Here is a 114,480-nt window from a genome sequence, read left to right on the forward strand (position 1 = left end):
GCGCGTTTACGCCAAAACCATCGAGGCCGGCGCGCAGCCGGGCATCGCCTGGAGTCTGTTGATCTGGGCGATCCCCGGCGCCGTGGTGCAGCTGGTCGGCGGCCCTAAACGCCAGCTCGGCGTGCTTCTGGCAACCGGCCTGCTGATCAACAACGCCTTGGCCGGGTGGGCGGTGCTGGTCGGCATCGCGCTGCGCGTGGCGATCCTGCGACGTTGGGGGGATCGTGGCCGCACGCCGATGGAGATTATGGCGGCCGGATTTATCGCCGGCGATGCGCTCTACAACTTCTTCAGCTCGATTTTTTCCAGCAAGGGCAAATAGCTCCTGCCGATGACATTGGTGAGGTAAAACGACCATGAGTTTGCAACAAACGCTGCAGGTTTTTGAATTGATTGATAGCGCATTCGTCAGCGGCCAAGACGTCGTCGACCTGTTTGCGTCTTACCCGGCGATCCGGGCCAGCACCTTGCGCGCCGAGGGGCCGAAGGGCGGCACCGATTTCGTGCGTATCGAGATCCCCGGCAGTGCAGGAAAATTCGGCGGTGGTGCGGCGCCGACGCTGGGCATTATCGGCCGCCTGGGCGGCATTGGCGCGCGGCCGACGCGAATCGGGCTGGTGTCCGACGGCGACGGCGCGATCGCCGCCATTGCCGCCGCGCTGAAGTTGGCGGAGATGCAGCGCAAGGGCGACATGCTGCCGGGCGATGTGATCGTCACCACCCATATTTGCCCGAACGCGCCGACCCGGCCGCACGATCCGGTTGATTTTATGGATTCACCGATCGATGACGTGACGATGAACGATAACGAAGTGGTGCCGGAGGCTGACGCCATCCTGTCGATCGACACCACCAAAGGCAACCGCATCATCAATCATAAAGGCTATGCGCTGTCGCCGACGGTGAAAGAGGGGTACATCCTGCGGGTGGCGGAAGATCTGCTGCGCATCATGGAGATGACCAGCGGCCGGCCGGCGGTGACTTTCCCGATCACCACGCAGGACATCACCCCTTACGGCAACGGTGTACATCACCTCAACAGCATCTTGCAGCCCTCGACCGCTACCGCAGCGCCGGTGGTCGGCGTGGCGATCTGCAGCGAATCAGTGGTGCCGGGCTGCGGTACCGGAGCCAGCCACGAAACGGACATCGCGTTGGCGGTCAAATTCGCGGTGGAAGTCGCCAAAGAATTCGGCCGCGGTACCTGCCGGTTCTATGATGCCGCCGAATACGACCGGCTGCTGGCGCTGTACGGCAGTCTGAGCCACCTGCAAAAAAGGAGATAGACCCATGACGGCTTCATTCGCCACGCTGACCATCGGTCAGGCGCCGCGCAGCGATATCATGCCGCTGCTGTCTGCTTATCTGCCGGCGGAGCGAGTGAGGCACGTCGGTTTGCTGGACGGCCTGGATATCGGGCAGATCGCCGAGCGTTATGCGCCGCAACAGGGCGACAAGCTGCTGGTGTCGCGTCTTTTGGACGGTACGCAGGTGACGCTCGGCGCCGCTCGCGTCGAAAGCGGGTTGCAGGAGAAGATCCGCGAACTGGAAGCGACGGGATGCGAGGTGATTCTGTTGCTATGCACCGGCGAATTCGGTCGATTGCAGGCGGAACGGGTGCTGTTGCTGGAACCGGATCGCATTATCCCGCCGTTGATCTCCGCGATCGTCGGCACACACCGTGTCGGCATCGTGGTGCCGGTGGCTGAACAGGTTGGGGAGCAGGCGCGCAAATGGCGGCAGCTGGCGGCGCCGCCGATCTATGCCGTCGCCAGCCCCTATCTGGCGGATGACGCAGCGCTGGAGCAGGCGGCTTGCACCCTGCTGTGGCAGGGGGCGGAGGTGGTGGTGCTCGATTGTATCGGTTATCACCAGCGTCACCGCGCTTTTCTGCAGGCGCGTCTGTCGGTACCGGTGCTGCTGTCGAACGTACTGGTCGCCAAGCTGGCCGCAGAGTTAATCGACTGATTCAAATAGCCATAAATCTGCGCTCGACGCGACCACGGGCGTTTTGCGCCCGTGAGGCGCCCCGGGCTTCAGCAGCCCTGACTGTCGGCGAGAGGGCCTGTAGCGTTTTACTCTGCGCCGCGATCGCATTTCGCGCGAAAAACCAGTGACAGATCAACCGCAATCCCCCAATATGGATTTTCCATCAAGATGATTACGCGGGTGCCAGTCTATGCTGAAAGTGAATGAGTATTTTGCCGGAAAAGTGAAGTCTATCGGTTTTGACAGTAGCAGCATCGGTCTTACCAGCGTGGGTGTGATGGAAGAGGGCGAATACACCTTCTCCACCGCGCAGCCGGAAGAAATGACGGTGATCACCGGGGCGCTGAAAGTGCTGCTGCCGGGAGCGCCGGACTGGCAAGTGTTTACGCCGGGCGAGAAGTTCTTCGTGCCGGGGCACAGCGAGTTCAACCTGCAGGTGGCCGACGCCACCGCCTATCTGTGCCGCTACCTGAGCAAATAAACGTTGCTCGTTAGGGGAACGCAGGGCTCAGCGAAGGCTGGGCCCTGGTCGTTTCTGCGGCGGGATTAACGCTGGGCTTCGCCGCCGAGCGCTTCGATGGTGTTTTTGATCAACGCCGCCAGCTCGCTGGTCATCAGGATAAAGTCGGCGTCAAAGCGCTGGGCGAAGTCGTCGCGATCGATATCGTCGTTCTGCTCGCGCAGCGTATCGGCGAACTTCAGGCGCTTGAGCGAACCGTCGTCCGACAGCATCAGCTGGATGCGCTCCTGCCAATCCACCGCCAGCTTGGTCACCAGCTTGCCGGCTTCGATGTGCACCGCGATTTCGTCGCTGATCAGATTCTGTTTCTTGCAGCGGATCACGCCGCCTTCTTCCAGAATCGCTTTCAATTCCGCTTCATCCTGAATGGCGAAGCCGGCCGGCATCTCGCCGGAACGCACCCATTCGGTCAGCGTCAGTTCGATCGGGCTTTCCATGGTCAGCGGCACCACCGGCAGCGAGCCGAGGCTTTTACGCAGCAGCGCCAGCGTGTCTTCGGCGCGTTTAGCGCTGGCGGCGTCGACCATGATCAGATCGTTGACGGTGTCTATCCACATGAAGGTCTGGTTGAAGCGGCTGAACGCGCGCGGCAGCAGGCTGTGCAGCACTTCATCCTTCAGCGCGTCTTTCTCGGTTTTCTTCAGTTTGCGGTGTTGCTCCGCCTCCAGGCGCTCAATCTTGGCCTGCAGCTCTTGCTTGATCACCGGCGACGGCAGGATTTTCTCTTCCTTGCGCGCGCAGATGACGATCTGGCCGTTGACCGCGTGCGTCAGCGCATCGCTGTGCGAGCCCATCGGGGAAACCCAGCCGGTCTTCGCCATGTCCTGGCTGCCGCACGGCGTGAAGGCGAACGCGCTGAGTTGTTTTTCCATTTCATCCGCGTTTAACGCCACTTCGCGGCTCAAACGGTAAACCATCAAATTCTTAAACCACAGCATAATGTTATCCCTGGCTGGGCGTGCGTTCGGCACGCTGATTCGTCAAAAGCAGGGCGGCATGATAACGAATTGACGCTGAAAAATCGCCCCATTCTCTCCGAATTGCGTCGCTTTGCGCATCGGGAAAGGACGGGACGGAGAATGGGAAACAGGTGATTCATTCGCGCGCTTACATTAGGCTGTGACAACGCTGCGCGGCATCGAGGAGAAAAAATACGTGCGCATTGGCATCGACTTGGGTGGAACGAAAATTGAAGTGATCGCGTTGGCGAATGACGGGCGGGAGCTGTTTCGCCATCGCATCGCCACGCCGCGCCATGACTACCGGCAAACCCTGGCGGCGATCGCCGGGCTGGTGAAACTGGCGGAGGATCATACCGGCGAACGAGGATCGGTCGGGATCGGCATTCCCGGCACGCTGTCGCCGTTTACCGGGCGAGTAAAGAACGCCAACTCGGTGTGGCTCAACGGCCAGCCTCTGGATAAGGATCTGTCGGCGCTGCTGGCGCGCGAGGTGCGCATCGCCAACGACGCCAACTGCCTGGCGGTGTCGGAAGCCACCGATGGCGCCGGCGCCGGCGCGAAAACCGTGTTTGCGGTCATCATCGGCACCGGCTGCGGCGCCGGCGTGGCGCTGAACGGCCAGGCGCATGCCGGCGGCAACGGCATCGCCGGCGAATGGGGCCACAATCCGCTGCCGTGGCAGGATGACGATGAGCTGCGCTACGCCCGCGACGTGCCGTGCTACTGCGGCAAGCCGGGTTGCATCGAAACCTTTGTTTCCGGCACCGGTTTCGCCACCGACTATGCGCGCCTGAGCGGCAATGCGCTGCAAGGGCATGAGATCATGGCGCTGAGCGAGCGGGGCGAGGCGCTGGCGGCACAAGCGATTGAACGTTACGAAATGCGATTGGCGAAATCGCTGGCGCACGTGATCAACATGCTGGATCCGGACGTGGTAGTGCTCGGCGGCGGCATGAGCAACGTGGATCGTCTGTATCGCACGGTGCCGCAACTGGTGAAAGGCTGGGTGTTCGGCGGCGAGTGTGAAACGCCGATCCGCAAGGCGGTTCACGGCGATTCCAGCGGCGTGCGCGGTGCGGCCTGGCTGTGGCCGCAACAGCAGCGCTAAGCGTTGCAACAAAGCGCGAGGCTGCTCGCGCTTTAAACCCTTCACTGTACAAAAACTGGACGGCGATTTATGCTTTAGCTAACTTAGCTAAGGAGGACGCGTATGCCGATTCAGGCCAATATGCACGAAGCCAAATCCAATCTGAGCCAACTGGCGGACAGAGCCGCGGAGGGAGAAACCGTGATTATTGCAAAAGCAGGGAAGCCGTACGTACAGCTGGTCGCCATCAAGGGGGAAGCGCGCCGCCCTGGCGCCGCCAAGGGCAGGTTCACCGTGCCGGCGGATTTCAACGCCGGGGATGCGGCCATTGCGGCGCTGTTTGAGGGCGATGAATGAAGCGCCTGCTGCTGGATACCCACGCGTTGCTGTGGTGGCTGATCGATGACGCCTGCCTGGGCGCGAACGCCAAAAGGCAGATCGCCGATCCGGGCAATGCGGTGTACGTCAGCGCGGCCAGCATTTGGGAGATCTCGATTAAGCAGGCGCTGGGCAAGCTGGCGCTGCCGGAAGACATCTTTGCGATCATCGAGGCCGAAGATTTTCTGTCGCTGCCGATGGACGCCTTTCATTGCCAACAGGCCGGGCAGCTGCCGCCCCATCATCAGGATCCTTTCGATCGCATGCTGATCGCGCAGGCGCAGGCCGAGGGGCTGACGCTGATTTCCGCCGACGCGGTGTTTCCGCAGTACGGCGTGCGGGTGGCGGACGCCCGCCGTTAAACCGGCTTTTCCTCGCTTTCGCTGCGCACCCGTTCGATATGAATGGTCAGGAACATCATCTCTTCCGTGGTGAGCTGGTGTTGATAGTGCTTTTCGATGTGGCGGTTGATCTTGCCGGCGCAGGCGAATGACTCGCGGTACTTCTCTTTCACCACCTGATACAGCGAGTCGTCGTCGCTGTCGACGTAGTTTTTCCCCAGCAGGCGCTGGGCGAAAAATTTCAAGTGGGTGACGAACCGGTGGTAGCTCAGGGATTCCTCGTTGTAATCAAAGCGGAAATGGTATTTGACCAGGTTGAGGATCTCTTGCATCACGCGGGTAATGTGCAGCGTGTTGTGCATCTCGTCGTTAAGCTGGGCGTTGACCAGGTGCAGGGCAATAAATCCGGCTTCGTCTTCCGGCAGCGCGGTATCCAGCCGCTGGGCGATCAGAGCCAGCGCCTCCAGCCCGACGGCGAATTCGGCCGGGTAGAGTTTTTTAATCTCCCACAGCAGCGCATTTTTGATATCCAGCCCTTGCGCATGGCGCTGCAGGGCGAAGTGGATGTGATCGGTCAGCGTGATGTAGACGATGTTATGCAGCTTGCCCGGCAGGCGTTCGCGGGCGAGAGTAATAATCCTGTCGGCAGTGGTGACGCAGGCCAATGGGATCTCGGCGAGCAGCTCTTTATAGCGCTCGGCGATTTCACCGCCGTTATGGGTGAACACCTTTTCGATCAGGCTTTCGTCCAGCGTATCGCCGGGCTTCTTTTTAAAGCCGATTCCTTTTCCCATCACCACCGTCTCTGCCTGACGGTCGTCCAGCGTAATCACCACATTATTATTGAGTATTTTAGCGATTTTCATGGTTTTTCCCGGTGTTTCAGCATCCTGAAAACGAAAAAACCTGACGCCCGGAAGCGATCCCGGGCGTCAGGTTTTGCCTGTATTTTATCTTTCTGTCCTGCGGCCTGAGCGGCGGAGGGGATACAGTAACAATCCTGTTATGCCTGCATAATAACCCGTGCCCGCCGCAGCTCAACGCTTTTCACCGCGGAGTGCCGCCGCGGTCACACTTCTGCGCCGCGCGCGGCGGGATCATTCCAGCCTGAAGTGCGCCTCCAGCCGGCTGACGCCAAGCCCGTTGACCTTTTTCACCTTGATCTGCACCGGAATGCGTTCTTTCATCGCCTCGACGTGGCTGATCACGCCAATGGTTTTGCCGGAGGCGTTCAGACTGTCCAGCGCGTCCAGCGCGGTATCGAGGGTTTCGGCATCCAGCGTGCCGAAACCTTCGTCGAGGAACAGCGAGTCGATGCTGGTTTTATGGCTGACCAGATCGGACAACGCCAGCGCCAGCGCCAGGCTGACCAGGAAACTCTCGCCGCCGGACAGGGTGCGGGTATCGCGCAGCGCATCCGCCTGCCAGGTGTCCACCACCTGCAGCTCCAGCGCGTCGCTGGTCTTGCGCTGCAGCAGATAGCGCCCGTGCAGCCGGCCGAGCTGAAGGTTGGCCAGATACACCAGATGATCGAGCGTCAGCCCCTGAGCGAAGCGGCGGAACTTGTCGCCTTCTTTTGAGCCGATCAGTTGGTTGAGGTAGCTCCAGTCATCGTAGTCTTGCTGGCTGCGGGCGATCTGCTCGAACAGCGCCTGCTGATTGAGACGGCGTTCGGCGTCGCTTGCCAGCTGGTTGCGCAGTTCGCCCTGGCGCAGCTGCAGCGCCTTCAACTGCTGCGCCAGTTCGGCCAGCGATTGGGTGAGCGCGTCGAGATCCGCGTTGGCTTCATCCAGCCCTTCAGGGCGATTCTGCCGATGCTGCTCCTGCGTTTGCGTCGCCTGTGTCAGCAGGGCGGCGGCCTCCACTTGCCGCTGTTGCAGCTGTTCTTTGCGCTGCTGCAATTCGCGGCGCAGGGCGTCGTCCAGCAGCGCGGCGGCGAAGGCGGTTTCATCGGCGAATTCGCTGTCGGCCAGCGCCTGCTGCCACTGCTGCTGCGCCTGCTGCAGCCGCTCCTGCATCTGGGTGTGTTGTTGTTGCAGCCCGGCCTGCTGGCCGGCCAGGCGCTCGCGCAGTTCCTGCGCCTTTTGCCACTGCTCGGCGGCCTGCAAACTGGCCTGTTCACAGGCGGTTTGTTTGGCGCGCAGCTGTTCGCGCACCTCGGCGACCTGCTGTTCGCCGAACAGCGTCAGCCGCTGCGCGCGTCGTTCGGCAAGGGTCTTCTCGCCTTCTTGCCAGCGTTGTTGCAGCTCTTGCTGCTGTTGCAGGCTGTCGGCGTGGGCTTTCTGCAGCAGCGTAAAGCGTTCTTCGAGCAACGCCAGCTGTTGCTGCGTCTGCTGCTGCTGCGTTTGCAGAGCGATGAGCGCATCCTTCGCCTGCTGTACCGCCTGCGCCGCCTGTTCATGCTGCTGCAGCGCCTGTTGCCCGCGCCGTTCTTCGTCGTCGCAGCCACTCAGCCAGGCGCTGAGTTGCTCGCCATCCGCCAGCGTAAAGTCGAACGCCAGCGGCGCGCTGAGCTGCCGCCACTGCTGCTGTTGGCCGGCCAGCTGTTGTTCATCCTGCGCGATGGTTTGCTGCTGACGCTGCAATTGCTGTTGCAGGTTGTCGTAACGGGCTCGCAGCTCGACGCCTTGTTTTTGCAATGCTTCGGTCTGGACTTTCATTTGCTCCAGACGTTGCGCGGTTTCTGACAGTTTTACCTCTTGGTATTGTTCTACCGCCGGGTGCTCGCATGAGCCACACAGCGGGCAGGGGGCGCCGGGTTGCAAACGGGCGCGCTCGGCCTCCAGACCCACGATCCGTTGTTCCAGCGCATAGGTTTTTTCAACATCGGCCTGGTGGGCTTTCTGCTGCTTAAATCGCTGACGGATGAGTTCTAGCTGTGGTTCCAACTGGGTAAGTTCATGTTGACCGCTGTTTAGCTCTTGCCGCTGTTGTTCCAGCCGTTTAACGATTTGCTGCGATAAAGAAGCGAGAGTAAACAGCTGCTGGCGCGTCGGGCGCAGATCCGCCAGGACGCCCAGGCGCTGGCGCAGCGGGGCCAGCGGCGTTTGCGCCTCCAGCGCCTGCTGCTGTTGCTGTTGAGCGGCCAGCGCTTCACTCAGCGCATTCAACTGCTGCTGAAACTGTGCGGTCTGCGTCGTCAGTTGGCTGCGCTGGACGGTGAGCTGTTCGAGCGCGGTCTGCTGCTGGGCGAACTGCTGCGCGGCGGCATCGCCGGCCTGTCGCCGCTCGGCCTGTGTCGACTGCAGTTGGGCTATTTGATGGTCGAGCGGGGCGACCTGCTCGTCGATCAGTTGTTGCTGTTGCCGCATGTGTTCGGCATGCGCTTGCTGCGCCTGGCGGGTTTTCTCCACCGCCTGCTGCAGCGGGGTCAATTGCGCCGACTGCTGTTCCTGCTGTTGCGTCAGCTGGGCTGCCTGCTGTTGTATCGTCTGCAGCTCGGCGCGGCAGCGATCGCGTTCACCGCGCAGCGGCCGCAATTTCTCGGCCGGCTCGCTGAGCGCCAGCCGCTGCAGCTGCGGGGCGGCCTCCGCCTGCTCGCGCTGGGCGCTGTCCAGCCGCAATTGCCCCTCGCTTTGCTGTTGCCGGAGGCGTTGCCATTGTTGCAGCCAGCTCAGCGCCTGTTGCTGGCGCTGGGTTTGTTCGCCGAGAGCGATTTCCTGCGCGCTCAGCGCCGCCAGCTGTTCGGTCAGAGACTGGCGCTGCTCGTCGTTCAGCAGTTCGATGCCGCTGGCGCGTTGGTGCAACGCATCCAGGTCGGTTTTGGCCTGCTTGTGCGACTCGAACACCTGTTCGGACAACCGCCCGTAGATTTCGGTGCCGGTCAGCTCTTCCAGCAGCTCGGCGCGATCGTTGGCGTCGGCGTTGAGGAAGGCGGCGAACTGCCCCTGAGACAGCATCATCGATTTGGTGAAGCGGCCAAAGTCCAGCCCGGTGATGGCGGCGGTAAGCTCCAGCTTGTCGCGCACCTTGTCCGCCAGGATCTTGCCGTCTTCGCGGCGTGCCAGTTCGACCTTCGGCGCCTGCAGATTGCCGTCCGGCGCGTTTTTGGCGCGGCGCTGGCTCCAGAAGGCGCGATAGCCGATGCCCTTGACCTCGAACTCGACCTCCGCCAGCGATTCGGCGGTGTGGCGGGTCATCAGTTCATTCTGGCTTGGCGTGACGTTGAGACGCGGCGTCTGGTGGTACAGCGCCAGGCAAATGGCGTCCAGCAGGGTGGTTTTGCCCGCGCCGGTCGGGCCGGTAATGGCGAACAGACCGTTGCTGGCGAACGGCTCGGCGGTGAAGTCAATTTTCCATTCGCCCTGCAGCGAGTTGAGGTTTTTTAACCGCAGGCTGAGGATTTTCATGGGTTGCTCTCTTCAGGGTTGTGCTGCACCGCCTCGACCACCTGGCGGAACAGTTGGTGCATCCGCCGTTGGCGCGCTTCGGGCATGTCGGCCTCCTGCGCCAGGCGCCGTTCGAACACCTCGTTGACGCTCAGCTCGTTGAGCGTTTCCTTATCCTGCTGCGCGATCGCCTGGCGGCGCTGCTCTTTACTGCGCCGCAGCAGCACCACTTCCACCGGCAGCGCATCCGCCATCAGCTGGATGCGGCGCTGGATATCGCTGAGGTAGTCCTGCGTCGCCACTTCGATATCCAGCCACACCGGCAGCTCGCCGGCATAATCGGCAAATTGCCGCAGCTGCCGTTCGATCTCGGCCAGATCGCCTTTGATCAGTTGCATGGGCTGAAACTGCGGGATCGTTAACGTTTCTACCCGCTGCAAAGCGCCGTCGGCGAAATCCACCAGGAAGACGCTTTTGGCTTTGCCCAGCTCATCGAAGCTCAGCGGGATCGGCGAGCCGCTATAGCGAATATGCTCCGATTTGGCGACGTTCTGCGCGCGGTGAATGTGGCCCAGCGCGATATAGTCGGCGGGGGGGAAGGCCTGCGCCGGGAAGGCGTCGAGGGTGCCGATATAGATGTCGCGCACCGAGTCGGAGGTGGTAACGCCGACGGTGGTCAGGTGGCCGGTGGCGACGATCGGCAGTGGCAGGCCCAACTGGTCGCGGCGCTCGCAGGCCGCCTGATACAGCGTTTGGTAATGTTCGGCGATGGCTTCCTGCAACGCCTGCTGTTTCTGCGCGCCGGATTCGCCGGCGCGGCTGGTGAGCAGATCGCGTGGCCGCAGGAACGGGATGGCGCACAGCACCGCGCCCGGCTGGCCGTCGCGTTGGTTAAGCACCACGATCTGCTGTTCCGGGGCGCCCTGCGCGCTAGCGATCACCGTGGTGTTCAGGCAGGAAAGCAGTTCACGCGATTCGTTCAGCGTCGCGACCGAATCGTGGTTGCCGCCCAGCACCACCAGCTGGCAGCCGGTGCGCTGCAGTTCCACCACGAAGCGGTTGTACAGCTCGCGGGCATAGCTGGGCGGCGAGCCGGTATCGAACAAATCTCCGGCGACGATCAGCGCATCCACCTGCTGCTGATCTACCTGTTCGATCAGCCAGTTCAGAAAAGCCTGGTGCTCGGCGGCGCGGCTTTTGGTGAAAAAGTACTGGCCAAGGTGCCAGTCAGAGGTGTGGATCAGGCGCATGACACTCCCGGATGTAAAGATAATGGCGATGATTATAAAGGCCGCGGCGGCGGCTGTCCCGGCGCAATGATGATGACAACCGGATGATTTTTCGTTACTGCGGGAAATAATCGCTATGCTTACTGCCTATAACAGCCGGTTTTTTTCATAAAAGTGTCACAAAACTGACGCATAATGGCGCCCGAAAAGTCGCTAACACATTGGCAGGATTGACGATGGCAAGACGCATACTGGTGGTGGAAGACGAAGCGCCGATCCGTGAGATGGTGTGCTTTGTGTTGGAACAGAATGGTTACCAACCGTTGGAAGCCGAAGATTATGACAGCGCCGTGACGCGTCTGTCTGAGCCGTTCCCTGATTTGGTGTTGCTTGACTGGATGTTGCCCGGTGGTTCCGGCATTCAGTTTATCAAACATATGAAGCGCGAAGCGCTGACCCGCGATATCCCGGTGATGATGCTGACCGCGCGCGGCGAAGAAGAAGACCGGGTGCGCGGCCTGGAAGTGGGGGCGGATGATTACATCACCAAGCCGTTCTCGCCCAAGGAGCTGGTGGCGCGCATCAAAGCGGTCATGCGCCGCATTTCGCCGATGGCGGTGGAAGAAGTGATTGAAATGCAAGGGTTGAGCCTGGATCCGTCCTCCCACCGCGTAATGGCGAACGATCAGGCGCTGGATATGGGGCCGACCGAGTTCAAGCTACTGCACTTCTTTATGACCCACCCGGAGCGGGTTTATAGCCGCGAGCAGTTGCTTAATCACGTCTGGGGCACTAACGTTTATGTGGAAGACCGTACCGTTGACGTGCATATCCGTCGGCTCCGCAAGGCGTTAGAAACCAGTGGGCATGATAAAATGGTTCAAACCGTTCGGGGCACCGGCTACCGGTTCTCAACGCGCTACTGATCGCGCCGCGCTGGAGAATATGCCGTGTTAGAACGTCTGTCGTGGAAGAGGCTGGCTTTGGAGCTGGCTCTTTTCTGTCTGCCCGCCTTACTGCTGGGGCTGATTTTCGGTTATCTGCCCTGGTTCCTGCTGGCCTCTGCGCTGGCTGCGCTGGTGTGGAATTTCTACAACCAGCTCAAACTCTCCCATTGGCTGTGGATCGACCGCAGCATGACGCCGCCGCCCGGCCGCTGGAGCTGGGAGCCGCTGTTCTATGGCCTGTATCAGATGCAGCAGCGCAACCGCCGCCGCCGGCGCGAGCTGGCGCTGCTGATCAAGCGCTTTCGCAGCGGGGCCGAATCGCTGCCTGACGCGGTGGTGATGACCACCGTCGAAGGCAATATCTTCTGGTGCAACGGGCTGGCGCAGCATCTGCTCGGCTTTCGCTGGCCGGAAGACAACGGCCAGCACATCCTTAACCTGCTGCGTTATCCGGAATTCAGCCACTATCTGCAACAGCAGGAGTTTTCGCGCCCGCTGACGCTGCAGCTGAACAACGAACACTACGTCGAATTCCGCGTGATGCCGTATTCCGAAGGGCAATTGCTGATGGTGGCGCGCGACGTCACCCAGATGCGTCAGTTGGAGGGCGCGCGGCGCAACTTCTTCGCCAACGTCAGCCATGAGCTGCGTACGCCGCTGACGGTGCTGCAGGGCTATCTGGAGATGATGGGCGACGAAGAGCAGGATGGCTCGCTGCGCAGCAAGGCGCTGAGCACCATGCAAGAGCAGACCCGCCGGATGGACGGGCTGGTCAAGCAGTTGCTGACGCTGTCGCGCATCGAGGCGGCGCCCAATGTCGACATGAACGAGCGGGTGGATATTCCGCTGATGCTGCGGGTGTTGCAGCGTGAGGCGCAATCGCTGAGCGGCGGCAATCACGAGATCACCTTCCGGGTGAACGAACAGCTCAACGTGTTCGGCAATGAAGACCAGTTGCGCAGCGCGGTGTCTAACCTGGTGTACAATGCGGTCAACCACACGCCGAAGGGCACCCATATCGAAGTCAGCTGGCAGCAGACGGCGCATGGCGCGCAGTTCCAGGTCAGCGACAACGGGCCTGGCATCGCCGCCGAGCACCTGCCGCGCCTGACCGAGCGTTTCTACCGCGTCGACAAGGCCCGCTCGCGCCAGACCGGCGGCAGCGGGCTGGGGCTGGCGATCGTCAAGCACGCGCTCAGCCATCACGACGCGCGGCTGGAGATCCTCAGCGAACCGGGGATCGGCACCCGCTTTATCTTTACCTTGCCCAATCGGTTGATTGTTCCCGCCGCTTTATCAGAGAATGCGGTGAAAAATTAACGCGAGACACCGGTATGACCCGAATCACCCGAGGGCTGTTGCTTTGCCTGGCGCTGCTGGCAGGACGCGGCGCGCTGGCGCAGCCTGACGGCATGTTGGCGGGCAACCTGTCCAGCGTCGGCTCCGACACGCTGGCGAATCTGATGGCGCTGTGGGCGCAGGATTTCAGCCAGCATTATCCCAACGTCAACCTGCAGATCCAGGCCGCCGGTTCGTCGACCGCGCCGACCGCGTTGGCGGCGGGCGCCGCGCAGCTGGGCCCGATGAGCCGGCCGATGAAGGCGGCCGAGGTTTCGGCGTTCGAACACCGTTACGGCTATGCGCCGCTGGCGGTGCCGGTAGCGGTGGATGCGCTGGTGGTGTTGGTGCATCAGGACAATCCGCTGCGCGGCCTCAACCTGCAGCAGCTCGACCGCATTTTCTCCGCCACCCGGCGCTGCGGCGAAAGCCAGCCGCTGACGCGCTGGGGCGAGCTGGGGCTGCGCGGCGACTGGGCGACGCGCTCGCTGCAACGCTTCGGCCGCAACTCGGCGTCCGGCACCTACGGCTATTTCAAACTGCGCGCGCTGTGCGGCGGCGATTTCATGCCGCGCGTCAATGAGCTGCCCGGTTCGGCCTCGGTGGTGCAGGCGGTGGCCGGTTCGCTCAACGGCATCGGCTACGCCAGCATTGGCTTTCGCGCCAGCGGCGTGCGGCTGCTGCCGCTGGCGGAGTCGGGAGAAGACTATGTCGCGCCTACCGCCGCCAACGTGCGCAACGATCGCTACCCGCTGTCGCGCTATCTGTATATCTACATCAATAAAGCCCCCCATCAACCGCTGGAGCCGCTGACCGCCGCGTTTCTCGATCGCGTGCTGTCGACACCAGGGCAAAGCCTGGTCAATCACGACGGCTATCTGCCACTGCCGCCGGCCGCGCTGCAGAAGACCCGCCAGGCGCTCGGGTTGCCACCGCTCGCGCCGGCCACGGTGCAATAAGCGACAAAAAGCGGCGTAATTTTCGCCTTTTTTCACGGCGAAACGAAGCTTATACCACGCGAAAATCGGGCATTTATTGGCGTTTTCGCGCGGTAAAGTGATATATGCTTCACGTTTCGTGAATTCATTGTTCAAAAATGATACAAATCATGTAGTGTATATTTATTGATAGCCAATATGATCGACTGGTGGCTAAAGTTTATATGGTCGATAGCTCTGCTTTTCGCCGTGCGTCTTGCCTTGAAGCGCTATAAACGTTTACCTTAGCCTTCGTTGTCGGATTAAACCTCCATTTTTATAACTCCTAAAATTTTGCCCATCTTCATGAGCGGCCACTTTCGAATAGGGACATAAACGCCGGATCGACTGCGTTTAGGGTGCTTATTTGGCGCGGCGACGATCGGGCATGCCGGCAACCGGGTGGGGCGTTTCGCCACCACGCTATCGGACAATTTTTTTCATTTGAACAGGCAACACGACATCGTATGAGTCATCGTTTAACGTCAAAAGATATCCTGGCACTGGGCTTTATGACCTTTGCCTTATTCGTTGGGGCCGGGAACATCATCTTCCCGCCGATGGTCGGCTTGCAGTCCGGTGAACACGTTTGGATCGCTGCGCTGGGCTTCCTGATCACCGCCGTGGGCCTGCCGGTCATCACCGTCATCGCGCTGGCGCGCGTCGGCGGCGGCATCGACGCCCTCAGTTCGCCGATCGGCCGCGGCGCCGGCCTGCTGCTGGCGACCGTCTGCTACCTGGCCGTCGGCCCGCTGTTCGCCACGCCGCGTACCGCCACCGTGTCCTTTGAGGTGGGCATCGCCCCGCTGACCGGCGACGGCGCCATGCCGCTGTTCATCTACAGCCTGGTGTATTTCGCGCTGGTGATCGGCATCTCTCTGTATCCGGGCCGCCTGCTCGATACCGTTGGCCATGTGTTGGCGCCGCTGAAGATCGTCGCGCTGGCCGTACTGGGCATCGCCGCGCTGCTGTGGCCTGCCGGCGCGCCGATTCCGGCGACGACGGCTTATCAGAGCGTGCCTTTCTCCTCCGGCTTCGTTAACGGCTATCTGACCATGGATACGCTGGGCGCGCTGGTGTTCGGCATCGTTATCGTCAACGCGGCGCGCTCGCGCGGCGTGAAAGACGCCGGCCTGTTGACCCGTTACACCATTCTGGCCGGTTTGATCGCCGGCGTGGGCCTGACGCTGGTGTACCTGAGCCTGTTCAAGCTGGGTTCCGGCAGCGGCGCGCTGGTGCCTGACGCCACCAACGGCGCGGTGATCCTACACGCTTACGTTCAGAACACCTTCGGCGGCCTGGGCAGCTTCTTCCTGGCGGCGCTGATCTTCATCGCCTGCATGGTGACCGCGGTAGGCCTGACCTGCGCCTGCGCCGAGTTCTTCGCGCAATACCTGCCGTTCTCTTACAAGACGCTGGTGTTTATCCTGGGACTGTTCTCGATGGTGGTGTCCAACCTCGGCCTGAGCCACCTGATCCAGATCTCCATTCCGGTGCTGACCGCGATTTACCCGCCGTGCATCGTGCTGGTGGTGCTGAGCTTCACCCTGCGTTGGTGGCACAGCGCGCCGCGTATCATCGCGCCGGTGATGCTTGTCAGCCTGTTGTTTGGTATCCTTGACGCGGTGAAAGCGTCCAGTTTCCAGCAGCTGCTGCCGGCCTGGACCACTCATCTGCCGCTGGCGGAGCAGGGGTTGGCATGGTTGCCGCCTTCGCTGCTGATGCTGGCGCTGGTCGCGATTTATGATCGGGTGTGCACGCGTTCCCAAGTGACCGCGCACTGATAATCCCCCGGCTTAATCCAGGGCCACGGACATGTCCGTGGCTTTTTTACGTTTAAAACTATGGGTCATCTTCATGCAACAACAGTCACCCACCACCGCCTCCGACAATAAGCTGAAACGCGGCCTCAGTACGCGCCATATTCGCTTTATGGCGCTGGGATCGGCCATCGGCACCGGGTTGTTCTACGGCTCGGCGGACGCCATCAAAATGGCCGGCCCGAGCGTGCTGCTGGCTTACCTGATCGGCGGCATCGTGGCCTTCATCATCATGCGCGCACTGGGGGAGATGTCGGTCAATAACCCGCAGGCCAGCTCATTTTCCCGCTACGCGCAGGACTACCTCGGCCCGATGGCGGGTTACATCACCGGCTGGACTTACTGCTTTGAAATCCTGATTGTCGCCATCGCCGACGTGACCGCCTTCGGCATCTATATGGGCGTCTGGTTCCCGGAAGTGCCGCATTGGATCTGGGTGCTGAGCGTGGTGCTGATCATCGGCGCCATCAACCTGATGAGCGTCAAGGTGTTCGGCGAGCTGGAGTTCTGGTTCTCGTTCTTCAAGGTCGCCACCATCATCATCATGATCGCGGCCGGCATCGGCATCATCATCTGGGGTATCGGCAACGGCGGGCAACCGACCGGCATTCATAACCTGTGGTCGAACGGCGGCTTCTTCAGCAACGGCGTTATCGGCATGATCCTGTCGCTGCAGCTGGTGATGTTCGCTTACGGCGGCATTGAAATCATCGGCATCACCGCCGGCGAAGCCAAGGATCCGAAAAAATCGATTCCTAAAGCCATCAACTCGGTGCCGTGGCGTATTCTGGTGTTCTACGTCGGTACGCTGTTTGTCATCATGTCGATCTACCCGTGGAACCAGGTGGGCACCAACGGCAGCCCGTTCGTGCTGACCTTCCAGCATATGGGCATCACCGTGGCGGCAGGCATCCTCAACTTCGTGGTGATCACCGCTTCGCTGTCGGCGATCAACAGCGACGTGTTCGGCGTCGGTCGCATGCTGCACGGCATGGCCGAACAGGGGCACGCGCCGAAGATGTTCAGCAAGGTGTCGAAACGCGGCATTCCCTGGGTGACGGTAGTGGTGATGATGCTGGCGCTGTTGCTGGCGGTGTACCTCAACTACATCATGCCAGAGAGCGTGTTCCTGGTGATCGCCTCCCTGGCGACCTTCGCCACCGTGTGGGTGTGGATCATGATCCTGTTCTCCCAAATCGCCTTCCGCCGCAGCCTGAGCAAAGAGCAGGTGAAGCAGCTGGCGTTCCCGCTGCGCGGCGGGGTGTTCACCTCGGTGGTGGCGATCGTGTTCCTGGTATTCATCATCGGCCTGATCGGCTATTTCCCGACCACGCGCGTCTCGCTGTACGCCGGCCTGGTCTGGGTGGTGTTGCTGCTGGCGGGGTACTGGTTCAAGGTCAACCGCCAGAAAAAACGCGCGCTGCTGGCGACGCAGCAAGACTAAATGGAAAAACACCGGCTGAGGCCGGTGTTTTTTTAGGGTTTATCTTCCACTTCCTCATCCCCGGCGGCGCGCGCTTCGATGCGCATACCGCCGTCGTTCAGGCGTTCCTCCTCTTCCTCGCCGGCGCAGCGTGCCAGCACTTCGCGAATGTCCTGCAGATTGCTGCTAAGGGCGCTCAGCGAAGGTTGCAGATTGCGGGGCATGCGGCTTTCATCCAGCGATGCGCTGTGCAGGCAGCCGATAAACAGCAGCGTGGCCATCAGGGTGAACAGCCGATGACGTAACCGTTTCAGCAAGAGCTTTCCCTCTCGGTGGTGAAGGTGATGGCGCATTAACGCCGTTTTCACCGGGGAAAAGAAGGGGATGGAGATATCTGCTGGCAATTGAAAGCGAATAATTACCAGCAGACACAGTTACGTCAGCCGACGTCAGGAAGCGTTCGCGCTTTGTCGCAGCATGCCGCGCAGGTCGTTGCCGGTCGGCGTCTGATGCACGCGCAGGCCGAACTCGTCGATCACCGCCAGGATATGGTCGAAAATATCCGCCTGAATGCTTTCATACTCCGCCCAGACCGTGGTGTTGGTGAAGGCGTAGATTTCCAGCGGCAGGCCCTCCGGCGTCGGCGCCAGCTGGCGCACCATCAGCGTCATGTTCTGGTGAATACGCGGATGAGCGCGCAGGTAGGCTTCCAGATAGGCGCGCAGCGTGCCGAGGTTGGTGAGACGGCGGCCGTTGAGCGGCGAGGCCAGATCGACGGCGATCTCCTGGTTGTGCTGGCTCAGCTCCTGGGTTTTGTTATTCAGATAGCTGTGCAGCAGCGGGTTGCGCTGCAGGCGGCGCTGTTCCTCTTCCGACAGGAAGTGCACGCTGCCGGTGTCGATATTCAGGCTGCGCTTGATGCGGCGCCCGCCGGATTCCGACATCGAACGCCAGTTCTTGAATGAGTCGGAGATCAGCGCGTAGGTGGGGATGGTGGTGACGGTGTTGTCCCAGTTGCGCACTTTGACCGTGGTCAGGCCGATGTCGGTGACCGCGCCGTCGGCGCCGTATTTCGGCATTTCCAGCCAGTCGCCGATCTTGAGCATATCGTTGGCGGAGAGCTGAATGCCGGCCACCAGCCCGAGGATCGGATCCTTGAACACCAACATCAAGACCGCGGTCATGGCGCCCAGGCCGCTGAGCAGCAGCAGCGGCGATTTGCCCATCAGCAATGAGACGATCATGATGCCGATCAGGATCGCCGCCACCAGTTTCAGGCCCTGGAAAATGCCGCGCAGCGGCAGCTGATTGGAAATCGGGCTTTGGCGCAGCAGCGCCAGCAGCGTATCCAGCAGCGAGAACAGCGACAGCAGGGTAAAGGCGAGGATCCATACCTGCGCGGCGGTGACGATCACCGCCTGGGTCTGGCTGCCGCTCTGCAGCCACAGCGTCGCCTGGATGCTGATGATCACCCCTTGCAGCAGCAGCGCCACGCGCTGGAACAGTTTGTATTGGGTGATGGCCTGTTGCCAGACGCGCTGCGACTGCTGGCCACGGCGCTGAAGAGCAGCCAACACCACCCGGTGCAGCACCAGGTGGATCGCTACCGAGATCAGAACAATCAACCCCAATACCATCAACAGCGACATCACTCCGCCGAATTCCAAACCAAACTGTTCCAGCCAGCGCGTTATCTGTTGTTGCATTACCGCTCCTTAAAAAATGCGCAAAAAATATCCTGTAAACTTAAAGCGCGTTAGCCTAAGGGGTAACGTGCAGGATTTGTGCCTGTTTACCTTTTTTTACATCAAGTTAGCGCTATTTTTCGGTCTCCGCCCCCCGGCTCATCCCCGGGTTTTGCGGCCAGAGAGGAGGGGGAGTTGCACTTAACGTGGCATTGTTCGTTTCTTGAAGAACGCCGTCGATTTCGTTTGGTACAGCAGGAGAACAGTATGCTTAACGCCTGGCATCAACCGGTCCCGCCTTTTGTTGTAAAGCAAGGGCAACGTTTGGATATCACGCTGTGGTTACAAGGGGATGAACTGCCTGAACGGGTATTTTTGCGCGCCGAACCGGACAATGAAGAGTGGCTGCTGGTGATGAAAGCGCAGCGCCACGAGGGGATGCGGCGCTACCAGGCCAGCCTGACGCTGAATGAGGGCGAGCCGACGCGGCGATACTGCTTCAAGCTGCTGTGGGCCGATCGCCAACAGTGGTTCGGTCCGCAGGGCTGGTCGTCAACGCCGCCGGGCCAGCTGGCGCAGTTCGCCGTCGACGATCCTGACAATGGCCCCGAGTGGGTGGCGGATCAGCTGTTCTACCAGATTTTCCCCGATCGCTTCGCCAGCAGCGGCGGCGAGCACGGCATCCAGAGCGGCAGCTATCGCCATCATGCGGCCGGCGCCGAGGTAATTCGGCGCGACTGGCAGCACCCGTTGGAGGATCGCCACGCCGCCTCGACCTTTTACGGCGGCGATCTGGACGGCATCAGCGGCAAACTGCCGTACCTGCAGCAGCTGGGCGTGACGGCGTTGTACCTGAACCCGATTTTTACCGCGCCGAGCGTGCATAAGTACGATACCGAGGACTATTACCAGGTCGATCCGCACTTCGGCGGCAACGCGGCGCTGCAGCGTTTGCGAGTAAGCACTCACAATGTGGGCATGAAACTGGTGCTGGACGGGGTATTCAACCACACCGGCGATTCGCACCCGTGGTTTGACCGCCATCGTCAGGGCGAAAACGGCGCCTGTCACCACCCCGATTCGCCGTATCGCGGCTGGTTCAACTTCTACCCGGACGGCCGCGCGCTCGACTGGAAGGGCAACGCCAGCCTGCCGAAGCTCAACTTCGCCGAGCCGCAGGTGGCGGAAGCGATTTATCAGGGCGAAGGCAGCGTGGTGCGTCACTGGCTGCGCCCGCCGTACAGCATCGACGGCTGGCGGCTGGACGTGGTGCATATGCTGGGGGAGAACGGCGGCGCCACCGGCAATCTGCGCCACCTGGCGGGCATCTATCAGGCGGTGAAGCAGGAGAATCCGCAGGCCTATGTCTTGGGCGAGCACTTCGGCGACGCGCGCCGCTGGCTGCACGCCGGCGTGGAGGATGCGGCGATGAACTACATGGGATTCGCGCTGCCGGTGCGGGCGTTTTTAGCGGGGCTGGACGTGGCCTACCACCCGGTGCGGCTGGACGCCGCCGGGTGCGCGCAGTGGATGGACGGTTACCGCGCCGGGCTGCCGCACAGCCGCCAGCTGATCCAGTTCAATCAGCTGGACAGCCACGATACCGCGCGTTTCCTCACGCTGTTGCAGGGGAACGCGGCGCGCATGCAGATGGCGGCGGTGTGGCTGCTGAGCTGGATCGGTGTGCCTTGCCTCTATTATGGCGATGAGATTGGGTTGGACGGCGGCAACGATCCGTTCTGCCGCAAGCCGTTCCCGTGGGACGTCGGCGACTGGGATCGGCCGCTGCTGGCGCTGTTCCAGCGCATGGCGGCGCTGCGTAAACAGAGCCTGGCCTTGCGCCGCGGCGGCTGTCAGGTGCTGTACGCCAGCGGCGAAACGCTGGTGTTCGTGCGTCTGTATCAGCAGGAGCAGGTGCTGGTGGCGCTGCAGCGCGACGGCAGCGGCCAGGCGCAGCTGCCGCATAACCCGCTGTTGGCGCGTGGCCCGTGGCGGCGTGTGGAAGGGCGGGGAGAGTTGAGCGAAACGGCGGGCGGGTTGCGCCTGCAGTTGGCGGAAGAGTCGGCCACCGTATGGCGCTGCGAGGGCTAAAGGGAGTGCGGGGGCAGAAACGCCCCCGCGATTAAGGTGAGTGGGTATTTACATCAGTAACCGACCGCGGAGCCTGCCGGACGGCGCACGTCGTTGGCGCCGTACAGGTAGCCTTCACGCACTTTACCGGAAACTGCCGAATCGTTGCCGGAGTTGGCCGGGCTGACGCCCGCCGCGCCCGGTAAACCGACCAGAATCAGTTCGGCGGCGCCCCACGGCGTTTGCTCGACCATCTTATAACCCATGCCGCTCAGCAGCTTCAGCGTATCGGCGGAAACGCCGCGCTGTTCGTAGTACACCTCATCCGGCAACCATTGGTGATGGATGCGCGGCGCGTCTACCGCTTCCTGCGGCGCCATGCCGTGGTCGATCACGTTCAACGCGGTCTGCAGGGTGATGGTGATAATGCGCGAACCGCCCGGCGAGCCCAGCACCATAAAGATCTTGTTGTCCTTGGTCACCAGTGTCGGGCTCATCGACGATAGTGGGCGCTTACCGGGGGCAATGCTGTTGGCGGTGCCCTGCACCAGCCCGTACAGGTTTTTCTCGCCCACTTTCACCGTAAAGTCGTCCATCTCGTCATTGAGGAAGAAGCCGGTGCCCGGTGCGATGACGACAGCGCCGAAGCGGCCGTTGACGGTATAGGTGGTGGAGACCGCGTTGCCGTCGTGATCGACAATCGAATAGTGGGTGGTTTCCGGCTTCTCATGCGGCTCCATGCCGGGCTGCACGTTTTCCGACGGCGTGGCCTTGTCCGCGACGATTTTCTTGCGGATCTGCTCGGCGTAGCTCTTGCTCACCAGCCGGTCGATCGGGTTCTTGATGAATTCCGGGTCGCCCAGGTAGGTGTTGCGATCCATGTAGGCATGACGCATCGCTTCGGTCATGGTGTGAATGGCCGCCGCCGAGTTGAAGCCCATGCTTTTCAGATCATAGCCTTCCACCACGTTGAGGATTTCGCACAGCGTCACGCCGCCGGAGCTGGGAGGCGGCGCCGACACGAACTTGTAGCCGCGATAGCTGCAGGTGATCGGCGGCGTTTCGGTGACTTTGTAGTTGGCGAAGTCGGCCGCCGTCAAAATGCCGCCGCCCTGTTTGGCTGCCGCCTCCACCGCCTGCGGGATCTTGCCTTTATAGAAGGCGTCGGTTCCGCCTTTGGCGATGGCCTCCAGCGTGTTGGCCAGATCGGTTTGCACCAGTTTATCCCCCGGCTGCAGCGGACTGCCGTCCGGGCGCAGGAAGATTTTGGCCGATTCGGGATCCTGCTTGAAGCGTGCGATGGTGGTGTCGAGGATATCGGTGTCGGCGCGGGTCAGCACAAAACCTTCGCGCGCCAGCTTGATCGCCGGCGCCAGCACCTGTTCGCGGCTCAGCTTGCCGTACTTCTCACGCGCGGTTTCCATCCCCAGCACGGTGCCCGGCACGCCCGCCGCCAGATAGCCGTACAGGCTGGCGTCTTTTTTCACCTTGCCGTCGGCGTCCAGATACATGTTGGCGCTGGCCGCCGCCGGCGCGGTTTCGCGGAAGTTGATGAAGGTATCGGTGCCGTCCGCTAGGTGGACGGTCATAAAGCCGCCGCCGCCGATGTTGCCGCAGCAGGGGTTAACCACCGCCTGCGCATAGCCGACCGCCACGGCGGCGTCGATGGCGTTGCCGCCCATTTTCAGGATATCCACCCCGACCTGCGAGGCCAGATGCTGCGAGGTGACCACCATGCCGTTTTGGGCCTCCACCGCTGGGTTGGATGCCGCGTACAGGCTGCCGCTGACCAGCAGCGCCGCCATGGTCAGGGGTTTGCTCCATTTCTGTAAAAACATAGTTATTCCTACCCTGTCAGTTTTTTATTGTGTTGTGTTTGCTTGCCGTTACTCGCTTGCAAAGCGCGAGCCAGCGTTATTGATAGTAGCCGCAGATGGGCGTACGCGCGGTGAACAGGGTGGGAAATGTGAGCGGAAACAGGGAAATAAAGCACTGAAGGCGGGCGGGCTGCCCCAAAATGGAGCATAAAAAAACCGGCCGCGGGGGCCGGTTGATTCACTATCAGGCTGAAATTACAGCTTGGCAGCGTTTTCAGACAGGTATTTTGCCACGCCGTCTGGGGAAGCGCCCATACCTGCTTTGCCTTTTTCCCACTGAGCCGGGCACACTTCACCGTGCTCTTCGTGGAATTGCAGCGCGTCAACGGTACGGATCATTTCGTCGATGTTACGGCCGATTGGCAGGTCGTTAACCACCTGAGCACGTACGATGCCGTCTTTGTCGATCAGGAAGGAGCCGCGCAGCGCAACGCCGGCTTCCGGGTGTTCGATGCCGTAAGCTTTCTGGATTTCACGCTTAACGTCAGCAACCATTGCGTATTTCACTTCACCGATGCCGCCTTTGTCGACAGGGGTTTTACGCCATGCGTTGTGAACGAATTCTGAGTCGAAGGAAACGCCAACCACTTCAACGCCACGCTTCTGGAACTCTTCATAGCGGTGATCGAAAGCGATCAGCTCGGAAGGGCATACGAAGGTGAAGTCCATTGGCCAGAAGAACAGCACGGCTGGTTTGCCGTTCAGGTGCTTCTTCAGGTTGAAGTTTTCAACGATTTCGCCGCTACCCAGTACGGCAGCTGCAGTGAAGTCAGGGGCTTGACGAGTTACCAGGACCATAATTACTCCTGTAATAGGTGTTAAAGGGTGGATGTAAAAGCAAGGGCCAGTATAGGGGCCGTGACTTGGTGAATAAAGGGTAAAAGACCAATCGATGAGATAGCTTTCACCTATCAAAGTCGTTGATATATTTTATCGAGCTTTAAAAATAACCTTTTCCCACAAAAGGGCAAGCGGCAAAACGTAAATTCTTGCAAGGCGCAGCAATTTCAAACGCTTGGGCTTGACCTCAGAGCGTTTTTTCCTTCGCCTGCCGCATCATTTGCGGATAAAACTGCCAGAATTGTGTTTCAAGCTGATGATAATGTTGTTCGACATCGGCGAACGAGCCGGCCAGCGCTTCGAGGCGCGGGCGGCGGCTGGCCATGCCCTGCAACACTCGGGCGATGAACGGCAATTCGGCGTAGCGTTCCAGCCAGCGCTCCGGCCACAGATAGCCGTTCAGGTTCTGAAAACGCGGCGGCGTGAGCGGCAGGTAAGGTTCGATCTGGCTGCGGGCTTCCTGGGTAAACTGGTGCAGATCGCGCGAGGGCTCCAGCTGCTGCCAGTGGCGCGCCAAAAAATGGTCCCACACCACGTCGAGGGTGATCGGCGCCACGCGGCGGTAGGGGGCGCTGAAATAGTCGCGGCAGGCTTTGACCTGCGGCAGGCTATCGGTCAACACGTCGACGCGGCGGTGCATCATGATGCCGGCCACCACATCGGGCTGGTAGTCGGCGGCGGGGTTGCCGCGCACGAAGTCGGCCAGCAGGTTGCCCAGCAGCGAGCTGTCCGCCAGCATGGCCAGGTGAAGATGAGCGAGAAAATTCATCCCTCAACTATACCTGAAGTCAGGCAAATCCTCCTTATTTCTTGCCGCTGACCGCCCCCGGCTTTAGACTAGGCCGCCTGTTTTTTACCAACCAGCCCTAAATTGAAGAAGTGAATACCCATGCGCGTCGCTGATTTTTCGTTTGAACTTCCCGAATCCCTGATTGCCCATTATCCCCAGGCCGAGCGCAGCGCATGCCGCCTGCTGCAGCTGGACGGGCCGAGCGGGGCGCTGACGCATGGTGTATTCACCGATCTGCTGGACAAGCTGGAGGCCGGCGATCTGCTGGTGTTCAACAATACCCGCGTGATCCCGGCGCGGATGTTCGGCCGCAAGGTCAGCGGCGGCAAGATTGAAGTGCTGGTGGAGCGCGTGCTGGACGACCATCGCGTGCTGGCGCACGTGCGCGCGTCGAAAGCGCCGAAGCCGGGCGCCGAGCTGCTGCTGGGGGATGACGAGAGCATCGCCGCCACCATGGTGGCGCGCCATGAGACGCTGTTCGAGCTGCGTTTCAACGACGAGCGTGACGTATTCACCATTCTCAACGCGGCCGGCCATATGCCGCTGCCGCCGTATATCGCTCGCCCGGATGAAGACGCCGACCGCGAGCTGTATCAGACGGTTTATAGCGAGAAGCCGGGCGCGGTCGCCGCGCCGACCGCCGGCCTGCACTTCGACGAACCGCTGCTGGCGGCGCTGCGCGCCAAGGGCGTGGAAATGGCGTTCGTGACGCTGCACGTCGGTGCCGGCACCTTCCAGCCGGTGCGCGTGGAAACTATCGAAGATCACGTGATGCACGCCGAATACGCCGAAGTGCCGCAGGAGGTCGTGGATGCGGTGCTGGCCTGCAAAGCGCGCGGCAAGCGCGTGGTGGCGGTGGGCACCACCTCGGTGCGTTCGCTGGAAAGCGCCGCGGCGGCCAGCAAAGAGGCGCTGATTGCGCCGTTCTTCGGCGACACCAGCATCTTTATCTATCCGGGCTATCACTACCAGGTGATCGACGCGCTGGTGACCAACTTCCACCTGCCGGAATCTACCCTGATCATGCTGGTGTCGGCCTTCGCCGGCTATAAAAATACCATGAACGCCTATCAGCAGGCGGTAGCCGAGCAGTATCGCTTTTTCAGCTACGGCGATGCGATGTTCATCAGCCGTAATCCGCAGGCGGAAAACGAATCCGTCGGCGGCTAAATTCCCGGGCTGCGCGCACGGCGCGGCCCCGTTTCAACGACATCAGACTGTTTCTCTGATGCTGGAGGCTTTGTGAAGTACGAACTACAAACTACCGATGGCCGCGCTCGCCGCGGCCGCCTGATTTTCGACCGCGGCGTGGTGGAAACCCCGGCCTTTATGCCGGTCGGTACCTACGGTACGGTCAAGGGCATGACGCCGGAAGAAGTGAAAGAGACCGGCGCGCAGATCCTGCTGGGCAACACCTTCCACCTGTGGCTGCGCCCGGGCCAGGAGATCATGAAACTGCACGGCGATCTGCACGACTTCATGCAGTGGCCAGGTCCGATCCTCACCGACTCCGGCGGTTTCCAGGTGTTCAGCCTGGGGGCGATGCGCAAGATCAAAGAGGAAGGCGTGTACTTCCGCAACCCGATCAACGGCGACAAGGTGTTCCTGAGCCCGGAAAAATCGATGGAGATCCAGTATGACCTGGGCTCCGACATCGTGATGATCTTCGACGAATGCACGCCATACCCGGCCGACTGGGACTACGCCAAGCGTTCGATGGAAATGTCGCTGCGCTGGGCGGAGCGCAGCCGCAAGCGTTTCGACGAACTGGAAAATAAAAATGCGCTGTTCGGCATCATTCAGGGCGGCGTTTACGAAGATTTACGTGATGTTTCCGTCAAAGGGCTGGTGGATATCGGCTTTGACGGGTACGCTGTGGGCGGCTTGGCTGTAGGCGAGCCGAAAGAGGATATGCATCGCATTCTTGAACACGTTTGCCCGCAAATTCCGGAAGATAAGCCACGCTATTTGATGGGCGTCGGCAAGCCGGAAGATTTGGTGGAAGGCGTGCGCCGCGGCATCGACATGTTCGATTGCGTCATGCCGACCCGCAACGCCCGCAACGGCCATTTGTTCGTGACTGACGGTGTGGTAAAAATCCGTAATGCCAAGCACAAGGATGATACTTCTCCGCTGGATAAGGACTGTGATTGCTACACTTGTCGCCATTACAGCCGCGCCTACTTGCACCATCTCGACCGTTGCAACGAAATATTGGGTGCTCGACTGAACACGATTCATAACCTGCGTCACTACCAGCGCCTGATGGCGGGTTTACGCCAGGCTATCGAAGAGGGTAAATTAGAGCAGTTTGTTGCGGATTTCTATGGTCGGATCGGCAAGCCGATTCCGCCTTTAAACGCTTGATCTAATAATTGATAACTTAATGAGGGAATTTCAATGAGCTTTTTCATTTCTGACGCCGTCGCATCCGCAGGGGCTCCGGCTCAGGGAAGCCCGTACTCTCTGATCATTATGCTGGTGGTGTTCGGCCTGATCTTCTACTTCATGATCCTGCGCCCACAGCAGAAACGCGCGAAAGATCACAAGAAGCTGATGGACTCCATCGGTAAAGGCGACGAAGTGCTGACCACCGGCGGCCTGATCGGTCGCGTGACCAAAGTGGCCGACACCGGCATCATCGCCATCGCGCTGAACGACACCACGGAAGTGATGATCAAGCGTGACTTCGTGGCGGCCGTTCTGCCGAAAGGTACCATGAAGGCCCTGTAATCTTTTTTCCCGAAGGGAATTGCCGTGCTAAACCGTTATCCTTTGTGGAAGTATCTGATGTTGATCGTCGTGATCCTCGTCGGTCTGCTTTATGCGCTTCCCAACATCTACGGTGAGGATCCGGCCGTACAAATCACTGGCGCGCGCGGCGTCGCCGCCAGTGAAACTACGCTGGACCAGGTCCGTACCGTATTAGAAAAAGACAACATCGCGAGCAAGTCGATTGCGCTGGAAAATGGCGCCATCCTGGCTCGCTTTAAAGATCCTGACGTTCAGCTGCGCGCCCGCGAAGCGCTGGTGACCGAGCTGGGTGACAAATTCGTCGTGGCGCTGAACCTGGCGCCGGCCACGCCGACCTGGCTGGCCATGCTGGGCGCAGAGCCGATGAAACTCGGCCTGGACCTGCGCGGCGGCGTGCACTTCCTGATGGAAGTGGACATGGACACCGCGTTGAGCAAGCTGCAGGAACAGACCATGGATACCCTGCGCAGCGAGTTGCGTGAGAAGGGCATTCCTTACGCGTCTATCCGCAAGCTGGACAACAACGGCGTGGAAGTTCGCTTCCGCGACGATGCGGCCCGTGACCAGGCCATCAGCTACATCGGCCCGCGTCAGCGCGATCTGGTGCTGTCCGCCAACGGCGCCAACACCATGAAAGCCAACCTGACGGACGCCCGTCTGAGCGAAGCGCGCGAATACGCCGTACAGCAGAACATCACTATCCTGCGTAACCGCGTCAACCAGCTCGGCGTCGCCGAACCGCTGGTGCAGCGCCAGGGCGCCGACCGCATCGTGGTTGAGCTGCCGGGCATTCAGGACACCGCGCGCGCCAAAGAAATTCTGGGCGCCACCGCGACCCTGGAGTTCCGTCTGGTGAACACCAATGCGGACGCCACTGCGGCGGCCAACGGCCGCGTGCCGGGCGACTCCGAGGTGAAATACACCCGTGACGGCCAGCCGATCGTGCTGTACAAGCGCGTGATCCTGACCGGTGACCACATCACCGACTCCACCTCGAGCACCGACGAATACAACCAGCCGCAGGTTAACATCTCGCTGGACAGCGCCGGCGGCACGTCGATGTCCAACTTCACCAAGGATAACATCGGCAAGCCGATGGCGACCCTGTTCGTGGAGTATAAGGACAGCGGCAAGAAAGACGCCAACGGCCGTGCGGTGCTGGTGAAACAGGAAGAAGTGATCAACGTGGCGAACATTCAGTCGCGTCTGGGCAACAGCTTCCGCATCACCGGCATCGGCAACCCGAACGAAGCGCGTCAGCTTTCGCTGCTGCTGCGTGCGGGTGCGCTGATCGCGCCGATTCAGATCGTTGAAGAGCGCACCATCGGTCCAACCCTGGGTCAGCAGAACATCACTCAAGGTCTGGAAGCCTGTCTGTGGGGCCTGGTGGCGTCCATCGTCTTCATGGTGGTCTGGTACCGTAAGTTCGGCGTGATCGCCACCACGGCGCTGGTCGCCAACCTGGTGCTGATCGTCGGCGTGATGTCCCTATTACCGGGAGCGACGCTGACCATGCCGGGTATTGCCGGGATCGTGTTGACGCTGGCGGTGGCGGTTGACGCCAACGTACTGATTAACGAACGTATCAAGGAGGAGCTGAAGAACGGCCGGTCCGTTCAGCAGGCGATCCATGAGGGCTATAAAGGCGCGTTCTCCAGTATCGTCGACGCCAACATCACCACCCTGATCACCGCGGTCATCCTGTACGCAGTGGGCACCGGTTCGATCAAAGGCTTTGCGATCACCACCGCTATCGGTGTGGCGACGTCCATGTTCACCGCGATTGTCGGTACCCGTGCCATCGTCAACCTGCTTTACGGCGGCAAACGCATTAACAAGCTGTCTATCTGAGGAGTGCGTTGTGGCACAGGATTATACTGTTGAGCAACTCAACTACGGCCGTAAAGTCTACGACTTTATGCGCTGGGACTATTTGGCCTTCGGCATCTCGTTGCTGCTGTTGGTCGCGTCGATCGTCACCATGTCGGTGCGCGGCTTTAACTGGGGTCTGGATTTCACCGGCGGTACGGTGATTGAAATCAACCTGGAGAAGCCGGCTAACCTCGACCTGATGCGCGATACGCTGGAGAAGGCCGGGTTCCAGGATCCGATTATCCAGAACTTCGGCAGCAGCCGCGACGTGATGGTGCGCATGCCACCGGCGACCGGCACCGCAGGCCAGGAACTGGGCAATAAGGTGATCGGCGTGATCAACGACTCGGTGGATAAAAACGCCACCGTGAAGCGTATCGAGTTCGTCGGCCCGAGCGTGGGCAGCGAACTGGCGCAAACCGGCGGCATGGCGCTGCTGGTGGCGTTGATCTGTATCCTGATCTACGTTGGTTTCCGCTTCGAATGGCGCCTGGCGCTGGGGGCGGTTATCGCGCTGGCGCACGACGTGATCATCACGCTGGGCGTGCTGTCGCTGTTCCACATCGAGATTGACCTGACCATCGTCGCTTCCCTGATGTCGGTTATCGGTTACTCGCTGAACGACAGCATCGTGGTCTCCGACCGTATTCGTGAGAACTTCCGCAAGATCCGCCGCGGCACGCCTTACGAGATCATGAACGTGTCGTTGACCCAGACGCTGAGCCGTACGCTGATGACCTCCGGGACCACCCTGATGGTGGTGCTGATGCTGTACATCTTCGGCGGCGCGATGCTGCAAGGCTTCTCGCTGGCGATGCTGATCGGCGTGTCGATCGGTACCGTCTCCTCCATCTACGTCGCGTCCGCGCTGGCGTTGAAACTGGGGATGAAACGCGAGCACATGCTGCAGCAAAAAGTGGAAAAAGAGGGCGCGGATCAGCCTTCGATTCTGCCTTAACCGCCGCAGTATTCAGCGAAATGAGAAGGAGCGCCGCCGGCGCTCCTTTTTTTTGCCTCGAGTTTTCAGTGTTGCTGCACCACCGCCGGTTGGGCGGTCGAAACCAGACTGTGCAGACGGATATAGCCCAGCTGTTCCGGCGTCAGGCCGCTGAAGCGCAGCTCAAAGTCCTGGCCGGGTTTCGGCAGCAGCGAGTCGGCGCTGGCGATCGGTTGCGACAGCGCCTCGGCGGTCAACGGCCGCCCGGTGGCGTCGTCCAGTTGGCCCCATTCCACCACCGCGTTGAACGGCGGCAGCGTGGCCTGTGAGAGGGTGCGCACATGCAGCTGCGCCTGCGTGCCGTTGGCTTCGCTCTTGATGTGGCTCAGCGAAACGCTCAGCTCGCCGATGCCGCTTTGCAAACGGGCGGCGCTTCGGGCCGCCGGCAGCAGGTAGACGCCGTTGTCGGAGTGCTGATTGAGCATATTCTGCCGCTCCAGCGCGGTGGTTTGATCGGTCAGCACGCTCACTTTCTGGTTCAGCGCGGCGACCTGATGGTGCAGTTGAGGGACGGCGGCGTTGTGCGCACAGCCTGCCAGCAACACGGCGGCGGCGAGCAGGGCGATTTTGGGGTAACAGGTTGTCATGACGGCGATTTCCTATGCTGAATCTCCTGTTATCAGCTTAGTCCGCCCGGAGGGGAAAGTCATATCGGCGCCGCTTCCCGGCTGCGTGTCGCAACAAATGGCCGCCGCCCTTTGTTGTGGCTGCACTTCGGGGTAAACTGCATTTATCTATAAAAACGTTTATCAGGACGTGTTATGCATTGCCCTTTCTGCGCCGCCGTTGATACCAAAGTCATTGATTCCCGCCTGGTGGGGGACGGTTCGCAAGTGCGCCGCCGCCGCCAGTGTCTGGTGTGCAATGAACGCTTCACCACCTTCGAGGTGGCCGAGTTGGTGATGCCGCGAGTGATTAAAAGCGATGAGGTGCGCGAGCCGTTCAACGAAGACAAACTGCGCCGCGGCATGCTGAAAGCGCTGGAAAAGCGCCCGGTAAGCTCGGACGACGTGGAAAACGCCCTTAACCATATCAAATCCCAACTGCGCGCCACCGGCGAACGCGAAGTGCCGACCAAGTTAGTCGGCAATCTGGTGATGGACGCGTTGAAAAAGCTGGATAAGGTGGCCTACATTCGCTTTGCGTCGGTATACCGCAGCTTCGAAGACGTGCGCGAGTTCGGCGAAGAGATCGCCCGCCTGCAAGACTAAAGGATCTTTCATGCATCACGACGAATTTTATATGGCGCGCGCCTTCGAACTGGCGCGCCTGGGGCGTTTCACCACCGCGCCCAATCCGAACGTCGGCTGCGTTATCGTGCGCGACGGCGAAATTGTCGGTGAAGGCTATCACTTGCGCGCCGGCGAGCCGCACGCGGAAGTGCACGCGCTGCGTATGGCGGGCGACAAGGCGCGCGGCGCCACCGCCTATGTCACGCTCGAGCCGTGCAGCCATCACGGCCGCACGCCGCCCTGCGCCGATGCGCTGGTGGCCGCCGGCGTAACGCGAGTGGTCGCGGCGATGCAAGATCCCAATCCGCAGGTGGCGGGGCGCGGGCTGTACAAGCTGCAGCAGGCCGGCGTCGAGGTGCGTCATGGCCTGATGCTGGCCGAAGCCGAAGCGGTCAACCTGGGCTTCCTCAAACGCATGCGCACCGGTTTCCCCTATGTGCAACTGAAGCTGGGCGCGTCGCTGGACGGGCGCACGGCGATGGCCTCCGGCGAGAGCCAGTGGATCACCTCACCCGAAGCGCGTCAGGACGTGCAGCGCCTGCGCGCGCAGAGCGCCGCGATCCTCAGCACCAGCGCCACCGTGCTGGCGGACGATCCGTCGCTGACGGTGCGTTGGGATGAGTTGGATGCCGAGACCCAGCGCCTCTATCCGCGCGAAAATCTGCGTCAGCCGCTGCGCATCCTGCTCGACAGCCAAAACCGCATTACCCCGCAGCACCGCGTGGTGCAGCAGCCGGGCGCCACCTGGCTGGCGCGCCTGCAGGCGGATGAACAGGCCTGGCCGCAAGACGTTGAGCAGTTTATCTGCCCGGCGCACGGCGGCGGCGTCGATCTGGTGGTGATGATGATGCTGTTGGCCAAGCGCCAGGTGAATTCAATCTGGGTGGAGGCGGGCGCATCGCTGGCTGGCGCGCTGCTGCAGGCCGGCCTGGTGGATGAGCTCATTTTGTACATCGCGCCGAAACTGTTGGGCGATAATGGCCGTGGCCTGTGCCACCTGCCGGGCCTGGAGCGGTTGGCCGACGCGCCGGAATTCGTCTTTAGCGACGTGCGCCAGGTCGGCCCCGATCTGCGTTTGTGCCTGCGGGCGAAACACTGAATCTCGCGCCTGCGCGCCGGTTTTACAAAAGCGCCGCGCAGGCGATGAAAGAATATGATAGAATCCGCCCCCCTGCGGGGTATTGAACCCATTTTTAAGGAAAGCCCATGAAAGTTATCGAAGGTGTTGTTGCTACTCCAAATGCCCGTGTGGCGATCGCAATTGCACGTTTTAACAATTTCATCAACGACAGCCTGCTGGAAGGCGCCATCGACGCGCTGAAACGCATTGGTCAGGTTGCTGACGACAACATCACCGTTGTCTGGGTCCCGGGCGCTTACGAGCTGCCGTTGACGGCGAGCGTATTGGCCAAAACCGGCAAATACGACGCGGTTATCGCGCTGGGCACCGTTATCCGTGGGGGCACCGCGCACTTCGAATATGTGGCGGGCGAAGCCAGCTCCGGCATCGGCAACGTTGCGATGAATGCCGAAATCCCGGTTGCCTTTGGCGTGCTGACCACCGAAAGCATCGAACAGGCGATCGAACGCGCCGGCACCAAAGCGGGCAACAAGGGCGCTGAAGCCGCGTTGACCGCACTTGAAATGATTAATGTTATCAAAGCTATTAAAGCCTGAATTTAGTTAAGGGGAATTCCGTGAAACCTGCTGCTCGTCGCCGCGCTCGTGAGTGCGCTGTTCAAGCGCTTTACTCTTGGCAGTTGTCTAAAAACGACCTTGCCGATGTTGAACACCAGTTCCTGACGGAGCAGGATGTCAAAGATGTTGACGTCGCCTATTTTCGCGAGTTGCTGTCCGGCGCGGCAGTGAATGCAGGTATGCTGGACGAACTGATGGCGCCATACCTGTCGCGTCAGCTCGAAGAGCTGGGCCAGGTGGAGCGCGCAGTGCTGCGCGTCGCGCTGTTTGAACTGAAAATGCGCGAGGATGTCCCTTACAAGGTGGCGATCAACGAAGCGATCGAGCTGGCGAAAACCTTCGGCGCGGAAGACAGCCACAAGTTTGTGAACGGGGTGCTGGATAAAGTGGCGCCAACCCTTCGCAAGAAAAAGTAAAACATTAAGGCCGGCATTCCCGGCCTTAATTTCTTCTCGTGGAATATCGATATGGCATGCGGTGAATTTGACCTCATTGCCCGCTATTTTGACCGGTTTAAGCGCGTGCGCCGGGATGTACAGTTGGGCATTGGAGATGACTGCGCACTGCTGGCAGTGCCGGAAAAACAGCTGGTGGCCGTCAGTACCGATACGTTGGTGGCGGGCGTGCACTTCTTACCGGACATCGATCCGGCCGATCTCGGTTATAAAGCGCTGGCGGTCAATCTGAGCGATCTGGCGGCGATGGGCGCCGATCCGGCGTGGCTTTCACTGGCCCTGACCCTGCCGGAGGTGAATGAGCCCTGGCTGAAGGCCTTCAGCGACAGCCTGTTTGATCAGCTCAACTATTACGGCATGCAGCTGATCGGCGGTGATACCACGCGCGGCCCGCTGAGCATGACCTTGACCATTCAGGGGCTGATCCCGGCCGGCCGGGCGTTAACCCGCAGCGGCGCGCGCATCGGCGACTGGATCTACGTGACCGGCACGCTGGGCGACAGCGCCGCCGGTCTGGCGATTCTGCAGGATCGTCTGGCGGTGCCGGAGGCGGCGGCGCGCGATTACCTGATCGCTCGCCATCTGCGCCCGCAGCCGCGGGTGTTGCAGGGGCAGGCGCTGCGCGACCTGGCCAGCTCGGCGATCGACATCTCCGACGGCCTGATCTCCGATCTGAAACACATCCTGAAGGCCAGCGACTGTGGCGCACGCATCGTGCTGGACGAGCTGCCGATGTCGCAGGCGCTGAGCAGCCACGCGGATGCCGAGCAGGCGCTGCGTTGGGCGCTGGCGGGCGGCGAAGATTACGAGCTGTGCTTCACCGTACCGGAGATCAACCGCGGCGCGTTGGAAGTGGCGCTGAGCCACCTCGGCGCCGACTACACCTGCATCGGCCAAATTGGTCCGCTGTCTGAAGGCATCCGCTATTATCGCAACGACGAAGCGGTAGAGCTGGACTGGGCCGGGTTCGATCATTTCAATGCGGAGCCGGGCACTCATGGATGAAGCCAAGCGTCGGCTGCGGATGAGCAATCCGTGGCACCTGCTGGCCACCGGTTTTGGCAGCGGTTTGTCGCCGGTGATGCCGGGCACCATGGGATCGCTGGCGGCGATCCCGTTCTGGCTGCTGCTGATCCAGCTGCCATGGCAGCTCTACTCGCTGGCGGTGATGTTCAGCATCTGTATCGGCGTCTATATTTGCCACCGCACGGCAAAAGACATGAAGGTGCACGATCACGGCAGCATCGTCTGGGATGAGTTCGTCGGCATGTGGATCACGCTGATGGCGCTGCCGGTCAACGACTGGCGCTGGGTCGCCGCCGGTTTCGTCATCTTCCGCATTCTGGATATGTGGAAGCCGTGGCCGATCCGCTGGTTCGACCGCAACGTGCATGGCGGCATGGGCATCATGGTCGACGATATCATCGCCGGCGTGCTGTCCGCCGGTATCATCTACCTGATTGGCCACCACTGGCCGATCGGGCTGTTCTGACAGACGGGCGCGGCGTTTCGCGCCCGCTACTCTTTATTCAAACCCCGTCACCCGATGCGGCACGTAAGCCGTCTCCAGTTCCGCCACCTCTTGCGGCGACAGACTCAAATCGACCGCGGCGATGGCGTCATCCAACTGCTCGCTGCGCGAGGCGCCAACGATCGGTGCGCTGACCGCCGGCTTGTTCAGCAGCCAGGCCAGCGCGATCTGCGCGCGTGAAACGCCGCGTTCTTCGGCGAGGCTGGCGACGCGTTCGGCGATGATGGCGTCGATGCCTTCAGTTTCCTCGTACAGGCTTTTGCCGAACTGGTCGGAGACCAGCCGCGCGGTGGTTTCGCCCCAGGGGCGGGTCAGGCGGCCGCGCGCCAGCGGGCTCCACGGCAGCACGGCGATGCCTTCGGCGGCGCACAGCGGGTGCATCTCGCGCTCTTCTTCGCGCTGGATCAGGTTGTATTGATCCTGCATGCTGACGAAGCGCGTCCAGCCGTGCAGATCGGCGGTGTACAGCGCTTTGGCGAACTGCCAGGCGTACATGGAAGAGGCGCCGATGTAACGCGCCTTACCGGCTTTCACCACCTCGTGCAGTGCCTCCAGCGTCTCTTCCAGCGGCGTTTCGTAATCCCAGCGGTGGATTTGCAGCAAATCGACATAGTCAGTGCCCAGGCGCCGCAGGCTGTCGTCGATGGACTGCATGATCTTGGCGCGCGACAAACCGCGCTCCAGGTTGCTCAGCGGGAAATAGACCTTGGTGGCGACCACCACGTCTTCGCGGCGTGCATAGTCGCGCAGCGCCCGGCCGAGGATCTCCTCGCTGCTGCCGTCGGAATAGCTGTTGGCGGTGTCGAAAAAGTTGATGCCGGCTTCCAGCGCCTGTTTCAGCAGCGGGCGGCTGCTCTCTTCCGGCAGCGTCCAGGCGTGATTGCCGCGGTTCGGTTCGCCGTAGGTCATGCAACCCAGGCAGATGCGTGAGACGTTCAGATCGGTGTTGCCCAGTTTCAGGTACTTCATGTTTGCCTCCCATTCACAGCTCAGACAGTAACTGTAGCGCGGATCCCGGAGGGCGGAAACGAAAACGCCCCCGGGAGCGGAGGCGTTTTTTCAGGCGCGGGCGGCGATTACTGCGCCAGCCAGGTTTCGATTTGGCGCTGAATGCCGGCGGCGTCCAGCCCCAGATCGGCGCGCAGCTCTTCCTGGGTGCCCTGCGAGACGAAGCTGTCCGGCAGGCCGAGGTTCAGCACCGGCACCGGACGGCGTTTGGCCATCAGCAGTTCGTTGACGCCGCTGCCGGCGCCGCCCATGATGGCGTTCTCTTCCAGCGTGACCAGCGTTTCATGGCTGGCGGCCAGTTCGAGCACCAGCTGCTCGTCCAGCGGTTTGACGAAGCGCATGTCGACCAGCGTGGCGTTGAGCGCTTCCGCCGCCGCAGCGGCCTCCGGCAGCAGGGTGCCGAAGTTGAGAATGGCGATCTTCTCCCCCTGGCGACGCACCACGCCTTTGCCGATCGGCAGCAGGCTGAGCGGCTCCAGCGCCGCGCCGGTGCCGGTGCCGCGCGGATAGCGCACGGCGCTCGGGCCGTCGTTGTAGTGATAGCCGGTATACAGCATCTGGCGGCATTCGTTTTCGTCGCTCGGCGTCATGATCACCATGGTCGGGATGCAGCGCATGAACGACAGATCGAACGCCCCCTGGTGGGTCTGGCCGTCGGCGCCGACGATGCCGCCGCGATCGATGGCGAACATCACCGGCAGGTTTTGGATCGCCACGTCATGGATCAACTGATCGTAGGCGCGTTGCAGGAAGGTGGAGTAGATCGCCACCACCGGCTTGTAGCCGCCGATCGCCAGCCCGGCGGCGAAGGTGACCGCGTGCTGCTCGGCGATCGCCACATCGAAATATTGCTGCGGATAGTCGCGCGAGAACTGCACCATGCCGGAGCCTTCGCGCATCGCCGGCGTGATTGCCATCAGCGAGCTGTCTTTGGCGGCGGTTTCACACAGCCAGTCGCCGAAGATTTTCGAATAGGTCGGCAGACCGCCGGCGCTTTTCGGCAGCGTGCCGCTGGCGGGATCGAACTTCGGCACCGCGTGGAAGCTGATCGGATCCTTCTCCGCCGGCGCGTAACCGCGGCCTTTCTTGGTCATGATGTGCAACAGCTGCGGGCCTTTCAGATCGCGCATGTTTTTCAACGTGGCGACCAGGCCCTGTACGTCGTGCCCGTCTACCGGGCCGATGTAGTTGAAGCCCAGCTCTTCGAACAGCGTGCCTGGCACCACCATGCCTTTCAGGTGCTCTTCGGTGCGTTTCACCAGCTCCTTGATCGGCGGCACGCCGGCCAGCACTTTCTTGCCGCCTTCGCGCAGGGTGGAGTAAAGCTTGCCGGACAGCAGCTGCGCCAGATGGTTGTTCAGCGCGCCGACGTTTTCCGAGATCGACATCTCGTTGTCGTTCAGCACCACCAGCATGTCCGGATTGATGTCGCCGGCGTGGTTCATCGCTTCGAACGCCATGCCGGCGGTGATGGCGCCATCGCCGATCACGCACACCGTGCGGCGGCCTTTGCCTTCACGCTCTGCCGCCACCGCCATGCCGAGGCCGGCGCTGATCGAGGTCGACGAATGGCCGACCGACAGCACGTCGTATTCGCTTTCGGCGCGCCACGGGAAGGGGTGCAGGCCGTTCTTTTGCCGGATAGTGGCGATCCGATCGCGGCGGCCGGTCAGAATTTTGTGCGGGTAGGCCTGATGGCCGACGTCCCACACCAGATGATCGAACGGCGTGTTGTAGACGAAATGCAACGCCACCGTCAGTTCGACGGTACCCAGCCCGGAGGCAAAGTGGCCGCTGGAACGACTGACGCTGTTCAGCAGGTATTGCCGCAGCTCATCGCACAGCTTCGGCAAGCTCTCTTTGGGCAGTGAGCGGAGTTCCTCGGGGTTTTCCGCTAGCGCCAGGGTTGGGTATTTGGCTATATCAAGACTCATTCGATACTCATATCAGAGGAGTTAACGTCACACGTTAATTGTCGCGTTCAATAATGAAGCTGGCTAACGCTCGCAATGGCGCTGTGTTATAAGATTGCGCTGCCAAAGTGTCTAATGCAGCTAATGCTTCCTGATAGAGATCCCACGCTTTTGCTTTCGCGCTGTCAAGCCCGAGTAACGCCGGGTAGGTACTCTTTCCGTGTTGTTGGTCCGCGCCCTGGCGCTTGCCGATCTTTTCAGTCTCGCCGACAACGTCCAAAATGTCATCCTGCACCTGGAACGCCAGGCCAACCGCAGCGGCGTAACGATCCAGCTGCGGCAGCGCCGCTCGCCCTGCTTCGCCGGCGCTCAGCGCGCCCAGGCGCACCGCGGCGCGGATCAGCGCGCCGGTTTTGTGGCGGTGGATCTGCTCCAGGGCCTGCAGATCGACGCGCTTGCCTTCGGCTTCCAGATCCAGCGATTGGCCGCCGCACATGCCGGCTACGCCGCTGGCGCTCGCCAGTTCGGAAACCATCGCCAGCCGATCGCGCAGCGCCACGTCGGGCATTTCGGCATCGGCCAGGATCGAAAACGCCAGCGTTTGCAGCGCATCGCCGGCCAGGATCGCGTTGGCTTCGCCGAATTTAATGTGACAGGTCGGCTGGCCACGGCGCAGATCGTCGTCGTCCATCGCCGGCAGATCGTCATGGATCAGCGAGTAGGCGTGGATGCATTCCACCGCCGCCGCCGGCGCGTCCAGGTTGCTCAGCGACACGCCGAACATCTGGCCGGTGGTGTACACCAGGAACGGACGCAGACGCTTGCCGCCCAGCAAGGCGCCGTGACGCATCGCCGCCACCATGTTGCCGTCGTTGAACGGCAGCGGGGCGATGAAGTCCAGCAGCGCGCGATCGGCGCGCTGGCGGAAAATCTGCAGTTGATCGGCAAAAGCGGCCGATGGGGCGATCTCAGACATGTCGGTTACTCGGCATCTGGTGTGAAAGGCGCCAGCGCCGCATCGTCGGCGCTGTCGTTAAGAAGTATCTGCACACGCTGTTCCGCCTGTTGCAGTTTCTGCTGGCCTTGGCGCGCCAGCTGCACGCCGCGTTCGAATTCGTTCAGCGCGTCTTCCAGCGGCAGTTCGCCCGACTCCAGACGCGTCACGATGCTTTCCAGCTCGCCGAGGGCGCTTTCAAAGCTGGCTGTTTGCTCTGTACTGGCTGATTGTGCTGGTTTTTTCGGCATAATTTTCTTTTTACGTCATCATGTGAACCGTGGCGCCAGAGCCTATCCTAGCGGATCTTGATTAGCAAATCATGGCGCTCATGTGTGGTTTTGTGCGCAGAGCACGGCGATATGGTGATATACTCCGCGCCGTAATTCTTATCTGACAACAAAGACCGCCATGAAGTTTATCATTAAATTGTTCCCGGAAATCACCATCAAGAGCCAATCTGTGCGCTTGCGCTTTATCAAGATTCTCTCGACCAATATTCGCAACGTCCTGAAGCAGTATGATGAAACGCTGGCGGTCGTCCGTCACTGGGATCATATCGAAGTTCGCGCCAAAGATGAAAACCAGCGGCCGATCATCGCCGACGCGCTGACGCGCATTCCCGGCATCCACCATATTCTGGAAGTGGAAGATCGCGCTTATACCGATACCCACCACATCTTCGAGCAGACGCTGGAAGCCTACCGCGCCCAGCTGGAAGGCAAAACCTTCTGCGTGCGCGTCAAGCGTCGCGGCAAGCAGGCGTTCAATTCGCAGGACGTGGAGCGTTACGTCGGCGGCGGCCTGAACCAGCATATCGACAGCGCGCGCGTTAACCTGACCCGACCGCAGGTCACGGTAAACCTGGAGATTGAAGACGACAAGCTGATGCTGGTCAAACGCCGTCTCGAAGGCATCGGCGGTTATCCGGTCGGCACTCAGGAAGACGTGATGTCGCTGATTTCCGGCGGTTTCGACTCGGGCGTGTCCAGCTATATGCTGATGCGTCGCGGCTGCCGCGTGCACTTCTGCTTCTTTAACCTGGGCGGCGCCGCGCACGAGATTGGCGTGAAGCAGGTGGCGCACTACCTGTGGAACCGTTTCGCCAGCTCGCACAAGGTGCGCTTCGTCGCCATCGACTTCGAGCCGGTGGTGGGCGAGATCCTGGAGAAGGTCGACGACGGCCAGATGGGCGTGGTGCTCAAGCGCATGATGGTGCGCGCCGCTTCGCAAGTGGCCGAACGCTATGGCGTGCAGGCGCTGGTGACCGGTGAAGCGCTGGGGCAGGTGTCCAGCCAGACGCTGACCAACCTGCGCCTGATCGATAACGCGTCCGACACCCTGATCCTGCGCCCGCTGATTTCGCACGATAAAGAGCACATCATCAAGCTGGCGCGCGAAATCGGCACCGAAGACTTCGCCAAAACCATGCCGGAATACTGCGGCGTGATTTCGAAGAGCCCGACGGTGAAAGCCGTCAAGGCCAAGATCGAAGAGGAAGAGAGCCACTTCGATTTCAGCATTCTCGATCGGGTGGTGAGCGAAGCGAAGAACGTCGATATCCGCTCTATCGCCGAGCAGGCGCAGGAGCAGGTGACCGAAGTGGAAACCGTCGCGGCCTTCGGCGCCGACGAGGTGATCCTGGATATCCGTTCCAACGACGAGCAGGAAGAGAAGCCGCTGCAGCTGGAACAGGTTGAAGTGAAAGCGCTGCCGTTCTACAAGCTGAGCACTCAGTTCGGCGATCTGGATCAGAGCAAAACCTATCTGCTGTACTGCGAGCGCGGCGTAATGAGCCGCCTGCAGGCGCTGTACCTGCTGGAGCAGGGCTTCAGCAACGTGAAGGTTTATCGCCCGTAACGCGGGCAGCGGCGTAAACGAGAGGGGCTGAACCGGTGTTCAGCCCTTTTTTTATCGGCAAGCCGCTCAGTCGCGGAAATCGTACATCCCGGGGATCAGCACCAGCTGCGCGGCGATCTCCGCCGCTTTGGCCTTGCCGAGCAGCAGATCGATCAGCTTCAGCGCGAACTCCATCGCGGTGCCCGGCCCCTGGCTGGTGAGCAGCTTGACGCGTGCGTCGTACACCACACGGCGTTCCATCCATTTATCCGCCGGTATCTGGTCTTTCAGGCCCGGGAAGCCGGTCATGTTGCCGACCGGGAACAGATCGTGGTGCTGCAGCACCAGCGCCGGCGCCGCACAGATGGCGGCGACGATATTCCCCTGCAGGTGCATCTGCCGCACTTTTTCCACCAGCAACGGGCTGTCGCGGAAGCATTCCGCCCCCTTCAGGCCGCCGGGCAGCACGATGGCGTCGAAAGGCTCATCGACGATCGCCACCAGCGGCGCGTCTGCCAGCAGCTTGACGCCGCGCGAACAAACGATAGTCAGCTCGCCGTCACCGGCGACGCTGGCGGTAGTGACTTTAACGCCCGCCCGCACCAGCAGATCGATGGTGGTGACGGCTTCGGTTTCTTCGCTACCAGGTGCCAGGCAAACCAGCGCCGATACGCTCATATTCATTTTCCTTTCGTTTAATCAATTCAAACAGCCGCGCATTCTCCGGCAGCGTGAGGCCGTGACTGCGCGCACGGCGCAGCAGGTAGCCGGTGATGTAGTCGATCTCGGTATGCCGCTGGCTGCGGATATCCTGCAGCATCGACGAAACGTTGTCGGCGGTGCTGTGGATCACGTCCATCACATATTGCATCAGGCCTTCGCAGGAGGTGTGGTAGCCCTCCATCGCCATCACGCTGGCGACTTCACGACACAGCGTTTCGATCTGCTCCGGGTAGCGCTGCAGATCGCCGTTGCGGCAGCCGTACAGCGCCGTCAGCGGGTTGATCACGCAGTTGACCGCCAGCTTGCGCCAGTTGGCCGAGGCGATGTTGTTGTGCCAGGCGACGTCGGGCAGCGCCTGATGCAGCACTTCCGCCAGGTGGCTGAGATGCTGGGCGGCCGGTGAGGTGGGGCCGATGTGGGTGATGCCGGTGGCGACGTGAATAATGGTGCTGCCTTCGTGGCGCGCGGCGTGGGTGGTGGTGCCCTGCAGGATGGGCTGGCCGTTTTGCGGCAGCTCCTCCTGGGTACCCATGCCGTTGTGCAGCAGCAAAATGGCGCACTGAGGGTTCAGCTTCGGCAGCAGCGCACTGACCGCGCTGGAGACCTGCCAGGCTTTCAGCGTCACCAGCAGCAGCTCGCTCTGCGCGAGGTGCTCAGGATCGTTGGTGGGCAAATTGCGATTAAACGAGACGCCTTCCGGCTCGATCACGTTCACGGCGCAAAAAGGCTGCGGCACTCTTAGCCATCCCTGTACATCGTGGCCCTGCTGATACAGCCGGGAGAGCCACAGTTGTCCGAGCGCGCCGCAACCAAGAATGGTTATTTTCATTCAGTCTCCTTGGAAACACGGGAATACCGCTCAATTACCGTGATCTAACTATAGGCTTTATGGCAGCCTGAAGCGCTATCCCTGCGTGCGTTCAGCAGATTTTGTCTGAGGCGGCAAAGCGGTTATCATGCTCGGCATCAAAATCGCCTAAGCTATTAGGCACTCATTCAGGAGGAAGAAGTATGCCATCTTTCGACATCGTTTCCGAAATTGATATGCAGGAAGTGCGTAACGCCGTTGAGAACGCCACCCGCGATCTCGGCACCCGCTGGGATTTTCGCAACGTGCCGGCCAGCTTTGAGCTAAACGAGAAGAATCAAAGCATCAAGGTTGCCACCGAGTCTGATTTCCAGGTGCAGCAGCTGCTCGACATTCTGCGCGAAAAGCTGAGCAAGCGCAGCATCGACGGCGCCGCGCTGGAGATCCCGGAAGAGTTTACCCACAGCGGTAAAACCTACAGCGTGGAAGCCAAGCTGAAGCAGGGGATTGAAACCTCTGTAGCGAAGAAAATCGTCAAGCTGATCAAAGACAGCAAGCTGAAGGTGCAGGCGCAGATCCAGGGCGAAGAAGTGCGGGTGACCGGCAAGTCACGCGACGATTTGCAGAGCGTGATGGCGCTGGTGCGCGGCGGCGATCTGGGGCAGCCGTTCCAGTTCAAGAACTTCCGCGATTAATCTCGACGGGGCCGGCATTGCCGGCCCTGATTCTTTACAGCGAATTGACCAGCGCTTCCAGTTGACCGCGATTGGTCTGCTTGGTATCCACCTTGACGTAGGCGCTGCGCTCCTCCGGCACCACGATCGCCTCGGCCACGCCGGGCTGCGCCTTCAGGCGGCTTTCCAGCGCCGAATCCTTCACCGCCAGTTCAGACAGCGTAATGCGCAGGCTGCTGACATACGGCGGCTCTTTCATGGTGCTGCTGACCAGGAACCAAACGGCGGCCAATACCGCGCCGGCGATAAACACCAGGCCTGCCCCCTGCAAACCGTACAGCCAGCCGCCGAGGCTGCCGCCGATCGCTACGCCGATAAACTGGCTGGTGGAGTAGACCCCCATCGCGGTGCCCTTATAGCCGGCCGGTGATTCTTTGCTGATCAGCGAAGGCAGAATGGCTTCCATCACGTTGAAGGCCATGAAGAACAGCTGCACGCCGGCGATGATGCCCCACAGGTGCGCGCCGGAGAGCCACAGCAGCACTTCGGCGCAAAACAGCACCGCCACGCAGCCCATAAACACCTGCTTCATGCGGCGATATTTTTCGGCATAGATGATGAAAGGCACCACGGCGGCGAACGACACCAGCATGGTCACCAGGTAGACGATCCAGTGTTCGCTGGCCGCCAGCCCGGCTTTCTCCATCGCCAGCGGCAGCGCCACGAAGCTCGACATCAGCAGGATATGCAGACACATGATGCCGAAGTTGAGCTTCAGCAGGCGCGAGTTGCTCAGCACTTTGCGGAAACTGCCGCGCACGATGCTGGACTCGCGGTTCAACAGGTGAGTATCGGCGGAAGGCACCACCGCCAATGTGATGGCGATGCCGGCCAGCGCCAGCACGGCGATCATCCAGAACAGCGCATGCAGGCCGAAGGCGTGGGTAATTATAGGGCCCAGAACCATGGCGATGGCGAAGGTGATGCCGAAGCTGACGCCGATGAACGCCATCGCTTTGGTGCGGTTCTGCTCGCGGGTCAGATCGGAGAGCAGCGCCATTACCGCGGCGGCGATCGCGCCGGAGCCTTGCAACGCGCGGCCGAGGATCACACCCCAGATAGAGTCGGTCGCGGCGGCGATCACGCTGCCGAGGGCAAAGATCAGCAGGCCGCCGACGATCAGCGGCTTACGGCCGATGCGATCGGACACCAGACCGAACGGGATCTGAAACACCGCCTGCGCCAGGCCGTAGATGCCGATGGCGATGCCGATCAGCGCTTCGCTGGCGCCGTTGAGCGCCATGCCGTAGGTGGTCAGCACCGGCAATACCATAAACATGCCGAGCATGCGCAGGGAGAATACGGTGCCCAATCCCCAGGTAGCGCGGCGCTCCTGCGGGGTCATTGAATTATCGTTCACATCAAACCTCGGTAAAAACCATGCCATCAGACGTTGAGACAGCGCCTGATGGCATGATTTCTGTAAAGCTGCGTCATTTTAGTGTGCGGGGCAGGGGGGGTAAATCGAATGTTGTTTAACAGATATTACAGTTTGGCCGCTTTTCGGCGTGACAAATAAAATGGGCCGCAAAAGCGGCCCATTCACAGATGATTTGGCTTACCAAACGTAGGTCACCAGCGCTTCAGGCGCCGCCGTGGCGCTGAAGTCGATCGACATCATCACGCTCAGCGAGGTGATGGCGACGATGGAGAACACGAACAGTTTGCGCGCCCAGACGCTGTCGTTTTCGGTTTTATAACCGCGCAGCGCCATGCCCAGCCACCATACGCTCACCGCCGCAGCGACGATCAGGTATTTGTAGCCGGCGTAGCCCACCAGGGTCAGCATCAGCGTGGCGATCATAAATGCCAGGATGTAGACCGTGATGTGGTTCTTGGCGACGGAAATGCCTTTCACCACCGGCAGCACCGGAATGTTGGCCGCCTGGTAATCTTTAAAGCGGAAGATAGCGATCGCATAAGAATGCGGCATCTGCCACAGGCTAAAGATAGCCAGCAGGATCAACGCGCCGGCGTCGAACTCGTTGGTCACCGCGCAGTAGCCGATAACCGGCGGCGCGGCGCCCGACAAGCTGCCGATCAGCGTGCCGTAGACCGAATGGCGTTTCATGTACAGGCTGTAAACGCCGACATAAACCACGAAGCCCATCACCGCCAGCCACATGGCCAGCGGGTTGGCCGCGATATACAGCAACGCGAAGCCCGCAATACCCAACACGGTCGCATAAACCAGGGTGACACTCGGCGCGATCAGGCCTTTTACCAGCACCCGATTCTTCGTTCTCTCCATTTTCTTGTCGATATCGCGGTCGATGTAGTTGTTAAACACACAGCCCGACGCGACCACCAACGAGACACCCACCAGGGTGGCGAGAAACAGGGGATAGTCGATGCTCCCTTTGGAAGCGAGCAGGAATCCCCCAACGACAGAAATTAAATTGCCGAAAATAATTCCTGGTTTAGTGACTTGCAGGTATTGCTTAATCATCACGTGCAGCTCAGCTCTTAATCGACCATCATATTGATGTTGAGGTTGTACATAATCCAGAGTGAACCTACAACAACGATACCGATGATCATAGCGGTGAACAGCAATGCCACCAGGTTCCAGCGCTCTTCCGATGAGGTGTTCATGTGCAGGAAGTAAACCAGGTGAACAATCACCTGGATAACCGCCATACCGACAACAACCGCCAGGATGGTGGAATGAGAGGCAGTGCCGTTCATTACCATCGCAAATGGAATTACCGTCAGGATGATCGACAGGATAAAGCCGATCAGGTATGACTTCACGCTGCCGTGGCTTGCGCCGCCGTGAGAGGTTTCATGGGATGAATGGCTCATTACATAACCCCCAGCAGGTAGACAACGGTAAATACGCAGATCCAGACCACGTCCAGGAAGTGCCAGAACAGGCTCAGGCACATCAGGCGGGTTTTGTTGGTCGCGGTCAGGCCGAACTTGCTCACCTGAATCATCAGCACGATGATCCAAATCAGGCCGGAAGTCACGTGCAGACCGTGGGTGCCGACCAGCGCGAAGAAGCTGGACAGGAACGCGCTGCGATCCGGCCCGAAGCCTTCGGCGATCAGGTGATGGAATTCATAGATTTCCATCGCCACGAAGCCCAGACCAAACAGGAAGGTCAGGAACAACCAGGTGTTTACACCGCCAACTTTACCCTTGTTCATGGCGATCATCGCCATGCCGTAGGTGATGGAGCTGAACAACAGCAGGAAAGTTTCGACCAGAACAAACTTCAGGTCGAAGATGTCTTTGCCTGAGGGACCGCCAGCGGTCCCGTTCACCAGGACTGCATAAGTCGCGAACAAGCTCGCAAACAAAATACAGTCGCTCATCAGGTAGATCCAGAATCCGAAGACTTTGGTCTCTCCCGCGTCGTGGTGCCCATGCTCTGCATGGGCTGCGTTATGATTGGTCAGAGTTTCAGTTGACATGGTTCACGCCTGCTTTACGGATTTGTTCGTAGTGTTGGTTCTCAATGCGCTCGATTTCATCAACCTGCACATAGTAGTCAACATCGTGATCGAAGCTCTTGCCGATCCAGACAACGATCATACCGATGAAGCCGGCCAGAGCCATCCACCAGATTTCCCAAATCATTGCGAAACCGAATACCAGGCTGAAGAAGGCGATGATAACGCCGGCGCCGGTGTTCTTAGGCATATGAATCGGTTCGTATTTAGCCGGTTTCTTATAGGCTTCACCTTTTTCTTTCATGTCCCAGAATTCGTCACGGTCATGAATCTGCGGCACTACGGCAAAGTTATAGAACGGCGGTGGAGACGAAGTTGACCACTCCAGAGTACGAGCACCCCATGGGTCACCGGTCAGATCGCGGTTCTGTTCGCGGTCACGGATACTGACGAAGATCTGGGTCAGCTGGCACAGGATGCCGCAGGCGATCAGCGCCGCACCGCCGGCTGCAACCAGCAGCAGAGGGTGGAACTCAGGGTTGATGTTCTGGCTGATACGACGGGTCATGCCCATAAAGCCCAATGCGTACAGCGGCATGAAGGCGGTGAAGAAGCCGATGATCCAGAACCAGAACGCGCGGATGCCCCATTTTTCGTTCAGCGTGAAGCCGAAGGATTTCGGGAACCAGTAGGTCAGGCCCGCGAAGCAACCGAACACCACGCCGCCGATGATGACGTTGTGGAAGTGCGCGATCAGGAACAGGCTGTTGTGCAGCACGAAGTTCGCGCCCGGCACCGCCAGCAGAACGCCGGTCATACCACCCACGGAGAAGGTGATGATGAAGCCAACGGTCCACAGCATTGCGGAGTTGAGCTTGATGCGGCCCTGATACATGGTGAACAGCCAGTTGAAGATTTTCACCCCGGTCGGGATGGAAATGATCATGGTGGCGATACCGAAGAAGGCGTTAACGTTCGCGCCGGACCCCATGGTGAAGAAGTGGTGCAGCCAGACGATGAACGACAGAACGGTGATCGCGATGGTTGCCCATACCAGTGAGGTATAGCCGAACAGGCGTTTTCTGGAGAAGGTCGCGGTGACTTCGGAGAACACGCCGAACACCGGCAGAACCAGGATATACACCTCTGGGTGACCCCAGGCCCAAATCAGGTTGATGTACATCATCATGTTGCCGCCCATATCATTGGTGAAGAAATGGGTGCCCAGATAGCGATCCAGGGTCAGCAGCGCGATGGTGACGGTCAGAATTGGGAAAGAAACGATGATCAGGACGTTGGTACACAGCGCCGCCCAGGTGAACACCGGCATCTTCATCATAGGCATGCCAGGGGCACGCATCTTCAGAATGGTGGCGAAGAAGTTCACGCCGGTCAGCAGGGTACCCAGACCGGAAATCTGCAGACTCCAGATCCAGTAATCGACCCCGACGCCAGGACTGTACTCTTTACCCGACAGCGGCGGATACGCCAGCCAACCGGTCTGAGCGAACTCACCGACCCCCAGGGAGATGTTGATCAGCACCACGCCCACCACGAAGAACCAGAAGCTCAGGGAGTTCAGGAACGGGAAGGCGACGTCGCGCGCACCGATTTGCAGCGGCACCACGACGTTCATCAGGCCAACCACGAAAGGCATCGCCATGAAGAAAATCATGATGACGCCGTGCGCGGTGAAGATCTGGTCGTAGTGGTGCGGCGGCAGGAACCCGGCTTCGCCGGCGGACGCCAACGCCTGCTGGCTACGCATCATGATGGCGTCGGCAAAGCCGCGCAGCAGCATGACCATCGCCACGATGATGTACATGATACCAATTTTTTTATGGTCGACCGAAGTCAGCCATTCGCTCCACAGCCACTTCCATTTACCGAAATACGTCAGCAGCGCCAGCACTGCCAGGCCCCCGACAATAATTGCGGCTACGGTGACCATGATGATCGGTTCGTGGTACGGAACCGCATCAAGTGTTAATTTTCCCAACATCAGTTATTCCTCGGCTCCGGCGTGAGCAGCATGTTCACCCATGTCCATACCTTGGCTCATGTCCATGCCTTCGTGCGCGCCAGCGCCCTTGTGCATATCCATGTCGCCCATGAATTTGGCAATTGTTTCTTTGAACAAATTCGGTTTGACAGCGGCAAAGTACTCAACCGGGTTGTTTTCACTCGGCTCTGCCAGTTTGTTAAAGTCGTCGGTGGTGTTCAGGTTTTTAGACGATGCCTTCACCTTGGCCACCCACTGATCGAAGTCGCCTTCGGTCGGGGTAACGATCGCGGTGAATTTCATACCGGAGAAGCCTGCGCCGCTGTAGCTGCTGGAGATGCCTTTGTAGGCACCGGCTTCGTTGCCGATCAGGTGCAGTTTGGTCTGCATGCCGGCCATCGCATAAATCTGTCCACCCAACTGCGGGATAAAGAACGAGTTCATTACCGAGTTAGAGGTGATCTTGAATTCGACTGGAACATCTTTCGGGAAAGCCAGCTCATTAACGGTCGCAATGCCTTGTTCCGGGTAGATGAACAGCCATTTCCAGTCGAGCGACACCACTTCGATCGTCATCGGCTTCTTGTCGGTGACAATCGGCTTGAACGGATCGAGTTCGTGGGTGGTCTTCCAGGTAATGGTGCCAAGGATGGCGATGATAATGATAGGAATGGTCCAGACGACCGCTTCGATCTTGTTGGAGTGGGCCCAGTTCGGACTGTACTTGGCGTCTTTGTTGGAAGCGCGATACTTCCAGGCAAAGGCGAACGCCATGAAGATAACTGGCACCACTACGATCAACATCAATGCGATTGCAGTGATAATCAGTGTCCGTTGCTCAACACCAATTGCTCCTTTGGGATTCATCAAAACCATATCGCAGCCACTGAGCAATACAGTGCCTGCGATTAATGACAGCATCCCAATACTTTTATTGTATTTCTTAAGTCTCATCTAACGACCTCAATAACAAAGGCTCAATTGTCGTTTCATGTGTGCGGGCATTTTACGGGAAGGTTGCAGTACTGTAAACATGCTTAAGGGAGTGTCAGCGGCTTGTTGACACTTTCTGTTAAGGGGGTCACAGATGTAACCCTGCGTGACAATTTACCAATGACAACAACGCGTTGGCACGCTGAATCGTGACGAGCAGCCCGTATGTTAAGGAAAACTAAAGGTATGATGAATTTGGCGAAGAAATGCGCGGCGGGGAAATACGCAGAAAAGGTTTATTTAATGTAAAATAATTGTGTCTTAAAGGTGAATTTAATTTTATTTCCGAGTGCGGCAGTCGGATAAAAAAATAATTTCCGCGCCGATTATCTTTTTTTACCGAAATAAATATATCCCCGGATCGCTTTTTTTTCGGCCGGTGAAATCACCGGCCGGTCAGATTATGCCAAACGGGTGCGGCGCAGGGCGAGGTAATCCAACGTACTGCCCATGGCGACGCCGAGCAGGCTCAACGCGGCGCCGACCTGCAGCAGCCGATCGGCCAACTGCGGGGCCTGAGTCCAATCCAGCGCATTGGTGATAAGCAACAGCAACCACAGGCCCAACAGCGAACAGCCTAGCGTCAGTAAGCGCAGCGCCCAACGGTAAGATTCTGAAAACTCAGTGCGCGGCATAAAATTGCCATGCTGCTGGGTGTGCTCCAGCGTCTGACGACAGATACCGAGCAGCAGCAAGCCGGGCAGGGCAGCGGCGATAGAGAACAGGTAGAACAACGGCCAACCGTGGGCTTCAACGAACCAGCCGGCGATCGGGCCGACATAGACGCGCCCTACGGCGGACAGCGCCGACAGCAGCGCGAACTGGGTGGCGGAGAACGACCGGTTGCACAGCGTCATTAGCAGCGCCACGAAGGCCGCGGTGCCCATGCCGCCACACAGATTTTCGAGGAAGATGGCGCTGCCCATGGTGAGCAGGCTCTTGTCGGTCACCGCCAGGATCCAATACCCGAGATTGGAGACCGCCTGCAGGACGCCGAACAGCATCAGCGCGCGGAACAGGCTGAGACGTTGCATCAGCACGCCGCCGAACAGGGCGCCGACGATGGTCGCGAACAGGCCGAGGGTTTTGTTCACCAGCCCGACTTCACCGGCGTCGAACCCCACGCCGCGGATCAGGAAGGTGGTACTCAGGCTGCCGGCGAAGGCGTCGCCCATTTTGTACATCACGATTAGCAGCAGGATCAGCCAGGCGTTGTTGCGGCCGAAGAAATCGCGCAGCGGCGCGACGACCGCCTGTTCCATGGTGCGCGGCGCCGGGATGCTTTCATCCGGCTCCGGCGCCAACAGCGTGGCGGCCACGCCGATCAGCATCAATCCGGCCATCAGCCAGTAGGTGGCTTGCCAGCCGAAATAGCGATCCGCCAGCCACAGCGCCAGGCCGCCGGAAACCAGCATCGCCAGCCGATAACCCAGCACCGAGATCGCCGCGCCCGTGCCGCGTTCTTCGGCTTTCAGCAGATCGGTTTTATAGGCGTCGAACACGATATCTTGCGAGGCGGAGCAGAACGCCACCAGCACCGCCAACGCCGCCAGCCACCACAGGTGCTGCGCGGGTTGCATAAAGCCCATCGCCACAATCGCCGCCACCAGCAACAGCTGGCTGATCAGCAGCCAACCGCGCCGCCGCCCGAGAAACGGCGGGGTATAGCGGTCCATGAACGGCGACCAGAGGAATTTGAAGACGTAGGCCTGGCCCACCAGCGAGAAGATGCCGATGGTTTTCAGATCGATATTTTCGACGGTCATCCAGGCTTGCAGCGTGCCGGAGGTCAATGCCAGCGGCAGACCCGACGCGAAGCCCAGCAGCAGCAGAATGGCGGAGTTACGCTGGGTGAAGATGTTCAGATAGTGTTTCGACATGAGTTCCCTGTCTGCGCCGCCCGATCCGCCGGGCGGCGCCAGGCGCGCCGATTAGCGCGCGTTTTGCTTGATGAAATCGTTGACGCTGGTGTCCTGAGCCATGTCGGCGATCACGTCGCCCAGCACGGAGTTGACGGCGTCGGTGATCTTCTCGTTGGTCGCCGTGAAGGCGCCCTGCACGTTATAGGTCGAGCGGTAATTCTTCACCTGCTTGTTGCCGTTCTTCGCCTGGGCGATGATCGAAATGTCGGCTTTGGTGGTGATGTTGTAGCGCAGGTTACCTTCGGCGACGTCCGCGTACAGGTTATTGACGACGATTTGCAGCGCCACCGGGCCGTCGGCACCGATCATGTAGCCGCGTGCGCCCATCTGTTTCTCCAGCACTTCCTGCAGCAGGAAACGCAGATCGCGCGATGGCGTTAGCGTGACCAACTGGCCGTCGCGGTTCACCTTGGCCAGCGCCTGGTCGGCGCGCTGATCCGCGCCGTTGATGCTGACAGTGATGCCCTGCAGGGTAGGATCCTGCTGCGGCAGAACGATTTTCGGCGTGACGTTCAGGGTGTTGCTGCTGGTCGCGCAGCCGGCCAGCAGCAGGGCGGCCAGCAAAGGAAGACAAAGTTTCTTTAACATGTTTTCTGTCTCATTCTCGATGGATTTAGTAATAATCAGAGCGGGATAGCCGACAACAAATTGCCGACATCATAGCATCGCCGCCGTGCGGTGGAAGCGCGGAAGGCGCCTGAGTGACAAATTTTTACCTGCCGTTGATAAAAACACGCTTTTTTGGCCCGCTCAATCGGATAATCCCCCAAGCGGCGGGGATGGCGCTCATCATTTGACCGCAGAAAAGAGAAATTTGTCCCGGCGATGGTCTAAACGGGGGAAAACCGGCTAATATTGAACTAGATGGGCACGGTCCTCTGCCGGTGTTGTAAGGAGATCCTATGATTCGCGAGCAAATAGAAGCAAAGTTAAGGGCGGCGTTTGAGCCCGCGTATCTGGAAGTCGTTGATGAAAGCTATCGTCATAACGTTCCGGCGGGTTCAGAAAGCCATTTCAAAGTGGTATTGGTCAGCGATCGCTTCGTCGGCGAACGTTTTTTGACGCGCCACCGCTCCATCTACGGCGTATTGTCGGAGGAGCTGGCGGACGGCGTACATGCGCTGGCGCTGCACACCTATACGCTCAAAGAGTGGGAAGGTCTGCAGGATACCGTGCCGGCCTCGCCGCCGTGCCGCGGCGCCGGCACGCTGGCCTGAGGGGGAAATTTTCAGGTATCAGTGGAACTTTGCCCTTGAATTAGGGTATTACTACTGACGAATTTTGAAACGGCCTGCGGGCCGTTTCTGTTTTTGACGACGACACGGCCGACGCGCAATGTGGCCAACGTTCGGTCTGTTTTGGCGGCCTTTGGGCGATCGAATCGGCAAAAGTGTGAGTTTTAGCGCGCCTGCGCCGCCTAGCTTTCCTCGACTCGCCACGCATGCGCCGCTATAATGTCGCGTCTTATTTTTCCGGAATGGTTTCGGGACGCTTCTGTCATCAGGGAACTCGGTTCTTATCTGTAGCCGTCCTGGTTCTTGGAACGGAGTTGACCGAGCACTGTGATTTTTTTGAGGTAACAAGATGCAAGTTTCAGTAGAAACCACTCAAGGCCTTGGGCGCCGTCTCTCTATTACTGTACCGGCTGATACTATCAAGCAGGCGGTGAAGAAAGAGCTGATCAACGCAGCGAAAAGCGTGCGTATCGACGGCTTCCGCAAAGGCAAAGTGCCGATGAACATCGTGGAACAGCGTTACGGCGCCTCTGTTCGTCAGGACGTGCTGGGCGAAGCGATGCAGCGCAGCTTCGTTGACGCGATCATCAAAGAAAAGATTAATCCGGCCGGCGCACCAAACTACGTGCCGGGCGAGTACAAAGAAGGTGAAGACTTCACTTTCGCCGTTGAATTCGAAGTGTATCCAGAAGTTGAGCTGAAAGGCCTGGAAAACATCGAAGTCGAAAAACCCGTAGTTGAAGTGAACGACGAAGACGTCGACGCGATGCTGGATACCCTGCGCAAGCAGCAGGCCACCTGGAAAGAAACCGATCGCGCGGCGGAAGCTGAAGATCGCGTGACCGTTGACTTCACCGGTTCTATCGACGGTGAAGAGTTCGAAGGCGGCAAAGCGTCCGACTTCGTGCTGGCAATGGGCCAGGGCCGCATGATCCCAGGCTTCGAAGAAGGCCTGGTCGGTCACAAAGCGGGCGAAGAGTTCTCCATCGACGTGAACTTCCCGGAAGACTACCACGCGGAAAACCTGAAGGGCAAAGCGGCCAAATTCGCTATCGTGCTGAAGAAAGTTGAAGAGCGCGAGCTGCCGGAACTGACCGAAGAGTTCATCAAGCGTTTCGGCGTGGCGGACGGTTCCGTTGCCGGCCTGCGCACCGAGGTTCGCAAGAACATGGAGCGCGAGCTGAAAGGCGCCGTGCGTAACCGCATCAAGTCTCAGGCGATCGAAGGCCTGGTGAGCGCGAACGAAATCGACGTGCCTGCTGCCCTGATCGACGGCGAAATCGACGTGCTGCGTCGTCAGGCTGCACAGCGTTTCGGCGGCAACGAGAAGCAAGCGCTGGAACTGCCACGTGAACTGTTCGAAGAGCAAGCGAAACGCCGCGTAGTGGTTGGCCTGCTGCTGGGTGAAGTGATCAGCACCAACGATCTGAAAGCTGACGAAGACCGCGTGAAGACGCTGATCGAAGAAATGGCCTCCGCCTACGAAGATCCGAGCGAAGTCATCGAGTTCTACAGCAAAAACAAAGAGCTGATGAACAACATGCGCAACGTGGCTCTGGAAGAGCAAGCGGTTGAAGCCCTGCTGGCGAAAGCGAAAGTGACTGAAAAAGCCACTACCTTCAGCGAGCTGATGAACCAGACTCAACAGGCGTAATGCCGGCGTGCCGGGCGCGATGAACGGCGCCCCCGGTTTCGCCTGGCGAACCGGCGCACGATGAAAAAGCCCGCAACCTCAGGTTGCGGGCTTTTCTTTTTGCCACGTTGCTGATTAATCTCAGGTTAAGCGGGATAATATGCACTATATTTACCCTGTTGCCTGGGGAACTGGCTGGCATGATAAAGGTCAGAATAACGGCATCGTTTCCGGCGAGCGGAGAAAATCGGCCTCTGGGCTTGAAATCGCGCCGGGCTCCCCCCATCTGTAAAGAATGATTCTGGGGCTGTTTGCCAAAGTGCGCGGGATAAAACAACCGTCGGGTACGTGCGGCGCGGGTCGAATGCTTGAGCATAGTCATCATGGCCGTTCTCAAGTAGAATCGGCGTATTAGGGTGACACCCTGGCCGCCAAGGCAATTTCTATTAGGAGACGGTAATGTCATACAGTGGCGAACGAGATCAATTTGCACCGAACATGGCGCTGGTGCCGATGGTGGTAGAGCAGACTTCACGCGGGGAGCGTTCTTACGACATTTATTCCCGCCTGCTGAAAGAGCGCATCATTTTCCTGACCGGCCAGGTGGAAGATCACATGGCCAACCTGATCGTGGCGCAAATGTTGTTCCTCGAAGCGGAAAGCCCGGAAAAAGACATTTACCTCTACATCAACTCGCCGGGTGGGGTAATTACCGCGGGCATGTCAATTTACGACACCATGAAGTTCATCAAGCCGGACGTCAGCACCATCTGTATGGGCCAGGCGTGCTCGATGGGCTCCTTCCTGCTGACCGCGGGCGCCAAAGGCAAACGTTTCTGCCTGCCGAACTCGCGCGTGATGATTCACCAGCCGCTGGGCGGCTACCAGGGCCAGGCGACGGACATCGAAATCCATGCGCGTGAAATCCTCAAGGTGAAAGCGCGCATGAACGAACTGATGGCCGAGCATACCGGCCAGCCGCTGGAGCAGATCGAGCGCGATACCGAGCGCGATCGCTTTATGACCGCGGACGAAGCCGTGGAATACGGCCTGGTTGACGGCATTCTGACACACCGCAGCTAGAACCACGCGGCGCCGATGGACTATAGTAATCAGAGTGGGCAGGGGCTCGCTCTGTTGTAGCCCCTCGGCGTTCCCGATATGAGTTTGGGCGCACTGCCGCCGTGATTTTCCTGCGGGACAAGACTAAAGAAGAGGTTTGACTGATGACAGATAAGCGCAAAGACGGTTCAGGAAAGCTGCTGTACTGCTCTTTTTGCGGCAAAAGCCAGCATGAAGTGCGTAAGCTGATTGCCGGGCCGTCAGTGTATATCTGCGATGAATGTGTCGATCTGTGTAACGACATTATTCGCGAAGAGATTAAAGAAGTTGCCCCGCATCGTGAGCGCAGTGCGCTGCCGACGCCACACGAAATTCGCCACCACCTGGATGACTACGTCATCGGCCAGGAGCAGGCGAAGAAAGTGCTGGCGGTTGCGGTGTACAACCACTACAAACGCCTGCGCAACGGCGATACCAGCAACGGTATCGAGTTGGGCAAGAGCAACATCTTGCTGATCGGCCCGACCGGCAGCGGCAAGACTCTGCTGGCGGAAACGCTGGCGCGCTTCCTGGACGTGCCGTTCACCATGGCCGACGCCACCACGCTGACCGAAGCCGGTTACGTGGGCGAGGACGTGGAAAATATTATCCAGAAGCTGTTGCAAAAATGTGACTATGACGTGCAGAAAGCGCAGCGCGGCATCGTTTATATCGATGAAATCGATAAGATTTCCCGTAAGTCTGACAACCCGTCGATCACGCGTGACGTCTCGGGTGAAGGCGTGCAGCAGGCGCTGCTGAAGCTGATTGAAGGCACCATCGCCGCGGTTCCACCGCAGGGCGGGCGCAAGCATCCGCAACAGGAATTCCTGCAGGTCGATACTTCCAAGATCCTGTTTATCTGCGGCGGCGCATTTGCCGGCTTGGATAAGGTGATCGGTCAACGCGTCAACACCGGCTCCGGCATCGGCTTCGGCGCGACCGTCAAGGGCGAGTCCGAGAAGGCCACCGAAGGCGAACTGCTGCTGCAGGCCGAACCGGAAGATTTGATCAAGTTTGGTCTGATCCCTGAGTTCATCGGCCGTCTGCCGGTGGTGGCGACCCTGAGCGAGCTGAGCGAGGACGCGCTGATTCAGATCCTGAAAGAGCCGAAGAACGCCCTGACCAAGCAGTATCAGGCGCTGTTCAATCTGGAAGGCGTGGAGCTGGAGTTCCGCGACGAAGCGCTGAACGCCATCGCCAAGAAAGCCATGGCGCGCAAAACCGGCGCCCGCGGCCTGCGTTCCATCGTGGAAGGCGCGCTGCTCGACACCATGTACGATCTGCCGTCGATGGACAGCGTAGACAAAGTGGTGATCGACGAGTCGGTGATCGCCGGCCAATCCAAACCGCTGCTGATTTACGGCAAGCCTGAAGCCCAGGCGTCTGGCGAATAATTAGCCAGTTAAACCAGCGCGTTATCAGCAAAATGGGGGATTTCATCCCCCATTTCTTTTTCCTGCATTCTTGCCGTTGAATGTAAGAGATTCATCCCCATATACTCATTAACCAGATTTTATGAAACGTTAGATGCTTGCGTCTCATGAGATTCCCCCTCAACCTGGCGGAAATTAAACTAAGAGAGAGCTCTATGAACCCTGAGCGTTCCGAACGCATTGAAATCCCCGTTTTGCCATTGCGCGACGTGGTGGTTTATCCGCACATGGTGATCCCGTTATTTGTTGGCCGGGAAAAATCGATTCGGTGCCTCGAAGCCGCAATGGATCACGATAAGAAGATCATGCTGGTGGCACAGAAAGAGGCCTCAACGGATGAACCTGGCATTAACGACTTGTTCTCGGTCGGCACCGTAGCGTCGATCCTGCAGATGCTGAAGCTGCCGGACGGCACGGTAAAAGTGCTGGTCGAGGGGCTGCAGCGCGCACGCATCACTACGCTGTCCGACAGCGGTGAGCATTTCGCCGCGCAGGCGGAATACCTTGAGTCGCCGGCTATCGACGAGCGCGAGCAGGAAGTGCTGGTGCGCACCGCGATCAATCAGTTTGAAGGCTATATCAAACTGAATAAAAAAATCCCGCCGGAGGTGCTGACGTCACTCAACAGCATCGACGACGCCGCGCGCCTGGCGGACACCATCGCCGCCCACATGCCGCTGAAACTCAGCGACAAGCAGTCGGTGCTCGAGATGTCCGACATCACCGAGCGTCTGGAATACCTGATGGCGATGATGGAGTCGGAGATCGACCTGCTGCAGGTTGAGAAACGCATCCGTAACCGCGTCAAGAAGCAGATGGAGAAGAGCCAGCGCGAGTACTATCTGAATGAGCAGATGAAGGCGATTCAGAAAGAACTGGGCGAGATGGACGACGCGCCGGACGAGCACGAAGCGCTGAAGCGCAAGATCGATGCGGCGAAAATGCCGAAAGAGGCGCGCGAAAAAACCGAAGCGGAACTGCAAAAGCTGAAGATGATGTCGCCGATGTCGGCGGAAGCGACCGTGGTGCGCGGCTACATCGACTGGATGCTGCAGGTGCCGTGGAATGCGCGCAGCAAGGTGAAAAAAGACCTGAACAAGGCGCAGGAAGTGCTCGATACCGATCACTACGGCCTGGAGCGCGTGAAAGATCGCATCCTCGAGTACCTCGCGGTACAGAGCCGCGTCAGCAAAATTAAGGGGCCGATCCTGTGTCTGGTGGGGCCGCCGGGCGTGGGTAAAACCTCGCTGGGGCAGTCGATCGCCAAGGCGACCGGTCGCCAGTACGTGCGCATGGCGCTGGGCGGCGTGCGTGACGAAGCGGAAATCCGCGGTCACCGTCGTACCTACATCGGATCGATGCCGGGCAAACTGATCCAGAAGATGGCCAAGGTTGGGGTGAAGAACCCGCTGTTCCTGCTGGATGAGATCGACAAGATGTCTTCCGACATGCGCGGCGATCCGGCCTCCGCTCTGCTGGAGGTGCTGGATCCGGAACAGAACGTGGCGTTCAACGACCACTACCTGGAAGTGGATTACGATCTGTCCGACGTGATGTTTGTCGCCACCTCGAACTCGATGAACATTCCTGCGCCGCTGCTGGATCGTATGGAAGTAATCCGCCTGTCGGGTTATACCGAGGACGAGAAGCTCAACATCGCCAAACAGCACCTGCTGCCGAAGCAGCTCGAGCGCAATGCGCTGAAAAAAGGCGAGTTGACGGTCGACGACAGCGCCATCATCGGCATTATTCGCTTCTATACCCGCGAAGCCGGGGTGCGCAGCCTGGAGCGTGAAATCTCCAAACTGTGCCGTAAAGCGGTGAAAACGCTGCTGATGGACAAGAAGCGCAAGCATATCGAGATCAACGGCGACAACCTGAAGGATTACTTGGGCGTGCAGCGCGTCGATTACGGCCGTGCGGATACCGAAAACCGCGTGGGCGAAGTCACCGGGCTGGCGTGGACGGAAGTGGGCGGCGATTTGCTGACCATCGAAACCGCCTGCGTGCCGGGCAAAGGCAAGCTGACCTACACCGGTTCTCTGGGTGAAGTGATGCAGGAATCGATTCAGGCGGCGCTGACCGTGGTGCGCGCGCGCGCGGAGAAATTGGGCATCAACGCCGATTTCTACGAGAAACGCGACATCCACGTGCACGTGCCGGAAGGGGCGACGCCGAAAGATGGCCCGAGCGCCGGTATCGCGATGTGCACCGCGCTGGTCTCCTGCCTGACCGGCAACCCGGTACGCGCCGATGTGGCGATGACCGGCGAGATCACGCTGCGCGGTCAGGTGTTGCCGATCGGCGGCCTGAAAGAGAAGCTGCTGGCGGCGCATCGCGGCGGCATCAAAACCGTGCTGATCCCTTACGAGAACAAGCGCGATCTGGAAGAGATTCCGGACAATGTTATCGCCGATCTGGAGATTCATCCGGTGCAGCGAATCGATGAAGTTTTGAACATTGCGTTGCAAAACCCGGCCTTCGGCGCACTGCCGGTAGCGGCAAAATAGTGACGAATCGCAAAAACCATTGATAAAACTTATACTGGCAAGCCATTTCGGACTTGCCAGTATTTTTTTGTACCGCTAAGTTAGATCTCTGTCGGCCCGCGTTTTGTCACCCAGTCGGTGGCTTGCCAAGGTTCGATGGGATTGATATAACAGCTGCGCTGTCGCAACCGTAGGGATTTTTCGGTGCGACGATAGAATTCTAGAGGGGATGATAGAGTGAATAAGTCACAACTGATCGACAAGATTGCCGCAGGTGCTGATATTTCCAAAGCGGCAGCGGGACGTGCTTTAGACGCAGTAATCGCTTCCGTTACCGACTCCCTGAAAGCAGGGGATGACGTGGCTCTGGTAGGTTTCGGTTCCTTTACCGTGCGTGAACGTTCGGCCCGTACCGGCCGCAACCCGCAAACCGGTAAAGAGATCAAGATCGCGGCAGCCAAAGTACCTGCCTTCCGTGCAGGGAAAGCGCTGAAAGACGCTGTAAACTGATTTAGCGTCTAACCGTTTAGCGTAACAGGGTTTTGTAATAAACAATCACCTGACGCAGCGGTGCTGGTAAGGTAAGATACAAGGCGCATCGGACTGATGCGCTTTTTTTATTTTTGTCGCAGGGAACGCGCCTGCGCAAGGGTTGTTAATCCACATCACAGCGGAGTGTTGTCACACTATGATGGACAATTTACGCGCGGCTGCCAATCACGTCGTGCTCAAAATCATCCTGGCCCTGATCATCCTGTCATTCGTTCTGACCGGGGTGGGTAACTACCTGATCGGCGGCTCCGGCGATTATGCTGCGAAAGTAAATGGTCAGACGATCGAACGCGCTCAGTTGGAACAGGCTTTCCAAAGTGAGCGCAGCCGCATGCAGCAGCAGCTGGGTGACCAGTTCTCTGCGCTGGCCGGCAACGAAGGCTACATGCAGCAGATGCGCCGTCAGGTGTTGTCCCAGTTGATCGACAACATGCTGCTTGACCAGTATGCCAAGAAGCTGGGCCTGGCGGTCAGCGACGATCAGATCAAGGACGCCATCCGCAAGGCGCCTTACTTCCAGACCAACGGCCAGTTCGATAACGCCAAATATCTCGATCTGATTGGCCGCATGGGCTACACCGCCGACAATTTCGCGCAGTCGATGCGACAGCAGTTGGTCAATCAGCAGGTGATCCAGGCCTTCGGCGAGTCCGGTTTCGTGCTGCCGTCTGAATCGCAAGCCATGGCGGCGCTGGTGCTGCAGGAGCGCGACGTGCGCCTGGCGACCATCGATTTGAAAGCGCTGCAGGCGAAACAGAGCGCCGGCGACGACGAACTGAAGGCGTATTACGATCAGAACAAGAACAGCTTCATCGCCCCGGAGCAGGTGAAGGTGAGCTATATCCCGCTGGACGCCGCGTCCATGCAGGACAAGGTGAAAGTGAGCGAAGAGGACATCAACGCTTACTACGACCAGCACAAGAGCAGCTACGGCCAGCCGGAGCGTAAAAACTACAGCGTGATCCAGCTGAAAACCGAGGCGGAAGCCAACGCGGCGCTGGATGAGCTGAAGAAGGGCGCCGATTTCGCCACCCTGGCGAAAGAAAAATCCACCGACATCATCTCACGCCGCACCGGCGGCGAGCTGGGTTGGCTGGAGCCGGAAACCACCGCCGACGAACTGAAGCAGGCTAACCTGACCGAGAAAGGGCAGCTGTCTGGCGTAGTGAAATCCTCTGTCGGCTACCTGATCGTGCGTTTGAACGACATCGAACCTGAGAAACTGAAACCGCTGAGCGAAGTGCATGACGCCATCGCCAAGCAGGTGCAGCAGGAGAAAGCGGTAGACGCCTATTACGCGCTGCAGCAGAAGGTGAGCGAAGCGGCGACCAGCGACAACGAATCTTTGGCCTCGGCTGAGGAAGCGGCCGGCGTGAAAGCGGCGCAAAGCGACTGGTTCACCCGCGACAACATCCCTGCCGCGCTGAACTTCAAACCGGTGGTGCAGGCGATCTTCGACGGCTCGCTGATCGGCGAGAACGGCGCGCCGGGCAGCAACTCCGACGTGATCACCGTAGACGGCGACCGCGCTTTCGTGGTGCGCGTGAGCGGCCACAAGCCGGAAGGCATCGAACCGTTCGACCAGGTAAAAGACCGCGTGGCGGAACTGGTGAAACGCAACAAGGCGCTGCAGGCAGCGAAGCTGCAGGGCGAGAAGCTGCTGGTTGAGCTGAAGCAGGGCAAGGGCGACGAAGCGATGAAAGCCGCCGGCCTGAGCTTTGGCGCCGTGCAGAAGATGGCGCGCGCGCCGGAAGACAGCCAGCTGGTGGAGAGCGTGTTCGCGCTGCCGCACCCGCAGGACGGCAAACCGGTTTACGGCATGTCGCAGGATCGTCAGGACAACGTGGTGCTGATTGCGCTTGATGCGGTGAAGCCAGGCACGCTGCCGGAAGACGAAATGAAAACCTTCGTCGGCAAGATGGAAGAGGGCGCGACCGGCGTTTCCTTCGATTCGCTGCTGGCGAGCCTGCGTAAAGAAGCCAAGATCAAAATGGGCGCCGCTGAGCAACAGCCTCAGTAATCGCCGCATTTTTCTGCAACGCAGTGCAACAAACAAAGGCCGCTTTCGCGGCCTTTTCCATATCTGACATCTGTCGATTGCTGAATATCCGCCGCCGCGGCAAGGTAGCCGTGCTGTCACACACAAGGAGGATACAGCATGCAATATTCAGAGAAAAAAGCGTTTTTCGGTTACCGTCGTCACGTTAACGCCGCGCTGACCGCGCTGTTGTTATGCCTGGCCGGCCCGGCCGCCGCGGTGGAAAAAAACGAGGCGCCGATGCTCTCAACACCGGCGAGCCATGGCGGACAATCGGTGATGACCAAGGCAACCGAAGAGGCGGCGGTCAGCATCAATCAGGCCACTGCCGAACAACTGGCCGCCGCCTTGAGCGGCGTCGGCCTGAAGAAGGCGGAAGGCATCGTGCGCTATCGCGAACAGAACGGGCCGTTCACCCAGGTTGAGCAGTTACAGGAGGTACCGGGCATCGGGCCGGCGCTGTTTGAGAAGAACCGCACCCGGCTGAAAATGTGATCCCGGTCGCGGCTGCGTGGCAAAATGGCGCTGAGGCCGTGACTCCTCTGCTACATTTTACAGGTCTTACCAGTTTGGCGCGTTGACCAAACGGGCGAGGGAGCCAGCGCGGCTCCCTCTTTCTGTAATCACCAGGCAGGAGCGATCGTTCCCTATGCAAACCTTTATCAAAGTTCGCGGTTATCACCTTGATGTTTACCAGCACGTTAACAACGCCCGCTATCTGGAGTTTCTGGAAGAGGCGCGTTGGGACTGGTTGGAGAACGAAGCCGGGTTCCGCTGGATGACGGAAAACAACATCGCTTTCATCGTGGTGAACATCAATATCAATTACCGCAGCCCGGCGGTATTGGGGGATAAGCTGCGTATCGACAGCCAGATGGTGCAGCTCAACGGCAAGAGCGGGGTGCTGAGCCAAAAGGTGACGCAGGATCCGGCGGGGACGCCGGTGGCAGACGCGCTGCTGACTTTCGTGTGCGTCGATCTGAAAACGCAGCGTGCGCTGCCGATCGAAGGAGAATTGCGCGAGCACCTGGAGGCGCTCACGCTGAAGGATAATCCGCAGTAAGCTCACGGGCGGCATAGGCTGCCGCCGTCACTGCCCTCAGGCCAGGCCGGCTTTCTGCTTCAACGCCGCCATCACTTCTGCCTGGTTGGCCCGGTACTGCGTCAGGCCATTGGCGCGCAGGTTGCAGGCGGCGCACTCGCCGCAGCCGTCACCCTTGATGCCGTTGTAGCAGGTCAGCGTATCCTGGCGTACGCGATCCAGCTGGTGGTAATAATCCGCCAGCGCCCAGGTCTCGGCCTTGTTCAGCCACATCAGCGGCGTTTCGAAGCGGATATCGCGGGCGATGCCCAGCGTCACCGCCTTGTTCAGCGCTTTAACGAACTCGTCGCGGCAATCCGGGTAGCCGGAGAAATCGGTTTCACACACGCCGGTGATCACCGCTTCCGCTTCGACCTGGTAGGCGTAGATCGCCGCCAGCGTCAGGAACAGGATGTTGCGGCCCGGTACGAAGGTGCTCGGCAGCGCATTTTTCTGGTTGGGATCGTAGGTGGGAACCGGAATATTGTCCCGCGTCAGGCTGCTGACGGCCAGCTCATTGAGCAGCGTTACGTCCAGCACCTTGTGCGCCTTGGCACCGAGGGCTACCGACAGCTCTTGAGCCACTTCAATCTCGGCGCGATGGCGCTGGCCGTAATCGAACGTGACGCAGTGAACTTCGTCATACTGTTGCAATGCCTGGATTAAGCAGGTCGTGGAGTCTTGTCCACCGCTGAAAACGACAACCGCGCGCTTCATAAAATCACCTTTTTGGGCTTTGGCCTCTCCCGATACACATTCGGGCGGCAGGATAAAAATTGCGTTGCGGCGACAATAGTAGCAGAAAGGGCCGCCAGGCGCAGGGCGGTTCGGCTCAGGCCGGTGCGTTGTCCACCGGCGGCGGCAGCCACGCCTGGCAAAAATCGAACCAGCCGTGGGCGGTCAGCGTGACGCCATGCATGCGCGGCGGCGCGCTGATCTGATACTGGTAGTGGAACAGCGGCGTGATGATGGCGGCGGCCATCAGCCGTTGATAATAGGCCTGCAGCCGTGCGAAACGCGGTTGCTGCGCCTGCAGCTGCTGGATCTGCCGCAGCGTATCCTGTTGCTGCTGCCAGCGGCTTTCCGTCAGGATGCCGCGCCACAGCGTATCCTGCCGCAGCCAGCTCTCCAGCGTCGCCTCCGGCGCTTCGCCGATCAGGTTGTCCGCCAGCAGCAGATCGGCCTGGGCGATCTGTTCCTCGCTTTGCCAGCGCTTGCCGGCATAGTAACGCACTTCCAGCTCGCAGCCGTGCTGCGCGAGCAACCGCTGTAGCGCGGCCGTCACCGTTTCCAGCTCGACCGGCGGCCGATACAGCAGCGTCAGCCGGGCGGGCAGGGCGACATCCTCTTCGACCTGTTGGTGGGGGATGCGCCAGCCGGGCAGCATTTCATGGCTGGGGGTGATCACGCTGTTGGGGATCGGCAGATGGCTCAGCAGGCCGGACTGCTGGATCAGCATCAGCAGCTTTTGCCCCTGGGCTTCGTTCAGCACGCCGTGGCGCAGGTTCAGCGCCAGATAACACCAGCCCAGGCTCATGCTGCGCTGCACCGGCCGGGCCTGCGCCAAATCGTCTTGCTGGCCTATGGTGATGCGCACCGGATGCTGGCAACTGGTGTAGGTGCCGGCGGTAGGCAAATCGGGGGTGATCCAGTATTCGATGGTATCCAGATACGGATGCTGCAGATGATAACCGGCGTGCTGTTCCAGCCGCACCAGCTGCGGCTCATTCAGTGTCAGCTTGAACGGGCCGGCGCCGATGGCCGGCAGCTCCGGGTGAGTCATCAGGCAAGGCAGCTCCGCCAGCCGGTGGGCCAGCCAGTAGTCCGGCAGGTGCAGATCGAACTGAATGCACAACGGATGCGGCAGGCTGATGCGCGTGACGTTGGCCAGGCTCGGTTGGCTGCGCGGATGGCGCTGCAGTTTTTCCAGCGTTTGCAGCAGTTGGTGGCCGGTCAACGGTTCGCCGTTGTGCCAGCGCAGCTGGCTGCGCAGAAAGAAGCGCCAGCGCAGGCCGCGATCGCTAATCTGCCAATGGTGCGCCAGATCGGGCTGCGGTTCCGGGTTACCGGTCATCAGGCGCGTCAGTCCGGCGTGCAGGGTCGACACCAGATGTTGTTCGGCGCGGCCGGTCAATGTGAGCGGGTCGAGCGCTTCCAGCGTGCGGTAATAGGGAATACGCAGCGTCGGGCTGCCGGCCTGCCATTGCCCGCCGAGGTGCGGGCTGAGCAGATCCTGCAGGTGCTGCGGATCGAGCTGCGCCATCTCCAGCGCTCCCTGATGATTGCCCTGTTGCAGCAGCTGTTGAAGCAGCTGCGCGCGCAGTTCATCCGGGGTTTTCAGGCAGTGCAGGCGAGCGCGCTTACCGCGGCCGGGCTGCGAATACCAGCTCAGCCAGCCCTGATCCTGCAGCTGCTGCACCAGCGTGCGGGCGTGCCGCTCGCTGCAGTAGAACATCGCCGCCAGCTCGCCGATGGTCACGGCGACCGGCGCGCTGCCGAGCTGTTGATACAGGCGTTGATATTGGCTGAGACGGTGAACCAGGCGCATGGGCAGAAATCCGGAACAGTTTTCTCAAATTGTTCACTATTACTTCCGCAAATACCATCCCATACTGCAGTGATTGTAATCGCGTTCACATTCATGAGGTCTTTATGTATCGCCTGGCAGCTTTCGATATGGACGGCACGCTGTTGATGCCGGATCACCGGGTTGGCCCGGAAACGCTGGCGGTGCTGAACCAGCTGGTGGAGCGGGAGATGGTGGTGACGTTCGCCACCGGGCGCCACTACCTCGATGCGCAACCGATCATGGCGCAACTGGGGCTGCAGGGTTACCTGATCACCGGCAACGGCACGCGGGTATATGACAACCGTGGCCAACAGCTGCACGCCACCGACCTGCCGGCGGCGGTGGCCGAAGAGGTGCTGCATCATCATTGGCGCACCCGCGCCAGCATGCATGTATTCCGCGACGAAGGTTGGCTGACCGAGTTTCCCGTGCCGGAAGAGATGCTGCGGGCGCATCACCTGAGCGGTTTTCGTTTTCAACTGGCCGATGTGCGCCGTCTGCCGGCGTTCGGCAACAGCAAGGTGTGCTTTGTCGCGCCACATGAGGAGTTGCTGGCGTTGCAGGTGCAGCTGCGGGCGCAATTGGGCGATGAGGCAGACCTGTGCTTTTCCGCCTACGACTGTCTGGAGGTGCTGCCGCTCGGTTGCAACAAAGGCACGGCGCTGGAGCGGCTGAGCCGTCATCTGGGGCTGACGATGGCCGACTGCATGGCGTTCGGCGACGCGATGAACGACAAAGAGATGCTGGGAGCGGTGGGGCACGGCGTGGTGATGGGAAACGCCCTGCCGCAGCTGAAATCCCTGCTGCCGCAGCTACCGGTTATCGGCCATTGCCAACAACAGGCGGTGGCTCACTATTTACAACATTGGCTGCGTTCACCTTGCCTCACCTATTCCCCCGAAGAATGAGGTTCTCCTTACAGCCGGCCGGGTATGACTACCCGGCTTTTTTTTACCCGAAGCCTGGCGTTACAAATCCGCCAGCTGCGCGAGATACGGCTGCAGATCGCCGATGTTGTTGCTGACCCATTCCGGGTTGTAATAAGTATCCAGATAACGCTCGCCGCTGTCGCACAGCAGGGTAACGATCGACCCTTGCTCGCCGTTTTCCCGCATCTGCTTCGCCAACTGCAGCGCACCCCAAACGTTGGTGCCGGTAGAGGCGCCAACCTTGCGGCCCAGCACGCCTTCCAGCCAGTGAATGGTGGCGACGCTGGCGGCATCCGGCACGCGCAGCATGTTGTCGACCACCGACGGGATGAACGACGGCTCGGCGCGCGGACGGCCGATGCCTTCGATACGGCTGCCGCAGCTGCCGATCAGGGTGCGATCGCCGTGGTGGAAGCAGTCATAGAACACCGAGTTTTCCGGATCGACCACCGTCAATTGGGTGTCGTGCCCCTGATAGCGGATGTAGCGCCCCAGCGTGGCAGAGGTGCCGCCGGTGCCGGCGCTCATCACGATGTGTTTCGGCACCGGGAAAGGTTCGCGCGCCATCTGGCGGAAGATGCTGTCGGCGATGTTGTTGTTGCCGCGCCAGTCGGTGGCGCGCTCGGCGTAGGTGAACTGATCCATATAGTGGCCGTTCAGCTCTTTCGCCAGCTGTTCGGAGGCAGCGTAGATTTGGGCGGCATGATCGACGAAGTGACAGCGGCCGCCGTAAAAGGCGATCTGTTCCACCTTGCGGCGCGCGGTGCAGGACGGCATTACCGCGATGAACGGCAGGCCGATCAGACGGGCGAAGTAGGCTTCGGACACCGCGGTGCTGCCGGACGAGGCCTCGATGATGGTGGTGTTCTCGGTGATCCAGCCGTTGCACAGGCCATAAAGGAACAGCGAGCGCGCCAGGCGGTGTTTCAGGCTGCCGGTCGGGTGGGTGCTCTCGTCTTTCAGGTACAGGCAGATGCCGGGAAACGCCGGCAGGTTCAGGCGAATCAGGTGCGTATCGGCGGAGCGCTGAAAATCCGCTTCTATTTCACCGATAGCATATTTTACCCAAGAGTTTGTCATGATATGGCCTCAGAATAGGGGGCTGGTTTATGGCGTAGCATAGCCTGTCGGCGGGAAAAAAGGATTGCCATTTTCCCTGTTTAATCGCCTAATGGGAGAAAATTTTTCTCCGGGTGGCCGCTATGTTAGATAAAACAGACCGTAAGCTGCTGTGCATGCTGCAGCAAGATTGCACCCAGTCGCTGCAGGCGCTGGCCGATGCGGTTAATTTGACCTCTACGCCATGCTGGAAGCGCCTGAAGCGTCTGGAAGACGAAGGCTATATCCGCGGCCGGGTGGCCTTGCTGGATAATGAAAAGCTCGGCCTGGGGCTGACGGCGTTCGTGCTGATCAAGACCCAGCAGCACAGCAGCGAGTGGTATCAGGCGTTTGTGCAGCTGACCAGCCAGATGCCCGAGGTGCTGGCGTTCTACCGGATGGCGGGGGAGTACGACTACCTTATGCAGGTCGAAGTGGCGGACATGAAAAGCTACGACGGCTTTTATAAGCGCCTGGTGAACGGCGTACCGGGCCTTATTGACGTCACCTCGAGCTTTGCCATGGAAAAAATCAAATACACCACTGCGCTGCCGGTGCCGGAGTGAAAAGTTAACCGGACGGGCGGCTCAACGGTGGTATCCTGCTCTGCTGAAGCAGAAAAAGAGACAAATCCCATAAAATCCTGGAATCAAACTGCGTGAGATTATTTGCACAAATCGGCTGGTACTTCCGCCGGGAGTGGCGCCGCTACCTCGGGGCGGTGGTGCTGCTGATCGTCATCGCCATCCTGCAACTGTTGCCGCCTAAGCTGGTCGGCATCATCGTGGACGGCGTCACCGAAAAACAGATGTCCACCGGCGTGCTGTTGGCCTGGCTTGGGCTGATGATCGGCACCGCGATCGTCGTTTACCTGCTGCGCTATGTGTGGCGGGTGCTGCTGTTCGGCGCTTCCTACCAGCTGGCGGTCGAACTGCGCGAAAACTTTTACCGCCAGCTCAGCCGACAAAACCCGGCGTTCTACCTGCGCCATCGCACCGGCGACCTGATGGCGCGCGCCACCAACGATGTGGATCGCGTGGTGTTCGCCGCCGGTGAAGGCGTGCTGACGTTGGTGGATTCGCTGGTGATGGGGGTGGTGGTGCTGGTGGTGATGAGCACCCAAATCAGCTGGCAGCTGACGGTGTTGGCGTTAATCCCGATGCCGCTGATGGCGATCGCCATCAAATATTACGGCGACCAGTTGCACCAGCGCTTTAAATCGGCGCAGGCGGCGTTTTCCAGCCTGAACGATCAGGCGCAGGAAAGCATGACCAGCATCCGCATGATCAAGGCCTTCGGGCTGGAAGATCACCAATCCAACCGTTTCGCCGACGTCGCGGCGCAGACCGGGGCCAAGAACATGCACGTGGCGCGGGTGGATGCGCGCTTCGATCCGACCATTTATATCGCCATCGGCGCGTCTAACCTGTTGGCTATCGGCGGCGGCAGCTGGATGGTAGTGAACGGTTCGCTGACGCTCGGGCAACTGACCAGCTTTGTGATGTACCTCGGCCTGATGATCTGGCCAATGCTGGCGCTGGCCTGGATGTTCAATATCGTCGAGCGCGGCAGCGCGGCCTACAGCCGCATCCGCAGCCTGCTCGACGAGGCGCCGGCGGTGCAGGATGGCCCGCAGGCGTTGCCGGCCGGGCGCGGCGTGCTGGAGGTGGATATCCGCGCGTTCCACTACCCGGAAAACCCGCATCCGGCGCTGCACGATGTGGCGCTGACGCTGAAACCAGGGCAAATGCTGGGGCTGTGCGGGCCGACTGGGGCCGGCAAATCGACGCTGCTGTCGCTGATCCAGCGCCAGTTCGACGTCGATCAAGGGCAGATCCGCTATCACGGCCTGCCGTTGCCGCAGGTCAAACTCGACGACTGGCGTTCGCGGCTGTCGGTGGTGAGCCAAACGCCGTTCCTGTTCTCCGATACCGTGGCGAACAACATCGCACTGGGCCAGCCGGGGGCGACGCAGGCGCAGATCGAACAGGCGGCGCGGTTGGCCAGCGTCCATGAGGACATTCTGCGGCTGCCGCAGGGCTATGACACCGAGGTGGGCGAACGCGGCGTGATGCTGTCGGGCGGGCAGAAACAGCGCATCTCCATCGCGCGCGCGCTGCTGCTGGATGCGGAGATCCTGATCCTCGACGATGCGCTATCGGCGGTGGATGGCCGTACCGAACACCAGATCCTGCACAACCTGCGCAGCTGGGGGCAAGATCGCACGGTGATCATCAGCGCACACCGGCTGTCGGCATTAACCGAGGCCAGCGAAATCCTGGTGATGCAGCACGGCGGCGTGGCGCAGCGCGGCGATCCGGCGGCGCTGGCGGCGCAGCCGGGCTGGTATCGCGATATGTACCGCTATCAGCAGCTGGAAGCGGCGCTGGACGAAGCGCCGGAAAACGGCGAGGAGGCGTTGGCCGATGAATAAAGTGCAAAAGCTGTGGCCGACGCTGAAGCGCCTGCTGGCCTACGGTTCGCCGTACCGCAAACCGTTGGGGGTGGCGGTGCTGATGCTGTGGGTGGCGGCGGCGGCGGAAGTCGCCGGGCCGATCCTGGTGAGCTATTTTATCGATAATTACGTCGCCAAAGGGCAACTGCCGCTGATGATCGTCGGCGGGCTGGCGGCGGTCTACATTCTGCTGGAGCTGCTGGCGGCGGCGCTGCATTACTTCCAGGCGCTGCTGTTCAACCAGGCGGCGGTAGGCGTGGTGCAGCGGCTGCGCACCGACGTGATGGACGCCGCGCTGCGCCAGCCGCTCAGCGCCTTCGACACGCAACCGGTCGGGCAATTGATCTCGCGCGTCACCAACGACACCGAAGTGATCAAGGACCTGTACGTGATGGTGGTCTCCACGGTGCTGAAAAGCGCCGCGCTGATCGGCGCCATGCTGGTGGCGATGTTCAGCCTCGACTGGCGCATGGCGCTGGTGGCTATCTGCATCTTCCCGGCGGTGTTCGTGGTGATGGGCATCTATCAATATTACAGCACGCCGATTGTGCGCCGGGTGCGCAGTTATCTGGCGGACATCAACGACGGCTTCAACGAAGTGATCAACGGCATGGGCGTGATCCAGCAATTCCGCCAGCAGGTGCGCTTCGGCGAGCGCATGAGCGCCGCCAGCCAGTCGCACTATCTCGCGCGCATGCAGACGCTGCGGCTCGACGGTTTCCTGCTGCGGCCGCTGCTCAGCCTGTTTTCGGCGCTGGTGCTGTGCGGTTTGCTGATGTTGTTCGGCTTCAGCGGTGAAGGCGTGATTGGCGTCGGCGTACTCTATGCCTTCATCAACTACCTGGGGCGTTTGAACGAACCGTTGATCGAGCTGACGTCACAACAGTCGATCCTGCAGCAGGCGGTGGTGGCCGGCGAACGCATTTTCGAACTGATGGATCGCAGCCAGCAGAGTTACGGTACCGACGATAGTCCGTTGGCCGGCGGCCGCATCGACATCACCGATCTGAGCTTCGCTTACCGCGCGGACAAAAAGGTGCTGCAGCATATTTCTCTGTCGGTGCCGTCGCGCGGCTTCGTGGCGCTGGTCGGGCACACCGGCAGCGGCAAGAGCACCTTGGCCAACCTGCTGATGGGCTATTACCCGGTCAGCGAGGGAGAAGTGCGTCTCGATGGCCGCCCGATCTCCAGCTTGTCGCACCGCACGCTGCGCCAGGGCGTGGCGATGGTGCAGCAGGATCCGGTGGTGATCGCCGATTCGGTGCTGGCCAACGTCACGTTGGGGCGCAATATCGAGGAAGACGCCGTTTGGCGAGCGCTGGAAACGGTGCAGTTGGCGGATCTGGTGCGTGGCTTCCCGCAGGGTATTCACACCCGACTGGGGGAGCAGGGCAATAACCTGTCGGTTGGGCAGAAACAGCTGCTGGCGATGGCGCGGGTCTTGGTGCAGGCGCCGCAGATCCTGATCCTCGACGAGGCGACCGCCAATATCGACTCGGGCACCGAGCAGGCTATCCAGCGCGCGCTGCGTGCGATCCGCGAGCACACCACGCTGGTGGTGATCGCTCACCGCCTCTCGACGATCGTCGATGCCGATTCCATTCTGGTGCTGCATCGCGGCCAGGCGGTGGAGCAGGGCAACCATCAACAGCTGCTGGCGCAGCAGGGGCGCTACTACCAGATGTATCAGCTGCAGCTGGCGGGCGAGCAGTTGGCGGAAGCGGTGCGCGAGGAGAGCCAACCCGCCTGAATATGGGCCGCGCTCGCGGCCCTTCTTTCTTTCCAACGCACCATAAGCAGGCAAACCATCTGGGCCACGCCCCCTTTCTGCACTTTTTCGACGCGACACGCACCAAATCAGTGCGCATTATTTAACCTATTCAAGGTATCGGTGCCGTGCTGCCTCGCGGCTGCGCCCGCGTGCCCGCTAATCCGCTGAATCGCCATGCAAAATAAAATTTGGCACAGCCCTTGCTACATATGACGCGTACCAGGGGTGAGTTTGGGCTTAATTCGTGGAGGGGCAATATGAAGCTGGTGACCGTGGTAATCAAACCGTTCAAGCTGGAGGACGTGCGCGAGGCCTTGTCCTCCGTGGGTATTCAGGGATTGACCGTAACCGAAGTGAAGGGCTTTGGCCGCCAGAAGGGGCACGCCGAGCTGTATCGCGGCGCCGAATATAACGTCAATTTCCTGCCCAAGGTCAAAATCGATATCGCCATCGCCGACGATCAGTTGGATGAAGTGGTTGATGTGATTAGCAAAGCCGCCTACACAGGCAAAATCGGCGACGGCAAAATTTTCGTTGCCGAGTTGCAACGTGTGATCCGCATTCGCACCGGCGAAACCGACGAATCGGCACTGTAACCGCGAACTCAGTTAAGTGATGGGGATGGATTGATAATGAAAAGACTGTTATCCATGTTGGGCCTGAGTTCGGTAACCCTGGTTCCTTCTTTGGCCCTGGCCGCCCCGGCGGTCGCTGATAAGGCCGACAACGCCTTTATGATGATCTGCACCGCGTTGGTGCTGTTCATGACGCTGCCGGGCATCGCGCTGTTTTACGGTGGCTTGCTGCGCGGCAAAAACGTGCTGTCGATGCTGACGCAGGTCACCGTCACCTTCGCGCTGGTCTGCGTGCTGTGGGTGTTGTATGGCTATAGCCTGGCGTTCAGCGAGGGCAATGCGGTGTTCGGCGGGTTCGAAACGGCGATGCTGAAAGGCATCGGCATCGACAGCGTCACCGGCAGCATCAGCCAAATGATCCACGTCGCCTTCCAGGCCTCCTTCGCCTGTATCACCGTGGCGCTGGTGGTGGGTGGCTTCGCCGAACGCATTCGCTTCTCGGCGGTGCTGATCTTCGCGATCCTCTGGTTCACGCTGTCTTATCTGCCGATCGCGCACATGGTGTGGGGCGGCGGTTACCTGGCCGCCGACGGCGCCTTGGACTTCGCCGGCGGCACCGTGGTGCACATCAACGCCGCCAGCGCCGGGTTGATCGGCGCCTACCTGATTGGCAAGCGCGCCGGCTTCGGTAAAGAGGCCTTCAAACCGCACAACCTGCCGATGGTGTTTACCGGGGCGTCCATCCTGTATATCGGCTGGTTCGGCTTCAATGCCGGTTCCGCCAGCGCGGCCAACGGCATTGCGGCTCTGGCATTCCTCAACACCGTGGTTGCCACTGCGGGCGCCATTCTCTCCTGGACCTTCGCCGAGTGGGTGCTGCGCGGCAAGCCTTCATTGCTGGGCGCCTGCTCCGGCATGATCGCCGGGCTGGTAGCAGTGACGCCGGCGGCGGGCACCGTGGGCGTGGGCGGGGCGTTGATCATCGGTCTGGTGGGCGGCGTCGCCGGCCTGTGGGGCGTCGTGACGCTGAAAAAATGGCTGAAAGTGGACGACACCTGCGACGTGTTCGGTGTGCACGGGGTGTGCGGCATCGTCGGCTGCCTGTTGACCGGGGTGTTCACCGCCTCTTCACTGGGCGGCACCGGTTACGCCGAAGGGGTGACGATGGGCCATCAGGTCTGGATCCAACTGGTGAGCGTGCTGATCACGCTGGTGTGGTCGAGCGTCGCCGCCTTTATCGCCTTCAAGATCGCGGGCGCCATGGTTGGATTGAGAGTGCCGGAGGAGCAGGAACGCGAGGGGCTGGACGTCAACAGCCACGGCGAGAGCGCCTACAACCAGTAAGGCTCAAAGCAGGGCAGTGCGCTAAAGACTAAAATAATGATGAAGCCAAAAGGGGCGATGGAAACATCGCCCCTTTCTTTATGCTGCGGATCAGGCGTCGCGTTGGCGAATCACCCCTTCCTGCACGGTGGTGGCGACCAGTACGCCGTCGCGGGTATAAATCTGGCCGCGTACAAAGCCACGTGCGCCGGAGGCAGAGGAGCTCTCCACCGCGTACAGCAGCCAGTCATCCATGCGGAACGGACGGTGGAACCACATTGAGTGGTCAATGGTAGCCACCTGCATGCCCGGCTCGAGGAAGCCGACGCCGTGCGGCTGCAGCGCCGTCGGCAGGAAGTTAAAGTCCGACGCGTAGCCCAGCAGATATTGGTGGATGCGCTGATCGTCCGGCATGCTGCCGTTGGCGCGGAACCACACGTAGCGATGCGGTTCTTCCACGCTGCCTTTCAGCGGGTTATGGAATTTCACCGGGCGCATTTCGATCGGCTTCTGGCCGATAAATTTTTCGCGCACTTTTTCCGGCAGCATATGCGCCAGCTTCTGGGCGATCTCTGACTCAGACAGCAGCCCTTCCGGCGGCGGCACGTCCGGCATCTGGTTCTGGTGCTCGAAACCTTCTTCCGGGCTCTGGAAGGAGGCGGTCATATAGAAGATAGGTTTGCCGTGCTGGATGGCGCTGACGCGACGGGCGCTGAAGCTGTTGCCGTCGCGCAGGGTTTCCACGTCGTAAACGATAGGCTTGCTGCTGTCGCCCGGGCGCAGGAAGTAACTGTGGAACGAATGCACGCTGCGTTCGTCCGGCACCGTCTGTTTGGCGGCGTACAACGCCTGGCCGACCACCTGCCCGCCGAACACCTGGCGCAGCCCCAGATCTTCACTCTGACCGCGGAACAACCCTTCTTCGATTTTCTCCAGATCCAGCAGATCGAGGAGGTTTTGCAATGCCTGGCTCATAAAGTTGTTACCTTTCTAATAATCATTTTGCGCAGTGTGCGGAATATCACGGCGCGGCGTCAACATTTTGCGTTAAGGGGCCGATGAGAATGCTCTTAATCATGGACGCCTTGGGCTGTTTAAGTGATTAATAGGCGGGGTAAAGTGGATTTATCAGTGTTTTGTGCTAGGTTTAATAGGTGAGGTGGTGAAAGCCACCAACATGTTGATAATAAAAAAGGAGACCGATCCATGAAACTCTGGCAAATCGTAGGCGGTGCCGCGGCACTGACGATCACGCTGGCAGGATGCGCGCAAAAGAGTGCCGATGTGCCTACACAGACGGCCGGTAACCCGGCGGCTGCGCAAACGCAGATTCAGGGCCCGGCGGTGACAGGTTCGGTTAATATACGTCAGCGCATTGCGCTGCCGCCGGACGCCGTACTGACGGTCACCCTCTCTGACGCTTCGCTGGCAGATGCGCCGTCCAAAGTGATTGCACAGCGCGCGGTGCGTACTGAAGGACAGCAGGCGCCATTCAGCTTTACGCTGCCGTACAACCCGTCCGACATCCAACCGAATGCGCGCATCATTCTGAGCGCAGCGGTGACGGTCAACGGGCGCCTGATGTTCATTACCGACACCATCCAGGAAGTGGTTAACCGCAACGGCACCCGCGCCGATCTGCTGCTGGTTCCGGTGCAGGGCGTGCCGATGCAGGCTGCGCCAACCGCCATGCAGTAAACTTACTGCGGTACAGCAAGATGAAATCAACAGCCTTTGCGCTTCGGCCAAAGGCTGTTTTGTTTTACCAGCGCCAGCCGTAGCGTTCGAAATCGACCGTGCTGTGCGGGCCGAAAATTATCCCCTCCGCTAGCAGTGCCTGCCGTTGCCGTTGAAAATCCTCCCCCTGCTGCGAGATCTGTCCGTGGCGGTTGATCACCCGGTGCCAGGGCAGCGTGCTGCCTTCCGGCAAACGCCGCAGCACGCCGCCAACCTGACGCGCGGCGCGCGGCGAGCCGGCCAGCCGGGCGACTTCACCGTAAGTGGTGACTTTGCCGTAAGGAATGGCGGCCACGATATGGAAAACCCGCTGGCTGAAAGAGGCGTCTTCTGGTTGCATATTGCTGTTCCTGCGCGAATCAAAATCCAGGCGAAGAGTGTGCCACAATGCAGGTGGGCAAGAAAACAGCGGTTGGCCCCGGTTGGCTTGCTATTTGGTGGGGCATCGCCGATAATGCCCACCGCTTCGGAGTACAGAAGCCGTCAATGGGGGCCCTGTTGGTTCTCCCGCAACACTAACTTGTGAACTCGGTCAGGTCCGGAAGGAAGCAGCCGCAGCAGGTGACGTGTGTGCCGGGATGTAGCTGGCAGGGTCCCCACCCATTTGGGTTTCGCCAATCCGCGCTTTTGCCACCTCTCCTCCACGTATCTATTATCCATTTCTGTCATCAGGCAGAGCGACACGCATTTCTTTTCTTCCCGCCTTCAATTCTTTTGGATAATGAATTAGCGGTTCTGGGGAGCGGGCACAGTGAGGCGGGCGATGAGATAACCTGTCTCGATTAAAAAAGAAAATTGTTTCCGCGCAATATTATTATCGGAAGAGGGAACGCAAGTGAAGTTTTACTGTCAATAGGAAAAGTACGTATTCAACTTGAACATTGAAGCCGATAAAAGCATCGGCTCAACGCGTTGGGGGCTGATTATCTGACATATTTCCAAACGGAGGTGGGGATTTTGTCATACAGTTTGTTCATGGTGAGCTCTGCCAGACGATGATCTGCCGCTGAGTAAAACAGCTCCAGTTCATCATCGGAAAGCTCGTACTTATTTTTCTCAATAACACGTTCGAGAGTATCAATCGTGGTGCATTTACGTAAACGCATCAGATAGTCGGTTTTAGTCATGGTGGCCTTTAGTTTAATAACCGTAAAATAGCTTGGGAATAATTATCCCCTAAGTTTTCATTGTCGTACAGATGTCCTCTCCTGAGAACATTCTGAATAATCTCGCCTTGGTTTTTTGCCAGCGGCGCAGGTCGGAATCATTGATACCATAGCTGCTGAACAGCGTATAGGTATCGTCGAGATATTCTTCGACTAACTCCGACAGGTCAGATTCGTCCATGTATTTAATTTTATAACTCATCACAAACGAAGCGATATGTTCGATCAACTCATTAAGCTGCAGGTTGACGGAGGACGTCGGATCGTTGACCCACCCATGATGACTGTCTCCCAGGGTAGCGATACCTTCATCATACAAATTTTCGCACAAGAATTTGAGCTGAGCAATGTCGTGTCGCTTAGGCGAATACTCATCCATATCATCCCCTCCGTAAGTCTTAATTGCGGTGTGATAACACTATGTGAGTAAGCTGATTTACATCATGAACGGAGGCAGCTTAACGGTGGTTAAATAAACTTCCCGTAAAATGAATATAAATCATTTTTTCGCGTTTGGCCTGTAGTTATTACTTAAACTTACAATTCATCCGCAGTTGATGGTCGTGAGTTATCAATGATGTCGAAGATTAAACCCCGCGCCGTCACTCGAAACCGGACGCTGTCGTTGATGATATCTTCGCTGTTGATATCCAGGCAGGCATTAAAAATGCCCCACTTATAACGATAACTCATTGAATAATCGCTGTCACCTTGTTGCACTATATCAAGTATTTCTAATGAATCTTCGGCATAGCGTGCGCTTTCAGAATAAAAGCTGAGTCCGCTGGTCAGCGCCGGCACTAACTCCGCAATATTGTCATGAACCACTTTCTTTAATTTTTTAACAGAAAGTGCGTTGACGTCCAGGTTACAGGCAAGGGTAACAAGCATTAATCTCGGCCAACAACAATGTTATCTGCTTATCTTACTCCTTTTCCGCCCTCGTCGGTAAATTTTTCGATTTACCGCTGTTCTTTACCTTACGCCAACATTCCAACCGAACGGAAATATCCCTGGGTTTTGTAAGGGCGTGGGGGGGGGGATCCGCTGTGCGAGGGATTGTTACGTTCCGTTGCATTATTGTCGCGCCATAGCTTGAGCTACGGCAGTTGTTGTGATGTTATATTATAACTCTTATCCATCATTTTGGTCATCACATTGATTCCCACTTCACGACATGGTGCCGCGCCGTCACTGAATTCGTTGTTCACCACCTCCGCCGCCGCGCGTTGTGCAGGGGCCGTTGTGCTGCTGGCTCTGCTGTGGCTCGGCATCTTTTGGGCGGTATCGCTGCCATGATCATCCTGCGTCAGCTGGTGCTAGGCTATGGCGCCACGCCGCTTTTTCCACCGCTGAGCGGGCAGTTTACCGCCGGCTCGTTAACCGCGGTGGTGGGCGTCAATGGGGCCGGAAAATCGACATTGCTGAAAACGCTCGCCGGTTTGTTGCCGCCGATGGGCGGCAGCCTGAATTTCAGCGGCGGAAAGCCGCCGCGCAGAGCTTACTTACCGCAGCAGGCGGAGCTGGATCGGCAGTTCCCGATCGCGGTAAGCGATCTGGTGGCGATGGGATGTTGGCCGCAAAGCGGCATGTTCGGCGGTATGAACAAGCATGCGGCGAGCCAGGTTAATGAGGCGCTGGCGAGCGTCGGCATGAGTGCGCTGGCGCACAGCCCGGTGGGCGAGCTCTCCGGCGGCCAGCTGCAGCGGGTGTTGTTTGCGCGCCTGCTGGTCCAACAGGCGCCGCTGATCCTGCTGGATGAACCTTTTACCGGCATCGACAGCGCCACCACGCAAATTTTGCTGCAGGTGATTGCGCAGCTGCACCGGCAGGGGAGAACGGTGATCGCCGTGCTGCACGATATGTCGATGGTTGCCGAGCATTTTCCGCAGGCGCTGTTGCTGACGCCGCAGGCTTGCCACTGGGGCGCGGCCGAGCGGGTGCTGGAGCAGGTGCCGAGGTATCACGCCGCCGAACGGCAGCCGGATCTGCGGGCGGTGGCGCCATGATGCTGTGGCATGCGCTTATCGATCCTTTCCTCTCTTTCGGTTTTATGCGCCGCGCGCTCATGGCGTGCCTGGCGTTGTCGCTCAGCGCCGCCCCGCTGGGCGTGTTTCTGCTGCTGCGCCGCATGAGTCTGGTAGGGGATGCATTGTCCCACGCGGTGTTGCCCGGCGCGGCGATCGGCTATCTGATGTCCGGCATGTCGCTGGTGGCGATGGGCGTGGGTGGCTTTATCGCCGGGCTGGCGGTAGCGATGCTGTCCGGCCTGGTGAGCCGCCGCACGCCGCTGAAAGAGGACGCCAGCTTCGCCGGATTCTATCTGGGCTCACTGGCGCTGGGGGTCACGCTGGTCTCGTTGCGTGGTTCCAGCGTGGATCTGCTGCACGTGTTGTTCGGTTCGATCCTGGCGGTGGATGCGCAGGCGATGCTGATGGTCGGTGCTATCGCCTCGGTTTCGCTGCTGGCGCTGGCGGCGCTGTACCGCGCGCTGGTTATCGAATCCTTCGACGTCACTTTCCTGCGCGTTAACGCGCCGCGCCGGTTGGCGCTGATCCACGGCCTGTTTTTGGCGCTGGTGGTGGTCAATCTGGTGGCGGGATTCCAGATCCTCGGCACCCTGATGTCGGTTGGGTTAATGATGTTGCCCGCCGCCAGCGCGCGCTTCTGGGCACGCAATCTGCCGCAGACGCTGGCGACGGCGATGGGCATCGGCGCGCTTTCCAGTCTGATTGGGCTGGTGTGGTCCTATCACGCTTCGCTTCCCGCCGGCCCGGCGATCGTGCTCAGCGCCAGCATCCTCTTTTTTGTCTCGATCCTGTTTGGAACGCGCGGAGGCATTTACGCCTTTGCGCGCCGTTGAGAAGTGCCATTTGCAAGGAGAAAATATGAAACGTTTACCTATATCGCTGGCGGTAGCTGCTCTGCTGGCCAGCCCATTGGCGATGGCGAAGACCGTCGACGCCGTCGCCAGCTTTTCCATTTTAGGGGATATCGTCAAGCAGGTGGGGGGCGATCACGTCAAGGTCAGCACGCTGGTGGGGCCGGATGGCGATCCGCACAGCTTCGAGCCTTCGCCGCAGGACGGCAAAAAGCTGGCGCAGGCCGATGTGGTGTTCGTCAGCGGCCTGGGGCTGGAAGGGTGGATCGATCGTCTGGTCGGGGCATCGGGCTATAAAGGGCAGGTGATCACCGCTTCACAGGGCATCAATACCCGCCAGATGGAGGAGGACGGCAAACCGATTACCGATCCCCATGCCTGGAACAGCATGAAAAACGGCGTGCAGTACGCCACCAATGTGATGAACGCCCTGATTGCCGCCGATCCCGAGGACGCCAACTATTTCCGCCAGCGCGGCGCGGAATACATTCAGCAGTTGCAAAAGCTGGACCTGTGGGCCAAAAACCAGTTCGCCGCAGTGCCGCCGCAGAAACGCAAGGTGCTGACCAGCCATGATGCCTTTGGCTACTTTGGACAAGAGTATGGCGTCACCTTCCTCGCCCCGGTCGGATTTTCCACCGAAGCGGAAGCCAGTGCCAGCGACGTGGCGAGCCTGATTAAGCAGATTAAACAGGAGAAGGTTAACGCTTACTTTATCGAAAACCAGACCGATCCGCGGCTGGTGAAGCAGATTGCCGCCGCCACCGGCGCCAAGGCGGGCGGCGAGCTGTACCCTGAAGCGCTCTCCCGCGTCGGTGGTCCGGCGGCCACCTATGAGCAGGCGTTCAAACACAATGTCGACACGTTGCTGAGCAGCATGAAGTAATCTCTGCCCCCGCCCGCGGGTGGGGGACAGCTTGCAGGCACTTTCTCGCCATAAAAAAAGCCCCGTTGAGCAGCAACGGGGCTTTGCGACAGATGACACTTGGGAGTTAACGCTTTTTCTTACGTCCCTGTACCGCTTTGAATCGCGGATTGCTTTTACAGATCACATAGATGCGGCCACGACGACGCACGACTTTGCAATCCGGATGGCGATTTTTCGCCGAACGCAATGAACTCAATACCTGCATGGGGTTTCCTTGTTACTTATTGCCGATAAAGCGGCCAAAGCGCTGCTGGAAGCGCGCCGTGCTGCCTTCTTTGGAATAGTCTTTCTGCTTACCGGTGTAATACGGATGCGAAGCGGAAGAGACGTCGAGGGTGACATACGGCCAGCTTTCGCCGTCCAGTTCGATAGTGCGATCGGTTTTGATGGTCGATCCCACTTTGAAGTAGGCATTGGCGCTGACGTCGTGGAACACCACGGTGCGATAATCGGGATGGATGCCGGGTTTCATAATGGCTCTCTCGTGTAATGTTATACTATAACAATAATTATGCGCCGACCTGGCATCATGATCAAGCGTAAATTGCACTCACGAGCGAATTAATGAGAACGGTTTGCATTAAGCAACTGAAGCAAAAGAAAAAGGCCGCATGCGCGGCCTTTTCGATTATCGGGTGGAGCTCACATCACTGAGCGATCAGTGGTGCTCTACCGGGTGGCTGTGTTCCAGGTCTTCGTTCTTCTTGCTGAAGCGGCGGCGAACCACCACGAAGAACACCGGTACGAAGAAGATCGCCAATACGGTCGCGGTGATCATCCCGCCCATTACGCCGGTACCTACCGCGTTCTGTGCGCCGGAGCCTGCGCCGCTGCTGATAACCAGCGGCAGAACCCCGAGGATGAAGGCCAGGGACGTCATCAGGATTGGACGCAGACGCATACGCACTGCTTCCAATGTCGCCTCGATCAGGCCTTTGCCTTCTTTTTCCATCAGGTCTTTGGCGAATTCCACGATCAGGATGGCGTTCTTCGCCGATAGACCAATGGTGGTCAGCAACCCTACCTGGAAGTACACGTCGTTGTTCATGCCGCGCATCGTCGCGGCCAACAACGCACCGATAACCCCCAGCGGCAATACCAGCATGACCGAGAACGGCACGGACCAGCTTTCATACAGCGCCGCCAGACACAGGAACACCACCAGAATCGAGATGGCGTACAGCGCCGGCGCCTGGTTGCCCGACAGACGTTCCTGATAGGACATGCCGGTCCAGTCGTAACCGATGCCGCTTGGCAGTTTGGACGCCAGTTGCTCCATCAGGTTCATCGCTTCACCGGTACTCTTGCCCGGTGCGGCCTGGCCCAGAATTTCCATCGACGGCAAGCCGTTATAGCGTTCCAGACGCGGTGAGCCGTATTCCCATTTCGCCGAAGAGAAGGCGGAGAATGGCACCATCTGGCCGCTGGTACCGCGCACGTACCACTTGTTGATGTCTTCCGGCAGCATGCGGAACGGCGCTTCGGCCTGTACGTACACCTTCTTCACACGACCGCGGTCGATGAAGTCGTTGACGTACGAGCCACCCAGCGCGGTGCTCAGCGTGCTGTTAATGGTGGTGATGCTGACGCCCAACGCCTTGGCTTTCTCCTGATCGACGATCAGTTTGAACTGCGGCGTATCTTCCAGGCCGTTCGGGCGCACGCCCACCAGCACATCCGGATGCTGAGCAACCATGCCCAACAGCTGGTTACGCGCTTCGGTCAGTTTTTCGTGCCCCAGGCCGCCCTGGTCAATCAGCTCGAAGTCGAAGCCGGTTGCGGTACCGAGTTCGATAATCGCCGGCAGGTTGAACGGGAACACCAGGCCTTCTTTAATCTGCGAGAAGGCGCCCATGGCGCGACCGGCGATCGCTTCTACCTTGTTCCCGGCCCCCGGCCGCTCGCCCCAGTCTTTCAGGCTGACGAATGCCAGGCCGTTGTTCTGGCCGTTACCGTTGAAGCCGAAGCCCGCGACGGTAAACACCGAAACCACGTTGTCCTTTTCCTTGTTCAGGAAGTAGTCAGAGACTTCTTCCAGCACTTTGTTGGTGCGGGACTCGGTGGCGCCGGCAGGCAACTGCACCATGGTCAACAGGATGCCCTGATCTTCGTCCGGCAGGAACGAGGAAGGCAGGCGCAGGAACAGCAGGCCCATGCCAACCACGATCAGCAGGTAGATGATCAGATAGCGGCCGGTGCTGCGCAGGATGTTGCCCACGCTGTCGGTATAGTGATGCGTGCTTTTCTCGAACATGCGGTTAAACCAGCCGAAGAAGCCTGTTTTAACCCCGTGATCGCCTTTCGGGATCGGTTTGAGCATGGTGGCGCACAGCGCCGGCGTCAGGATCAAGGCCACCAGCACCGACAGCGCCATCGCGGACACGATGGTGATCGAGAACTGGCGATAGATGGCGCCGGTTGAGCCGCCAAAGAACGCCATCGGCACGAATACCGCTGACAGCACCATGGCGATGCCCACCAGCGCGCCCTGGATCTGGCCCATCGATTTACGGGTGGCTTCTTTCGGCGGCAGCCCCTCTTCGGACATGACGCGCTCGACGTTTTCCACCACCACGATGGCGTCATCTACCAGCAGGCCGATCGCCAACACCATGCCGAACATCGTCAGGGTGTTTATCGAGAAGCCGAACGCCGCGAGTATCGCAAAGGTCCCCAACAGTACTACCGGCACCGCGATGGTTGGGATCAGCGTCGCGCGGAAGTTCTGCAGGAACAGATACATCACCAGGAACACCAGGATGATGGCTTCGATCAGCGTTTTCACCACTTCGTTGATGGAGATTTTAACGAACGGGGTGGTGTCGTACGGATAAACCACTTTCATCCCTTGCGGGAAGAATGGCGCCATCTTGGCCAGCTCGTCTTTCACACCTTTGGCGGTGTTCAAGGCGTTGGCGCCGGTTGCCAGTTTGATACCCAGGCCGGCGGCAGGCTTGCCGTTATAACGTGCGGTAACGGCATAACTTTCCGCGCCGCGCTCGATGTGAGCGACGTCGCGCAGGCGCACCTGGGAACCGTCGGTATTCACCTTCAGCAGGATCTTGCCGAACTCTTCCGGCGAAGTCAGACGGGTCTGCGCGATGATCGAGGCGTTCAACTGCTGCCCCGGCACCGGCGGCAGGCCGCCCAGCTGGCCAGCGGCGATCTGGTTGTTCTGCTCGGTGATGGCGGAGGTCACGTCCGTGGTCGTCAGCTGGTAGTTGTTCAGCTTGTTCGGATCCAGCCAGATACGCATCGCGTACTGGGCACCGAACAGCTGCACTTCACCCACGCCGGACGAACGGCTGATCGGATCCTTGATGTTGGACGCCACGTAGTCCGCAATATCGTCCTGCGTCATGTTCGGATCGTCGGAAACGAAGCCGGCCACCATCAGGAAGCTGCTGCTGGATTTTTCTACTTTCAGGCCCTGTTGCTGAACTTCTTGCGGCAGCAGCGGGGTGGCCAACGACAGTTTGTTCTGAACCTGAACCTGCGCGATGTCAGGATCGGTGCCGGATTCAAACGTCAGGGTAATGGTGACGCTACCAGAGGAATCACTGGTGGAGGACATGTACATCAGGTTATCGATACCGTTCATGTTCTGTTCGATAATCTGTGTGACGGTATCCTGCACCGTTTTGGCATCTGCGCCCGGGTAGTTGGCGGAAATACTCACCGCCGGCGGTGCAATAGTGGGATACTGCGCGATGGGCAGTTTCATTATTGCAAGCACCCCCGCCAACATGACGATGATGGCGATTACCCAGGCGAAAATTGGGCGGTCTATAAAGAACTTAGCCATGTATTACAGGCTCCTTTTTATGACTTCTGCGCTTCAGACTGCGGCTGTTTTTGCGCCTGAGTGTCAACTTCCTGCACTTTTACCTGCGCGCCCGGATGCACTTTCATCAGGCCGGAGACGATCACGCGATCGCCGGCTTTCAGGCCATCGGTAACCAGCCATTTGTCGCCAATCGCCTGGTCCGCCTTCAGCGTGCGCAGCTCAACTTTGTTGTCTGCCCCTACCACCAACGCCGTCGCGTCGCCGCGCGGGTTGCGGGTGACGCCCTGTTGAGGCACCAGCAACGCATCGCTGCGTACGCCTTCGTCCAGACGGGCGCGCACGAACATGCCAGGCAACAGCGTATCGTTCGGGTTAGGGAACAGGGCGCGAATGGTAATGGAGCCGGTGGTCTCATCGACGGTGACGTCAGAGAATTCCAGCGTGCCTTCCTGCGCATATTCGGTGCCGTTTTCCAGCATCAGTTTCACCTTGGCCTTGCCGTTTTCCTGCTTCAGCGCGCCGCTGGCCAGTTCTTGCTTCAGGCGCAGGAAGTCGGTGCTCGACTGGGTGACGTCGACATACATCGGATCCAGCTGCTGCACGGTGGACAGGGCGGTCGCCTGGCCGTTGCTGACCAGCGCGCCTTCGGTCACGGCAGATTTGCCGATGCGGCCGGAGATCGGGGAGGTCACTTTGGTGTACGCCAGATTAATGCGCGCGGTTTCCACGGCGGCCTTGGCGGCCACCACGGCGGCATCCGCTTGCTGCAGTGTGGAGACGGCGTTGTCGTAGTCCTGCTTACTGATATAGCTGGTACCCAGCAATGGCTTGTAGCGGTTTACCGTCACGCGTGCGATGGAAGCGCTGGCCTGTGCTTTGGCCAAATCGCCTTTCGCGCTGTCGTAGCTGGCTTGATAGGTTGCGGGATCGATTTGGTACAGAGACGTCCCGGCCTTGATATCGCTGCCTTCGACGAAGTTGCGCTTCAGGATGATGCCACTGACCTGAGGGCGAACTTCGGCGATACGATACGCAGCGGTGCGGCCAGGAAGATCGGTAGTGATGTTGAGAGGCTCGGCCTTCAAGGTGACTACGCCCACTTCAGGTGCCTGTTGTTGGGCACCTTGCTGTTGGGTTTCTTTATCGTTACATCCTGTTAGCACTAAGCTGCCTGAAAGCATCAGAACGGCCGCCAGAGGCGTTAACCCTCTGTTTTTGTTCATAGAAAAACCTCAAGTGTCCGATTTCAAAATGATCAATGGATCACAAGCTTTAAAACCCATTGCTGCGTTAATTATATGTGCGTGCTATGGTACATACATTCGCGAATGTATGTAAATCACACTCCCCCTAAATAACAATGCCATGGCACGAAAAACCAAACAGCAGGCGCAAGAAACCCGACAGCAAATCCTCGATGCTGCGGTGAGAGAGTTCTCTGAACGTGGCGTTGCTGCAACGTCACTGACAGATATTGCCACCGCTGCTGGGGTTACGCGTGGAGCCATTTACTGGCACTTCAAGAATAAGGTAGACCTGTTTAATGAAGTTTGGGAATCTACCGAGCCGAAAATTGACCAGCTCGAAACAGAGTATCAGGCAAAGTTTCCCGATAATCCACTGCGGGTTATCCGGGAAATTCTGATTTACGTTCTGACGTCTACGGTTGAAGACGGCCGCAGGCGGGCGTTGATGGAAATTATATTCCACAAATGCGAGTTTGTCGGTGAAATGATGCCGCTGCTGGATTCGCGCAAGGTGCTGTACCTCGCCGGTTACGAACGCATCGAAGCGGTGCTGTACAACTGCATTCACCACGGGCAATTGCCGGCCGATCTGCACACTCGTCGCGCGGCGATCATCCTGCGCGGTTATATCACCGGCCTGCTGGAAAACTGGCTGTTTATGCCGGAAAGTTTCGATTTGCGGGCCGAAGCCGAAGCGCTGGTGGATGCGTTTTTGGAGATGCTGCAGTTTTGCCCCACCTTGCGCCTCAGATCCGATATGCCGACGGCAGCACCGCCCAACGCCGGCTCCCTGCCTTTATAAGGAGAGATTTCATGTCATCAGTCGTTCTCATCGCCAATGGCGCCGCCTATGGCCACGAATCCTTGTTCAATGCGCTGCGGTTGGCCATCGCCATGAAAGAGCAGCAGAGCAGTCTCGATCTGCGGCTGTTTCTGATGTCCGATGCGGTGGTGGCCGGGTTGGCCGGGCAGCAGCCGCACGAGGGGTACCACCTGCAGCAGATGCTGGAAATCCTCACCGCGCAGCAGGTGCCGGTCAAGCTGTGCAAGACCTGCGCCGACGCGCGCGGCGTCAGCCGCTTGCCGCTGGCGGACGGCGTGGCGATCGGCACGCTGGTCGAGCTGGCGCAGTGGACGCTGGCGGCGGAGAAAGTGCTGACTTTCTGATTTCGCGACAATGGGACATCACCGGCAACGCTTTTGTTGTTCGTTGCCTGCCGGCTGTCGTGATAATCTTCAGGCTTCTTAACCGATTCCGAAGCTAAATCATGCATCGCTGGTTGACTCTGCCCTCTCTGGCGCCGCGCTCGTTTGTCGGCGCATGCCGACGGCGCATCGCCGCCGCGACACTTCTTTTCCTGATTTGCGCGCTGAGCTTGCCGACACAGGCGGCGCTGAACGGCGATCTGCCGCAGCGCAGCGAAGTGCAAAGCCAGCTGGAAACGCTGAACAAGCAAAAAGCCCTGACGCCGGTCGAAAAGCTGTCCCAACAGGATTTAACCCGCACGCTGGAGCTGCTGGACGCCCTCGAGCGCAACCGGCAAGACGCCGCGCAGCTTAAACAGCAGGTGCAGCAGGCGCCGGCGAAGCTCAATCAGGTCACTGCCGAACTGGATGCGCTGAAGCAGCCGGTGGACAATGCGGCGGCGCGCGCTGCGCTGTTGCCGTTGTCGCTGCGCCAGTTGGAAAGCCGGCTGTATCAAACGCTCGACGAGCTGCAAAGCGCGCAGGAGAGCCTCTCCACCTACAACAGCCAACTGGTGTCGCTGCAAACCCAGCCCGAGCGGGTACAAAGCACCATGTACGCCGCCTCGCAGCGCCTGCAGGAGATCCGCAGCCAGCTCAGCGGCCAGACGCCGGGGCAAGATTCGCTGCGCAACAGTCAACAGGTGATGCTGAGCACCGAGCAGGCGCTGCTCAATGCGCAGCTGGAGCTGCAGCGCAAGAGCCTGGAAGCCAATACCACGCTGCAGGATCTGCTGCAAAAGCAGCGCGACTACACCACGGCGCATATCGACGCGCTGGATAAGTCAGTGCAGTTGCTGCAGGAGATCGTCAACAGCAAGCGGTTGACGCTGTCTGAAAAGACCGCCAAAGAGGCGCAGAACCCGGAAGACGCCACCGATATCCAGCACGATCAGCTGGTCAGCAAGCAGCTGGACGTCAACCGCCAGCTGAGCCAGCGGCTGATTGCCGCCACCGAAGAGAGCAACACCCTGTTCCAGCAGAATATTCGGGTCAAAAACTGGCTCGATCGCGGGCTGCAGGCGGAGCGTAACCTGAAAGAGCAGATCCAGGTGCTGAAGGGCAGCCTGGTGCTGTCGCGCATCCTGTATCAGCAGCAGCAGAGCCTGCCGCAGGGCACGCTGTTGGCGGATATGGACACGCGCATCGCCGATTTGCGGCTGGAGCAGTTCGATATCAATCAGCAACGCGACGATCTGTTCAAGGGGGAGGATTACATCAACCAGCTGGTGGCCGAAAGCAAGGAAAAGGCCGGCCCGGAAGTGATCGACGCGTTGAACGAGATCGTCGACATGCGCCGCGAGCTGTTGGATCAGCTGAACAAACAGCTCAGCAACCAGCTGTCGCTGTCGATCAACCTGCAGATCAATCAGCAGCAGCTGACCAGCGTCTACGGTTCGTTGCAGGATACGCTGACCCAGCAGATCTTCTGGGTCAACAGCAACAAGCCGGTCGATCTGGCGTGGCTGAAGGCGATGCCGGAGGCGGTGCGCGATCAGCTTGCCGGGCTAGATATCAAATTCGACGGCGGCAAGCTGGTGCAGGGCGGGTTGAATGCGCTGGTGTTCCTGATCCCGATGCTGTTGGCGATCGGGGTATTGCGCTGGCGCTACCGGCTGATCGACGGCCATTTACAAAAGCTGGCCAGCGATGTGGGGCAACTGAAGCGCGACGGCCAACTGCACACGCCGAAGGCTATCGCGCTGACCTTGCTGAAGGTATTGCCCGGCGCCGCGCTGCTGCTCGGCGTCGGTTTCTGGATGTATCGCGCCGATTTCGGCATCAGCGACTTTATCTGGGCATTGTCGCAGCAGCTGGCGCTGTCGTGGCTGGTGTTCGGCTTCAGCTATCGCATGCTGAAACCGGGCGGCATTGCCGAGCGGCATTTCAACTTCGGCGCTAATCTGTGCGCGCATTACCGCCGGCAGACGCTGCGGCTGGGATTGGCGCTGCAGCCGCTGATCTTCTGGTCGGTATTGGGCGAAAAAGCGCCGCTGCGCCTGGTGGAAGACGTTATCGGCCAGATCGTGGTGATGCTGACGCTGGCGCTGCTCACGGTGCTGGTGTTCCCGCTGTGCCGCGACAGCTGGCGTGAAAAGGGCTCGCACGCCGTGCGGCTGGTGGTGGTCACCGCGCTGGCCGCCACGCCGCTGATCCTGCTGGGGCTGATGTTCGCCGGCTACTTCTATACCACGCTGCGGCTGGCCAGCCGCTGGATAGACAGCCTGTATCTGTTTTTCCTGTGGAATATCGTATACCTGACCGCGCTGCGCGGCCTGAGCGTGGCGGCGCGGCGTCTGGCCTACCGGCGCGCGTTGGCGCGGCGGCAAAACGTGGCGAAAGAAGGAGCCGAAGGCGGTGAACCGGTGGTGGAAGAGCCGCCGCTGGCGCTCGATCAGATCAACCAGCAGTCGCTGCGCCTGACCACCCTGGTGCTGTTCGCCATCTTCGCCAGCGCCTTCTATGCCATTTGGTCGGATCTGGTGACGGTCATCGCTTATCTGGACAGCATCACGCTGTGGCATTACACCAGTACCGTGGCGGGCAGCAGCGTGTCGCAGGCGGTGACGCTGGGCAACATGATGGTGGCGATCGCCGCAGTGATCGTCGCCTACGTGCTCACCCGCAACTTGCCTGGTCTGCTGGAGGTGGTGGTGCTGTCGCGGCTGCAGCTGCGGCAGGGGGCGTCTTACGCCATCACCACCGTGCTCACTTACCTGATTACCGCCGTGGGCGCCGTGGTTGCGCTGGGATCGCTCGGCGTCTCCTGGGACAAACTGCAATGGCTGGCCGCCGGTCTGACGGTCGGGCTGGGCTTCGGGTTGCAGGAGATCTTCGCCAACTTCGTCTCCGGCCTGATCATTCTGTTCGAACGCCCGATCCGCATCGGCGATACCATCACCATCGGCACCTTCTCCGGTTCGGTCAGCAAGATCCGCATTCGCGCCACCACCATTACCGACTTCGATCGCAAAGAGGTGATCATTCCGAACAAGGCGTTCGTCACCGAACGGCTGATTAACTGGTCGCTGTCCGACACCATCACTCGCGTGCTGATCAAGGTCGGCGTGGCCTACGGCTCCGATCTCGACAAGGTGAAAAAGGTGCTGCTGCAGGCGGCGCACGACAACCCGCGGGTCATGACCGATCCCGAACCGCAGGTGTTCTTCCTCAACTTCGGTGCCAGCACGCTGGATCACGAACTGCGGCTCTATGTGCGCGAACTGCGCGATCGCAGCTACACGGTGGACGAACTGAATCGCTCAATCGACCGCCTGTGCCGGGAAAACGGCATCGACATTGCCTTCAATCAGCTGGAGGTGTATCTGCATAACCAGCAGGGCAATGAAGTGCAGGAAGTGAAAAGAACGCTGTCGCCGGACGACGGCGACCAGACGGCGGCGGATAAGCAATGAAAGGCGGAAGGGACAGCGGCGCTGTCCCCGATTACTGTCCGGCGGGCAGATAGGGCGAGGTGACGCCGGCGCGCTGCAGCTTTTCCTGATAATCCCGTTTGACGATATCCAGCGCCGCCAGTGCGGTGGCCGGATCGATCTCGTTGCATTCCAGCAGGTAAATCAAGTCTACCGCCAGCTGCAGTTCGGGTGAGGCGTTTTCCAGAGACATAGCACCTGCGCTTATTAATTAATGGGATGAATAACTCGCATACCGGCAGAGTATAGTGAACCCGGCGCGCAACCGGGAATAATCATTAAAATATTGTGATAAATCTTCAAAAACCGTTTTCTTTGCGCTCGATATTGCGCTCGATGCGCGCCAACGCCTGACGACAGCGCATCAGCCGCCCCTCCAGCGCCGCCAGCTCGTGCTGCAGTTTTTGCTGCGCCGCCAGCGTGGTTTGGCGGCCGAGCAGGCTTTCCCGATCCTGAATCATGGCGATCAGCCGGCGTTCGTAGTCCTGATGTTCGGCCAGCTTGTGGTACAGATCGGCCTCGGGGGCTTCTTTCGGCTGGTTCTTGCGCCGCAGCGCCTGGGTCGCCAGCTCGCGCTGCAGGGCGGCGATCTGAGCCACCAGTTTTTCGGCCAGAAAGGCCACCTGGCTGGTGCGGTTGTCGTTGGCGGCGCTTTGCAGCTGGGCGAAATTCTTCTCCACCTCGGCCAGGTAGTCGCGCAGCCGCGTGCCGCGATTGGCGAACAGGGCGGCGTCGAAGCGCGCCTGCGGGATCGGAACGTCGCCGCGCGGGGTCACTTCGGCCGCCAGCGCCGCGATCTGCTGTGCCAACACCTGTAATAGACGCTGAGTGCTCACATAAGCTCCCTCTTGATTTCAACAGGCGTAAGCTTGCCCGCGATGCTGCTGTGAAACAAGCGCCGCATGCATATTCCGCCGGCGCGGCGCCGATGCTACAGTAAGCCGCAACCGATTGAGGAGCGAAGAGCCGCATGACGCGTGGGTTATTGATCATTTTGGGCTGGCTGGCGGTGGTGCTGGCGACGTTGGGCGTGGTGCTGCCGCTGCTGCCGACCACGCCGTTCCTGCTGTTGGCCGCCTGGTGTTTCGCCCGCTCTTCGCCGCGCTTTCATCACTGGCTGCTGCACCGTTCCTGGTTCGGCCCTTACCTGCGCCACTGGCAGCAGCATCGCGCGCTGCCGCCGGGGGCGAAGTGGAAGGCGGTGCTGGTGATCGTGCTGACCTTCGCCTGTTCGCTGTGGCTGGTGAAAATCTGGTGGGTGCGCGGGCTGTTGCTGCTGATGCTGGCCATTTTGCTGACCTTTATGCTGCGTCTGCCGGTTATTGACCTGCCGCAACAAAAACAGCGCTGATTGTGCGCCGCTGGTTGCATTTGTCCGCCAGTTTGCATAGATTTGGGCGTTTTCGTGCGCGGATCGCCTGCCATTTCTTCTCCGGTGTGTTTCTCCCGGGGGCGGCGGGTGAGCGGCGCGCCGGTTTTCAGGCAGTTTTATCAGGCAACAATTATGACCGCTACTGCGCAGCAGCTTCAGTTTATTAAAGACAGTATCAAAACCATCCCGGATTATCCGAAGCCGGGCATCCTGTTCCGCGACGTGACCAGCCTGCTGGAAAACCCGTTGGCCTATGCCGCCAGCATCGAGCTGCTGGTTGAGCGCTATCGCGAAGCGGGCGTGACCAAGGTGGTGGGTACCGAAGCGCGTGGTTTCCTGTTCGGCGCGCCCGTCGCGCTGGCGCTGGGCGTCGGTTTCGTGCCGGTGCGCAAACCGGGCAAACTGCCGCGCGCCACGCTCAGCGAAAGCTATGAGCTGGAGTACGGCACCGACAAGCTGGAGATCCACACCGATGCCATCACCGCGGGTGACAAAGTGCTGGTGGTGGACGATCTGCTGGCGACCGGCGGCACCATCGAAGCGACCACCAAACTGATCCGCCGTCTGGGCGGTGAAGTGAACGACGCCGCGTTCATCATCAACCTGCCGGATCTGGGCGGGGAAGCGCGTCTGAACAAGCTGGGCATCGATTGCTACTGCCTGGTGGACTTCGCCGGCCATTGATGCGGCATTGCCCCTTGGGCACAACGGCCTCGCGGATCGCCGCGGGGCTGTGTTAGCATGACCCTCCAGATTCCTCGACTTCTCCGGTATTAATGAGCTATCAGGTTCTCGCCCGTAAGTGGCGCCCTCAAACGTTCGCAGACGTGGTCGGCCAGGAACATGTCCTGACCGCGCTGGCCAACGGCCTCTCACTGGGGCGGATCCATCACGCCTATCTGTTCTCGGGCACGCGCGGCGTGGGAAAAACCACCATCGCCCGCTTGCTGGCCAAAGGCCTGAACTGTGAAACCGGCATCACCGCCACGCCGTGCGGCCAATGCGACAACTGCCGCGAGATCGAGCAGGGGCGCTTTGTCGATCTGATCGAGATCGACGCCGCTTCCCGAACCAAGGTGGAAGATACCCGCGATCTGCTGGACAACGTCCAGTACGCGCCGGCGCGCGGCCGCTTCAAGGTCTATCTGATCGATGAAGTGCACATGCTCTCGCGCCACAGCTTCAACGCCTTGCTGAAGACGCTGGAGGAGCCGCCAGCGCACGTCAAATTCCTGTTGGCCACCACCGATCCGCAAAAATTGCCGGTGACTATTCTTTCCCGCTGCCTGCAGTTTCACCTCAAAGCGCTGGACGTCGATCAGATCCGTCAGCAGCTGGAAACGGTGCTGACGGCGGAACAGATCACCAGCGACGCCCGCGCGCTGCAGCTGCTGGCGCGCGCCGCCGATGGCAGCATGCGCGACGCGCTGAGCCTGACCGATCAGGCGATCGCCATGGGGCAGGGGCAGGTGACCGCCGCCACCGTCAGCCAGATGCTCGGCACGCTCGATGACGAGCAGCCGCTGGCGATCCTCGAAGCGCTGGTCAGCGCCGACGGCGAAAAGGTGATGGCGCAGGTCGCGCAGGCCGCTTCGCGCGGCGTGGACTGGGAAAACTTGCTGGTGGAGACGCTGGCGCTGCTGCATCGCATTGCGATGGTGCAGCTGTTGCCTTCGATGCTCGACAACCAATACGCCGCCGTGGAGCAACGGCTGCGCGAGCTGGCGCGCACCCTGCCGCCGGCCGATGTGCAACTTTACTACCAGACGCTGTTGGTGGGCCGCAAAGAGCTGGCCTATGCGCCGGATCGCCGCATGGGGGTTGAGATGACCCTACTGCGCGCGCTGGCGTTTCACCCGAAAGCGGTGATCCCGGAGCCGGTGGCGTTGGTGCAGACCGCGCCGGCGCCGATGGCGCAGCCGCAGGCCGCCGCATCGCCACAGCCGCCGCAGTTTCAGGACGCGCCGCCGCCGCTAGGGCAGCCGGCCGCGCCGCAGCGACAATCATCGGCCCCTTTACCGGATGCCACCGCCCAGCTGTTGAAAGCGCGGTCCCAGCTGCAACGACAGCAGGGAGCATCCACACCAAAAAAGAATGAGCCGGCGGCGCCAGGAATAGCGCGGCCGGCAAACTCGGCGCTGGGGCGTTTGGCTTCGGTGACCGAGCGCAGCCAGCAGCGCCTGGCGGAGAAGAAGGTGCCGGAAAAACCGGCGAAACCGGAAGCCTATCGCTGGCGCGCGCAAACCGAGCCGGAAGCGGCGCCGGAACCGCTGGCGACGCCGAAAGCGCTGCGCACGGCGTTGGAACATGAGAAAACGCCGGAGCTGGCCGCCAAGCTGGTGGTGGAGTCGCTGGAGCGCGACGCCTGGGCGGCGGAAATCGATAAGCTGAAGATCCCGAAACTGGTGCAGCAGCTGGCGTTGAACGCCTTCAAGCAGCAGCCGGAGCCGGGCAAAATTAACCTCCATCTGCGGTCTTCGCAGCGCCATCTGAATTCGCCTTCGGCGCAGAAGACGCTGGCCGACGCGCTCGGTGAGCTGTACGGCGGCCCGATTGAGCTGACCGTGGTGGAGGACGATAATCCGGCGGGGCGCACCCCGCTGGAGTGGCGACAAGCCATCTATGAGGAAAAGCTGGCGCAGGCGCGCCAGTCCATCGAAGCGGATACCAACATTCAGACGCTGCGCCGATTCTTCGACGCGGATCTGGATGAAGAGAGTATTCGCCCCCTTTAAACGCCGCGCGAGGTGCGCGGCCCTAGCGACGAGAGACGACTATGTTTGGTAAAGGCGGTCTGGGCAACCTGATGAAGCAAGCCCAGCAAATGCAAGAAAAAATGCAGCAGATGCAGGAAGAAGTCGCCAAATTGGAAGTGACCGGCGAATCCGGCGCGGGCCTGGTGAAAGTCACCATCAACGGCGCGCACAACTGCCGCCGCGTGGAGATCGATCCTAGCCTGATGGAAGACGACAAAGAGATGCTGGAAGATCTGATCGCCGCGGCGTTTAACGACGCCGCGCGCCGCATCGAAGAGACTCAGAAAGAGAAAATGGCTTCCGTCTCCAGCGGCATGCAGTTGCCGCCTGGCTTCAAGATGCCGTTCTGATGCAAACCAGCCCGCTCCTTGAATCCCTGATGGAGGCGTTGCGCTGCCTGCCGGGCGTCGGCCCGAAATCGGCGCAGCGCATGGCGTTTCAACTGCTGCAGCGCGATCGCAGCGGCGGCATGCGCCTGGCGCAGGCGTTGACGCGCGCGATGTCGGAGATCGGCCACTGCGCCGACTGCCGCACCTTCACCGAGCAGGACGTCTGCACCATCTGCGCCAATCCGCGCCGCCAGCAAAACGGCCAGATTTGCGTGGTGGAAAGCCCGGCGGATATCCACGCCATCGAGCAGACTGGCCAGTTCGCCGGGCGCTACTTTGTGCTGATGGGGCATCTGTCGCCGCTGGACGGCATCGGGCCGGGCGATATCGGTCTGGATCGCCTGGAGCAACGGCTGGAAAAGGAAAGCATCACCGAAGTGATCCTCGCCACCAACCCGACGGTGGAAGGGGAGGCGACCGCCAACTACATCGCCGAGATGTGCGGCCAGTATGGCGTGCTCGCCAGCCGCATCGCCCACGGCGTGCCGGTGGGCGGCGAGCTGGAGATGGTCGATGGCACCACGCTGTCGCATTCGCTGGCCGGGCGCCACGCCATCAAGTTCTGATGTTTTCCCGGATGGGGCCGCCCGGCCCCATTGTTTTTTGCCAAAAAAATCCCACCGTCCGCTTGAAAAACAACACCCTGACCCTCATCTGATCCTCATTGTTCGATTTTGGTAGCCATTGTCTTTTGAGGTAATCAATGAGTATGAAAGGTCAAGAAACCCGCGGGTTCCAGTCTGAAGTAAAACAGCTGCTTCATTTGATGATCCATTCGCTGTACTCCAACAAAGAAATTTTCCTGCGCGAGCTGATTTCCAACGCCTCTGACGCCGCCGACAAGCTGCGCTTCCGCGCCCTGTCCGCGCCAGAGCTCTACGCCGGCGACGGCGAGCTGCGCGTACGTTTGTCCTTCGATAAAGAGCAGCGCACCCTGACCATCGCCGACAACGGCATCGGCATGCGCCGCGAAGAAGTGATTGAAAACCTTGGCACCATCGCCAAGTCAGGCACTAAAGCATTCCTGGAATCCATCGGTTCCGATCAGGCGAAAGACAGCCAACTGATCGGCCAGTTCGGCGTCGGTTTCTACTCGGCGTTCATCGTGGCGGACAAAGTGACCGTGCGCACCCGCGCCGCCGGCGCCGCCGATGACGAAGGCGTGTTCTGGGAGTCCGCCGGCGAAGGCGACTACACCATCGCCGACATCACCAAAGAGACCCGCGGCACCGAAATCACCCTGCATCTGCGCGAAGGCGAAGATGAGTACCTCGACGCCTGGCGCCTGCGCTCGGTGATCGGCAAATATTCCGATCACATCGCTTTGCCGGTGGAGATCGAAAGCAAGAACGAAGAAGACGATACCGTCACCTGGGAGAAGATCAACAAGGCGCAGGCCCTGTGGACTCGCAGCAAGGCTGACGTGACCGACGAAGAGTACAAAGAGTTCTACAAACACATCGCCCACGACTTCACCGATCCGCTGAGCTGGAGCCACAACCGGGTGGAGGGCAAGCAGGAATACACCAGCCTGCTGTACATCCCGGCGCAGGCGCCGTGGGACATGTGGAACCGCGATCACAAGCATGGCCTGAAGCTGTATGTGCAGCGCGTGTTCATCATGGACGACGCCGAGCAGTTCATGCCGAACTACCTGCGCTTCGTGCGCGGCCTGATCGATTCCAACGATCTGCCGCTGAACGTGTCGCGCGAGATCCTGCAAGACAGCCGCGTGACGCAAAACCTGCGCGGCGCGCTGACCAAGCGCGTGTTGCAGATGCTGGATAAGCTGGCCAAAGACGACGCCGAAGGCTACCAGAAATTCTGGCAACAGTTCGGTCTGGTGCTGAAAGAGGGCCCGGCGGAAGACAACGGTAACCAGGAAGCGATCGCCAAACTGCTGCGCTTCGCCTCTACCCACGGTGACAGCTCGGCGCAGACCGTATCGCTGGAAGAATACGTCGGCCGGATGGCGGAAGGGCAGGAGAAGATTTACTACATCACCGCCGACAGCTACGCCGCGGCCAAGAGCAGCCCGCACTTGGAGCTGTTCCGCAAGAAAGGCATCGAAGTGCTGCTGCTGTCCGATCGCATCGACGAGTGGATGATGAGCTACCTGACCGAGTTCGACGGCAAGCCGTTCCAGTCGGTCAGCAAGGCGGATGAAGCGCTGGATAAACTGGCGGATGAAACCGAAGAGCAGAAGGCCGCCGAGAAGCAACTGGAACCGTTCATCGAACGCGTGAAAACCCTGCTGGGCGATCGCGTGAAGGATGTGCGCCTGACGCACCGCCTGACCGATACGCCGGCGATCGTGGTAACCGACGCCGACGAAATGAGCACTCAGATGGCCAAGCTGTTCGCCGCCGCCGGTCAGCAGGCGCCGGAAGTGAAGTACATTTTCGAGCTTAATCCGGAACATGCTCTGGTCAAACGCGCATCCGACGTGGGCGATAACGAACATTTCGCCGAATGGATCGACCTGTTATTGGATCAGGCGCTGCTGGCTGAACGCGGCACGCTGGAGGATCCGAACCTGTTCATCCGCCGCATGAACAAGTTGCTGTCCGCCTAAAGTTGAAGATATGCGCCCTTAACGGCACCGTTAGGGGCGCATTTTCGGTTTTTCCCCGCCTTTTCTCGCCTTTTGTTCGTCGGTTTTTTTGCACATTCCGCAATCGATTTCCTTCGCGCGCCTTGAGCCTGCCCCCCCTGAAATGGTATCGTTGAGCGTTTTCGCAATTTTATAAAAACTACATAGCAAGGGGATTTACGCAATGCGTATCATTCTGCTGGGCGCTCCGGGCGCTGGTAAAGGTACTCAGGCTCAATTCATCATGGAGAAATACGGCATTCCGCAAATCTCCACCGGTGATATGTTGCGCGCAGCCGTGAAGGCCGGCAGTGAACTGGGCAAGCAGGCGAAAGAGATCATGGACGCCGGCAAGCTGGTGACCGATGAGCTGGTGATCGCGCTGGTCAAAGAGCGCATCGCTCAGGAAGATTGCCGCAAGGGCTTCCTGCTGGACGGTTTCCCACGCACCATTCCGCAGGCTGACGCGATGAAAGAAGCCGGCATCAACGTGGACTTCGTGCTGGAGTTCGACGTGCCGGATGAGCTGATCGTTGACCGCATCGTTGGCCGCCGCGTGCACGCGCCATCCGGCCGCGTATACCACGTGAAATTCAATCCGCCGCAGGTGGAAGGCAAAGACGACGTGACCGGCGAAGAGCTGACCACGCGCAAGGACGATCAGGAAGAGACCGTGCGCAAGCGTCTGGTGGAATACCATCAGATGACCGCGCCGCTGATCTCTTACTACAGCAAAGAAGCGGCAGCGGGCAACACCCAATACCGCAAAATCGACGGCACCCGCAAGGTGGCCGAAGTGAGCGCAGAGCTGGCGACCATCCTCGGTTGATCGCAAGCGCATCGTGCATGACGCCGGGCCCGTGGCCCGGCGTTTTTTTTGGCCGTTTTGCCGTTAAATTGTGATCGCGGCGGCTTGTTGCAACCGTGCCCGTTAATCGCCCGCGCCAAATGGCGTATAACAAGCCTGCGTTTTCACCCTCAGCAGGGAGCCGGGCATGCTCAGACAAACCACTCTTCTGGCGGAAGCCACCGCGCGCCAGATCGTCCAGCGGGCGATGGGCATCATCAGCCATTCCGTCAACGTGATGGACAGCAACGGCGTGATCATCGCCTCCGGCAATCCGCAGCGTCTGTTTCAGCGCCATGAGGGCGCGGTGCTGGCGTTGGCGGAGAATCGGGTGGTGGAGATCGATCGCGCCACCGCCGAGCATCTGAAAGGGGTGCGGCCTGGCATCAACCTGCCGTTCAGCTTTCGTAATCAGCGAGTGGGGGTGATCGGCATTTCCGGCGAGCCGGCCGAGGTGCGCGCCTACGCCGAGCTGGTCAAGATGGCGGCGGAGATGATGGTGGAGCAGGCGGCGCTGCTGGATCAGCACCAGTGGGAAAAACGCTACCGGGAAGAGCTGGCGAATCAGCTGCTGCAGCCACAGCCGAACACCGCGTCGCTGGAAGCGATGGCGGCGTATCTGGGGTTGGATCTGCGCCAGGCGCGCATCGTGTGGATCGTCGAACTGCAAGAGGCGCAGCCGCACCTGCTGCGCGAGCTGTTGGCGGAGCTGGAGGCCACCCAGCGCGACGCGTTGATCGCCATTACCGGTTTTAATGAAATGACCCTGCTGCGCCCGGCCTGCATGGCTCAGGGCGAATGGAGTTTGAAGCTGGAGCGCCAACAGGCGCAGCGTCTGCAAAACCAGCTCAAGCACCGCTTTCGGGTGCGGCTGATCGTCGGCGGTTTCTACGACGATCCGCAAAGCGCCTACCGCTCCAGCCTGACGGCGCGCGCCACCCAGGCGATGGCGCAACGCCTGAAATTGCGTCACGCCACGCTGTTCTACCACGACTATCCGCTGCCGTCGCTGCTGTGCGATCTGGGAGAGGACTGGCGCGCGCAAGAGCTGGGGCGTCCCTGGCGAACGCTGGGCGAACAGGACGAAAAAGGCGTGCTGCGCAGCACGCTGCGCCACTATTTTTCGCAGAATTGTGATCAGACGCAGACCGCCGCGCAGCTGCATATTCACGTCAATACCCTGCGTTATCGCCTGCAGCGCATCGAAGCGATAACCGGCATGAAAATCAATCAATTAACCGATGCTCTGCGGTTGTATATCGGCATGCTGATGCACGACTGAATTGTGCCAACCCACAAATTCCGCGCCGTTCCCCCGGCGATTTTTTGTTGTTTTCCCTCAGGTCTGCGCCGGGCGCGCGCGATATGTTGGCCTGCACATCAACCACGGAGAAAACAACAATGACAACCGTATCCACTCTGGGGGCGCTGGTGGCGTTAGCCGTCGCCATCGTCCTGATTCTACGCAAGGTGCCGCCGGCTTACGGCATGATTGCCGGCGCGCTGGCGGGCGGGCTGTGCGGCGGCGCCGATCTGGTGCAGACCGTGACGCTGATGATCGGTGGGGCGCAGGGCATCACCAACGCCGTGATGCGCATTCTGGCGGCGGGGGTGCTGGCCGGGGTGCTGATCGAATCCGGCGCGGCGCACACCATCGCCGAAACCATCGTGCGCAAGGTGGGCGAAACCCGCGCACTGCTGGCGCTGGCGGTGGCTACACTGATCCTGACGGCGGTGGGGGTGTTTATCGACGTGGCGGTGATCACCGTCGCGCCGATCGCCCTGTCGATCGCCCAGAAGGCCGGCATTTCACGCGCGGCGATCCTGCTGGCGATGATCGGCGGCGGCAAGGCCGGCAACGTGATGTCGCCCAACCCGAACACCATCGCGGCGGCGGACAATTTCCACGTGCCGCTCACCTCGGTGATGATGGCCGGCATCGTGCCGGGGCTGTGCGGCCTGGTAGTGGCCTATCTGCTGGCGCGCCGCCTGAGCGATAAAGGCAGCAGGGTGATGGCCGAAGAGCTGACTCAGCATGCCGAAGGGGCGCGGCCGGGCTTCGCGGCGGCGATCAGCGCGCCGCTGGTGGCGATCCTGCTGCTGTCGCTGCGGCCGATCGCCGGGATCGCCGTCGATCCGCTGATCGCGTTGCCGGCCGGCGGTTTGGCGGGCGCGCTGTTGATGGGGCGTATTCGCCAGTGCAATCAGTTCATGGTCTCCGGCCTGTCGCGCATGGCGCCGGTGGCGATCATGCTGCTCGGCACCGGCACATTGGCGGGCATCATCGCCAACTCGGCGCTGAAGGATGTCCTGATTAACGGCTTAACGCACACCGGGCTGCCGGCCTGGTTGCTGGCGCCGCTGTCCGGCGCGCTGATGTCGATGGCGACCGCGTCGACCACCGCCGGCACCGCCGTCGCCTCCGGGGTGTTCAGCTCCACGCTGCTGGAACTGGGGGTGAGCGGGCTGGCCGGCGCGGCGATGATCCACGCGGGCGCCACGGTGCTGGATCACCTGCCGCACGGCAGCTTCTTCCACGCCACCGGCGGCAGCGTCAATATGGCGGTGCACGAGCGGCTCAAGCTGCTGCCGTATGAGACGCTGGTGGGGTTCACCATCGCGGCAATCTCGGCGCTGATGTTTGGCGTATTTAACCTGGCGGGATAAGGAACAGTGATGAAAACGCTGAAAAAAGTGGTTATTGCCCCGGATTCTTTCAAAGAGAGCCTGAGCGCGCTCGGCGTCGCCGACGCCATCGAGCGGGGATTCCGCCAAATCTACCCGCAGGCGCACTACGTGAAGTTGCCGATGGCGGATGGCGGTGAAGGCACGGTGGAGTCGATGGTGGCGGCCACCGGCGGCGAGATCGTCCAGGTGACGGTCACCGGGCCGCTGGGGGAGCCGGTGCAGGGATTCTATGGCCTGCTGGGCGATGGCGAAACCGCGGTGATTGAAATGGCCGCCGCCTCCGGGCTGCATCTGGCGCCGCCCGGCCGGCGCGATCCGCGCATCACCACCAGTTACGGCACCGGCGAACTGATGTTGGCGGCGCTGGAACGCGGCGTGAAGGCGATCATTCTCGGCATTGGCGGCAGCGCCACCAACGACGGCGGCGCCGGGATGATGCAGGCACTGGGCGTTAAATTGCTGGATAAGGATCGTCGCCCGCTGCCGGTGGGCGGCGCGGCGCTGGCGCAGCTGGCGCACCTCGATCTCGCCGGGCTGGACGCGCGCTGGCAACGGGTGAGCGTGACCGCCGCCTGCGACGTCGATAACCCGCTGTGCGGCGAAAAGGGCGCCTCGGCGGTGTTCGGGCCGCAGAAGGGGGCGACGCCGGAGATGGTGGCGCAGCTCGATGCGGCGCTGCACCACTACGGCGAGCTGCTGGAACGGGAAACTGGCCGCGCCGTGCTCACCCAGCCGGGCGCGGGGGCGGCGGGCGGCATGGGGGCGGCGCTGCTCGGCATGCTCAGCGCGCGCTTGCGGCCGGGCATCGAGATTGTCACTGAAACCTTGCGCCTGGATGAGGCGGTGCGCGATGCCGATCTGGTGATCACCGGCGAAGGGCGGCTGGACAGCCAGTCGATTCACGGCAAAACGCCGATTGGCGTGGCGCGGGTGGCCAAGCGCCACGGCGTGCCGGTGATCGCCATCGCCGGCAGCCTGACGCCGGATTATTCGGTGGTGCATCAGCACGGCATCGATGCGGCGTTTTCGGTGCTCGATCGCATTGTGACGCTGGAAGAAGCGCTGGCGGACGCCGATCGCAATCTGCAGGTGACGGCGCGCAACGTGGCGGCGGTATGGCAGCTGGCGCAGGGAAGAAGCCCACAGGCATAGCCTGTTGCTGTTATCGGTTTCGATGCAGGACTTTTCCGTTACAATAGCCGGCATTAATGGCTGCTGACATCCCGACCCAGAACGGAATGCCGGCCGGAAAGGAAATGAGGGGAACTGAGATGAAGCAAGAGAAACACGGCGTATTGCTGGTGAACCTGGGCACGCCAGATGCGCCGACCTCGTCGGCGGTCAAACGCTATCTGAAGGAATTCCTCAGTGACGATCGCGTGGTCGACACGGCGCCGCTGATCTGGTGGCCGATCCTCAACGGCGCGATCTTGCCGATCCGTTCGCCGCGCGTGGCGAAACTCTATCAGTCGGTGTGGATGGAAGAGGGCTCGCCACTGCTGGTGTACAGCCGCCGCCAACAGCGGGCGCTGGCGGCGCGCATGCCGAATACGCCGGTGGAGCTGGGCATGAGCTACGGTTCGCCAAGCCTGGCGGAAGCCATCGACAAGCTGCTGGCGCAGGGCGTGACTAACCTGGTGGTGTTGCCGCTCTATCCGCAATATTCCTGTTCCACCAGCGCGGCGGTATGGGATGGCGTGGCGCGGGTGCTGAAAGGCTATCGCCGCTTGCCTTCTGTGGCCTTCATTCGCGATTACGCCGAACACCCGGCCTATATCGCCGCGCTGCAGCAAAGCGTGGAGCGCTCGTTCGCCGAGCACGGCCAGCCGGACCGGCTGGTGTTGTCGTTCCACGGCATCCCCAAGCGCTATGCGCGTCTGGGCGACGACTATCCGCAGCGCTGCGAGGATACGCTGCGCGCGCTGAGCGCCACGCTGCCGCTGGCGCCGGAGCGGGTGATGATGACGTACCAATCGCGCTTCGGCCGCGAGCCGTGGCTGACGCCGTACACCGATGAAACCCTGAAGGGGTTGCCGGCGCAGGGCGTGAAGCACATTCAACTGATTTGCCCCGGCTTCTCGGCTGACTGCCTGGAAACGCTGGAAGAGATCAAAGAGCAGAACCGCGAGATCTTCCTTAAGGCCGGCGGCGAGAAGTTTGAATATATCTCGGCGTTGAACGACGAGCCGGCGCATATCGACATGATGCAGCAGCTGGTGGCGCAGCGTCTGTAATCATCCATAATCTGTCTATTAGGTGCATCGTGATCGGGCGGGGATGTGTTAACATTCTCCGCTTGTTAAACCGTCACCACCGCCAATCACATGAAATTTCCTGGTAAACGCAAGTCCAAACACTATTTTCCGGTGAGCGCGCGCGATCCGCTTCTGCAGCAGGCCCAGCCCGAAAATGAAATCAGCACCTCGTATATTGTCGGCATCGACCAGACGCTGGTGGATATCGAGGCAAAAGTGGACGATGCTTTTGTCCAGCGTTACGGCCTGAGCCTGGGCCACTCTTTGGTGATCGAAGACGACGTCGCCGAGGCGCTGTATCAGGAACTGAATGAAAACAACCTGGTCACCCATCAGTTCGCCGGCGGCACCATCGGCAATACCATGCACAACTATTCGGTGCTGGCGGACGATCGTTCGGTGCTGCTCGGCGTGATGTGCAGCAACGTGAAAATCGGCAGCTACGCCTACCGTTATCTGTGCAATACCTCCAGCCGCACCGATCTTAACTATTTGCAGGGCGTTGATGGCGCCATCGGCCGCTGTTTCACGCTGATCGGCGAAAGCGGCGAGCGCACCTTCGCCATCAACCCCGGCCAGATGAACCAGCTGCGCCCGGAAAGCATTCCTGAAGAGGTGATCGCCGGCGCGTCGGCGCTGGTGCTGAGTTCTTACCTGGTGCGCTGCAAGGAAGGGGAGCCGATAAAGGACGCTACCCTGCAGGCGATCGAGTACGCCAAAAAACACGATGTGCCGGTGGTGCTGACCCTGGGCACCAAGTACGTCATTGCCGACAACCCGCAGTGGTGGCGCGACTTCCTGAAGGAAAATGTGACGATTCTGGCGATGAACGAAGACGAAGCGCTGGAGCTGACCGGGCTGAGCGATCCGCTGACCGCCTCGGACATGGCGCTGGAGTGGGTGGATCTGGTGCTGTGCACCGCCGGGCCGAATGGCCTGTATATGGCGGGCTACACCGAAGAAGCCAATAAGCGCCAGACCCAGCACCCGCTGCTGCCGGGGCATATCGCCGAGTTCAACCGCTACGAGTTCAGCCGCGCCATGCGCCGCGAGCACTGTGAAAATCCGCTGCGCGTTTATTCGCATATCGCGCCGTATATGGGCGGGCCGGAGAAGATCATGAACACCAACGGCGCCGGCGACGGCGCGCTGTCGGCGTTGCTGCACGATATCGCCGCCAACGGCTATCACCGCCACAACGTGCCGAACTCCAGCAAGCATGTGCGCAGTTACCTGACCTACTCCTCCCTGGCGCAGGTGTGCAAATACGCCAACCGCGTCAGCTACCAGGTGTTGAACCAGCATTCGCCGCGCCTCACGCGCGGCCTGCCGGAGCGGGAAGACAGCCTGGAAGAGTCCTACTGGGAGCGTTAACCCGCTGAAAAAGAAAAGGTCCGGCATGCCGGACCTTTTTTTATGCGCGGTGCCTCAGATCGGGCAGCCGCCCATTTTTTCTTCTTCGCTCAGGGTGTCCAGCTGCAGGATGTTCAGCATGCTGTTGGCGATCTCGCGTTCGCCCATGACCACCTGATTGGCGCCGCGATCGGTGATGTAGGCCACTTCATCGTCGTAGTGGGCGCGGGCGATGATCTCGATGTTCGGCCGCTTGGTGCGCGCCGAGGCGACGATCTCGCCGGCCTCATAGCCGTTGGGGATGGTCAGCAGAAGCCAGCGCGCGCAGTCGAGCCTAGCCAGATCCATCACTTCCGGATTGGCGGCGTTGCCCAGCACCGTCTTGATACCCTGTTCGCGCAACGCTTCCACCCGCGGGCGTGAATTCTCGATCACCACCAGCGGAATCCCCGCCTCGGCCAGTTTGCCGCCCAGCAGGCTGCCGACGCGGCCGTAGCCGACCACCAGCGCGTGATTGCACATATCCACCGGGATCTGTTTCTCTTCTTCCACCGCCTCTTCGAGGATTTGCTCTTCGATGGTTTCGGTTTTGGCCAGATAGCGTTCCAGCAGGGTGAACAACAGCGGGTTGAGCATGATGGACAGAATGGCGCCGGCCAGCACCAGATTGCGGCCGTGCTCCGACATCATGCCGAGCGCGATGCCGAGGCCCGCCAAAATAAAGGCGAACTCGCCGATCTGTGCCAGGCTGGCGGAAATGGTCAGCGCGGTGCGCTTGGAGTGACCGAACATTTTCACCAGCAGGAACGCGGCGGCGGATTTGCCGAACACGATGATCGCCAGCGTCGCCAGCACCGCCAGCGGTTCGTTAATCACGATCATCGGATCGAACAGCATGCCGACCGAGACGAAGAACAGCACCGCGAACGCGTCGCGCAGCGGCAGGGTGTCGTGCGCTGCGCGGTGGCTCAGCTCGGACTCGTTCAGCACCATGCCGGCGAAGAAGGCGCCCAGCGCAAAGGAGACGTCGAACAGCTTCACCGCGCCGTAGGCGATGCCGAGCGCCAGCGCCAATACCGCCAGGGTGAACAGCTCGCGCGAGCCGGTGCTGGCGGTTTTCGACAGGATCCACGGCACCAGGCGGCGGCCGACCACGATCATCAGCGCGATGAAGGCGATGACTTTACCGATGGTCAGCGCCAGCTCCATCAGCAGCTGGCTGCTGCTGGCGTTGTCATTGCCCAGCATATTGCCGAAGGCCGGCAACAATACCAGCGTCAGCACCATCGCCAAATCTTCGACGATCAGCCAGCCGATGGCGATTTGCCCGCGCTGGCTGTCGATCAGTTGCCGTTCCTCCAGGGCGCGCAGCAGCACCACGGTGCTGGCGGTGGAGAGGCAGAGGCCGAACACCAGACCGGAGATCAGATCCCAGCCGAGCAGCTTGGACAGCCCCATGCCGAGCAGGGTAGCGACGGCTATCTGCGCCACGGCGCCGGGAATGGCGATAGATTTTACTGCGAGGAGGTCTTTCAAAGAGAAGTGCAGGCCAACACCGAACATCAACAGGATAACGCCGATTTCCGCCAGTTCCGGCGCCAGTGAGGTGTCGGCGACGAAACCGGGGGTGAACGGGCCGGCGAGCACCCCTGCGGCCAGATACCCCACCAGAGGGGAGATGCGCAGGCGGTTCGCCAGCATGCCGAGGAGGAAGGCGAGTACTAACCCTCCGACGATGGTGGTGATGAGCGGTGTTGAATTATGCATCCATACTCCTTCTGGCTATGCATCGCGGCACGGGAGAAACGCAACAAAGTTACGAAAAGATACATTTAGTTTATTGCATTTGTTCGCGGCTTGCTTGGCTAATTTGGCCTTTTTTGTAAAAAAGCAGAGGATTTCACTTAAGGCATGGCAATGAGGGGGTTTTGTGGCAGATAAACCAAATAATATTGATTTATCCGTAGGATAACCCGGATGAATAAATAATTTCATCCGGGCAGACAGCGGGGTTATTGCGCTTTATGCTCCATATTGGGCAGTAGCGCGGTAATAATGCCGATCAGTGGCAGGAAAGCACAGATTTGGTAGACCAGTTCGATACTGGTCAAATCGGCGACATAACCAAGAACTGCCGCACCTAACCCGCCCATACCGAAAGCAAAACCGAAGAATAAGCCGGAAACCATGCCCACTTTACCGGGGATCAGCTCCTGAGCGTAGACCAGAATGGCGGAGAACGCCGAGGCGAGAATAACCCCGATGATCACCGTCAAAATGCCGGTCCAATAGAGGGATGCATAGGGTAAAACAAGGGTAAATGGTGCAGCGCCGAGAATAGAGCCCCAAATCACGTATTTACGCCCTATCTTGTCGCCAAGAGGCCCGCCGATAATGGTGCCTGCTGCTACCGCAAACAGGAAGGCGAACAGGTGAATTTGGGCATTCTGCACCGAAACACCGAACTTATGTATCAGATAAAAGGTGTAATAGCTGCTGATGCTGGCCAGATAGAAGTATTTGGAGAAAATCAGCACCAGCAGGATGCCCAGCGAGTAGGCCACGGTACGTTTTGGCAGCGGTTTCAGCAGCGACGGGCTTTTCGGCTGCCCTTTAGTTGCCCGATGCTGATGTTGATACCACTTGCTGACCTGCAGCAACACCACGATCGCCAGCAGTGCCGCCAGTGAGAACCAGGCGACGTTGCCCTTGCCGTAAGGCGCGATGATCAGCGCCGCCAGCAGCGGGCCGAGCGAGCTGCCGAAGTTGCCGCCGACCTGGAACAGCGACTGCGCCAGGCCGTGCCGCCCGCCGGAGGCCATGCGCGCCACGCGCGAGGATTCCGGGTGGAAGACCGATGAGCCGGTGCCCACCAGCGCCGCCGCCAGCAGCACCAGCGGGAAGGTGCTCGCCACCGACAGCAGCAGCAGGCCGGACAGGGTAAAGCCCATGCCGATCGGCAGCGAGTAAGGCTGCGGGTGTTTATCGGTGTAATAGCCGATCAGCGGTTGCAGCAGCGAAGCCGTTAGCTGATAGGTCAGGGTAATCATGCCGATCTGCACGAAGCTGAGGTGGAAATCGGCTTGCAGGATCGGGTAAATCGCCAGGATCAGCGACTGGATCATATCGTTGAGCAGGTGAGACACGCTGATGGCGCCAAGGATGGAGAAGGCGGTGCCTTTCACCGCACTGCCTTTGGCGGGCGGTATCGCGCTTTGGCTACTGTCGGTCATATTATTATTAGCCTGGTAAGTTGTTGAGCACAGAGATGACATCTTAGGCAGGACGTTCAATTTTTACCATATCTGAAATAATCAGACTCACATCGCAAAAAATTGAAATCAGCTGTCATTAATTCGCGCTACAATTTCGGCCTCATCATAAAAGCCATTTAATACACGGAGATCCGCCATGCGTTTTTCGCTGAAAACCACCGCATGCGCGTTGGCCGTTTCCCTGACGTTGCTGTCGGGGGCCGCCAGTGCCTGGGAAAAGGATAAGACCTACGCCATCACCATTCTGCACACCAACGATCATCACGGTCACTTCTGGCAGAACGATCACGGCGAATATGGCCTGGGCGCGCAGAAAACGCTGGTGGACGGCATTCGTCAGGAAGTGGCGGCGCAGGGTGGCAGCCTGCTGTTGTTGTCCGGCGGCGATATCAATACCGGCGTGCCGGAATCGGATCTGCAGGACGCCGAGCCGGACTTCCGCGGCATGAACCTGGTGGGTTACGACGCGATGGCGATCGGTAACCACGAATTCGACAACCCGCTGAGCGTGCTGCGCCAGCAAGAGAAGTGGGCGACCTTCCCGCTGCTGTCCGCCAACATCTACCAGAAAAGCACCGGCCAGCGCCTGTTCAAGCCTTACGCCCTGTTCGACAAGCAGGGCATCAAGATCGCGGTGATCGGCCTGACGACCGACGATACCGCCAAGATAGGCAACCCGGAGTACTTCACCGACATGGAGTTCCGCGTGCCGGCGCAGGAGGCGAAGCAGGTGGTGGAGCAACTGCGTAAGGACGAGAAGCCGGACGTGATTATCGCCGCCACCCACATGGGGCACTATGACAACGGCGAACACGGCTCTAACGCGCCGGGCGACGTAGAGATGGCGCGCAGCCTGCCGGCCGGATATCTCGACATGATCGTCGGCGGCCACTCGCAGGATCCGGTGTGCATGGCCGGCGACAACCGCAAACAGGCGGATTATGTGCCGGGCACGCCGTGCTCGCCGGATCGCCAGAACGGCACCTGGATCGTGCAGGCGCACGAGTGGGGCAAATACGTGGGGCGCGCCGATTTCGAATTCCGCAACGGCGAGCTGAAGCTGGTGCATTATCAGCTGATCCCGGTGAACCTGAAGAAGAAAGTGGAGAAAGCGGACGGCACCAGCGAGCGGGTGTACTACACCCGGCAGATTGCGGAAGATCCGGCCATGATGAAGCTGCTGACGCCGTTCCAGGATAAGGGCAAGGCGCAGCTGGAAGTGAAGATCGGCAGCGTCAACGGCAAGCTTGAAGGCGACCGCAGCAAGGTGCGCTTCGTGCAGACCAACCTGGCGCGGGTGATGCTGGCCGCGCAGAGGGAGCGCGCCGACGCCGACTTCGCCGTGATGAGCGGCGGCGGGGTGCGCGATTCGATTGAAAGCGGTGATATCACCTACAAGAATGTGCTCAAGGTGCAGCCGTTCGGCAACACCCTGGTGCATGTCGATATGAAAGGCAGCGAGGTTGAGGAGTATCTGGCGGTGGTGGCCAACATGAAGCCGGATTCTGGCGCCTACGCCCAGTTCGCCAACGTCAGCCTGGTGGCGGACGGCAAGGGCGTCAGCGAGGTGAAGATCAACGGCCAGCCGCTGCAGGCGGATAAAACTTACCGCATGGCGACGCTGAACTTCAACGCGCTGGGCGGCGACGGCTATCCGAAGCTGGACGGGCTGCCGAGCTACGTCAACACCGGCTTTATCGACGCCGAGGTGCTGAAGCAATACATCGAGAAACACTCGCCGCTGGATGCGGCGGCTTACGAACCGAAGGGCGAAATCGTGTATCGCTAATCGCCACCGCAGCGGCCTGCCCCATGGGCGGGCCGCCTGTTTTCCCGCCGAAAACCCCGCCCCAAACGCATGCAAAAGTCGCCGCCGCCGCCTTCCAATGATAGCCTGAGCGACAATTTGGTTTTGATAACGCAAATAGGAAGATGACATGTTGAAAACCGCAGGCTGGCTGCTGCCCGCCATCGTGGCGCTGGCGGGGTGTTCGTCATCCGGCCAACGTCACGAACAAACCCTCAGCCAGGCGCTGGCGGCCATCGGCCAGGACAAGGCGCTGGTTGGGGCGTCGAGCGGCGTGATGGTGCGCGATGCCGAGAGTGGCAAGGTGCTGTATCAGGCGCACGCGGATCAGCGTTTGGCGCCGGCTTCCAACATGAAGATGTTCACCTCTCTGGCGGCGTTCGGCGTGCTGGGGGCCGATTACCGCTTTGAAACCCGGCTGTTGACCGCCGGTAAACAGCGCGGCGACACCCTGCAAGGGGATCTCTATCTGCAGGGCAGCGGTGACCCGACGCTGCATCCGGACGATCTCGACACCTTCGCCGCAGCGCTGGCACAGCGCGGCATCCGTCATATACAGGGGCGGTTGTTGCTGGATGCCGGCGCCTTCGATCAGACGCCTTTCGGCGCCGGTTGGAGCTGGGACGATGAACCTTTCGCCTTCGCTGCGCCGATCTCGGCGCTGAACTACGCCTTTACTCCCGGCGGCGATATCAACGTGGTGCAGGTGGCGGTGCGGCCGGGCGCCCGCGCCGGCGCGCCGGGACGGGTGAGCTTCTATCCCGCCAATGACGCGGTGACGCTGGTCAACCGCACCACCACCGGTAGTGACACCGCGCTGACGTACGAGCGCCGGCCGGGCAGCAACCGGATCGTGGTCAGCGGCACCATCGCCGCGCAGGCGGAGGCCAGCTCGCGATTGATTACCGTCGATCAACCGTCCCTTGTCGTCGGCGCTTTATTGCAACATGCTCTGCGCGCGCACGGCATCACCCTGCGCGGCAAGGTTGAAGAGGGCGTGACGCCGGCCGGCGCACAGCTGCTGGCGGAAAAAACCTCGCCGCCGCTCTCCCGCCTGGTCGTCACCTTCCTGAAAGTCTCCAATAACGGCTACGGCGAGATATTGACCAAGGCGATGGGCCGCAAGACGCAGGGTAAAGGGGATTGGGCCGCCGGCCTTCAGGCGATAAACGGATTTGTGCAAAGCCAGGGCGTCGCGGCCGACGCGTATCGCCAGGTGGACGGTTCCGGGCTGTCGCGCATGAACCAGATCACGCCGCAACAGCTGACGACGCTGCTGCTGGCGGCCAGAAAACAGCCGTGGTTTGCCGACTGGTATCACGCCTTGCCCGTCGCGGGCGAGCCGGGGTTGCTGGTGGGCGGCACGCTGCAAAGCCGCATGGTGAACAGCGCGGCGGCGGGGCGCGCCCACGCCAAGAGCGGTTCCATGACCGGCGTATCGTCGCTCAGCGGCTATGTCGATTCGGCGACCGGGCGGCCGCTGGCATTCGCCATCATCAGCAATAACTATCTGGTGCCCGGCGCGCAGGTGAAGGCGCTGGAGGACCGCCTGGTGGAGACGCTGGCGGCCTGTGACGCCACGGTGGTGTGCCGCTGAGCGCGCGGCGTCAGTCGCGTTTGGCGATGTCGGCGAAGCTGCCGGCCAGCAGGCGGCACAGATCGGCGGCGGCCAGTTCGATGTCCAGCCCGCGTTTGCCGCCGGAAACGTAGATGGTAGCGAACGCTTGCGCCGGGCTGTCGATCACCGTCGGCAGCCGTTTTTTCTGCCCCAGCGGGCTGATGCCGCCCACCAGATAACCGGTGACGCGCTGCGCCAACTGCGGATCGGCCATCTCGGCCTTTTTGGCGCCGAGCGCGCGGGCGACCTTCTTCAGGTCCAACTGGGTCGCGACCGGGGTGACTGCCACCGCCAGGTGTTTGGCGTCGCCGTTCAGCGCCACCAGCAAGGTTTTGTAAACCCGATCGGCATCCAGCCCCAGCTTTCTCACCGCCTCGTCGCCGAAGTTGGTTTCGTCGCTGTCGTGGTGATAAGGATGGAGGGTGAAGGCGACCTTTTGTTTCTCAAGCAGAACGACTGCGGGCGTCATGATGTGTTGTCCAAAATGTCCCCGGCGGGGAAAGGGTGATAACCAGCCTTAAAAATACAAAAATCCAACCTGCCCGGCAACCTGAGCGGCTGTTACATAAAGCGGGTTGCCAAGATATTCACCGGGTTGCTACCCTGTTTACTGTAACCGTTAACACGGTTGCTATGCGTATAACTAGAATACAAGAAATTCCTCTTTGACTGGCCAATAGCGATATTGGCCTCTTTTTTACCCCTGCGGCTGCAGCATCGCCGGCAGGTTATCCTCGCCGTACAGGTGCAATGCGCCAACCGCCACCACATAGTCACCGGCAGGCAGCGCCTCCAGCTGATGCCGCCAGTCGCGATTGCGCTGATGCATCAGCACGTCATACAGCCCGGCGCTGAAGGTGGCGGGCAGCGTGTCCAGCGTACCGCGCGGTTTGGCGTCCAGCCACCAGCTCACCATGGTTTGCAGCAGCCGCGCGTTGGTATGCCAGTGCTCCAGCGTATCGCGCAGCAGCGCAATGCCGCCCTCCGGCAATTGTTCCAGCATCGCCAGCTGCTGCTGCGCGCCTTCCAGCTCGATCACCGGTTTGTCCTGCGCCCGGGCGGCCTGCAGCAGCTGATAGTCCACGCCATATTCCGCGCGCAGCCCCAAACGCTGAGCCTGGCGCGCCTGCATCATCAGCGCCACCTGCCAGCCGGGCAGGGTAGCGAAGGCGTGCGGGTCGGCGCCCAGCTCATGGCACAGCGCCAGCAACCGTTGATATTCTTCGGCGGACAGGCGCTGTTCCAGCTCCGGCTGCAGCTCGGCGTGGTCGAAAGGGGAGGCGGAGTCGGTGATATCGGCTTCGACGATCAGCGCGTCGGCCTGCTGCAGCCGGGCGGCCAGCCGGGGCGGCAACGGCGACATATCGACGGTGCCCATATGGATGCTGCCCACCAGATGCAGCCGACGATCGCCAGGCAGGGTGATGTCCAACGCCGGATAAGCGTAACGCTTGGGCGAGATCAGGCCGAGAAAGGCGGCGAGGCGGCGTAACAGTTGACCCATACGGCGTGGCTCCTGAATAACGGGTGCGCGTTTCAGCATGAAAGGCGAGGGGAAATCGTTATTCATGCTAAACGCTATCCGCCGCGCAGGAAAGCCCGGAAAACAGCGGGGCGCCATGACGGCGCCCCGGCGATCACTTCTGCGGTTTAAAACGCAGCAACCGGTTGGCGTTGCTGACCACGGTAATGGACGACAGCGCCATCGCCGCGCCCGCCACCACCGGGCTGAGCAGCGTGCCGGTCAGCGGGTAGAGCACGCCGGCGGCGATCGGAATGCCCAGCGTATTGTAGATAAAGGCGCCGAACAGGTTCTGCTTCATGTTGCGCAGCGTGGCCTTCGACAGCTCCACCGCATCCGCTACGCCGTGCAGGCTGTGGCGCATCAGGGTGATGGCGGCGGTCTCGATGGCGATGTCGCTGCCGCCGCCCATCGCGATGCCCACGTCGGCCTGCGCCAGCGCCGGGGCGTCGTTGATGCCGTCGCCGACCATCGCCACGCGCTGGCCCTGCGCCTGCAACTGTTTGATCGCCGCCGCTTTGCCGTCCGGCAGCACGCCGGCAATCACCCGATCGATACCGGCCTCTTTGGCGATGGCGTTGGCGGTTACCGGGTTGTCGCCGGTCAGCATCACCAACTGATACCCCTGCTGGTGCAGGCGCTGCAGCGCCGCGACGCTGTCCTCGCGCAGCGGATCGCGAATGGCGAACAGCGCGGCCGGTTTACCGTCCACGGCCAGCAGCACCGGCGTTACGCCGCGTTCGGCCTGGGCGCGCATCGGCGCATCCAGTTCGGCGGTCGCGACCTGATGCTGTTCCAGCAGCGCGGCGTTGCCCAGCAGCACCTGCACGCCGTTGATCTCCCCGCTGACGCCGGCGCCGCGCAGGGTGCGGAACTGCGCGACCTGCGGCAGCGTTTGCCCGGCGGCGCGTTCCATGATGGCGCGCGCCAGCGGGTGGTTGGAGCCTTGTTCCAGCGCGGCGGCCCAGCCGATCGCCTGCTGTTCGCTGACCTGATTGAAGGTCAGGATCTCCACCACCTGCGGTTTCCCTTCGGTCAGGGTGCCGGTTTTGTCGAACACCAGGGTGTCCAGTTGGCTGGCCTGCTGCAGGGCGTCGGCGTCGCGCACCAGCACGCCGAACTCCGCCGCGCGGCCGACGCCGGAGATGATCGACATCGGCGTCGCCAGACCCAATGCGCACGGGCAGGCGATGATCAGCACCGTGGTGGCGATCACCAGCGTATAGACCAGCTGCGGTTGCGGGCCAAAGAAGTACCATATCGCCGCGCTGAACAGGGCGATAGCCACTACCGCTGGCACGAACACCGCCGAGACGCGGTCAGCCAGTTGGCCAATCGCCGGTTTGCTGCTCTGCGCCTGACGCACCAGTTTGATGATGCGCGCCAGCGTGGTTTGGCTGCCGATGGCGGCGGCGCGGAACAGCACGCTGCCGTCGTCGACCACCGTCCCGGCATGTACCGTATCGCCGGCGCCTTTCTGCTGCGGCACCGCTTCGCCGGTCAGCATCGCTTCATCGAGCCAGACTTCGCCCTGTACGATTTCACCGTCGACCGGCACGCGATCGCCGGTAGTCAGCCGCAGCGTCATGCCGAGCTGCACCTCCGCCAGCGGGATATCGCGCTCACCGTCGTCGGTCACCAGCCGGGCGGTGGGCGGCGTCAGATCCAGCAGCCGCTCCAGCGCCTGTGAAGAACGCTGGCGAGCGCGCTGCTCCAGCGCATGGCCGAGGTTGATCAAACCGATGATCATCGCGCTGGCCTCGTAATAGAGGTGGCGCGCCGCCATCGGGAAGAAATCGGGCCAAACGTTGACGGCGATCG

Annotated in this window: 105 protein-coding genes, 1 other RNA gene and 1 other annotated feature (2 of these 107 running past the window's edge); of the genes, 63 read left to right on the plus strand and 43 right to left on the minus strand. The window is 60.3% G+C overall.

Annotated elements, in window-relative coordinates; all coding sequences use genetic code 11:
* From GT753_RS00295 to ppnP, 4 genes are all read left to right on the plus strand, one after another.
* Positions 1-322, plus strand: the final stretch of a protein-coding gene (locus tag GT753_RS00295; protein ID WP_015376817.1) for an OPT/YSL family transporter. 1,235 nt of this gene lie to the left of the window's left edge; the window shows 322 of its 1,557 coding nt (coding positions 1,236-1,557); its start codon lies beyond the left edge, outside the window; its stop codon occupies positions 320-322.
* 34 nt (positions 323-356) lie between these two features.
* Positions 357-1,286 (plus strand): DUF1177 domain-containing protein, encoded by a 930-nt coding sequence (locus GT753_RS00300; protein ID WP_004940468.1) that lies wholly within the window; start codon positions 357-359, stop codon positions 1,284-1,286.
* A gap of 4 nt (positions 1,287-1,290) precedes the next feature.
* Positions 1,291-1,968, plus strand: coding sequence for an AroM family protein (locus GT753_RS00305; protein WP_160125142.1), 678 nt, complete (start codon positions 1,291-1,293; stop codon positions 1,966-1,968).
* Between the two features lie 211 nt (positions 1,969-2,179).
* Complete coding sequence (ppnP, locus tag GT753_RS00310; RefSeq protein ID WP_004940463.1) at positions 2,180-2,470, plus strand: pyrimidine/purine nucleoside phosphorylase; 291 nt, start codon at positions 2,180-2,182, stop codon at positions 2,468-2,470.
* A gap of 65 nt (positions 2,471-2,535) precedes the next feature.
* Here ppnP and rdgC read toward each other — a convergent pair whose 3' ends face one another.
* Positions 2,536-3,447 (minus strand): recombination-associated protein RdgC, encoded by a 912-nt coding sequence (gene rdgC / locus GT753_RS00315; RefSeq protein WP_004940461.1) that lies wholly within the window; start codon positions 3,445-3,447, stop codon positions 2,536-2,538.
* 217 nt (positions 3,448-3,664) lie between these two features.
* Between rdgC and mak the strand changes: the two genes are divergently transcribed.
* The 3 genes from mak to GT753_RS00330 all read left to right on the plus strand — a co-directional run bounded on the left by mak (position 3,665) and on the right by GT753_RS00330 (position 5,298).
* Complete coding sequence (gene mak, locus GT753_RS00320) at positions 3,665-4,579, plus strand: fructokinase (protein ID WP_160125461.1); 915 nt, start codon at positions 3,665-3,667, stop codon at positions 4,577-4,579.
* 102 nt (positions 4,580-4,681) lie between these two features.
* Positions 4,682-4,915: a type II toxin-antitoxin system Phd/YefM family antitoxin gene (locus tag GT753_RS00325; RefSeq protein ID WP_004940455.1), complete on the plus strand. Its 234-nt coding sequence runs from the start codon at positions 4,682-4,684 to the stop codon at positions 4,913-4,915.
* Positions 4,912-5,298, plus strand: a complete 387-nt coding sequence (locus GT753_RS00330) for a type II toxin-antitoxin system VapC family toxin (protein WP_015376820.1) — start codon at positions 4,912-4,914, stop codon at positions 5,296-5,298. Before GT753_RS00325 ends, GT753_RS00330 begins: the two co-directional genes overlap by 4 nt.
* Here GT753_RS00330 and licT read toward each other — a convergent pair.
* The 3 genes from licT to sbcD all read right to left on the minus strand — a co-directional run bounded on the left by licT (position 5,295) and on the right by sbcD (position 10,855).
* Positions 5,295-6,143, minus strand: coding sequence for a BglG family transcription antiterminator LicT (licT, locus tag GT753_RS00335; RefSeq protein ID WP_015376821.1), 849 nt, complete (start codon positions 6,141-6,143; stop codon positions 5,295-5,297). The two genes, GT753_RS00330 and licT, sit on opposite strands and share 4 nt — an antisense overlap.
* Positions 6,144-6,374: 231 nt before the next feature.
* Positions 6,375-9,626, minus strand: a complete 3,252-nt coding sequence (gene sbcC, locus GT753_RS00340) for an exonuclease subunit SbcC (RefSeq protein ID WP_160125143.1) — start codon at positions 9,624-9,626, stop codon at positions 6,375-6,377.
* Positions 9,623-10,855 (minus strand): exonuclease subunit SbcD, encoded by a 1,233-nt coding sequence (sbcD, locus tag GT753_RS00345; protein WP_021504691.1) that lies wholly within the window; start codon positions 10,853-10,855, stop codon positions 9,623-9,625. Before sbcD ends, sbcC begins: the two co-directional genes overlap by 4 nt.
* A gap of 215 nt (positions 10,856-11,070) precedes the next feature.
* Between sbcD and phoB the strand changes: the two genes are divergently transcribed.
* From phoB to proY, 5 genes are all read left to right on the plus strand, one after another.
* Positions 11,071-11,760 carry a phosphate response regulator transcription factor PhoB gene (phoB, locus tag GT753_RS00350; RefSeq protein WP_004940438.1) on the plus strand — a complete coding sequence of 230 codons (690 nt, stop codon included), beginning with the start codon at positions 11,071-11,073 and terminating at the stop codon, positions 11,758-11,760.
* Positions 11,761-11,784: 24 nt separating this feature from the next.
* A complete protein-coding gene (gene phoR, locus GT753_RS00355; RefSeq protein WP_004940434.1) occupies positions 11,785-13,101 on the plus strand; it encodes a phosphate regulon sensor histidine kinase PhoR in 1,317 nt (438 codons plus the stop codon).
* Positions 13,102-13,115: 14 nt separating this feature from the next.
* On the plus strand, positions 13,116-14,078 hold the full coding sequence (locus tag GT753_RS00360; protein ID WP_004940432.1) for a PstS family phosphate ABC transporter substrate-binding protein: 963 nt from the start codon (positions 13,116-13,118) through the stop codon (positions 14,076-14,078).
* A gap of 485 nt (positions 14,079-14,563) precedes the next feature.
* On the plus strand, positions 14,564-15,880 hold the full coding sequence (gene brnQ / locus GT753_RS00365) for a branched-chain amino acid transport system II carrier protein (RefSeq protein ID WP_160125144.1): 1,317 nt from the start codon (positions 14,564-14,566) through the stop codon (positions 15,878-15,880).
* Between the two features lie 73 nt (positions 15,881-15,953).
* Positions 15,954-17,360 (plus strand): proline-specific permease ProY, encoded by a 1,407-nt coding sequence (proY, locus tag GT753_RS00370; protein ID WP_004940425.1) that lies wholly within the window; start codon positions 15,954-15,956, stop codon positions 17,358-17,360.
* 32 nt (positions 17,361-17,392) lie between these two features.
* Here the strand turns inward: proY and GT753_RS00375 are convergent, their stop codons facing one another.
* Positions 17,393-17,656, minus strand: a complete 264-nt coding sequence (locus GT753_RS00375; RefSeq protein ID WP_015376826.1) for a hypothetical protein — start codon at positions 17,654-17,656, stop codon at positions 17,393-17,395.
* A 132-nt stretch (positions 17,657-17,788) separates the two neighbouring features.
* Positions 17,789-19,045, minus strand: coding sequence for a mechanosensitive ion channel family protein (locus GT753_RS00380; protein WP_004940416.1), 1,257 nt, complete (start codon positions 19,043-19,045; stop codon positions 17,789-17,791).
* A gap of 246 nt (positions 19,046-19,291) precedes the next feature.
* Here GT753_RS00380 and malZ point away from each other — a divergent pair, with 246 nt between their 5' ends.
* The gene (malZ, locus tag GT753_RS00385) at positions 19,292-21,115 is read left to right on the plus strand and encodes a maltodextrin glucosidase (protein ID WP_160125145.1); all 1,824 of its coding nucleotides are present in this window, start codon (positions 19,292-19,294) and stop codon (positions 21,113-21,115) included.
* 53 nt (positions 21,116-21,168) lie between these two features.
* Here the strand turns inward: malZ and ggt are convergent, their stop codons facing one another.
* From ggt to GT753_RS00400, 3 genes are all read right to left on the minus strand, one after another.
* Positions 21,169-22,932: a gamma-glutamyltransferase gene (ggt, locus tag GT753_RS00390; protein ID WP_060558705.1), complete on the minus strand. Its 1,764-nt coding sequence runs from the start codon at positions 22,930-22,932 to the stop codon at positions 21,169-21,171.
* A gap of 234 nt (positions 22,933-23,166) precedes the next feature.
* Positions 23,167-23,769 carry a peroxiredoxin C gene (locus GT753_RS00395; RefSeq protein ID WP_004940403.1) on the minus strand — a complete coding sequence of 201 codons (603 nt, stop codon included), beginning with the start codon at positions 23,767-23,769 and terminating at the stop codon, positions 23,167-23,169.
* 229 nt (positions 23,770-23,998) lie between these two features.
* On the minus strand, positions 23,999-24,580 hold the full coding sequence (locus tag GT753_RS00400) for an ACP phosphodiesterase (protein ID WP_015376830.1): 582 nt from the start codon (positions 24,578-24,580) through the stop codon (positions 23,999-24,001).
* A gap of 120 nt (positions 24,581-24,700) precedes the next feature.
* On the opposite strand from GT753_RS00400, the gene queA reads away from it, so the two are divergent.
* The 5 genes from queA (at position 24,701) to secF (ending at position 30,185) form a co-directional block, all read left to right on the plus strand.
* The gene (gene queA / locus GT753_RS00405) at positions 24,701-25,771 is read left to right on the plus strand and encodes a tRNA preQ1(34) S-adenosylmethionine ribosyltransferase-isomerase QueA (protein WP_004940394.1); all 1,071 of its coding nucleotides are present in this window, start codon (positions 24,701-24,703) and stop codon (positions 25,769-25,771) included.
* Positions 25,772-25,843: 72 nt separating this feature from the next.
* A complete protein-coding gene (gene tgt, locus GT753_RS00410) occupies positions 25,844-26,968 on the plus strand; it encodes a tRNA guanosine(34) transglycosylase Tgt (RefSeq protein WP_004940392.1) in 1,125 nt (374 codons plus the stop codon).
* A gap of 33 nt (positions 26,969-27,001) precedes the next feature.
* The gene (gene yajC / locus GT753_RS00415; protein ID WP_004940391.1) at positions 27,002-27,334 is read left to right on the plus strand and encodes a preprotein translocase subunit YajC; all 333 of its coding nucleotides are present in this window, start codon (positions 27,002-27,004) and stop codon (positions 27,332-27,334) included.
* A gap of 24 nt (positions 27,335-27,358) precedes the next feature.
* Complete coding sequence (gene secD, locus GT753_RS00420; RefSeq protein WP_004940390.1) at positions 27,359-29,206, plus strand: protein translocase subunit SecD; 1,848 nt, start codon at positions 27,359-27,361, stop codon at positions 29,204-29,206.
* A gap of 10 nt (positions 29,207-29,216) precedes the next feature.
* Positions 29,217-30,185, plus strand: coding sequence for a protein translocase subunit SecF (gene secF, locus GT753_RS00425; RefSeq protein WP_004940389.1), 969 nt, complete (start codon positions 29,217-29,219; stop codon positions 30,183-30,185).
* A gap of 65 nt (positions 30,186-30,250) precedes the next feature.
* Here the strand turns inward: secF and GT753_RS00430 are convergent, their stop codons facing one another.
* On the minus strand, positions 30,251-30,811 hold the full coding sequence (locus GT753_RS00430) for a DUF3251 domain-containing protein (RefSeq protein ID WP_160125146.1): 561 nt from the start codon (positions 30,809-30,811) through the stop codon (positions 30,251-30,253).
* Between the two features lie 174 nt (positions 30,812-30,985).
* On the opposite strand from GT753_RS00430, the gene nrdR reads away from it, so the two are divergent.
* The 6 genes from nrdR (at position 30,986) to pgpA (ending at position 35,101) form a co-directional block, all read left to right on the plus strand.
* A complete protein-coding gene (gene nrdR / locus GT753_RS00435) occupies positions 30,986-31,435 on the plus strand; it encodes a transcriptional regulator NrdR (protein ID WP_004940387.1) in 450 nt (149 codons plus the stop codon).
* A 10-nt stretch (positions 31,436-31,445) separates the two neighbouring features.
* The gene (ribD, locus tag GT753_RS00440; RefSeq protein WP_075684442.1) at positions 31,446-32,555 is read left to right on the plus strand and encodes a bifunctional diaminohydroxyphosphoribosylaminopyrimidine deaminase/5-amino-6-(5-phosphoribosylamino)uracil reductase RibD; all 1,110 of its coding nucleotides are present in this window, start codon (positions 31,446-31,448) and stop codon (positions 32,553-32,555) included.
* Between the two features lie 107 nt (positions 32,556-32,662).
* On the plus strand, positions 32,663-33,133 hold the full coding sequence (gene ribE, locus GT753_RS00445) for a 6,7-dimethyl-8-ribityllumazine synthase (RefSeq protein ID WP_004940385.1): 471 nt from the start codon (positions 32,663-32,665) through the stop codon (positions 33,131-33,133).
* A gap of 20 nt (positions 33,134-33,153) precedes the next feature.
* Positions 33,154-33,570, plus strand: a complete 417-nt coding sequence (gene nusB / locus GT753_RS00450) for a transcription antitermination factor NusB (RefSeq protein WP_004940384.1) — start codon at positions 33,154-33,156, stop codon at positions 33,568-33,570.
* A 51-nt stretch (positions 33,571-33,621) separates the two neighbouring features.
* Entirely contained in the window at positions 33,622-34,614 is a 993-nt protein-coding gene (thiL, locus tag GT753_RS00455; RefSeq protein WP_015376834.1) for a thiamine-phosphate kinase, read from the plus strand.
* A complete protein-coding gene (gene pgpA / locus GT753_RS00460; RefSeq protein ID WP_004940382.1) occupies positions 34,607-35,101 on the plus strand; it encodes a phosphatidylglycerophosphatase A in 495 nt (164 codons plus the stop codon). The genes thiL and pgpA overlap by 8 nt, the downstream gene beginning before the upstream one ends.
* A gap of 33 nt (positions 35,102-35,134) precedes the next feature.
* On the opposite strand, the gene GT753_RS00465 is transcribed toward pgpA, so the two are convergent.
* From GT753_RS00465 to xseB, 4 genes are all read right to left on the minus strand, one after another.
* Complete coding sequence (locus GT753_RS00465) at positions 35,135-36,109, minus strand: aldo/keto reductase (RefSeq protein WP_015376835.1); 975 nt, start codon at positions 36,107-36,109, stop codon at positions 35,135-35,137.
* A gap of 107 nt (positions 36,110-36,216) precedes the next feature.
* Positions 36,217-38,082: a 1-deoxy-D-xylulose-5-phosphate synthase gene (dxs, locus tag GT753_RS00470; protein WP_033642060.1), complete on the minus strand. Its 1,866-nt coding sequence runs from the start codon at positions 38,080-38,082 to the stop codon at positions 36,217-36,219.
* A gap of 34 nt (positions 38,083-38,116) precedes the next feature.
* On the minus strand, positions 38,117-39,037 hold the full coding sequence (ispA, locus tag GT753_RS00475; RefSeq protein ID WP_076740507.1) for a (2E,6E)-farnesyl diphosphate synthase: 921 nt from the start codon (positions 39,035-39,037) through the stop codon (positions 38,117-38,119).
* A gap of 5 nt (positions 39,038-39,042) precedes the next feature.
* Positions 39,043-39,306 carry an exodeoxyribonuclease VII small subunit gene (xseB, locus tag GT753_RS00480; protein ID WP_015376838.1) on the minus strand — a complete coding sequence of 88 codons (264 nt, stop codon included), beginning with the start codon at positions 39,304-39,306 and terminating at the stop codon, positions 39,043-39,045.
* Positions 39,307-39,466: 160 nt separating this feature from the next.
* On the opposite strand from xseB, the gene thiI reads away from it, so the two are divergent.
* Positions 39,467-40,915 carry a tRNA uracil 4-sulfurtransferase ThiI gene (gene thiI / locus GT753_RS00485; protein ID WP_160125147.1) on the plus strand — a complete coding sequence of 483 codons (1,449 nt, stop codon included), beginning with the start codon at positions 39,467-39,469 and terminating at the stop codon, positions 40,913-40,915.
* Between the two features lie 66 nt (positions 40,916-40,981).
* Here thiI and yajL read toward each other — a convergent pair whose 3' ends face one another.
* The gene (yajL, locus tag GT753_RS00490) at positions 40,982-41,572 is read right to left on the minus strand and encodes a protein deglycase YajL (RefSeq protein WP_015376840.1); all 591 of its coding nucleotides are present in this window, start codon (positions 41,570-41,572) and stop codon (positions 40,982-40,984) included.
* Complete coding sequence (panE, locus tag GT753_RS00495) at positions 41,535-42,446, minus strand: 2-dehydropantoate 2-reductase (RefSeq protein WP_004940375.1); 912 nt, start codon at positions 42,444-42,446, stop codon at positions 41,535-41,537. The genes yajL and panE overlap by 38 nt, the downstream gene beginning before the upstream one ends.
* Positions 42,447-42,628: 182 nt before the next feature.
* On the opposite strand from panE, the gene GT753_RS00500 reads away from it, so the two are divergent.
* Positions 42,629-43,120 carry a YajQ family cyclic di-GMP-binding protein gene (locus tag GT753_RS00500; RefSeq protein ID WP_004940373.1) on the plus strand — a complete coding sequence of 164 codons (492 nt, stop codon included), beginning with the start codon at positions 42,629-42,631 and terminating at the stop codon, positions 43,118-43,120.
* 34 nt (positions 43,121-43,154) lie between these two features.
* Here the strand turns inward: GT753_RS00500 and GT753_RS00505 are convergent, their stop codons facing one another.
* From GT753_RS00505 to GT753_RS00540, 8 genes are all read right to left on the minus strand, one after another.
* Positions 43,155-44,519 carry an MFS transporter gene (locus GT753_RS00505; RefSeq protein WP_015376841.1) on the minus strand — a complete coding sequence of 455 codons (1,365 nt, stop codon included), beginning with the start codon at positions 44,517-44,519 and terminating at the stop codon, positions 43,155-43,157.
* A 198-nt stretch (positions 44,520-44,717) separates the two neighbouring features.
* Entirely contained in the window at positions 44,718-45,608 is an 891-nt protein-coding gene (gene cyoE, locus GT753_RS00510) for a heme o synthase (protein ID WP_015376842.1), read from the minus strand.
* 17 nt (positions 45,609-45,625) lie between these two features.
* The gene (locus tag GT753_RS00515) at positions 45,626-45,964 is read right to left on the minus strand and encodes a cytochrome o ubiquinol oxidase subunit IV (protein ID WP_004940369.1); all 339 of its coding nucleotides are present in this window, start codon (positions 45,962-45,964) and stop codon (positions 45,626-45,628) included.
* Positions 45,964-46,578 carry a cytochrome o ubiquinol oxidase subunit III gene (locus GT753_RS00520; protein ID WP_004940367.1) on the minus strand — a complete coding sequence of 205 codons (615 nt, stop codon included), beginning with the start codon at positions 46,576-46,578 and terminating at the stop codon, positions 45,964-45,966. Before GT753_RS00520 ends, GT753_RS00515 begins: the two co-directional genes overlap by 1 nt.
* Complete coding sequence (cyoB, locus tag GT753_RS00525; RefSeq protein ID WP_004940366.1) at positions 46,568-48,559, minus strand: cytochrome o ubiquinol oxidase subunit I; 1,992 nt, start codon at positions 48,557-48,559, stop codon at positions 46,568-46,570. Before cyoB ends, GT753_RS00520 begins: the two co-directional genes overlap by 11 nt.
* 3 nt (positions 48,560-48,562) lie before the next feature.
* On the minus strand, positions 48,563-49,513 hold the full coding sequence (gene cyoA, locus GT753_RS00530; RefSeq protein WP_004940365.1) for a cytochrome o ubiquinol oxidase subunit II: 951 nt from the start codon (positions 49,511-49,513) through the stop codon (positions 48,563-48,565).
* 440 nt (positions 49,514-49,953) lie between these two features.
* A complete protein-coding gene (gene ampG, locus GT753_RS00535) occupies positions 49,954-51,432 on the minus strand; it encodes a muropeptide MFS transporter AmpG (protein WP_015376843.1) in 1,479 nt (492 codons plus the stop codon).
* A 51-nt stretch (positions 51,433-51,483) separates the two neighbouring features.
* Positions 51,484-52,062 carry a lipoprotein gene (locus tag GT753_RS00540; protein WP_076740504.1) on the minus strand — a complete coding sequence of 193 codons (579 nt, stop codon included), beginning with the start codon at positions 52,060-52,062 and terminating at the stop codon, positions 51,484-51,486.
* Positions 52,063-52,376: 314 nt separating this feature from the next.
* Between GT753_RS00540 and bolA the strand changes: the two genes are divergently transcribed.
* From bolA to GT753_RS00585, 9 genes are all read left to right on the plus strand, one after another.
* Complete coding sequence (bolA, locus tag GT753_RS00545; RefSeq protein WP_004940361.1) at positions 52,377-52,691, plus strand: transcriptional regulator BolA; 315 nt, start codon at positions 52,377-52,379, stop codon at positions 52,689-52,691.
* Positions 52,692-53,058: 367 nt separating this feature from the next.
* On the plus strand, positions 53,059-54,363 hold the full coding sequence (gene tig, locus GT753_RS00550) for a trigger factor (protein WP_031300019.1): 1,305 nt from the start codon (positions 53,059-53,061) through the stop codon (positions 54,361-54,363).
* Positions 54,364-54,801: 438 nt separating this feature from the next.
* Positions 54,802-55,425, plus strand: coding sequence for an ATP-dependent Clp endopeptidase proteolytic subunit ClpP (gene clpP, locus GT753_RS00555; RefSeq protein WP_015376845.1), 624 nt, complete (start codon positions 54,802-54,804; stop codon positions 55,423-55,425).
* Positions 55,426-55,568: 143 nt separating this feature from the next.
* Positions 55,569-56,840, plus strand: a complete 1,272-nt coding sequence (gene clpX / locus GT753_RS00560) for an ATP-dependent protease ATP-binding subunit ClpX (RefSeq protein ID WP_004940354.1) — start codon at positions 55,569-55,571, stop codon at positions 56,838-56,840.
* A gap of 194 nt (positions 56,841-57,034) precedes the next feature.
* The gene (gene lon / locus GT753_RS00565) at positions 57,035-59,389 is read left to right on the plus strand and encodes an endopeptidase La (RefSeq protein ID WP_004940352.1); all 2,355 of its coding nucleotides are present in this window, start codon (positions 57,035-57,037) and stop codon (positions 59,387-59,389) included.
* Between the two features lie 216 nt (positions 59,390-59,605).
* The gene (gene hupB / locus GT753_RS00570; protein WP_004940351.1) at positions 59,606-59,878 is read left to right on the plus strand and encodes a nucleoid-associated protein HU-beta; all 273 of its coding nucleotides are present in this window, start codon (positions 59,606-59,608) and stop codon (positions 59,876-59,878) included.
* 178 nt (positions 59,879-60,056) lie between these two features.
* Complete coding sequence (gene ppiD, locus GT753_RS00575) at positions 60,057-61,940, plus strand: peptidylprolyl isomerase (protein WP_004940347.1); 1,884 nt, start codon at positions 60,057-60,059, stop codon at positions 61,938-61,940.
* A 138-nt stretch (positions 61,941-62,078) separates the two neighbouring features.
* Positions 62,079-62,453 (plus strand): ComEA family DNA-binding protein, encoded by a 375-nt coding sequence (locus GT753_RS00580; protein ID WP_004940345.1) that lies wholly within the window; start codon positions 62,079-62,081, stop codon positions 62,451-62,453.
* A gap of 154 nt (positions 62,454-62,607) precedes the next feature.
* Positions 62,608-63,021, plus strand: a complete 414-nt coding sequence (locus GT753_RS00585) for a thioesterase family protein (protein ID WP_099982376.1) — start codon at positions 62,608-62,610, stop codon at positions 63,019-63,021.
* A gap of 36 nt (positions 63,022-63,057) precedes the next feature.
* Here the strand turns inward: GT753_RS00585 and queC are convergent, their stop codons facing one another.
* The gene (gene queC, locus GT753_RS00590) at positions 63,058-63,756 is read right to left on the minus strand and encodes a 7-cyano-7-deazaguanine synthase QueC (RefSeq protein WP_015376848.1); all 699 of its coding nucleotides are present in this window, start codon (positions 63,754-63,756) and stop codon (positions 63,058-63,060) included.
* A gap of 115 nt (positions 63,757-63,871) precedes the next feature.
* Positions 63,872-65,587, minus strand: a complete 1,716-nt coding sequence (locus GT753_RS00595) for an SgrR family transcriptional regulator (protein ID WP_015376849.1) — start codon at positions 65,585-65,587, stop codon at positions 63,872-63,874.
* Between the two features lie 104 nt (positions 65,588-65,691).
* Between GT753_RS00595 and cof the strand changes: the two genes are divergently transcribed.
* Entirely contained in the window at positions 65,692-66,516 is an 825-nt protein-coding gene (cof, locus tag GT753_RS00600) for an HMP-PP phosphatase (RefSeq protein WP_004940341.1), read from the plus strand.
* A gap of 60 nt (positions 66,517-66,576) precedes the next feature.
* Here cof and GT753_RS00605 read toward each other — a convergent pair whose 3' ends face one another.
* Positions 66,577-67,617, minus strand: coding sequence for a PLP-dependent cysteine synthase family protein (locus GT753_RS00605; RefSeq protein ID WP_015376851.1), 1,041 nt, complete (start codon positions 67,615-67,617; stop codon positions 66,577-66,579).
* Between the two features lie 122 nt (positions 67,618-67,739).
* On the opposite strand from GT753_RS00605, the gene GT753_RS00610 reads away from it, so the two are divergent.
* The 5 genes from GT753_RS00610 (at position 67,740) to amtB (ending at position 73,780) form a co-directional block, all read left to right on the plus strand.
* Complete coding sequence (locus GT753_RS00610) at positions 67,740-68,201, plus strand: Lrp/AsnC family transcriptional regulator (RefSeq protein ID WP_004940330.1); 462 nt, start codon at positions 67,740-67,742, stop codon at positions 68,199-68,201.
* A 92-nt stretch (positions 68,202-68,293) separates the two neighbouring features.
* On the plus strand, positions 68,294-70,069 hold the full coding sequence (gene smdA, locus GT753_RS00615; protein WP_015376852.1) for a multidrug efflux ABC transporter permease/ATP-binding subunit SmdA: 1,776 nt from the start codon (positions 68,294-68,296) through the stop codon (positions 70,067-70,069).
* A complete protein-coding gene (smdB, locus tag GT753_RS00620) occupies positions 70,062-71,840 on the plus strand; it encodes a multidrug efflux ABC transporter permease/ATP-binding subunit SmdB (RefSeq protein WP_160125148.1) in 1,779 nt (592 codons plus the stop codon). The genes smdA and smdB overlap by 8 nt, the downstream gene beginning before the upstream one ends.
* A 278-nt stretch (positions 71,841-72,118) precedes the next feature.
* A complete protein-coding gene (gene glnK, locus GT753_RS00625) occupies positions 72,119-72,457 on the plus strand; it encodes a P-II family nitrogen regulator (RefSeq protein ID WP_004940327.1) in 339 nt (112 codons plus the stop codon).
* A 36-nt stretch (positions 72,458-72,493) separates the two neighbouring features.
* A complete protein-coding gene (gene amtB, locus GT753_RS00630) occupies positions 72,494-73,780 on the plus strand; it encodes an ammonium transporter AmtB (protein ID WP_004940322.1) in 1,287 nt (428 codons plus the stop codon).
* 90 nt (positions 73,781-73,870) lie between these two features.
* Here the strand turns inward: amtB and tesB are convergent, their stop codons facing one another.
* The gene (tesB, locus tag GT753_RS00635; protein ID WP_015376854.1) at positions 73,871-74,734 is read right to left on the minus strand and encodes an acyl-CoA thioesterase II; all 864 of its coding nucleotides are present in this window, start codon (positions 74,732-74,734) and stop codon (positions 73,871-73,873) included.
* Positions 74,735-74,965: 231 nt separating this feature from the next.
* Here tesB and GT753_RS00640 point away from each other — a divergent pair, with 231 nt between their 5' ends.
* A complete protein-coding gene (locus GT753_RS00640; protein WP_015376855.1) occupies positions 74,966-75,457 on the plus strand; it encodes a YbaY family lipoprotein in 492 nt (163 codons plus the stop codon).
* A gap of 64 nt (positions 75,458-75,521) precedes the next feature.
* On the opposite strand, the gene GT753_RS00645 is transcribed toward GT753_RS00640, so the two are convergent.
* Positions 75,522-75,836 (minus strand): MGMT family protein, encoded by a 315-nt coding sequence (locus GT753_RS00645; RefSeq protein WP_015376856.1) that lies wholly within the window; start codon positions 75,834-75,836, stop codon positions 75,522-75,524.
* A gap of 156 nt (positions 75,837-75,992) precedes the next feature.
* Here GT753_RS00645 and ffs point away from each other — a divergent pair.
* Positions 75,993-76,089: signal recognition particle sRNA small type (ffs, locus tag GT753_RS00650), an RNA gene on the plus strand.
* A 330-nt stretch (positions 76,090-76,419) separates the two neighbouring features.
* Here the strand turns inward: ffs and GT753_RS00655 are convergent.
* The 3 genes from GT753_RS00655 to GT753_RS00665 all read right to left on the minus strand — a co-directional run bounded on the left by GT753_RS00655 (position 76,420) and on the right by GT753_RS00665 (position 77,553).
* Entirely contained in the window at positions 76,420-76,623 is a 204-nt protein-coding gene (locus GT753_RS00655) for an HHA domain-containing protein (protein WP_004940313.1), read from the minus strand.
* 49 nt (positions 76,624-76,672) lie between these two features.
* A complete protein-coding gene (gene tomB / locus GT753_RS00660; RefSeq protein ID WP_004940312.1) occupies positions 76,673-77,041 on the minus strand; it encodes an Hha toxicity modulator TomB in 369 nt (122 codons plus the stop codon).
* A gap of 158 nt (positions 77,042-77,199) precedes the next feature.
* Positions 77,200-77,553, minus strand: coding sequence for a hypothetical protein (locus tag GT753_RS00665; protein ID WP_004940311.1), 354 nt, complete (start codon positions 77,551-77,553; stop codon positions 77,200-77,202).
* Between the two features lie 404 nt (positions 77,554-77,957).
* On the opposite strand from GT753_RS00665, the gene GT753_RS00670 reads away from it, so the two are divergent.
* Genes GT753_RS00670 through GT753_RS00680 form a run of 3 tightly spaced genes read left to right on the plus strand, consistent with a single transcriptional unit; the run spans position 77,958 to position 80,429 of the window.
* Positions 77,958-78,671 carry a metal ABC transporter ATP-binding protein gene (locus GT753_RS00670; protein WP_049242873.1) on the plus strand — a complete coding sequence of 238 codons (714 nt, stop codon included), beginning with the start codon at positions 77,958-77,960 and terminating at the stop codon, positions 78,669-78,671.
* Positions 78,668-79,525, plus strand: a complete 858-nt coding sequence (locus GT753_RS00675; protein ID WP_015376858.1) for a metal ABC transporter permease — start codon at positions 78,668-78,670, stop codon at positions 79,523-79,525. Before GT753_RS00670 ends, GT753_RS00675 begins: the two co-directional genes overlap by 4 nt.
* 25 nt (positions 79,526-79,550) lie before the next feature.
* Positions 79,551-80,429, plus strand: a complete 879-nt coding sequence (locus tag GT753_RS00680) for a metal ABC transporter substrate-binding protein (RefSeq protein ID WP_160125149.1) — start codon at positions 79,551-79,553, stop codon at positions 80,427-80,429.
* A gap of 106 nt (positions 80,430-80,535) precedes the next feature.
* On the opposite strand, the gene ykgO is transcribed toward GT753_RS00680, so the two are convergent.
* From ykgO to sdeX, 4 genes are all read right to left on the minus strand, one after another.
* Positions 80,536-80,676 carry a type B 50S ribosomal protein L36 gene (ykgO, locus tag GT753_RS00685; protein WP_004940304.1) on the minus strand — a complete coding sequence of 47 codons (141 nt, stop codon included), beginning with the start codon at positions 80,674-80,676 and terminating at the stop codon, positions 80,536-80,538.
* A gap of 12 nt (positions 80,677-80,688) precedes the next feature.
* Positions 80,689-80,943 (minus strand): type B 50S ribosomal protein L31, encoded by a 255-nt coding sequence (locus GT753_RS00690; protein ID WP_004940303.1) that lies wholly within the window; start codon positions 80,941-80,943, stop codon positions 80,689-80,691.
* Positions 80,944-81,129: 186 nt separating this feature from the next.
* A complete protein-coding gene (gene sdeY, locus GT753_RS00695) occupies positions 81,130-84,276 on the minus strand; it encodes a multidrug efflux RND transporter permease subunit SdeY (RefSeq protein ID WP_015376860.1) in 3,147 nt (1,048 codons plus the stop codon).
* 17 nt (positions 84,277-84,293) lie between these two features.
* On the minus strand, positions 84,294-85,481 hold the full coding sequence (gene sdeX, locus GT753_RS00700) for a multidrug efflux RND transporter periplasmic adaptor subunit SdeX (protein ID WP_015376861.1): 1,188 nt from the start codon (positions 85,479-85,481) through the stop codon (positions 84,294-84,296).
* A 142-nt stretch (positions 85,482-85,623) separates the two neighbouring features.
* On the opposite strand from sdeX, the gene acrR reads away from it, so the two are divergent.
* The 3 genes from acrR to mscK all read left to right on the plus strand — a co-directional run bounded on the left by acrR (position 85,624) and on the right by mscK (position 90,166).
* Positions 85,624-86,307 (plus strand): multidrug efflux transporter transcriptional repressor AcrR, encoded by a 684-nt coding sequence (gene acrR, locus GT753_RS00705; protein ID WP_049810854.1) that lies wholly within the window; start codon positions 85,624-85,626, stop codon positions 86,305-86,307.
* Between the two features lie 11 nt (positions 86,308-86,318).
* Positions 86,319-86,672: a DsrE/DsrF/TusD sulfur relay family protein gene (locus GT753_RS00710; protein WP_004940282.1), complete on the plus strand. Its 354-nt coding sequence runs from the start codon at positions 86,319-86,321 to the stop codon at positions 86,670-86,672.
* 101 nt (positions 86,673-86,773) lie between these two features.
* Positions 86,774-90,166, plus strand: a complete 3,393-nt coding sequence (gene mscK / locus GT753_RS00715; protein WP_160125150.1) for a mechanosensitive channel MscK — start codon at positions 86,774-86,776, stop codon at positions 90,164-90,166.
* Between the two features lie 31 nt (positions 90,167-90,197).
* Here the strand turns inward: mscK and rsmS are convergent, their stop codons facing one another.
* Both rsmS and priC read right to left on the minus strand, forming a co-directional pair.
* Positions 90,198-90,377: a pleiotropic regulatory protein RsmS gene (gene rsmS, locus GT753_RS00720; protein ID WP_016928837.1), complete on the minus strand. Its 180-nt coding sequence runs from the start codon at positions 90,375-90,377 to the stop codon at positions 90,198-90,200.
* 106 nt (positions 90,378-90,483) lie between these two features.
* Positions 90,484-91,020 (minus strand): primosomal replication protein PriC, encoded by a 537-nt coding sequence (priC, locus tag GT753_RS00725; protein ID WP_004940276.1) that lies wholly within the window; start codon positions 91,018-91,020, stop codon positions 90,484-90,486.
* Positions 91,021-91,154: 134 nt separating this feature from the next.
* On the opposite strand from priC, the gene GT753_RS00730 reads away from it, so the two are divergent.
* From GT753_RS00730 to GT753_RS00785, 12 genes are all read left to right on the plus strand, one after another.
* Positions 91,155-91,535, plus strand: coding sequence for a DUF454 family protein (locus GT753_RS00730; protein ID WP_004940275.1), 381 nt, complete (start codon positions 91,155-91,157; stop codon positions 91,533-91,535).
* A gap of 153 nt (positions 91,536-91,688) precedes the next feature.
* Entirely contained in the window at positions 91,689-92,240 is a 552-nt protein-coding gene (apt, locus tag GT753_RS00735) for an adenine phosphoribosyltransferase (protein ID WP_015376864.1), read from the plus strand.
* Positions 92,241-92,332: 92 nt separating this feature from the next.
* On the plus strand, positions 92,333-94,291 hold the full coding sequence (gene dnaX, locus GT753_RS00740) for a DNA polymerase III subunit gamma/tau (RefSeq protein ID WP_160125151.1): 1,959 nt from the start codon (positions 92,333-92,335) through the stop codon (positions 94,289-94,291).
* Positions 93,624-93,688, plus strand: a sequence feature (DnaX frameshifting element). Its footprint overlaps the gene before it by 65 nt.
* Before the next feature lie 41 nt (positions 94,292-94,332).
* A complete protein-coding gene (locus tag GT753_RS00745; RefSeq protein WP_004940264.1) occupies positions 94,333-94,662 on the plus strand; it encodes a YbaB/EbfC family nucleoid-associated protein in 330 nt (109 codons plus the stop codon).
* A complete protein-coding gene (recR, locus tag GT753_RS00750; RefSeq protein WP_004940263.1) occupies positions 94,662-95,267 on the plus strand; it encodes a recombination mediator RecR in 606 nt (201 codons plus the stop codon). The genes GT753_RS00745 and recR overlap by 1 nt, the downstream gene beginning before the upstream one ends.
* A gap of 143 nt (positions 95,268-95,410) precedes the next feature.
* Positions 95,411-97,276: a molecular chaperone HtpG gene (gene htpG, locus GT753_RS00755; RefSeq protein ID WP_004940262.1), complete on the plus strand. Its 1,866-nt coding sequence runs from the start codon at positions 95,411-95,413 to the stop codon at positions 97,274-97,276.
* Between the two features lie 202 nt (positions 97,277-97,478).
* Positions 97,479-98,123 (plus strand): adenylate kinase, encoded by a 645-nt coding sequence (gene adk, locus GT753_RS00760; protein ID WP_004940261.1) that lies wholly within the window; start codon positions 97,479-97,481, stop codon positions 98,121-98,123.
* Positions 98,124-98,289: 166 nt separating this feature from the next.
* Positions 98,290-99,423 carry a sugar diacid recognition domain-containing protein gene (locus GT753_RS00765; protein WP_021504663.1) on the plus strand — a complete coding sequence of 378 codons (1,134 nt, stop codon included), beginning with the start codon at positions 98,290-98,292 and terminating at the stop codon, positions 99,421-99,423.
* 119 nt (positions 99,424-99,542) lie between these two features.
* A complete protein-coding gene (locus GT753_RS00770) occupies positions 99,543-100,808 on the plus strand; it encodes a GntP family permease (protein WP_016928831.1) in 1,266 nt (421 codons plus the stop codon).
* Positions 100,809-100,817: 9 nt separating this feature from the next.
* Entirely contained in the window at positions 100,818-101,981 is a 1,164-nt protein-coding gene (locus GT753_RS00775) for a glycerate kinase (RefSeq protein WP_160125152.1), read from the plus strand.
* Between the two features lie 119 nt (positions 101,982-102,100).
* The gene (gene hemH, locus GT753_RS00780; protein WP_004940253.1) at positions 102,101-103,063 is read left to right on the plus strand and encodes a ferrochelatase; all 963 of its coding nucleotides are present in this window, start codon (positions 102,101-102,103) and stop codon (positions 103,061-103,063) included.
* Positions 103,064-103,153: 90 nt separating this feature from the next.
* The gene (locus GT753_RS00785) at positions 103,154-104,458 is read left to right on the plus strand and encodes an inosine/guanosine kinase (protein ID WP_015376870.1); all 1,305 of its coding nucleotides are present in this window, start codon (positions 103,154-103,156) and stop codon (positions 104,456-104,458) included.
* A gap of 54 nt (positions 104,459-104,512) precedes the next feature.
* Here the strand turns inward: GT753_RS00785 and ybaL are convergent, their stop codons facing one another.
* Together ybaL and GT753_RS00795 are read right to left on the minus strand one after the other, a co-directional pair.
* A complete protein-coding gene (gene ybaL / locus GT753_RS00790) occupies positions 104,513-106,204 on the minus strand; it encodes a YbaL family putative K(+) efflux transporter (RefSeq protein WP_033633981.1) in 1,692 nt (563 codons plus the stop codon).
* A 245-nt stretch (positions 106,205-106,449) separates the two neighbouring features.
* Positions 106,450-107,670, minus strand: a complete 1,221-nt coding sequence (locus GT753_RS00795; RefSeq protein ID WP_004940244.1) for an MFS transporter — start codon at positions 107,668-107,670, stop codon at positions 106,450-106,452.
* Positions 107,671-107,848: 178 nt separating this feature from the next.
* On the opposite strand from GT753_RS00795, the gene ushA reads away from it, so the two are divergent.
* Together ushA and dacB are read left to right on the plus strand one after the other, a co-directional pair.
* A complete protein-coding gene (ushA, locus tag GT753_RS00800; protein ID WP_160125153.1) occupies positions 107,849-109,501 on the plus strand; it encodes a bifunctional UDP-sugar hydrolase/5'-nucleotidase UshA in 1,653 nt (550 codons plus the stop codon).
* A 148-nt stretch (positions 109,502-109,649) separates the two neighbouring features.
* Positions 109,650-111,116: a D-alanyl-D-alanine carboxypeptidase/D-alanyl-D-alanine-endopeptidase gene (dacB, locus tag GT753_RS00805; protein WP_075685303.1), complete on the plus strand. Its 1,467-nt coding sequence runs from the start codon at positions 109,650-109,652 to the stop codon at positions 111,114-111,116.
* Between the two features lie 10 nt (positions 111,117-111,126).
* Here dacB and ybaK read toward each other — a convergent pair whose 3' ends face one another.
* The 3 genes from ybaK to copA form a co-directional block, all read right to left on the minus strand.
* Entirely contained in the window at positions 111,127-111,606 is a 480-nt protein-coding gene (ybaK, locus tag GT753_RS00810; protein ID WP_004940240.1) for a Cys-tRNA(Pro)/Cys-tRNA(Cys) deacylase YbaK, read from the minus strand.
* 228 nt (positions 111,607-111,834) lie between these two features.
* Complete coding sequence (locus tag GT753_RS00815) at positions 111,835-112,641, minus strand: TraB/GumN family protein (RefSeq protein ID WP_015376874.1); 807 nt, start codon at positions 112,639-112,641, stop codon at positions 111,835-111,837.
* 133 nt (positions 112,642-112,774) lie between these two features.
* Positions 112,775-114,480 carry the 3' portion of a copper-exporting P-type ATPase CopA gene (gene copA, locus GT753_RS00820; protein WP_160125154.1) on the minus strand. It continues 1,006 nt past the right edge of the window, so 1,706 of the gene's 2,712 nt are visible here — the last part of the coding sequence; its start codon lies beyond the right edge, outside the window; its stop codon occupies positions 112,775-112,777.

Source organism: Serratia sp. Z4 (genome assembly GCF_009900725.1).
GTDB classification, from domain to species: Bacteria; Pseudomonadota; Gammaproteobacteria; order Enterobacterales; family Enterobacteriaceae; genus Serratia; species Serratia nematodiphila.

What these genes read in the sequence shown, in the direction of transcription:
- GT753_RS00665 (WP_004940311.1), bottom strand. Translation starts at nt 77,553, where the DNA reads ATGCTTGTTACCCTTGCCTGTAACCTGGACGTCAACGCACTTTCTGTT.
- apt (WP_015376864.1), top strand. Translation starts at nt 91,689, where the DNA reads ATGACCGCTACTGCGCAGCAGCTTCAGTTTATTAAAGACAGTATCAAA.
- GT753_RS00325 (WP_004940455.1), top strand. Translation starts at nt 4,682, where the DNA reads ATGCCGATTCAGGCCAATATGCACGAAGCCAAATCCAATCTGAGCCAA.
- hemH (WP_004940253.1), top strand. Translation starts at nt 102,101, where the DNA reads ATGAAGCAAGAGAAACACGGCGTATTGCTGGTGAACCTGGGCACGCCA.
- tomB (WP_004940312.1), bottom strand. Translation starts at nt 77,041, where the DNA reads ATGGATGAGTATTCGCCTAAGCGACACGACATTGCTCAGCTCAAATTC.
- GT753_RS00655 (WP_004940313.1), bottom strand. Translation starts at nt 76,623, where the DNA reads ATGACTAAAACCGACTATCTGATGCGTTTACGTAAATGCACCACGATT.
- sdeY (WP_015376860.1), bottom strand. Translation starts at nt 84,276, where the DNA reads ATGGCTAAGTTCTTTATAGACCGCCCAATTTTCGCCTGGGTAATCGCC.
- cyoB (WP_004940366.1), bottom strand. Translation starts at nt 48,559, where the DNA reads ATGTTGGGAAAATTAACACTTGATGCGGTTCCGTACCACGAACCGATC.
- GT753_RS00775 (WP_160125152.1), top strand. Translation starts at nt 100,818, where the DNA reads ATGAAAACGCTGAAAAAAGTGGTTATTGCCCCGGATTCTTTCAAAGAG.
- clpX (WP_004940354.1), top strand. Translation starts at nt 55,569, where the DNA reads ATGACAGATAAGCGCAAAGACGGTTCAGGAAAGCTGCTGTACTGCTCT.
- ribE (WP_004940385.1), top strand. Translation starts at nt 32,663, where the DNA reads ATGAAAGTTATCGAAGGTGTTGTTGCTACTCCAAATGCCCGTGTGGCG.
- GT753_RS00465 (WP_015376835.1), bottom strand. Translation starts at nt 36,109, where the DNA reads ATGAAGTACCTGAAACTGGGCAACACCGATCTGAACGTCTCACGCATC.
- amtB (WP_004940322.1), top strand. Translation starts at nt 72,494, where the DNA reads ATGAAAAGACTGTTATCCATGTTGGGCCTGAGTTCGGTAACCCTGGTT.
- GT753_RS00395 (WP_004940403.1), bottom strand. Translation starts at nt 23,769, where the DNA reads ATGGTCCTGGTAACTCGTCAAGCCCCTGACTTCACTGCAGCTGCCGTA.
- ggt (WP_060558705.1), bottom strand. Translation starts at nt 22,932, where the DNA reads ATGTTTTTACAGAAATGGAGCAAACCCCTGACCATGGCGGCGCTGCTG.
- GT753_RS00785 (WP_015376870.1), top strand. Translation starts at nt 103,154, where the DNA reads ATGAAATTTCCTGGTAAACGCAAGTCCAAACACTATTTTCCGGTGAGC.
- clpP (WP_015376845.1), top strand. Translation starts at nt 54,802, where the DNA reads ATGTCATACAGTGGCGAACGAGATCAATTTGCACCGAACATGGCGCTG.
- acrR (WP_049810854.1), top strand. Translation starts at nt 85,624, where the DNA reads ATGGCACGAAAAACCAAACAGCAGGCGCAAGAAACCCGACAGCAAATC.
- malZ (WP_160125145.1), top strand. Translation starts at nt 19,292, where the DNA reads ATGCTTAACGCCTGGCATCAACCGGTCCCGCCTTTTGTTGTAAAGCAA.
- phoB (WP_004940438.1), top strand. Translation starts at nt 11,071, where the DNA reads ATGGCAAGACGCATACTGGTGGTGGAAGACGAAGCGCCGATCCGTGAG.
- ybaL (WP_033633981.1), bottom strand. Translation starts at nt 106,204, where the DNA reads ATGCATAATTCAACACCGCTCATCACCACCATCGTCGGAGGGTTAGTA.
- dacB (WP_075685303.1), top strand. Translation starts at nt 109,650, where the DNA reads ATGTTGAAAACCGCAGGCTGGCTGCTGCCCGCCATCGTGGCGCTGGCG.
- GT753_RS00580 (WP_004940345.1), top strand. Translation starts at nt 62,079, where the DNA reads ATGCAATATTCAGAGAAAAAAGCGTTTTTCGGTTACCGTCGTCACGTT.
- GT753_RS00400 (WP_015376830.1), bottom strand. Translation starts at nt 24,580, where the DNA reads ATGAATTTTCTCGCTCATCTTCACCTGGCCATGCTGGCGGACAGCTCG.
- ispA (WP_076740507.1), bottom strand. Translation starts at nt 39,037, where the DNA reads ATGTCTGAGATCGCCCCATCGGCCGCTTTTGCCGATCAACTGCAGATT.
- queC (WP_015376848.1), bottom strand. Translation starts at nt 63,756, where the DNA reads ATGAAGCGCGCGGTTGTCGTTTTCAGCGGTGGACAAGACTCCACGACC.
- proY (WP_004940425.1), top strand. Translation starts at nt 15,954, where the DNA reads ATGCAACAACAGTCACCCACCACCGCCTCCGACAATAAGCTGAAACGC.
- GT753_RS00730 (WP_004940275.1), top strand. Translation starts at nt 91,155, where the DNA reads ATGACGCGTGGGTTATTGATCATTTTGGGCTGGCTGGCGGTGGTGCTG.
- GT753_RS00610 (WP_004940330.1), top strand. Translation starts at nt 67,740, where the DNA reads ATGTTAGATAAAACAGACCGTAAGCTGCTGTGCATGCTGCAGCAAGAT.
- ushA (WP_160125153.1), top strand. Translation starts at nt 107,849, where the DNA reads ATGCGTTTTTCGCTGAAAACCACCGCATGCGCGTTGGCCGTTTCCCTG.
- GT753_RS00795 (WP_004940244.1), bottom strand. Translation starts at nt 107,670, where the DNA reads ATGACCGACAGTAGCCAAAGCGCGATACCGCCCGCCAAAGGCAGTGCG.
- sbcC (WP_160125143.1), bottom strand. Translation starts at nt 9,626, where the DNA reads ATGAAAATCCTCAGCCTGCGGTTAAAAAACCTCAACTCGCTGCAGGGC.
- cyoE (WP_015376842.1), bottom strand. Translation starts at nt 45,608, where the DNA reads ATGATTAAGCAATACCTGCAAGTCACTAAACCAGGAATTATTTTCGGC.
- GT753_RS00500 (WP_004940373.1), top strand. Translation starts at nt 42,629, where the DNA reads ATGCCATCTTTCGACATCGTTTCCGAAATTGATATGCAGGAAGTGCGT.
- dxs (WP_033642060.1), bottom strand. Translation starts at nt 38,082, where the DNA reads ATGAGTCTTGATATAGCCAAATACCCAACCCTGGCGCTAGCGGAAAAC.
- GT753_RS00300 (WP_004940468.1), top strand. Translation starts at nt 357, where the DNA reads ATGAGTTTGCAACAAACGCTGCAGGTTTTTGAATTGATTGATAGCGCA.
- yajC (WP_004940391.1), top strand. Translation starts at nt 27,002, where the DNA reads ATGAGCTTTTTCATTTCTGACGCCGTCGCATCCGCAGGGGCTCCGGCT.
- GT753_RS00690 (WP_004940303.1), bottom strand. Translation starts at nt 80,943, where the DNA reads ATGAAACCCGGCATCCATCCCGATTATCGCACCGTGGTGTTCCACGAC.
- nrdR (WP_004940387.1), top strand. Translation starts at nt 30,986, where the DNA reads ATGCATTGCCCTTTCTGCGCCGCCGTTGATACCAAAGTCATTGATTCC.
- GT753_RS00670 (WP_049242873.1), top strand. Translation starts at nt 77,958, where the DNA reads ATGATCATCCTGCGTCAGCTGGTGCTAGGCTATGGCGCCACGCCGCTT.
- thiI (WP_160125147.1), top strand. Translation starts at nt 39,467, where the DNA reads ATGAAGTTTATCATTAAATTGTTCCCGGAAATCACCATCAAGAGCCAA.
- GT753_RS00605 (WP_015376851.1), bottom strand. Translation starts at nt 67,617, where the DNA reads ATGACAAACTCTTGGGTAAAATATGCTATCGGTGAAATAGAAGCGGAT.
- GT753_RS00595 (WP_015376849.1), bottom strand. Translation starts at nt 65,587, where the DNA reads ATGCGCCTGGTTCACCGTCTCAGCCAATATCAACGCCTGTATCAACAG.
- GT753_RS00585 (WP_099982376.1), top strand. Translation starts at nt 62,608, where the DNA reads ATGCAAACCTTTATCAAAGTTCGCGGTTATCACCTTGATGTTTACCAG.
- GT753_RS00380 (WP_004940416.1), bottom strand. Translation starts at nt 19,045, where the DNA reads ATGCAACAACAGATAACGCGCTGGCTGGAACAGTTTGGTTTGGAATTC.
- lon (WP_004940352.1), top strand. Translation starts at nt 57,035, where the DNA reads ATGAACCCTGAGCGTTCCGAACGCATTGAAATCCCCGTTTTGCCATTG.
- rsmS (WP_016928837.1), bottom strand. Translation starts at nt 90,377, where the DNA reads ATGTCTCTGGAAAACGCCTCACCCGAACTGCAGCTGGCGGTAGACTTG.
- queA (WP_004940394.1), top strand. Translation starts at nt 24,701, where the DNA reads ATGCGCGTCGCTGATTTTTCGTTTGAACTTCCCGAATCCCTGATTGCC.
- ribD (WP_075684442.1), top strand. Translation starts at nt 31,446, where the DNA reads ATGCATCACGACGAATTTTATATGGCGCGCGCCTTCGAACTGGCGCGC.
- GT753_RS00710 (WP_004940282.1), top strand. Translation starts at nt 86,319, where the DNA reads ATGTCATCAGTCGTTCTCATCGCCAATGGCGCCGCCTATGGCCACGAA.
- sbcD (WP_021504691.1), bottom strand. Translation starts at nt 10,855, where the DNA reads ATGCGCCTGATCCACACCTCTGACTGGCACCTTGGCCAGTACTTTTTC.
- GT753_RS00815 (WP_015376874.1), bottom strand. Translation starts at nt 112,641, where the DNA reads ATGGGTCAACTGTTACGCCGCCTCGCCGCCTTTCTCGGCCTGATCTCG.
- tig (WP_031300019.1), top strand. Translation starts at nt 53,059, where the DNA reads ATGCAAGTTTCAGTAGAAACCACTCAAGGCCTTGGGCGCCGTCTCTCT.
- ybaK (WP_004940240.1), bottom strand. Translation starts at nt 111,606, where the DNA reads ATGACGCCCGCAGTCGTTCTGCTTGAGAAACAAAAGGTCGCCTTCACC.
- tesB (WP_015376854.1), bottom strand. Translation starts at nt 74,734, where the DNA reads ATGAGCCAGGCATTGCAAAACCTCCTCGATCTGCTGGATCTGGAGAAA.
- smdB (WP_160125148.1), top strand. Translation starts at nt 70,062, where the DNA reads ATGAATAAAGTGCAAAAGCTGTGGCCGACGCTGAAGCGCCTGCTGGCC.
- yajL (WP_015376840.1), bottom strand. Translation starts at nt 41,572, where the DNA reads ATGAGCGTATCGGCGCTGGTTTGCCTGGCACCTGGTAGCGAAGAAACC.
- htpG (WP_004940262.1), top strand. Translation starts at nt 95,411, where the DNA reads ATGAAAGGTCAAGAAACCCGCGGGTTCCAGTCTGAAGTAAAACAGCTG.
- licT (WP_015376821.1), bottom strand. Translation starts at nt 6,143, where the DNA reads ATGAAAATCGCTAAAATACTCAATAATAATGTGGTGATTACGCTGGAC.
- cof (WP_004940341.1), top strand. Translation starts at nt 65,692, where the DNA reads ATGTATCGCCTGGCAGCTTTCGATATGGACGGCACGCTGTTGATGCCG.
- GT753_RS00770 (WP_016928831.1), top strand. Translation starts at nt 99,543, where the DNA reads ATGACAACCGTATCCACTCTGGGGGCGCTGGTGGCGTTAGCCGTCGCC.
- GT753_RS00640 (WP_015376855.1), top strand. Translation starts at nt 74,966, where the DNA reads ATGAAACTCTGGCAAATCGTAGGCGGTGCCGCGGCACTGACGATCACG.
- rdgC (WP_004940461.1), bottom strand. Translation starts at nt 3,447, where the DNA reads ATGCTGTGGTTTAAGAATTTGATGGTTTACCGTTTGAGCCGCGAAGTG.
- GT753_RS00765 (WP_021504663.1), top strand. Translation starts at nt 98,290, where the DNA reads ATGCTCAGACAAACCACTCTTCTGGCGGAAGCCACCGCGCGCCAGATC.
- ampG (WP_015376843.1), bottom strand. Translation starts at nt 51,432, where the DNA reads ATGTCGAAACACTATCTGAACATCTTCACCCAGCGTAACTCCGCCATT.
- sdeX (WP_015376861.1), bottom strand. Translation starts at nt 85,481, where the DNA reads ATGAACAAAAACAGAGGGTTAACGCCTCTGGCGGCCGTTCTGATGCTT.
- GT753_RS00305 (WP_160125142.1), top strand. Translation starts at nt 1,291, where the DNA reads ATGACGGCTTCATTCGCCACGCTGACCATCGGTCAGGCGCCGCGCAGC.
- ppnP (WP_004940463.1), top strand. Translation starts at nt 2,180, where the DNA reads ATGCTGAAAGTGAATGAGTATTTTGCCGGAAAAGTGAAGTCTATCGGT.
- GT753_RS00430 (WP_160125146.1), bottom strand. Translation starts at nt 30,811, where the DNA reads ATGACAACCTGTTACCCCAAAATCGCCCTGCTCGCCGCCGCCGTGTTG.
- GT753_RS00645 (WP_015376856.1), bottom strand. Translation starts at nt 75,836, where the DNA reads ATGCAACCAGAAGACGCCTCTTTCAGCCAGCGGGTTTTCCATATCGTG.
- ppiD (WP_004940347.1), top strand. Translation starts at nt 60,057, where the DNA reads ATGATGGACAATTTACGCGCGGCTGCCAATCACGTCGTGCTCAAAATC.
- glnK (WP_004940327.1), top strand. Translation starts at nt 72,119, where the DNA reads ATGAAGCTGGTGACCGTGGTAATCAAACCGTTCAAGCTGGAGGACGTG.
- panE (WP_004940375.1), bottom strand. Translation starts at nt 42,446, where the DNA reads ATGAAAATAACCATTCTTGGTTGCGGCGCGCTCGGACAACTGTGGCTC.
- GT753_RS00540 (WP_076740504.1), bottom strand. Translation starts at nt 52,062, where the DNA reads ATGTTAAAGAAACTTTGTCTTCCTTTGCTGGCCGCCCTGCTGCTGGCC.
- brnQ (WP_160125144.1), top strand. Translation starts at nt 14,564, where the DNA reads ATGAGTCATCGTTTAACGTCAAAAGATATCCTGGCACTGGGCTTTATG.
- dnaX (WP_160125151.1), top strand. Translation starts at nt 92,333, where the DNA reads ATGAGCTATCAGGTTCTCGCCCGTAAGTGGCGCCCTCAAACGTTCGCA.
- adk (WP_004940261.1), top strand. Translation starts at nt 97,479, where the DNA reads ATGCGTATCATTCTGCTGGGCGCTCCGGGCGCTGGTAAAGGTACTCAG.
- GT753_RS00360 (WP_004940432.1), top strand. Translation starts at nt 13,116, where the DNA reads ATGACCCGAATCACCCGAGGGCTGTTGCTTTGCCTGGCGCTGCTGGCA.
- xseB (WP_015376838.1), bottom strand. Translation starts at nt 39,306, where the DNA reads ATGCCGAAAAAACCAGCACAATCAGCCAGTACAGAGCAAACAGCCAGC.
- pgpA (WP_004940382.1), top strand. Translation starts at nt 34,607, where the DNA reads ATGGATGAAGCCAAGCGTCGGCTGCGGATGAGCAATCCGTGGCACCTG.
- GT753_RS00680 (WP_160125149.1), top strand. Translation starts at nt 79,551, where the DNA reads ATGAAACGTTTACCTATATCGCTGGCGGTAGCTGCTCTGCTGGCCAGC.
- GT753_RS00520 (WP_004940367.1), bottom strand. Translation starts at nt 46,578, where the DNA reads ATGTCAACTGAAACTCTGACCAATCATAACGCAGCCCATGCAGAGCAT.
- GT753_RS00515 (WP_004940369.1), bottom strand. Translation starts at nt 45,964, where the DNA reads ATGAGCCATTCATCCCATGAAACCTCTCACGGCGGCGCAAGCCACGGC.
- GT753_RS00745 (WP_004940264.1), top strand. Translation starts at nt 94,333, where the DNA reads ATGTTTGGTAAAGGCGGTCTGGGCAACCTGATGAAGCAAGCCCAGCAA.
- mscK (WP_160125150.1), top strand. Translation starts at nt 86,774, where the DNA reads ATGCATCGCTGGTTGACTCTGCCCTCTCTGGCGCCGCGCTCGTTTGTC.
- ykgO (WP_004940304.1), bottom strand. Translation starts at nt 80,676, where the DNA reads ATGCAGGTATTGAGTTCATTGCGTTCGGCGAAAAATCGCCATCCGGAT.
- GT753_RS00675 (WP_015376858.1), top strand. Translation starts at nt 78,668, where the DNA reads ATGATGCTGTGGCATGCGCTTATCGATCCTTTCCTCTCTTTCGGTTTT.
- bolA (WP_004940361.1), top strand. Translation starts at nt 52,377, where the DNA reads ATGATTCGCGAGCAAATAGAAGCAAAGTTAAGGGCGGCGTTTGAGCCC.
- recR (WP_004940263.1), top strand. Translation starts at nt 94,662, where the DNA reads ATGCAAACCAGCCCGCTCCTTGAATCCCTGATGGAGGCGTTGCGCTGC.
- thiL (WP_015376834.1), top strand. Translation starts at nt 33,622, where the DNA reads ATGGCATGCGGTGAATTTGACCTCATTGCCCGCTATTTTGACCGGTTT.
- GT753_RS00330 (WP_015376820.1), top strand. Translation starts at nt 4,912, where the DNA reads ATGAAGCGCCTGCTGCTGGATACCCACGCGTTGCTGTGGTGGCTGATC.
- cyoA (WP_004940365.1), bottom strand. Translation starts at nt 49,513, where the DNA reads ATGAGACTTAAGAAATACAATAAAAGTATTGGGATGCTGTCATTAATC.